Raw genomic sequence first — 115343 nt, forward strand, 5'->3', positions numbered from 1 at the left:
GGCTCAGTCTAAACGCCTGAACGTCGCGGCCAGCAACATGGCGAATGCGGATAGCGTCAGCGGACCCGACGGTCAGCCGTATCGCGCGAAGCAGGTTGTTTTTCAGGTAGATGCTGCGCCAGGTGCGGCAACCGGTGGCGTAAAAGTCGCTGACGTCATTGAAAGTCAGGCGCCGGATAAGCTGGTTTATGAACCCGGTAATCCGCTGGCCGATGCGAACGGCTACGTAAAAATGCCGAATGTGGACGTTGTTGGCGAGATGGTCAACACCATGTCTGCCTCACGTAGCTACCAGGCAAACGTCGAAGTGCTCAACACCGTGAAAAGCTTGATGCTTAAAACGCTGACGCTAGGCCAGTAAAGGAGGCGCACATGTCTATTGCTGTAAAAATGAATGACCCGAGCACGACGGGGGTTAATGCCGCCACGGGGAACAGCTCCCTGACGGGCAGCAACGCCGCTGACCTGCAAAGCAGCTTTCTTACGCTGCTGGTTGCACAACTGAAAAACCAGGACCCTACCAACCCGCTGCAAAACAACGAACTGACTACCCAGTTGGCGCAAATCAGTACCGTGAGCGGGATTGAGAAGCTGAACACCACGTTAGGGTCGATCTCCGGGCAGATCGACAACAGTCAGTCGCTGCAGGCCAGTACGCTGATTGGCCACGGGGTCATGATCCCGGGTACCACCATCCTGACCGGTAAAGGGACAGAAGAGGGTGCCAAAACCACGACAACACCATTTGGAATTGAGCTGCAGCAACCGGCAGATAAGGTTACCGCAACCATTACCGATAAAGACGGCAAAGTGGTGCGCACCATTGACATTGGCGGGTTGAAAGCAGGCGTTCATACCTTTACCTGGGACGGCACCATGACCGATGGCACGGATGCACCAAGCGGTTCTTACAACGTGTCAATTGCTGCCAGTAATGGCGGAACGCAACTGGTGGCCCAGCCGCTTCAGTTTGCGCTGGTGCAGGGCGTTATTCGCAGTAACGGCGGTAATACGCTGGATCTGGGCACCTATGGAACCACCACCCTCGACGAAGTACGGCAGATAATTTAAGCCTTCACACTTATCAGGAGTAAGTCATGGCCTTTTCTCAAGCGGTCAGCGGTCTGAACGCTGCAGCGACCAACCTCGATGTCATTGGTAACAACATCGCCAACTCCGCCACCTACGGTTTTAAATCTGGCACGGCATCTTTTGCCGATATGTTTGCCGGTTCGAAAGTCGGTTTGGGCGTTAAAGTTGCGGGTATTACTCAGGACTTTACCGACGGTACTACCACCAACACCGGACGTGGTCTGGACGTTGCTATCAGCCAGAACGGTTTTTTCCGTATGGTAGACAGCAACGGTTCCGTTTTCTACAGCCGTAACGGTCAGTTCAAACTCGATGAAAACCGCAATATCGTTAACATGCAGGGGCTGCAGCTGACAGGCTATCCGGCTACCGGTACACCACCAACCATACAGCAGGGTGCGAACCCGGCACCGATCACTATCCCGAATACGCTGATGGCGGCTAAATCAACCACCACTGCGTCAATGCAGGTCAACCTGAACTCCACTGACAAAGTGCCAACCAAGACCCCGTTTAATCCAAGCGATGCGGATTCCTACAATAAAAAAGGCAGTGTTACCGTTTTCGATAGCCAGGGTAACGCTCATGACATGAACATTTTTTATGTCAAAAACGCGCAGAGCAACACCTGGGAAGTCTTCACTCAAGATGCTTCTACTGGGGATGCTGAGAAATCGGCAGGGTTTATGCGTTTTGATAATAATGGTTTGTTTTTAGGTATTAGCGCCACGGCAGCCGAAGTACCACCGACGGCTCCAGCCGTCTGGCCAAAGGATATCAAAATTACAACCGGTCCGATCAATGGCGCAGTTCCGGCGAACTTCTCCCTGAGCTTCCTGAACTCCATGCAGCAGAACACCGGTGCCAACAACATCGTTGCCACGAATCAGAACGGCTACAAGCCGGGCGATCTGGTGAGCTACCAGATTAACAATGACGGTACCGTGGTCGGTAACTACTCCAACGAACAGCAACAGGTTCTGGGGCAGATCGTGCTGGCAAACTTTGCCAACAACGAAGGTCTGGCGTCTCAGGGCGACAACGTCTGGGCGGCGACTCAGTCTTCTGGCGTGGCGCTGCTGGGTACCGCAGGCGAAGGTAACTTCGGCAAGCTGACCAACGGCGCGCTGGAAGCGTCAAACGTGGATTTGAGTAAAGAACTGGTGAATATGATTGTCGCCCAGCGTAACTATCAGTCGAACGCGCAGACCATCAAAACCCAGGATCAGATCCTCAACACGCTGGTCAACCTGCGCTAAGCGCCTGACGGGATGGCTTAATGGATCACGCAATTTATACCGCCATGGGCGCGGCCAGTCAGACGCTGAATCAACAGGCGGTGACGGCCAGCAACCTGGCAAACGCCTCCACGCCAGGGTTTCGTGCGCAGCTCAATGCACTGCGCGCGGTTCCTGTAGAAGGATTGTCTTTACCAACGCGTACGCTGGTGGTGGCCTCCACGCCGGGGGCCGATATGACGCCCGGTCAGATGGACTATACCTCCCGCCCGCTGGATGTGGCGCTGCAACAAGATGGCTGGTTGGCTGTGCAGACTGCGGACGGTAGCGAAGGATATACCCGTAACGGCGCTATTCAGGTAAGCCCAACGGGTGAACTGACTATTCAGGGACACCCGGTAATTGGCGAAGCCGGACCGATCGCCGTACCAGAAGGCTCGGAAGTCACCATTGCGGCGGACGGGACCATTTCTGCACTTAACCCTGGCGATCCGGCTAATACGGTCGCGCCAGTGGGGCGGTTGAAGCTGGTGAAGGCTACAGGGCTTGAAGTGCAACGTGGCGATGACGGTATGTTCCGTCTGACCCAGGCCACACAGGCCACCCGTGGTGCGACGTTACAGGCCGACCCCAGCATCCGTGTGATGTCTGGCGTGCTGGAAGGCAGTAACGTTAAACCGGTTGCTGCGATGAGCGACATGATCGCCAACGCCCGCCGCTTTGAAATGCAGATGAAAATTATCAGTAGCGTGGATGATAACGCGGGCCGCGCCAACCAACTGCTGTCGATGAGTTAATACAGGACATTTTATGATCAGTTCATTATGGATCGCCAAAACCGGCCTGGATGCGCAGCAAACCAACATGGATGTGATTGCCAACAACCTGGCAAACGTCAGCACCAACGGATTTAAGCGCCAACGTGCCGTATTTGAAGATCTGTTGTACCAGACGATTCGTCAGCCTGGCGCACAGTCTTCTGAACAGACCACACTGCCGTCTGGTTTGCAGATTGGTACCGGCGTACGTCCGGTTGCGACCGAGCGTTTACACAGCCAGGGTAACCTGTCGCAGACCAACAACAGTAAAGATGTGGCGATTAAAGGCCAGGGCTTTTTCCAGGTCATGTTGCCCGATGGTACGTCCGCTTATACCCGCGACGGTTCTTTCCAGGTGGATCAGAACGGCCAGTTGGTGACGGCGGGTGGTTTTCAGGTTCAGCCTGCCATCACCATTCCGGCTAACTCGCTCAGTATCACCATTGGACGTGACGGTATTGTCAGCGTGACCCAACAGGGGCAGGCGGCGCCTGTTCAGGTCGGGCAGCTTAACCTGACAACCTTCATGAACGATACCGGTCTGGAAAGCATTGGTGAGAATCTGTACACCGAAACGCAGTCATCCGGTGCGCCGAATGAGAGCACGCCGGGGCTGAACGGCGCGGGTCTGCTGTATCAGGGCTATGTTGAAACCTCTAACGTCAACGTGGCGGAAGAGCTGGTAAACATGATCCAGGTTCAGCGCGCTTACGAAATCAACAGTAAAGCGGTATCGACCACCGATCAGATGCTGCAAAAACTGACGCAACTCTAAAGTGGAGCCCGGTGGGGTGAAAACCTCACCGGCACACTGATTTTGAAGATGACCGCAATGCGAAAATACGCGCTTCACCCATACCCAATTTTAGCCCTGCTGGTGGTTTCACTAACAGGATGTGCCTGGATCCCGGCCACGCCGCTCGTGCAGGGCGCAACGTCTGCCCAGCCAGTTCCCGGTCCAACGCCGGTGGCGAATGGCTCAATCTTCCAGTCGGCACAACCGATTAACTATGGTTATCAGCCACTCTTTGAAGATCGTCGTCCACGCAATATTGGCGATACGCTGACCATCGTATTGCAGGAAAACGTCAGCGCGAGCAAAAGCTCTTCGGCGAACGCCAGCCGCGACGGCAAGACAAACTTTGGCTTTGATACCGTACCGCGCTATCTGGAAGGATTGTTCGGTAACGAACGTGCCGACGTAGAAGCCTCCGGCGGCAACTCCTTTAACGGTAAAGGCGGCGCGAACGCCAGAAATACCTTCAGCGGTACGCTGACCGTAACGGTCGATCAGGTACTGGTGAATGGCAACTTACATGTCGTGGGTGAAAAACAGATCGCTATAAATCAGGGTACTGAATTCATCCGCTTCTCCGGGGTTGTTAACCCGCGCACCATCAGTGGCAGCAACTCCGTACCGTCAACCCAGGTTGCGGACGCGCGTATTGAGTACGTCGGTAACGGCTACATCAATGAAGCGCAGAATATGGGCTGGTTGCAGCGTTTCTTCCTTAACTTGTCGCCGATGTAAGCGAGGTACCCAGTGTTTAAATCTTTTGTTGGAATGGTACTGGTGCTGATAACCACCTTTGCGCATGCTGACCGTATTCGTGACCTGACAAGCGTTCAGGGCGTGCGGGAAAACTCGTTGATAGGTTATGGGCTGGTGGTGGGTCTGGATGGAACGGGTGACCAGACCACACAGACGCCGTTTACGACGCAAACGCTCAATAACATGCTTTCGCAGTTGGGGATAACCGTGCCAACTGGCACCAATATGCAGCTGAAAAACGTGGCGGCGGTGATGGTTACCGCGTCGTTTCCTGCATTCGGTCGTCAGGGACAAACCATCGACGTAGTGGTCTCCTCTATGGGGAATGCCAAAAGCCTGCGCGGCGGTACGCTGCTGATGACCCCGTTAAAAGGGGTCGATAGTCAGGTATATGCCTTGGCTCAGGGGAATATTTTGGTGGGCGGTGCGGGCGCGGCTGCAGGTGGCAGTAGCGTACAGGTTAACCAGCTCAATGGTGGACGCATTACCAACGGCGCGATTATCGAACGTGAATTACCCAGCCAGTTCGGCGGTGGTAACACCATTAATCTGCAGCTTAATAATGAAGATTTCACGATGGCGCAGCAGATTACCGACACCATCAACCGCTCGCGTGGCTTTGGTAGCGCAACAGCGTTGGATGCCCGAACCATTCAGGTTCGCGTGCCAAGCGGCAACAGCTCGCAGGTGCGTTTCCTCGCTGATATCCAGAATATTGAGGTGAACGTCACGCCGCAGGATGCGAAAGTGATTATCAACTCGCGCACCGGATCTGTCGTCATGAACCGTGAAGTGACGCTGGATAGCTGTGCTGTGGCACAAGGCAACTTGTCGATTACGGTAAACCGCCAGGCGAACGTCAGCCAGCCGGACACACCGTTTGGCGGTGGACAAACCGTGGTGACGCCTCAAACCCAGATTGACCTGCGCCAGAGCGGTGGTTCGTTGCAAAGCGTGCGTTCCAGCGCCAACCTGAACAATGTGGTACGTGCGCTGAATGCGCTGGGGGCAACGCCGATGGATCTGATGTCCATTCTGCAATCGATGCAGAGCGCGGGTTGCTTACGCGCCAAACTGGAAATCATCTAATGATTGGTGACAGCAAACTGTTGACCAGCGCTGCCTGGGATGCGCAATCACTGAACGAACTGAAAGCGAAAGCGGGCCAGGACCCGGCGGCGAATATCCGTCCGGTCGCCCGTCAGGTTGAAGGGATGTTCGTGCAGATGATGCTGAAAAGCATGCGTGAAGCGCTGCCGAAAGATGGCGTGTTTAGCAGCGACTCAACGCGCTTGTATACCAGTATGTATGATCAACAAATTGCGCAGCAAATGACCGCAGGCAAAGGACTGGGGCTGGCTGAAATGATGGTCAAGCAGATGACTGAAGGGCAAGCGCAACCTGCGGATGACGCGCCGCAGGTGCCGATGAAGTTTTCACTGGAAACGGTGACCAGCTATCAAAATCAGGCATTGACGCAACTGGTCCGCAAAGCCATCCCCCGGGCGACGGAAAGCAATGATGAGCCGCTGTCAGGTGACAGTAAAGACTTCCTCGCCCAGCTATCGCTGCCGGCTAAGCTGGCCAGCCAGCAAAGCGGCGTCCCGCATCATCTGATTCTGGCACAGGCGGCGCTGGAATCCGGATGGGGGCAGCGACAAATTCGCCGTGAGAACGGTGAACCGAGCTTTAACATTTTTGGCGTGAAGGCTTCAGGAAGCTGGAAAGGTCCAACCACTGAAATCACCACGACTGAATATGAGAACGGTGAGGCGAAAAAGGTGAAAGCCAGATTCCGTGTCTATAGCTCTTACCTTGAAGCGTTGTCGGATTATGTCGGTCTGATATCGCGTAACCCGCGCTATGCGGCAGTGACCGCTGCCGCGACCGCCGAGCAAGGGGCGCAGGCATTGCAAAATGCGGGTTACGCCACGGACCCTAACTATGCGCGAAAATTAACCAGCATGATCCAGCAGTTGAAATCGATGAGTGAAAAAGTGAGCAAAACCTACAGCACGAACATCGATAATCTCTTTTAAATAGCTCAAGTCTACCGACCTGCTGCCGATAATAACGAGTATTGAAGGATTACAAGGAACCTCCATGTCCAGCTTGATTAATAACGCGATGAGTGGACTCAGCGCAGCGCAGGCCGCGTTGAATACTGCCAGTAACAACATCTCCAGCTATAACGTTGCCGGATATACCCGACAGACGACAATTATGGCGCAAGCGAACAGCACGCTGGGTGCGGGGGGCTGGGTAGGCAATGGTGTCTATGTTTCTGGTGTACAACGTGAATATGACTCCTTTATCACTAACCAGTTGCGAGCAGCGCAGAACCAGAGCAGCGGTCTGACGACACGTTATGAGCAAATGTCAAAAATCGACAATCTGCTCTCCAGCAAAACCAGTTCTATTTCGACCTCCATGCAGGACTTTTTTACCAGCCTGCAAACGCTGGTCAGCAACGCCGAAGATCCGGCGGCACGCCAGGCGCTAATCGGTAAAGCTGATGGGTTGGTGAATCAGTTTAAAACGACCGACCAGTATCTGCGCGATCAGGATAAGCAGGTCAACACCGCGATTAAAGCCAGCGTTGATCAGATCAACAACTATTCGAAACAAATTGCCAGCCTCAACGACCAGATTTCTCGTATGACAGGCGTCGGCGCAGGTGCGTCTCCTAACGACCTGCTTGACCAGCGCGATCAGCTGGTCAGTGAATTGAATCAGATTGTCGGTGTTGAAGTCAGCGTTCAGGATGGTGGCACTTACAACCTGACCATGGCCAACGGCTATTCGCTGGTGCAGGGCAGCAATGCACGTCAACTGGCGGCAGTGCCTTCCAGCGATGATCCTAATCGTACAACCGTGGCCTACGTTGATGGCGTTGCTGGAGCTGTTGAAATTCCAGAGAAACTGCTGAATACCGGTTCACTGGGCGGACTGCTCACCTTCCGTTCTCAGGAGCTGGATCAGACGCGTAATACCCTCGGCCAACTGGCGCTTGCATTTGCCAGTGCATTTAACGCCCAGCATAAAGAAGGTTTTGATGCCAACGGCGATCAGGGTAAGGATTTCTTTGCTATCGGCAGCCCGGAAGTCTTCAACAACGCGAAAAATACGGGCACAGGATCGTTAAGCGCTAAGATCACTGACAGCTCCGCTGTGCAGGCGACAGATTATAAAATCGTTTTTGATGGGACGGACTGGCAGGTTACTCGCCTGGCGGATAATACCAGCTTCAAAGCCACCGTTACCGGTGGAAAAATGTCCTTTGACGGGATGGAAATCACCGTTAATGCTGGCGCGAAAGCTAATGACAGTTTTACTGTAAAACCCGTGAGTAACGCTATCGTTGATATGAAAGTTATGGTGACTGATGAGTCGAAAATCGCCATGGCTCAAGTGTCTAAAAATGATACGGACCCCACCATCGATAAAGGCAAGAGCGACAACCGTAACGGTCAGAAACTGTTAGATCTGCAAACCAAAGCGACTGTCGGTAATAAGACCTTCAACGATGCATATGCCACGCTGGTAAGCGATGTCGGGAACAAAACCGCTACGCTGAAAACCAGCGCCACCACCCAGAACAACGTGGTGACACAGCTTTACCGGCAGCAACAATCTATTTCCGGCGTTAACCTCGACGAAGAGTACGGTAATTTACAGCGTTTTCAGCAGTATTACCTGGCTAACGCGCAAGTGCTGCAGACCGCGAATGCGTTGTTTGATGCACTGATTAATATCCGCTAAGGGAGAGGGACACAATGCGTATCAGCACCCAGATGATGTACCAGCAGAATATGCGTGGCATCACTAACTCTCAGGCTGAATGGATGAAGTTCGGCGAGCAGATGTCAACGGGCAAACGCGTGATCAACCCATCAGACGATCCGATTGCCGCCTCGCAGGCCGTGGTACTTTCTCAGGCTCAGGCGCAGAACAGCCAATATACGCTGGCACGCTCATTCGCGACGCAAAAGGTGTCGCTAGAAGAGAATGTTCTGAGCCAGGTGACGACGGCAATTCAGGCTGCACAGGAAAAAATCGTTTATGCCGGGAACGGAACGTTAAGTGATGATGACCGTGCATCGCTGGCCACCGACCTGCAGGGGATCCGCGATCAGCTGATGAACCTGGCAAACAGTACCGACGGTAATGGTCGCTATATTTTCGGTGGATATAAAACAGAATCCGCACCGTTTGCCCAGGCAGATGGCGCTTACAGCGGCGGTACAACAAACGTTACCCAACAGGTCGATGCCTCCCGAACCATGGTGATTGGTCATACTGGCGATAAAGTATTCGCCAACCTGACCAGCAACGCTGTACCGGAACCTGGTGGCGGCACTCAGGAAAAGAACCTGTTCAAAATGCTGGATACCGCTATTGATGCGCTCAAAACCCCTATTGAGGGTAATGACGTGGCAAAAGCTACCGCCGCTGCTGCCATTGATAAAACCAACCGTGGCCTGAAAAACTCGTTGAATAACGTCCTGTCCGTTCGTGCAGAATTAGGTACGCAGCTGAGTGAATTAAGCTCGCTGGATTCACTGGGCGCCGATCGTGCATTAGGCCAAACTCAGCAGATGAGTAATCTGGTGGATGTCGACTGGAACGCCGCGATCTCGTCTTATGTCATGCAGCAAGCTGCGCTACAGGCATCATACAAAGCGTTTACCGATATGCAGGGAATGTCGTTGTTCCAGCTCAATCGTTAACGCCTCGTTTTGAAACATATCTTGAAACTGGGTATGTTTGTCTGCCCGCTCCTTTAACACCCCGGAGCGGGCATTTTTTTAGGCAACCGACGTCTTACTAAGCGACGGGTTCCCCGTCAGTCTTATGACCAACGCAATTGCACTGCTGAAGGTAGCCAACGCAACGACACCTTCCCAATTGGCCAGGGCGTAGACCTGACTTCCGAGAACCGAACCCAGCGACATACCGATAAACACCATCGTAAACAGCAGAGCGTTCAATCGTCCTCGTGCCAGAGGTTCCAGGCTATAGACCAGATTCTGGTGGGCAACCAGGCTGGATTGCAATCCGAGATCAAAACCTACAGCCGAAAGGGCGATGAGCAGCCACTGCCCCTGAACGGGCAGGGCGGGTAACAAAAACATCAGTGCGAAAGATACCGTTACCAGCAAAGCACCCAATTGCGTCACTTTTGCCGCACCCACTTTATCGGCAAGATGGCCTGCCATCGGTGCGGCAAGCGCTCCGGCTGCTCCCGCGATACCAAAAGCACCCGCTATAGCGCTACCCATGTGGTAATGCTCAGATAACATTACCGCCAGCGTAGACCAAAAGGCGCTAAAGGCTATGGACAGAAAGCCTTGTGCCAGTGCTGCGCGGCGCAAGGTGGAATATCGTTGCCAAAGTTGCGCCATTGAGAGCATTAATGATGGATAGCTCAACGTGGAATGGACCGTAAAGCGAGGCAGTACTTTCCACATAATCGCGGTAATTACGGCAATGCTGACGGCAGCGAGTTGGTACATCTCGCGCCAGCCAAACGCTTCGCCCACCAGCCCACTGACGGTACGTGAGAGTAAAATCCCCAGCAGAAGGCCCGTCATCACAGTGCCCACCGTTTTTCCCTGCTTGCCGTTGGGCGCCAGTATTGCCGCCGCAGGCACAATATCTTGTGCCATGGTTGCCGCCATTCCCATCAGCAGGCTCACCAGTAATAGCGAATGCAACTGACCGGTAAAGCTACAGGCCAGCAGCAGCGCGGCAAGAGAGATGCTTTTCAGCAGGATTAATGTCCGGCGATCATAACGATCGCCTAATGGCAATAAAAACAATATACCTAACGCATATCCCGCCTGGGTCAGCGTCGGGACCAACCCCATACCGGTGAGACTTAAGGCCAGATCCTGACCCATTAAAGGCAGAAGAGGCTGGGCGTAATAGATAGCGGCCACGCTGAATCCGGCGCCCATTGCCAGAACAAAAATGACCCAACGGGAAAGTGCGGTATGTGTGTTCACAAATGATTCCTCAATCACAGGATGTGCGGCTATTTTTATCCTTAAGCGAGTGGCGCGGTAGCGAGCGCAGTGGTAAAACAGTTATACGTCAGACGTATGATGAAACTGAAAATGATAAAAAATGAGCGTATAGACAGGGTGGAGCTGATGCGTACGTTTGTACGTATTGTCGAAGCAGGATCGCTTTCGGCAGCGGCAAAACAGATAGGGACGACGCAGGCGACCGTTAGCCGACGGCTGCAATCGCTGGAAACGCTGCTGGGTGTGAAACTGCTTATGCGTACCACGCATGCGATGAAATTGACCGACGATGGTGAAAGAGGCTATCAGCATGCTAAGAAGATTATTGATGCCTGGCTGGCGCTGGAAGATGGACTTAATGTCACAGAAGATGAACCGGTGGGGACGTTGCGAGTCCGCGCACCGCATGCGTTCGGGCAACAACAACTACTTGAGCCGCTTTTGCAGTTTCTTTCGAGCTATCCCCAGTTGGCAGTAGAGTGGATGCTCAACGATAAAACCGTTGATTTTCTGAGCGATAATATTGATTGCGCGATCAGGGTTGGTGCTGAGGTGGATCCGGCCACGGTTTCCGTCTTACTGGCTGAAGTTCCCCGTAGTATGGTGGTGAGTCCAGGACTGCTGGAGCAATATGGCGAGCTTTCTCATCCTGAGCAGTTATCAGCGCTGCCCTGGATTGCCGTGAACACGTTTTATCAGCATAGCGTTTCGTTGTTGCACCAATTGCGTAATGAGCCAGTCACGCTGAATATTTCACCCAGATTAAGCACAGACAGTATTTATGTCGCAAGAAATGCCGCGCTGGCGGGGTTGGGAGTGACAATTGTTTCAAGCTGGATGGTGGCGGAGGATATTGCCAATGGACGTCTGGTTGCGTTGCTACCTGAGTGGCATGCTGCGCCGTTGCCTGTACATTTGGTTTATCCGTGGGCGCGTTACTATCCGACCCGCTTACGCAAGTTTCTGGCCCTAATGAAGGATGTTATGCCGCAGCTGACGGGAATGAAAGGCGTAGATCAGATATAAAAAAGCCGACCCGAAGGCCGGCTTTGATATTGATTATGGCTTACTCAACAGGCTGTGGACGTGTTGCTGGCGCAGTCGCTTGATGCGTTGCGCTGTGTCCACCTGCGGCACCTTTGCCTTCAAAGGCGAATGCCGGACGCTGCCAGTCGCTATGACGCGGCGCTTCTGGCACATATTCCGGTGCCGGAGCGCGGGTCATTGGCGCGGTTGCATGGCTGTGCAGGTGTTCAGCATCAGCGCTGGCTGCGACAACTTCAGCCTTAACGACTTCAGTTTCGACGACAGGCGCGGCAACAACGTCTTTCGGCGCTGCAACTTCTTCAACAACTGGCGCTGTTTCCACAACCTCAGTAATCTCTTCAACCACTTCTGGCTGGGGAATAACAACCTCTGCAGGCTCTTCGGCAACCGGTGCAGTCACAACGTCAACCACAGGTTCGGCTTCAGCGGCGATTTCTTCTGCTACGGGCGCATCAGATGCAGCGATAATTTGCGGTTGTTCCTCGACCGGGGTCGCAATCACTTCCGGATGCGTGGTTTCAACCTGTGTGGTTTCAACAACGGCGGCCTGAGGCTCAGCTACGACAACCTCTGGTTGCACGGCTTCAACCGGCGCAGGGGTATCCACAATGTGTTCAACGGCAGCGGCAGCAACCTGAGGTTCTACGGCGACAGGTGCAGCTTGCTGCTGGATCATTTCCTGTTCGCGCTGTTCTTCAACCTGCTGATCCTGAGGACGTGCAACAGGGTAGCGGATCCAAACCTTACCGGACGCTAATTCAGGAGATGCGCAGGCGACCGTTAACGGCATCGGCGACTGAACCGGATAACGCTCGTCACGGTAACGACGACGACGCTGTCCACTGACGCGCAGATGGCGAGGAGAGCGGCGAGAACGACGCGGCATACCGTTGGAGTCACGAGCTTCGCTGTTGTCTTCCTGCTCAGTCGCAACGACGGCTGGCAGATCAACTTTCGCCAGTTCGGTGCGCTGTGCCGGTACCGGCTGCTCTGTTGGTTGAGCAACAGCAGTTTCAGCGATTGCAGCAACAGTAGCCACTTCGGCTTCAACCGCCGGACTGTCTGTGAAACGAACTTTCTGAGTCAACTGACGCTGTTTGCGGCGGGTTTGAGGCTGACGTACGCGCTCTTCCTGCTCGGTATCCTGCACAGGTTGTTCTGCCTGGTTCAGCTCTTTAACTTCCTGCTGAGCCTGACGCTTGTCATCGTTACGACGGCGGTTACGTTCGCGACGCGGCGCCTGCTGTTCATCACCGGATTTCGCTTTGTCTACAACATCAGTGGTTTGCTGGCGGTTATCGCGAGCTTCCGCATTTTGCTGCTGGGACTGACGACGGTTACGGCGGTTATCTTCACGGTTTTCGCCGTTTTCTGAACGTTCGCTACGGTTGTCACGGTCACCGCGATTATCACGGTTATCACGACGATCGTTACGGTCGCGACGATTGTTCTGACGCGGTTTACGACGATCCTGCTGGCGTTCGGTTTTCTCTTCAGCTTTCGGCGCAGGTTGTTCAACCGGTTTCACTTCTTCGCTACCACCGAAGATGGACTTCAGTGCGCCAAAGAAACGGCTAATCAAACCGGGCTGTGCGGCAACGGCTGCGGTTGCTGCTGCAGCTTTAGGCGCGGCGGCTTTCGCGGCAGGTTCCTGCAGAGCAGGGGCTGGCGGAACGTCAGGCATGGCGAAGGTGGCCAGCGCCGGTTGCTCAGGCTGTTTACGCTCGACGTACTCTTCTTCCGTCGGCAATGCCATTGCCTCTTCATGCAGTTTCGGCAGCAGGTAGCTCAGGGTCGGTGTTTCTTCCCCTTTGCGTACGCGCAGCACAGAATAGTGCGGGGTTTCCATCTGATCGTTTGGCACGATCACACAGCGCACGCCATTCTGACGCGTTTCGATAGCATTAACCGCGGTACGTTTTTCGTTAAGCAGGTAAGAGGCGATTGGCACAGGAACAATAGCGTGAACTTCTTGCGTATTTTCTTTCAGTGCTTCTTCTTCGATCAGACGCAGAATAGACAGCGACAGTGATTCGTTATCACGTACGGTACCGGTGCCGGAGCAGCGAGGGCACACGTGATGGCTGGATTCACCCAGAGACGGGCTCAGACGCTGACGAGACATCTCCAGCAGACCGAAGCGAGAAATATGGCTGATCTGAATACGCGCTCTGTCCTGGCGTACGGCCTCGCGCAGACGGTTTTCAACCGCGCGCTGGTGGCGAACCGGCGTCATATCAATGAAGTCGATTACAATCAGACCGCCGAGGTCGCGAAGACGCAGCTGACGGGCAATTTCATCGGCTGCTTCAAGGTTAGTGTTGAACGCTGTTTCTTCGATGTCGCCGCCGCGAGTTGCGCGTGCGGAGTTGATATCGATAGCGGTCAGTGCCTCTGTGCTGTCAATAACGATTGAGCCGCCGGACGGCAGACGTACTTCGCGCTGGAATGCGGACTCAATCTGAGACTCGATCTGATAGTGGCTGAACAGCGGGATTTCGCCGGTGTACAGTTTGATTTTGCTGCTGAAATCCGGACGACCCAATGCGGCGATGTGCTGACGCGCCATCTCCATCACTTTCGGGTTATCGATAAGGATTTCGCCGATGTCCTGACGTAAGTAGTCACGGAAAGCGCGAACGATAACGTTGCTTTCCTGGTGGATCAGGAACGGAGCAGGGCGGCTGTCAGCGGCTTTTTGAATCGCTTCCCAGTGCTTCAGGCGGAAGCTCAGGTCCCACTGCAGCGCTTCGGCGGATTTGCCGACCCCTGCGGTACGCACGATAAGGCCCATGCCATCAGGCAGTTCCAGGCTTGCCAGCGCTTCTTTTAATTCGGTACGGTCGTCGCCTTCAATGCGGCGGGAGATACCGCCCGCGCGCGGGTTGTTCGGCATCAGAACCAGATAACTACCCGCCAGGCTGATAAAGGTAGTCAGCGCAGCGCCTTTATTGCCGCGTTCTTCTTTATCGATCTGAACGATGACTTCCTGACCTTCGCGCAACACGTCTTTAATGTTGGGACGACCATGGGAGTTGTAGTTAGCGGGGAAGTATTCGCGGGCAATTTCTTTTAACGGGAGGAAACCGTGACGTTCAGCGCCGTAATCAACAAAAGCAGCTTCCAGACTCGGTTCAATACGGGTAATTTTGCCTTTATAGATGTTGGCTTTTTTCTGTTCGTGTCCAGGACTTTCGATATCCAGATCGTACAGACGTTGCCCATCTACAAGGGCGACACGCAACTCTTCCTGCTGAGTTGCGTTAATTAACATTCTTTTCATCGTAACTTACTCATTATTCTTACATTGACGACTAAGCTGCGGGCAGAGTAATGCCTTTCCGGGTGTGAACCGATGGCCTCGTGTCTATTCGCGTCGCCAACCTCACGGTTATCGTCAGCTCAAAGAGGCGCAGAGTGTCGGTTGCCTGTATTTCATACGGAAACACAGCGCAATTATCAGGGGAACAGTCTGGGTGTTACTCTCCAGAAAAGCTTCCATATTACCGGTAAGGACTGCAACCCGCAGCCCGCTAACTGCCTGAAAGATCAATACGTCTTACGCCATTGCTGCGTTGATGATCGGTCGGGCAAAATTGGGTCATTCCGGAAAAGTTCTTGTTTTAACAAGATTCAACACGGAAACAACCTCATTATTCCACTGCTAACCTTGTTATAGCAAGATGACTTTTGCCATTTATCACCCGGTTACTCACAGTTTTTTCACTTCCGCGTAGTGATTGCTTTAATAACCACCAAATCGGCTATGTCAAACTTAAGTAATAAGGTATAGCAGTTAATATAAGCATAGAAAAATGTGTGGCGCGAATCTTGATGGCTATTTAAAATCGGCCCCCATGAAAACAGAGACTCCAGCCGTAAAAACAGTTGCCATTACTGCCGACGAAGCAGGGCAACGCATCGATAACTTTTTGCGCACCCAGCTTAAGGGCGTGCCGAAAAGTATGATTTATCGCATTTTGCGTAAAGGCGAAGTGCGGGTGAATAAAAAACGCATTAAACCCGAGTACAAACTCGAAGACGGGGATATTGTGCGTATTCCACCTGTGCGGGTCGCTGAACGTGAAGAAGAGGCCATTTCACCGAACCTGCAAAAGGTCGCGGCGCTGACCGACGTCATTTTATATGAAGATGACCACATTCTGGTGCTTAACAAACCTTCAGGTACGGCCGTACATGGCGGAAGCGGGTTAAGCTTTGGCGTCATTGAAGGATTACGTGCGTTGCGACCTGAAGCGCGTTTCCTTGAACTGGTGCATCGCCTCGACCGGGATACCTCCGGCGTTTTGCTGGTGGCTAAAAAGCGCTCAGCCTTGCGTTCATTGCATGAACAACTGCGTGAAAAAGGCATGCAGAAAGACTATCTCGCGCTGGTTCGAGGCCAATGGCAGTCGCATGTCAAAACCGTGCAGGCGCCGCTGTTAAAGAACATTCTGCAAAGCGGCGAGCGTATCGTGCGGGTGAACCAGGAAGGCAAACCGTCAGAAACACGTTTTAAAGTGGAAGAGCGCTATGCGTTTGCCACGCTTGTGCGCTGTAGCCCGGTGACCGGACGTACGCACCAGATTCGTGTGCATACCCAGTATGCCGGTCATCCAATTGCTTTTGACGATCGCTACGGTGACCGTGAGTTCGATAAGCAACTGGCGGATACGGGGTTGAATCGACTTTTCCTGCACGCCGCAGCGTTGAAATTTACCCATCCGGGAACGGGTGAAGTGATGCGTATTGAGGCGCCGATGGATAAGCAATTGAAGCGCTGCCTTGAGGTTTTACGCAGTAAAGCCTGATGCGCGTTGCTTATCAGGCCTACAATCGTGTGATGCACCGTAGGCCTGATAAGACGCATCGCGTCGCCATCAGGCAGATCAATCAGGCATTCAACGGGTTCATCTCTTCCCGCCGCAGCATTTGACACAACGCGATAAGCGGCAAACCGATCAGGGTATTTGGGTCACGACCCTCCAGGCGTTCAAAGAGTGCAATACCTAACCCTTCACTTTTGAAACTACCTGCACAATGGAGCGGGCGCTCTTTACGCAGATAATCATCAATTTCCGCCTCGCTTAAATGACGGAAATGGACGTCAAAAGGTTCTACTTCAGTTTGTAAATGTCCGGTCGCAGAATTATACAGCGCCAGTCCGGTGTAAAACGTCACAATATTGCCACGGGCTTTGAGTAATTGTTGGCGGGCATTTTCTTCAGTTAATGGTTTGCCGGTTATTTCACCATCAAGAACACAAATTTGATCGGAGCCAATAATCAGATGCGATGGGTAACGGTGGGCGAGAGATTGCGCTTTTTTCTGCGCCAGTCGCAAGACTAAATGGCGTGGTGCTTCGCCGGGCAACGGCGTTTCATCAACCTCTGGCGCAGCGCATTCAAACGGGATTGCCAGTTTTTCGAGTAAAGCGCGACGCCAGGGGGAGGTAGAAGCAAGAATAAGTTGAGGCATATTTTTTCCCTCGCATATAGCGTATTGATGAGAGCCATTTTAAACTATGGACTTCGACCTACAAGCTGGCTGTAGTGGCTTGTCTTGAGCGATTTTAAGTCGATGACCCGCAATGTGTGCGAATTATTGGCAAAAGGCAACCACAGGCTGCCTTTTTCTTTGACTATATGACGTTACAAAGTTAATATGCGCGCCCTATGCAAAAGGTAAAATTACCCCTGACTCTTGATCCGGTTCGTACGGCTCAAAAACGCCTCGATTATGAAGGTATCTATACTTCTGATCTGGTTGAGCGCGTCGCCGATTCTGTAGTCAGTGTGGACAGTGATGTGGAATGCTCCATGTCGTTCGCTATCGATAACCAGCGTCTCGCCGTTATAACCGGTGATGCGAAGGTATCGGTTACGCTCGAATGTCAGCGTTGCGGGAAACCGTTCCCACTTCATGTTCACACAACATATTGTTTTAGTCCTGTCCGTTCTGACGAGCAGGCTGAAGCACTCCCGGAAGCGTATGAGCCGATTGAGGTTAACGAATTCGGTGAAATCGATCTGCTTGCAATGGTTGAAGATGAGATTATCCTCTCCTTGCCGGTAGTTCCGGTGCATGATTCTGAACACTGTGAAGTGTCCGAGGCGGACATGGTCTTTGGCGAATTGCCTGATGAAGCGCAAAAACCAAACCCATTTGCCGTATTAGCCAGCTTAAAGCGTAAGTAATTGAGGAGTAAGGTCCATGGCCGTACAACAGAATAAACCAACCCGTTCCAAACGTGGCATGCGTCGTTCTCATGACGCTCTGACCGCAGTCACCAGCCTGTCTGTAGACAAAACTTCTGGTGAACAACACCTGCGTCACCACATCACTGCCGACGGTTTCTACCGTGGCCGTAAGGTAATCGCTAAGTAATCACGCATGACTCAATGGCTTTCCCACTTCTGGTGAGAAAGACAAAGAGTGAACGCGTGATGAAGCTTAGTGAGGCTTTCCCCGGGTGACTGGGGAAACACCTAACCGGGCAGCGACGATACCTTGACACGTCTAACCCTGGCGTTAGATGTCATGGGGGGAGATTTTGGCCCTACCGTGACAGTGCCTGCAGCATTGCAGGCACTGAATTCTAATTCGCAACTCACACTTCTTTTAGTCGGGGATCCCGATACAATCACGCCATTACTTGCCAAAGCTGACTTCGAACAACGTTCGCGTCTGCAGATTATCCCTGCTCAGTCAGTTATTGCCAGTGATGCCCGGCCCTCGCAAGCTATTCGCGCCAGTCGTGGAAGCTCAATGCGTGTTGCCCTGGAGCTCGTGAAAGAAGGTCAGGCACAAGCTTGTGTCAGCGCCGGTAATACGGGCGCACTCATGGGACTTGCGAAGTTATTGCTCAAACCTCTTGAGGGGATTGAGCGTCCTGCGTTGGTGACGGTGTTACCCCATCAGCAAAAGGGCAAAACGGTGGTGCTGGATTTGGGCGCCAACGTAGATTGTGATAGCACGATGTTGGTGCAATTTGCCGTCATGGGTTCCGTGCTGGCAGAAGAGGTTGTTGGCATTGCCAATCCTCGCGTGGCGTTACTCAACATCGGCGAAGAAGAAACGAAAGGTCTTGACAGTATTCGAGATGCTTCAGCTGTGCTAAAAACAATCCCTTCCATTAATTATATCGGCTATCTTGAAGCCAATGAGTTACTGACTGGCAAAACCGATGTGTTGGTCTGTGACGGTTTTACAGGTAATGTCACATTAAAGACGATGGAAGGTGTTGTCAGAATGTTCCTTTCACTGCTGAAATCTCAGGGTGAGGGCAAAAAACGGTCGTGGTGGCTTCTGTTATTAAAACGTTGGTTACAAAAAAGCCTGACAAGGCGATTTAGTCACCTCAACCCCGACCAGTATAATGGCGCCTGTCTGTTAGGATTGCGCGGCACGGTGATTAAGAGTCATGGTGCGGCCAATCAGCGAGCATTTGAAGTCGCGATTGAACAGGCAGTGCAGGCGGTGCAGCGACAAGTTCCTCAGCGAATTGCCGCTCGCCTGGAATCTGTATACCCAGCTGGATTCGAACTGCTGGACGGTGGCGAAAGCGCAAAATCACGAGCACACAGATAACGGTGCGTTTGTGAATGTGGCCAACGTATCAGCGATTTGCTCGTAGCGGTATATAACCAAAAAGTGACTGAGCGTACATGTATACGAAGATTATTGGTACTGGCAGCTATCTGCCTGAACAAGTGCGTACTAACGCCGATTTGGAAAAAATGGTTGAGACGTCTGATGAGTGGATCGTCACTCGTACAGGTATCCGTGAACGCCATATTGCAGCGCCAAATGAAACAGTTGCGACGATGGGCTTTGCCGCCGCAAACCGTGCGATTGAAATGGCGGGCATCGACAAAGAACAAATTGGTCTGATTGTGGTTGCTACCACATCATCCACTCACGCATTTCCAAGCGCGGCGTGCCAGATCCAAAGTATGCTGGGGATCAAAGGCTGTCCGGCGTTTGACGTTGCAGCCGCTTGTGCTGGCTTCACTTACGCCCTGAGCGTTGCCGACCAGTACGTTAAATCTGGCGCAGTTAAGCATGCTCTGGTCGTTGGCTCCGATGTCCTGGCCCGTACCTGCGATCCAACCGATCGCGGAACGATCATCATTTTCGGTGATGGGGCTGGTGCGGTTGTACTGAGCGCATCAGAAGAGCCAGGCATTCTCTCCACGCATCTGCACGCTGACGGTCGCTACGGCGAACTGTTGACGCTGCCTAACGCCGATCGCGTGAACCCGGAAAACCCGATCCACCTGACGATGGCGGGTAACGAAGTATTTAAAGTCGCGGTGACCGAGCTTGCGCACATCGTTGATGAAACGCTGGAAGCCAATAATCTCGACCGTTCTGCGCTGGACTGGCTGGTGCCGCATCAGGCTAACCTGCGCATTATCAGCGCGACAGCTAAAAAGCTGGGTATGTCGATGGATAATGTTGTCGTGACGCTCGACAGACATGGTAATACCTCTGCTGCCTCCGTACCGTGCGCGCTGGACGAAGCCGTCCGCGACGGGCGTATTAAAGCTGGGCAGTTGATATTGCTTGAAGCCTTCGGGGGTGGATTCACCTGGGGCTCCGCGCTGGTTCGTTTCTAGTATAAGGATTTAAACATGACGCAATTTGCATTTGTGTTTCCGGGGCAGGGTTCCCAGACCGTTGGGATGTTGTCTGAAATGGCAGCAAACTACCCAATTGTTGAAGAAACATTTGCTGAAGCATCAGCTGCACTGGGCTATGATCTGTGGGCGTTGACTCAGCAAGGTCCGGCTGAAGAACTGAATAAAACCTGGCAGACGCAGCCCGCGCTGTTGACCGCATCTGTTGCGCTTTATCGCGTATGGCAGCAGCAGGGGGGTAAAACACCTGCGCTGATGGCGGGTCATAGTCTGGGCGAATATTCTGCGCTGGTATGTGCGGGTGTTATCGGTTTTGCCGATGCCGTACGTCTGGTTGAACTGCGTGGCAAATTCATGCAGGAAGCGGTTCCGGAAGGCACTGGCGGCATGTCTGCTATTATCGGTCTGGACGATGCCGCTATCGCTAAAGCGTGCGAAGAGTCTGCCGAAGGCCAGGTGGTTTCACCAGTAAACTTTAACTCACCGGGTCAGGTGGTTATTGCCGGGCATAAAGAAGCCGTAGAACGTGCTGGTGCTGCCTGTAAAGCCGCGGGCGCTAAGCGCGCGCTGCCGCTGCCGGTCAGCGTTCCTTCTCACTGCGCGCTGATGAAGCCTGCCGCTGAGAAACTGGCCGTTGAGCTGCAGAAAATCACCTTTAACGCGCCGACTGTTCCGGTTGTGAACAACGTCGACGTGAAGTGCGAGACCACGGCAGACGCAATTCGCGATGCGCTGGTTCGTCAGCTGTATAGCCCGGTTCAGTGGACTAAAACCGTTGAATTTATGGCATCCCAGGGCGTAGAGCACCTGTATGAAGTCGGTCCGGGTAAAGTTCTGACCGGTCTGACGAAACGTATTGTTGACACCCTGACTGCGTCGGCACTGAATGAGCCGGCGGCATTGTCTGCGGCGCTAGAGCAATAAAAGAGGAAGACCATGAGTTTTGAAGGAAAAATCGCGCTGGTTACCGGTGCAAGCCGTGGCATTGGCCGCGCAATTGCTGAGACACTTGTTGCCCGTGGCGCGAAAGTTATCGGTACTGCTACCAGCGAAAGCGGCGCGCAGGCCATTAGCGATTACTTAGGTGCAAATGGTAAAGGTCTGATGTTGAATGTGACCGATCCGGCATCTATCGAATCTGTTCTGGAAAATATTCGCGCAGAATTTGGTGAAGTCGATATCCTGGTCAATAATGCCGGGATTACTCGTGATAACCTGTTAATGCGCATGAAAGATGACGAGTGGAACGATATCATCGAAACCAACCTGTCATCTGTTTTCCGTCTGTCAAAAGCGGTAATGCGAGCTATGATGAAAAAGCGTCATGGGCGTATTATCACTATCGGTTCTGTGGTTGGTACCATGGGAAATGCGGGTCAGGCTAACTACGCTGCGGCGAAAGCGGGTCTGATCGGCTTCAGTAAATCACTGGCGCGCGAAGTTGCGTCTCGTGGCATTACTGTAAACGTTGTTGCTCCGGGCTTTATTGAAACGGACATGACGCGTGCGCTGTCTGATGATCAGCGTGCGGGTATTCTGGCGCAGGTTCCTGCGGGTCGCCTCGGTGGCGCTCAGGAAATCGCCAGTGCGGTTGCATTTTTAGCTTCTGACGAAGCAAGTTACATCACAGGTGAGACTTTGCACGTCAACGGCGGGATGTACATGGTTTAACCACGATGAAAAATATTTGCGTTATTGTAGGTCTTGGCCTCAAAATAACGTAAAATCGTGGTAAGACCTGCCGGGATTTAGTTGCAAATTTTTCAACATTTTATACACTACGAAAACCATCGCGAAAGCGAGTTTTGATAGGAAATTTAAGAGTATGAGCACTATCGAAGAACGCGTTAAGAAAATTATCGGCGAACAGCTGGGCGTTAAGCAGGAAGAAGTAACCAACAATGCTTCCTTCGTTGAAGACCTGGGCGCAGATTCTCTTGACACCGTTGAGCTGGTAATGGCTCTGGAAGAAGAGTTTGATACTGAGATTCCGGACGAAGAAGCTGAGAAAATCACTACCGTTCAGGCTGCCATTGATTACATCAACGGCCACCAGGCGTAAGTGAACATCTCCAGGCGGTCATTCGACCGCCTGAGTTTTATCTTTTTATCCCACTTGAATTATTTTCCCTCCCTGGAGGACAACCGTGTCTAAGCGTCGTGTAGTTGTGACCGGACTGGGCATGTTGTCTCCTGTCGGCAATACCGTAGAGTCTACCTGGAAAGCTCTCCTTGCCGGTCAGAGTGGCATCAGCCTGATCGACCATTTCGATACTAGCGCCTATGCAACGAAATTTGCTGGCTTAGTAAAGGATTTTAACTGTGAAGACATTATCTCGCGTAAAGAACAGCGCAAGATGGATGCCTTCATTCAATATGGAATTGTCGCTGGCGTTCAGGCCATGCAGGATTCTGGCCTCGAAATTACGGAAGAGAACGCTCATCGTATTGGCGCCGCTATCGGCTCTGGTATTGGCGGTCTCGGTCTGATCGAAGAAAACCATACCTCACTGGTAAACGGTGGACCGCGTAAGATCAGCCCGTTCTTCGTTCCGTCGACGATTGTTAACATGGTGGCTGGTCACCTGACCATCATGTACGGCCTGCAAGGGCCAAGCATCTCCATCGCGACCGCCTGTACTTCAGGCGTGCATAACATCGGTCATGCCGCACGTATCATTGCATACGGCGATGCAGACGCGATGGTTGCGGGTGGTGCTGAAAAAGCCAGTACGCCGTTGGGTGTGGGTGGCTTTGGCGCGGCACGTGCACTGTCTACGCGTAATGATAACCCGCAAGCGGCAAGCCGCCCATGGGACAAAGAGCGTGACGGCTTTGTGCTGGGCGACGGCGCTGGCATGGTGGTACTGGAAGAGTACGAGCATGCGAAAGCGCGCGGTGCAAAAATCTATGCTGAAGTCGTTGGCTTCGGTATGAGCAGCGATGCTTACCACATGACGTCGCCACCGGAAAACGGTGCAGGCGCTGCGCTGGCAATGGTCAACGCACTGCGCGATGCGGCTATTGAAGCGGGTCAGATTGGCTACGTCAACGCGCATGGTACGTCTACGCCTGCAGGCGATAAAGCTGAAACCCAGGCAGTGAAATCTGTCTTTGGCGATGCGGCAAGCCGTGTGATGGTAAGCTCCACCAAATCCATGACCGGACACCTGTTGGGTGCGGCGGGCGCGGTAGAGTCTATTTTCTCTATCCTGGCGCTGCGCGATCAGGCTATTCCGCCAACCATCAACCTGGATAACCCGGATGAAGGTTGTGACCTGGACTTCGTACCTCACGAAGCGCGTCAGGTTAGTGGTCTGGAGTATGCGCTGTGTAACTCCTTTGGCTTCGGTGGTACCAACGGCTCTTTGATCTTTAAAAAGATTTAAGTCCGTCAGGTGATGCGCTAGCATCGATAGAAAATTGAAAAGGTCCGCTTGTCGGGCCTTTTTTTATTCGGTTTTCCGCCCTTGTCCTGTGTTACTCATCCTGCCAAACTAGCGGACCAGAAATAAGGAGCCACCATGTTCTTAATTAATGGCTGCGAGCAAGATATGCTGGCCGCAAGCGATCGAGCGACCCAATTTGGTGATGGCTGTTTTACCACTGCCTGTATTATCGACGGTGAAATTCCTCTCTTTGCAGCGCATCTTGAGCGTTTACAAGACGCTTGCCAAAAACTGCTGATCTCTTTTGAAGATTGGTCCGAGCTGCAAAATGAAATGAAAATGCTGGCGAAAGGGCACGTACGCGGTGTGTTGAAAGTGATTATCAGCCGTGGCAGTGGAGGCCGGGGTTACAGTGGCAAAAATTGTCATAGTGCCACACGCATCCTCTCCGTTTCATCCTGGCCCGATCATTACGATCGTTGGCGGCAAGAAGGTATTACGCTGGCGCTAAGCCCAGTGCGGCTGGGACGTAATCCACTGCTTGCCGGGCTTAAACACTTGAATCGACTGGAGCAGGTGTTGATTCGCTCTCATCTTGAACAGACGGACGCCGATGAAGCGCTGGTTCTTGACAGCGAGGGATGGGTTACGGAATGCTGTGCGGCTAATTTGTTCTGGCGTAAAGGCGATGTGGTTTACACGCCCCGGCTGGACCAGGCCGGAGTGAACGGTATTATGCGACAATTCTGTATCCGGATGCTGGCACAATCGCCATTCAGTATTGTCGAAGTGTATGCCGGGTTGGAGGAGGTAATGCAGGCTGATGAAATCGTCGTCTGTAACGCGTTAATGCCCATTATTCCCGTGCGTGCCTGTGGCGACACGTTGTTGTCTTCACGTTTGTTATTCGATTATTTAGCCCCACTTTGTGAGCACCCGAATTAGTCATGAAAAAACTGTTACTTGTTGTCCTGTTATTGCTGGTTGTGCTGGGCATTGCCGCTGGAGTGGGAATGTGGAAAGTTCGCCATCTGGCGGACAGCAAATTATTGATTAAAGAAGAAACGATTTTTACGCTGAAAGCGGGGACGGGCCGTCTGGCTCTCGGCGAACAGCTGTATGCAGACAAAGTTATCAATCGTCCGCGCGTGTTCCAGTGGCTGCTGCGTGTGGAGCCCGAGCTGTCGCATTTTAAGGCCGGAACATATCGCTTCACGCCTGACATGACGGTGCGGGACATGCTGCAACTGCTGGAAAGCGGCAAAGAGGCGCAGTTCCCGTTACGTCTGGTTGAAGGGATGCGCCTGAGCGATTACCTCAAACAGCTGCGTGATGCCCCGTATATCAAACATACGCTGAGCGACGATAGCTATGAGACTGTTGCCGAGGCACTTAAGCTTGAAAACCCGCAATGGGTAGAAGGCTGGTTCTGGCCAGATACCTGGATGTATACCGCCAATACTACTGACGTAGCGTTACTAAAACGCGCGCATCAGAAAATGGTTAAAGCGGTGGATACTGTCTGGGAGGGACGCGCTGATGGCCTGCCTTATCAGGACAAAAATCAGCTGGTAACCATGGCTTCTATTATTGAAAAAGAAACTGCGGTTGCCAGCGAGCGCGACCAGGTGGCTTCGGTCTTTATTAACCGCTTACGTATCGGTATGCGTTTACAAACCGATCCGACCGTGATTTACGGGATGGGTACACGGTATAATGGCAAATTGTCGCGTGTGGATTTAGACACCCCGACCGCCTATAACACCTATACCATTACTGGACTGCCGCCAGGCCCGATTGCCATGCCGGGAGAGGCTTCATTGCAGGCCGCGGCGCATCCGGCAAAAACGCCGTATTTCTATTTTGTGGCTGACGGTAAGGGCGGCCACACGTTTAACACCAATCTTGCCAGCCATAACCGGTCCGTGCAGGATTACCTGAAAGTGCTTAAGGAAAAAAATGGGCAGTAACTATATCGTCATTGAAGGCCTGGAAGGCGCCGGAAAAACCACCGCGCGTAACGTGGTGGTGGAGACACTTGAGCAACTCGGTATTCGTGACATGGTTTTCACCCGTGAACCTGGTGGAACGCAGCTGGCTGAGAAACTAAGAAGTCTGGTGCTGGATATTAAATCGGTCGGTGACGAGGTCATTACCGATAAAGCCGAAGTTCTGATGTTTTACGCGGCGCGTGTACAGTTGGTCGAAACCGTTATTAAACCTGCACTGGCGAAAGGCGCGTGGGTAATTGGCGATCGTCACGATCTGTCGACCCAGGCGTATCAGGGCGGCGGACGCGGTATCGATCAAAACATGCTGGCAACCCTGCGTGATGCGGTGCTTGGTGATTTTCGCCCGGACCTGACGATCTATCTGGATGTGACGCCAGAAGTCGGGTTGAAGCGTGCCCGTGCCCGCGGCGAGCTGGATCGTATTGAGCAGGAATCTTTCGACTTCTTTAATCGTACTCGCGCGCGCTATCTTGAGCTGGCTGCCAAAGACACCAGCATTCGTACTATAGATGCTACGCAGCCGTTGGAGGCTGTGATGGCTGATATCCGTCATACCATCACCCAATGGGTGAAGGAGCAGGGCGCATGAAATGGTACCCATGGTTACGACCGGATTTTGAAAAACTGGTAGCCAGCTACCAGACGGGTCGTGGTCACCATGCGTTACTGATTCAGGCGTTACCCGGAATGGGCGACGACGCGCTGATTTACGCCCTCAGCCGCTATTTAATGTGCCAGCAGCCGGAAGGGCATAAAAGCTGTGGACAGTGCCGCGGCTGTCAGCTAATGCAGGCGGGGACGCACCCTGACTACTATTCGCTGCTGCCGGAAAAAGGCAAAAGCACGCTCGGGGTTGATGCGGTACGCGAAGTCAGTGAAAAGCTGTACGAGCATTCGCGTCTCGGCGGTGCGAAGGTCGTGTGGATCCCGGATGCTGCCCAGTTAACCGATGCCGCCGCCAACGCCTTGCTGAAAACGCTGGAAGAACCCCCGGCACAAACCTGGTTTTTCCTCGCCAGCACAGAGCCAGCTCGCTTGCTGGCGACATTACGCAGTCGTTGCCGGTTACATCATCTTGCGCCACCGCCGGAGTCGTATGCGATCTCCTGGCTTGCTCGTGAGGTGACTGCATCGTCAGAAGCGCTGCTGAGCGCGTTACGCCTGAGTGCAGGTTCGCCAGGCGCGGCACTCACGTTGTTACAGGCTGAAAGCTGGGCGCACCGCACAGATTTTTGTGCGGCACTGGTGAACACATTAAACGCAGGCGACTGGTATATCTTGCTCGCGGCGTTAAACCACGATCAGGCTGCCGCCCGTTTACACTGGCTGGCAACGTTGTTGACCGATGCGTTGAAACGTCCGTATGGCGTTTCCCATTTAACGAATCCTGATGCGCTGGACCTGATATCTTCTATCGCAGAACGGTTATCCGTTGCCCAGATACAGGCGATACTCGGTGACGTTTGTCATTGTCGTCAGCAACTGCTGAACGTAACAGGCGTAAACCGTGAGCTGGTGTTAACCGATCTTATTCTTCGTATTGAGCATTACCTGCAACCGGGCACCGTACTGCCTGTTCCCCATCTTTGAGAGAGACATTATGTTTTTAGTCGACTCACACTGCCATCTTGATGGCCTGGATTATCAATCTCTGCATAAGGACGTGGATGACGTGCTGGCGAAAGCGGCCGCACGTGATGTGAAGTTCTGTCTTGCCGTTGCGACCACTCTGCCAGGATATCGCAGTATGCGCGAACTGGTCGGTGAGCGTGACAATGTGGTTTTCTCCTGCGGCGTGCATCCGTTAAATCAGGATGAAACCTATGATGTTGAGGACCTGCGTCGTTTTGCCGCCGAAGAGGGGGTTGTGGCGATGGGAGAAACCGGGCTGGACTATTTTTACACGCCGGAAACAAAGGTGCGCCAGCAGGAATCTTTTATCCACCATATTCAGATCGGCCGTGAGTTACAGAAGCCGGTTATCGTGCATACCCGCGATGCGCGAGCCGATACGCTGTCTATTCTGCGCGAAGAAAAAGTGACGGATTGTGGCGGCGTACTACACTGTTTTACAGAGGACAGAGAAACGGCGGGCAAATTACTGGACCTTGGATTCTATATCTCGTTTTCCGGCATCGTCACGTTCCGAAATGCAGAGCAGCTCCGTGATGCCGCCCGCTATATTCCTCTGGACCGGTTATTGGTCGAGACGGATTCTCCCTACCTTGCGCCTGTACCGCATCGTGGAAAAGAGAACCAGCCCGCCATGACTCGTGACGTAGCAGAGTACATGGCCGTAGTGAAAGGTGTTGCCGTTGAAGAACTGGCGCAGGCAACCACTGATAACTTTGCCCGCCTGTTTCACATCGACGCTTCTCGCCTGCAATCTGTTCGTTAACTGACTTTTTTTAAAGCTCGTAATTAATCACTAATGCGAGTAAAGTTCACCGCCACAAAATGGGCGGTGAATAATCAGTTTGACACATTCAGAAACTCATTTTATCGGAATGTGCGGATTTTGCGGCCGTTCACGACTGAACTGTGATAGCCGTCAAACAAAAACAAACTGAATTATTTTACTCTGTGTAATAAATAAAGGGTACTTAGATGCCCTGTACACGGCGAGGTTCTCCCCCCTCGCCAATGCGTGAGAACGTAGAATACACAAAGTCAATCAAGCTGCATCAAGGCGGCAAGTGAGTGAATTGCAGGAGCTTACTAGAGTAAGTGACTGGGATGAACGAGCGCAGCCCACCCTGAGGCGGTTTGAAGGATGAAGTGTATAAGCACAAATACTCAGGAGCACTCCTAATTATGTTTAAGAATGCATTTGCTAACCTGCAAAAGGTCGGTAAATCGCTGATGCTGCCGGTATCCGTACTCCCGATTGCAGGTATCCTGCTGGGCGTCGGTTCCGCTAACTTCAGCTGGCTGCCAGCCGTTGTATCGCACGTAATGGCAGAAGCAGGCGGTTCTGTTTTTGCGAACATGCCGCTGATTTTTGCTATCGGTGTTGCGTTAGGCTTCACTAATAATGACGGTGTATCTGCACTGGCATCCGTTGTTGCTTACGGCATCATGGTTAAGACCATGGCTGTTGTTGCGCCGCTGGTTCTGCATTTACCTGCTGAAGAGATCGCCGCTAAACACCTTGCTGATACGGGTGTTCTCGGGGGGATTATCTCCGGTGCGATTGCAGCGTATATGTTCAACCGTTTCTACCGTATCAAATTGCCTGAGTATCTTGGCTTCTTTGCGGGTAAGCGCTTCGTTCCTATCATTTCTGGTCTGGCTGCCATCTTCACAGGTGTGGTTCTGTCCTTCATTTGGCCGCCGATTGGTACTGCTATTCAGACGTTCTCTCAGTGGGCTGCATATCAGAACCCGGTCGTGGCGTTCGGTATCTATGGCTTCATTGAACGCTGTCTGGTACCGTTTGGTCTGCACCATATCTGGAACGTTCCATTCCAGATGCAAATCGGTGAGTACACCAACGCTGCGGGCCAGGTGTTCCACGGTGATATTCCTCGCTATATGGCGGGTGACCCGACTGCGGGCAAACTGTCCGGTGGCTTCCTGTTCAAAATGTACGGCCTGCCGGCTGCCGCTATCGCTATCTGGCACTCTGCTAAACCAGAAAACCGCGCGAAAGTGGGCGGTATCATGATCTCCGCGGCACTGACCTCGTTCCTGACCGGTATTACCGAGCCGATCGAGTTCTCCTTCATGTTCGTGGCGCCGATCCTGTACATCATCCACGCGATTCTGGCTGGTCTGGCATTCCCGATCTGTATCCTGCTGGGTATGCGCGACGGTACGTCGTTCTCCCACGGTCTGATCGACTTTATCGTTCTGTCCGGTAACAGCAGCAAACTGTGGCTGTTCCCGATTGTCGGTATCGGTTATGCGATTGTTTACTACACCATCTTCCGTGTGCTGATCAAAGCGCTGGACCTGAAAACGCCAGGTCGTGAAGATGCTACCGAAGACAGCAAAGCAGGTGCGACCGGTGAAATGGCTCCGGCTCTGGTTGCTGCATTCGGCGGTAAAGAAAACATCACTAACCTCGATGCGTGCATCACTCGTCTGCGTGTCAGCGTGGCTGACGTTGCTAAAGTGGATCAGGCTGGCCTGAAGAAACTGGGTGCGGCAGGCGTTGTGGTAGCTGGTTCCGGTGTTCAGGCTATCTTCGGGACTAAGTCCGATAACCTGAAAACTGAAATGGATGAGTACATCCGTAACAGCTAAGCAGTAAGAAGTTGGGGAGAACTAAGGCAGCCTGCGGGCTGCCTTTTTTATTGCATTAATTAGCCTGAACGCGAATCGGTGCGGTGGCGGCGAACAGCCAGGGACGAGCCTCTGCGTTCACGCGCGGGGATAGCGTCTCTCTGACCTGCTGGTGGTAATCATCAATCCACTGTTTCTCAGCATCACTCAGCAGATGCAGTTCGACCAGATTCAAATCAATCGGTACCAGCGTCAGCGTTGAGAAACGACAGAAACCAGGACGACTGTTGATAATCTCCACCTGATTCTCAATACGGATCCCATATTGTCCGGCCAGATAATAACCCGGCTCGATAGTGATGATGTTGCCTGCGACCAGTGGCCACGGGTTTACTTTTTTGGCGATGCGATGGGGTTGCTCATGAATAAGCAACTGGTGACCCACGCCGTGTCCCGTGCCATGATCAAAATCCAGTCCCAGCTCCCATAACGCCCGGCGGCTAAAAGCATCCAGTTGATGGCCCTGAGTCCCGCAGGGAAACTGCAGCGAAATAAGCGACAAAAAGCCTTTCAACACGGCAGTGTAATGCAGGCGACGTTGCGGATCCTGTGGGCCAAATGCGAGGGTACGCGTCGTATCCGTCGTACCATTGTGGTACTGGCCACCGGAATCATTCAGATACATGGCCTGCGAGGTAATTGGCGTATTGGTTTTTTCACTGGAGTGGTAATGGCACATTGCGGCATTGCTGGCAGAGGCCGAAATCGTGCTGAAACTTTGCTCGATAAATCCCGGCTGCTGCTGGCGAAATTCCAGTTGCTTGGCCTGCGCTTCCAGCTCGGTGACCGGATTGCCTGCCGCTTCGCGCAAAGGAACTTCATGGGCCAGCCAGGCAAGGAAGTTTACCCAGGCTGCGCCATCTTGTTCATGGCATTCCCGATAGCCTGCCAGTTCAACGTCATTTTTGTGGGATTTCATCAGAGTGATGGGATCGGGCGCCCATAAGACGTTGCCACCGTGTTCTTCAATGGCAAAACGCAATGCGATCGGGGCGTAGTCTTTATCGACCAGGAAACGCTTCCCATTAGCTAACTGCTGGCAGCGAGTCAGAAAATTCTCTTGCGGAGCCAGAGTAAGCGTATCCAGCAGTGATGAGGGGAGCTGTTGCGTTTTATTGCTATCTACAAACCATTCCAGCTCACCGCTGCGATGGAGCAGGGCAAACGAAAACGGCACTGGCACCATGGCCAGATCCGAACCGCGCACATTCAATAACCAGGCAATGTTATCCGGCAGGGTAATTGCCAGCACGTCAGCCTGGTGTTGAGCGAGTTGTTCCACGACGCGGGCACGCTTTTGCGTGCTGCTTTCCCCGCTGATTTCGATGGGCATTTCACGAATGATGCCGCAGGGTGCTGCCGGACGGTCTAGCCATACCTGGTCAAAAGGATCTTGCTCAAGAGGCACCAGCTCGCAGTGGGTTGCCGACAGTGCTTCAAACTGACTATTGACCATCAGCATTGGTTCAAAGCCGATACGTTTACCTGCTGCAACATGAGACTGCAAATAGTCGGCCAGCGGCTCATCGTGTAAATGATGAATTTCAAAATCATCCAGCGAGACTTCATTGCGTACCTGGACCTGATAGCGTCCATCGACAAACATTAACGCGCGATCCCGAAGGACCAACGCGAGGCCAGCAGAGCCGCTAAAACCGGTCAGCCAGGCTAGTTTATTGTCATGCGGCGTACAATCTTCACTTTGATGAGCATCGGCGCGCGGAACAATCATGCCATCCAGCCCCTGCGCTATCAGCAGGTTGCGCAGGGCGGAAAGAGGAGTTGAGTTGTGCATAGTTACCTTCAGGTCTTAACGGAACGGCGGTTCGTTGAATGTACGTAATTTACGGGAGTGCAGTCGGTCGCCTTCAGCACGCAAACGATCGATAGCCCGGATACCTATTTGCAGATGCTCAGAAATGGCACCTTCATAAAAACGGTTGGCCTGACCAGGCAGTTTGATCTCACCGTGCAGCGGCTTGTCGGAAACGCACAGCAGCGTGCCGTACGGAACGCGGAAACGATATCCCTGGGCGGCGATGGTGGCGCTTTCCATATCGATAGCCACCGCGCGGCTGAGGTTAAAGCGTAGCGCAGAAGCGGAATAGCGTAGCTCCCAGTTGCGATCGTCAGTGGTGACGACGGTACCGGTACGCAGGCGCTGTTTAACCTCTTCGCCGGGCATACCGCTGACTTCTTTGGTAGCGTCATACAGTGCGCGCTGCACTTCCGCGATGCTCGGAATTGGAATATCTGGCGGCAGTACGGCATCCAGCACGTGGTCGTCACGCAGATAAGCATGGGCCAGAACATAGTCGCCAATCGCCTGGCTTTCACGCAGCCCGCCACAGTGACCAATCATCAGCCAGACATCAGGACGCAGTACGGCCAAATGATCGCAAATGGTTTTGGCGTTAGACGGGCCAACGCCGATATTAACCAGCGTGATCCCCTGACCGTCGGCGGTGATTAAATGCCAGGCGGGCATCTGGTGTTTCTTCCAGGCGAGATCGGAGATCGCTTCTTCAGGCGCTTCAGTTTCAGCGGTGATCCAGATCCCGCCCGCACAAGAAAGCGCGATATACGGGCTGTCCGGGTCGAGGATCTGGCTGCAACCCCAACGCACAAACTCATCGACGTAGCGGGTGTAGTTGGTGAACAGCACAAACGGCTGAAAATGTTCAACCGGTGTTCCCGTGTAGTGGCGCAGTCGCGCCAGCGAAAAATCTACTCGTCGGGCGTCGAAGTGCGACAACGGGGAGAATTCCGCCGGATGATAGGTACCGTCGGCTGTTTCATCGCCAATCTGTGACAGCTCGGTTGTGGGGAAGTGGCGCGTTAGGCCGGCACTCATCGAGCGGTCGAGCGTCAGTTCAGAACCGTCAATGACATACGGATAGGGGATTTCATGCTGCGACGGCCCAACGGAGATATGCGCATCATAATCCTGATACAGCAGCGTGAGTTGTTCTTCAAGATACGGACGAAAAAGCGACGGACGGGTAATCGTAGTGGTGTAGCAGCCCGCATGGGTAAAACGACCATAGGCGCGGGTTTTAGGGGGATTGGTGGCGCTGCCATCCCAGGTGACACACAGTGATGGGTAAACAAAAAGACCGTTATGGCGGGCGATTACGTCAGGGAGCGTCCCTGTTTCAATATACTTACCAATGGCGCTACGCAGTGCTTTTACCGACTGCTCGTACAGCGCGTCCAGTTTATCCAGTGCCTGAGCCGGGGTCAGGCTGGAGCCCTTATTGTTCATGTCTGTCTCCTTGTTCCACAGATGTACTGCTCTCCCGATAGTATGTCACAGGAATGTGAAACAAAAGTCAGACGTTGAGGAAGATTGTGCGAAGACCGGACGGCCTCCGCACCCTGGCTTAACCGTGCTGCTTATCCCGCATCAGCAATGCTGTAGTGGCGGAAATAAGACAACCCGCCATCAGATAAATGGCCACACTGTGCCAGTCTCCGCCGGAGAATGTTACCAGCGCAGCAGCAATGAAGGGGGTAAAACCGCCGCCAACCACGCTTGCTACCTGATAACCAACGCCCGCGCCGCTGTAGCGATAGCTTGCGCCAAACAAACCGGTAAACATAGGTTGCTGCACGCAGACCACCATATCGTGTGCAATGTTGGCCAACATAATCGCGAAGAAAACGATCCAGAAAATGGATTGCGCTTCTAACGCCATAAAGAACGGGAATGCGCTGAGCGTCCCGACCAGTGCGCCGGTAATGTAAACGCGCCGGCGACCAAAACGGTCGGCGAGCCAGGCAAAGCAGGGGATGGTCAGACAGCTCAGCCCTCCCACCAACAAGCCGATATTCAGAAACAGTTCACGGGGTAAGCCCAGATTCTGCGTGGAGTAATTTAGGGCAAACGCAGTGACGATATACATCGTCAGCAGTTCACACAGGCGCAGAGCGATAATTTTCAAAAAGGCACCTGGATGACGGATTAACGCCTCGACTACCGGTAGTCTCTTTTTCTCTGGTTGCGGTGCCTGCTGCTGCTGTTCGAATTCGGCTGATTCATCCATTCGGTTACGCATCCACAACGCGCCCAATACCAGCACGATGCTGAACAGGAATGGAATACGCCAGCCCCAACTCAGGAACTGCTCATCGGTGGTTTGCGAGCTAATCAGCGAGACCAGACCGGTAGAAAGCAGTAGCCCGACGCCATAACCGACCTGAACACCGCTGCTGTAGAAGGCTTTTTTATTTTTCGGCGCGCTTTCGACCGAGAGCAACGCCGCGCCGCCCCATTCACCGCCAACGGCGAATCCCTGAATAGCACGCAGCGTCACCAGCAGAACGGGAGCCCACCAGCCAATGGTGTCAAAGGAAGGAATAATCCCTATCAGTGCAGTGGCGATCCCCATCATCCAGACGGTGAGCATCAGCATACGTTTACGCCCCAGGCGATCGCCGAAGTGGCCGAAGATCACCCCGCCTAACGGGCGGAACAAAAATCCGACGCCAAAGGTAGCAAATGCGGCAAGTGTCCCCATCGCCGGGCTGACTTGCGGGAAGAACTCGCGGTTAAAGACCAGTGCGGCAGTGATGCCGTAAAGCAGAAAATCATACCAGTCGACCACGGCACCCGCGAAGCTACCAAGCGCAGCGCGTCGGGCGCGGTTAAGTGAAGAGGCGTCCTGTTGGGGACCCGTGGAGGTGAGGGAGGAATCCATAGTTATCCTGTCTGTACTGTTTTTTAGTTATTAGTATTTGAGTTGGGTTACACACATTGCAGTCGCAATATTAACGACCGTTATGAGATTACCGCGACAGACGGGAAGTGAAAACGATTATCTCCCTCATCTGATGGCAACATGAAAAATAAGATGAATGAGAAAACAGAAAAGCAAAAAAACCGCTCGAAAGCAGGGTGTTCAAAAATTGTTGCCTTTTGTTCAAAGTGTGCGCGGTAGATGCGGTAGCCCAGCGTATTAAGCAACATCGTGTCGCCGGTGTAGCTTCACGGATTTGTAATGTCATGAATGATTCCCGTCCTGGAAATAAATCGACGATTACTGAACTATATCAAAACTGTCAGTGATACAGTGGCATGCGAACATTTCAGAGGCTTATCAGTATGAAGATTGTTTTTATCCCTGCGTTGATCGTAGTTCTGATTGATAAAGAACAGGACATAGGACGGGAATTGACCCGCGATGAGGTTGAGTCCATTCGCGATGGCGCTACAGCCATCCACCTGCCAGCCGAAGCAGCTGAGGATATAATCAGAGAGCGTGGCTACCGCGATATTGATCCTGAGAATGTCTGGCGCGAGTGGCTGGCGTATAAAGCTGACTGAATGTTGATGGGAACACACTGCTTTAGTGACACATGAAAATTGTGCACTTACACGGATGGGTTTACTACGCACCTGTCGTGGAGCTGAGGGGCAACTTTGAGCGAGGAACGGAAGTTCGTTTTCAGGTAACATAATCCCTATGCAAGAGGATTTCTAAAAGAGAATGGGGCGTCTTCACATGAACGATGTATAATAAATAGCGCGTCCGACCTGCAGTCTAATACCCTCCTTCTACGGAGTTTGTGCTTTATGAACCTCAATCTTAACTCAGGAGTAAGATAGTGGACACTTTGTCTTATTAGATAGTTTTCTCATGAATGATGAAGTTAATCCGTATTACTTTGAACCAGCCAAGATTGTGAACCTGATTAAAAGATTGTAGCTTCGTTCAAACCCCGCCCTTGCGGGGTATTTGCATCATGCGTCAATAACAGCTATTTGATCTGCGTCCCGTTGATCCGCGCAATATCCTATTAGATAATGCCGCTTTTGCACGGAGCGGATACGCTTGTGACAGAGGGACTGCTCTGAGTGATCAACAGGTATTGCTAACTGCATTCAGTGTGGAACAACGAGAAGCAGGTCAGACCATTATCGACTACTAAGATCCAAGGAGAGCTTGTGCAATTCAGTGACATAATAAAAATGGTGCAAGACATTTGGTCATTTTCCTGGCCCCCTCTGGGAATTTGTGGCCTTGCATATTTTATGGCTCGTTTCTTTCACCCTGCCGGTACCACCAGTTCGTTACAGAAAATTTTATCAGGAATGAAAAAATACGGAGATAAGCTTGAAAGTACTCGCACGATCCTTGAACCATATGGCCTAACGAAGTTAGTGCCTGCTATTTCAATTATTATGCTCGTTAGTTGCATGTTTCTTCTAAACGGGCCGATTACTAGCCTTGTCAGCAACATTCCTCCATATGTTTCTTATAACCCCGCCTTACTTGCCACTAAGACAATGTCAGAAGCTCAGCAACTCGCGCTAATTCGAAAGTACCCAATGGCACAAAGTGTTGTCGAGGCATACTACCTCGCGCTCAGAAGTGCTGAATTGGAATCGAAAATAAAACCAGACTACGAAGGATTAAGTCTATGGAACCAAGCGCAAGACCTTCTCAAGTTCGCACTGGTTTTTGCCACTATCATGCTTATCGTTAGTCTCAAGGCGAAGCTTCCCATTGGTAAACAAATTACAAAATATTTATTGGTTTTAGTTGTGCTTATGTTCCTATGGACAATTTCCTTAGCTGGTCTTCTCTTTCAACAAGAACGAGTCATTAATGAGGAATCAGATATGGTGGTCATTCCTTTAATAAAGGATGCAAGTCCCTTACTTACATTGCCTATTACAGAAAAAGAAATGGATGAATTAAACCAAGTATCTCATGAGATGAGCCAGAATTGGTGGCAGGTCTATGTTATAGATGAGTATCGCTGGGAGTGGGTGAAAAAGACATTCTATCCTAATAGTGAACCTAAATGGCATTGACCTGCTCCCCTGTTGATCCACACTAATTTTATTAGCTACTTCCGCTTCTGGCACTAAGTGGCTAGGCATGAAGGTCTTCTATAAGCGAGGATGGAAGTTGCCTCTGATTATCAATAGCCAAGATCCAGAGTATTAAATTAACAAAATGGTTACAAAAACAACAACTACTTAGTTGCTGATTAAATCGGGTAGAGGTATAACATAACAAGTAAGATCTCTAATAACTTTCTAAAATTTTTGGAGTGACATGAAAACAACCCTTCCCTTTTGGTCAGTTGATGCATTTTTGTATTGGGTCACGCCTCGCAGATATACAGCTGAATGGTCTTCAGAGCTCATGTCACGCGTTTCTGGTTTTTTAGATGCATACATAATGTTTGACACTGTCATTATTCCAGAAAGATATAAAGAGGAAGGTATATTAAAAAAACTTGACCCCAACCGATCTATATTTGAATATGTTAAATCAAATGCTCTCATAAACTCCGATGATCTGTGCAATGGACTGACAATAGATTTATCACTTAATATCCCTGACATAAACGCTTTAAAAAAAGATGATTACTTATGGTTTTCTCAACATACTGGATATTGCAGTCCAGAAGATTTTGATGAAATGGTAAGTGAAAATTTCATGTCATTTTCATTGTTAAGGCTGTGGCAGTTGTCTTTAATTAATGAAATTACTGAACTTACAGAGTGTTGTGCGATCCTCCCATTGTCACTTCGTGACATAGATCTATTTCAAATAAAAGAACCACCTTTTCACTTAAATAAAATTAACGAACTGAATGTCCATTATCAATCGATGATAAAAACTGTGTCAGTAGCTGTCGGTGAACAATTTAATGATTACCTAGAAAATATTCCGCCATTTCTATCATTAGTCATCGATCAATCATTAAGCCAAGAACATTCAATCGAGGTCATTGCCAAAATTAGAGAGGATTATAAGGAATTACGATCTAGCGGATCGTTATACAGCTCAGAAATAATTCGAAGCAAGGGACTTAGGAATAAGAAAGAAATAATTGACGAATGGAATGAATCATGGGATAAATTGCTTAAGAGTAGTTTTAAAAAACCTTCTTTGTTCAAACGAAAGCTTTCTTTAGGTGATATTTCAAAGGCTGTAGTCACGCCACAAAAAGCAGGAATTTCAAGTATAATCCAGCTTTTTCTAGAGCATATTGAAGAATACTCTTCCTATAAACGGTTTAGGATATACTGAACTGGATAGCATTACGTTTTCAAAAAATAAATTAGAAAAAACATTCTCTGTCAACCTAAAAAACAAGTTGTCAATCTAATCTGTTAATCCTAGCTTTTTTGGAGAATCAGCTACGACTAACTTACAGCTAGTTATCAGCCGATAGCCCTTCAACTTTTAATATTGTTTAAAATAATTGTTTGATGTATCTATCGAAACTACTGTCTAAGGACAATTATCCCCCCTGCATATGGCACTTTAAATTTATTTAGGGCATATGGTTACTGATTGCAAATATCGAGCCCTAAGTTAATTTAAGGCAAAACCAGCTTGGATTTTTTCTAAAATTAAAGTTCATATAAAGCCTAAAAAAGGGGACTTTGATCATATAGAAAAACATTACCAATGTCCGCTCCTGGCACTCAGCAGACCTTCAGAATGAAATGAAGGTCTGCTTTGAGCGAGGAGCAGACATAATTTTTACTTAACTGGTTTATTGGTTACGGTTCAACAATATCCCATATTGAATGTAATAAAAATAATTGGTATAAAAATTAACACTTGGTTTTTATGCTTTCACTTATAGTTTTCCATTTCAACTATGTGCAGCCTAATAATGATAATGAAAGCCAAAAACATTAGCGATGTCTTTTAAAGGGGCATTAACTAGAATTTTCAAAAAGAAAAAGGAAAGAACTTACATTAATTTAGCTATCAATGTTTACTATACTTCTCGTATATCTCAGCATAAAAATGAGCTATCCATTCTTCATAGCTACTGAGGTGTACAACTAACCCACGAATGTCTGCCACATCGAAAATAACATAAGCAGCAACGTTAGCATTAATTTTCCCTCCAAAAACTTTTTTATAATCGTGGGCATCACTTGCAAAAAAAATCATTCCATCTTCATTAGGTATTCTTTTTGCAGCCCAATGTGCAAAGATATTTCTATAATCTCTGCGATATTTTATTTCTTGTGGTTTTCCTTTAACCTCATCAACTTTAGAAGACTCAATAAGGTCTTCACTCACTAACGCTATGAGCTTGCCTAAAATATATGGAATGTTCACCTTATCCTTTGGTTTTGTTTTAATAATTCCCGTTGACTCAAGTTTATTAAACAATCTATGCATATTTAGCTCTATAAAACAATACATCTGTATATATTGACCTAAGAGCATAAAATCCTCGTTTGTTAGGTTCCACAATTCATGTGCTTGATATTTATTTGCTTCTTGTTCTAAATATTCTACTCTTTCATTTCTGTATTCAATCGGTAATGCCATTATAATATCCTTGTTTTAGCTCGGATGACTTAGGTAAGAATAGCATACTTCAAGAAGCCATGCATTCCTCTATGATTATATAGTGCTTGCGCGAGCTATATACGTCAATATAAAATATAGATCTTTATAATCAGTTCCAAAATAAGTACTTTTTAAGTCTACTTCTGGCATGAAGGGTCTGCTTTGAGCGAGGAGCAGACATTGTGCTCATGCGGAAAACCGGAGGATTTAGCATCCGATTTTCCACACTCTTGGGTTACATTAATGATCTTCAGCATCTCGTATAGGCACCGCAGCAGCTTGTCGTACCTGACGACGCTGATTTCTTTTTTCCCACTTTGCTCGTAACCATTCGCTATATGACGGCATGTTAAGATATAGCTGCTGTGTCATATCGGCCAGAATGCGAAGATTATCTGTATAGCCGAAGTGTCCCTTTCCAATTTCAGCATGGCGGCCACCTGCAGTATCCCAGGCTTGAGAAAGCGAATATGGTGCGAACAGCTCTACGCCAGTTAGGAGGATTACAGGAGCCCTTGTTTGTCGACGCTCGTGGATATATTCACGCCCCCAAGAAGCGAGTTTTGTAATCCGCTGAATTTCGGCCGGAGAAAGATCGCCTGCCTGCTTCATGGTCGCAAAAACCAAAATTGCGCCAGGGAAGCGGATAGCAAGTTGTTTCATTCTCTCAACATCTTCGACTTCAAATGCATCCACAACTACTTTTTTCTCTTCAGAATTCTCGCCCCTAAAGCTTTTTGCCTCTCCAAATACGAGTTCTGCGTGGTGATCCAGCCCATTGAAAACTTTGCGTTGGTGCCAGAGTATTAGGTCTGCTTCAATATTTTGTTTTGGGGCCAATGTCAGTATTTGACCGGTTGACCATGTAATGGTGGTATCGTGGCTTGCAAATGTGTTGGCAAGAAATCTTAGCGTTAGGGACGCAGCGTACCCCCCACGAGCATAATCGGGAAGGGCAAAGGGGCCTATCAGCCTGTAAGCCCAACGGGACAACTGACTCGAACTTGGATCGATCGTTGGAAAGCTGAACTTATTTAGGCAAAGGCCGCATGCTACTACATGATCCAGTTCGCGTAGCGCGTGCCACCCCCAAGTAGAACATTTTGCACATTTTAGTTCTAAGCCAAGCTCAACAGCACCAAGCTCAACTAAAGTTTCTGCATTTTTATTTCGCCATATATCACCCTTCACCACATTTTTAATTTTATTCTGAAATTCTTGGTATTGAATCGAGGGTGAAATGGGCCGTCGCGAAATTTTATTGAGAAGTTTCACTACCTCTGCATGGGCAAAACTACTAATTCCCCTGAAGCCTCCGAGTGTATTAATAATTTGCTGTGTAGCTTGCCCTGCATCAGAGATTTGGCTTTCGACTCCATTATTTTTTAGCCATTCACTTATCGCAGTTGTGCCATCACTTAGACGCCATAGGTCAGATATATTTTTGTACTTACAAAAGGTAACAAAACCTTCAGTCGTAGACAAAATTTTTCCCTGTAACGCATGAAAACGAGAGATCTTTGGTGACCGATAATCACAGGGAAAAACGGTTGCGACTCGGCTTGAATTTAACCAATCTTTAAATCTCACAACGTTTGCCCAGCGAGCGTTGCTGGCAGCATATCTCTCAGCGAAATCTGGATAGAGATTGTCAAACCGAACTTCGGTTCGGTCATCATCAATTTGTATGTCGAACGTTTTCTCTCCTGCAGAGAGAATGGGGCGCGTATTACGAACGGCAAAATGTGGGGACGGACGCCAAATTGGAGGGTACCAATCTTGTCGGACGTTTGCCCCATCACGATCCACACGCAAGTAGTCAGCATACAGTTGTTCGATGGCAGCAGAAGTGAGGGACCTTGCAAACAACACATTAGCATGGGTCATTACGCCATGTGGATTTCCTCGAAGCGGTCGGTAGCAATGTTCTATGTATTCTCTACAATACGGGGAAAGCACATCGAGCCATTGGATTGGGATGGGGCGGACATTCCTCCTTACTGCACGAAGATTCCAGTAGTCAATTAGATCGCGCGAGTCCTGTGCATCCATGACGAAGAGTGTTGGATCAGTATGATCTTGATAATTAATCTCAATATTCGAGTGACCGATTTGTAGTGCGGAATTAAATCCTTCATTGTACAGCTCTGCTAGAGCTTCTGGAGATAGTTCAACCTGTTTGGGATCAAAAGCATCACAGAATCCTTGGCCAAAATATTTAAGGTCTTCATCCTCAGGGAAGCTGCCGGCTAGGCAAGCACAAAACGATTTCAATGCATTCGTCCGAGGTATTAGTTCCACGATATTGTGCTCATGTCGACGCACGAATTGGAATTGCTTCTTATACAGATCTTTATATAGATCGAAGACATCAAGCCCAACTTGGCCTCGCGGTTCGTTAGATCGCCTTAGCATGGCTGAAAGTTGCAGTATTCGGTCTGGATCATAGCCAAGCCCTTTAGCCAGCCCTGCTTCAGCTTCTACAAGGAAATCAGGTTCGAAAGCATCAAGATAGCCATTGACGATCTGCAAAGCGCTCTCAGGTTTGTAGTCATCCCTATCCCACCATTTAGGCACATGGCCAAAAATTGGAATTATAGGGTTAAATTTACCGCCCCAAAGGCATGTGTTTATTTGGAAGATTTCCAGTAACCGTTTACTATCATTGGGTTTAACGAGGAATGCGAATCGAATTGGTCGTAGGGTTACGACGGCGCTGATATGAGCCATAATTCTTCCTGTCAGAATATAATGCGTTCACCTTGAGGTTGCATAATTGATTTGTCACGCACCGCTTAACTGAGCGTTTACCAGCATTCTACTTTGATTTACCTGCCGTTTAAAAATGGTTTAAGCATTATGTTGTATGGAAAAAGAGGCTACTGATCTACGCCTAGAATTAAATTTGCGTTCAGTTAATAACGTCCGCATTTGGCACAGGGCTGCTGTTGCAGCCCTGACAGTCCTAGACTTCAATCGATTCAGAGATCTCTAACACATCATCGACTTCAATGCCCAGATAACGGGCTGTGTTTTCCAGTTTCTTATGGCCCAACAGAAGTTGGATTACCCGAAGATTCTTAGTTTTCTTGTAGATCAGGTAAGGTTTTGTTCTTCTCATGGAATGTATACTTTAAAGCGAATCTTCGAGACCAAGCTTTGCTACCCACTCATGAAAAATTCGATTGTATTGGCGGGTTAAGATGTGCTGATCAGTACCGACCCGAGACCGGAACAAGAAGTCTTTACTGCGCAAATTGCCAAGCTTTATCAATGCGGCAACAACTTCTCTTGTCCCTTTGGTTATCTCAAATTGCGCAGGGCTACCGGTTTTCTGTTGCAACACCGTTGCTCTGCTTGAAACAGAGCTACCATATGCGCCATCAGATACTTTGAGTTTGACCAGATCATAGCCCCGAAGCTTACTGTCCTGGGTCATATTGAACAGATTCAGGTCGCGCGTTTTACCTTCAAGTTCAAGCCTGATTCTGATCACCCAGATATGAGATATCTGAATTGGTCTTTTTTGGCCGATGATACGGTCTTTGTTCCACGGTGACGTGTTCATACTCAAATCTCCTGCAATGGGGAGATTTGAGTATGATTGCAGGTGCTAATTCTTAGCGAAGAGGCCGTCGGCAAAGTCTTATGTGACTTCTGCCAGAACCGGTACTACAGCAGAGGGTGGAGGTCCGCTATTTCCTTTTGATTGAGCGGATAACGTTGCCCATCAATGCCATTTAACTTCTTTATATGATCGATTATTTGGGACAGTTCGATGTCTGATTCAAGAAGAACCGCTTTTAGAGCCACAGGACTTATATTGTTTCTCATACAGCTTGAAAGCATAACAATGAAATCCTTCAGGTCAGAACGATAATAGCGAAGGTATTGATTGAACGTCGGGTATTCTGACGGGACGAACAGCGATTCAGTTGAAGCATCCCCCAAAGATTTGTCCCAGATGGCACGCCTTAGGCAAAGATGCAGATAGGCTTCCTTCCAGTATTTGGTATTGATGGTGTCATCAATAGTCATCATCTCCGTCACGGCATCATACAGATGCTGGTGCAGGTCGATAACGTCCTGCTGATAGCGCTGTTGCCCATCGGTAAATAGCCCTGCGAGTTGGTCCAGCGCAGCAATACCGGTTGTACACAACACTAAAAGCATCTCACCTACCTGATGGCGTAACGTATATTTTTCTGAAGGCGAATCAGCAAAACCGAATTCCGCAACCTCCCTGATTAAATAAGCTGAATTCCACAAGGCCAGCCATTCTTCGGCTGTATTGCCCTGTTGGACAAGTGGGAAGGCAAACAGATGTGAAGCGAGCCCAGGAAAAGGTTGTCCCTCTCTCCTGTAAAACATTGAGAGGCGTGAGGAGAATTGATCCAATGCCACCTTGCTGATTTCACTGGATTCCGGACGCCATAACCGATTAAAGATGGTTACATCCTGTAGAGGATAGCTGTTGTCATGAGCATAGTTAGAACGGGCAGCATAATAGCTGAGGACTTCCCATGCAGGGGCTTGGGGCGGGCTGCTATCGGGTAAGGATATGGCAGAGGCTTTTCTGCCCAATGCATCGTTTAGCAGTGAGTATGCGAAACTCGGGCGGGATAGATCTTCGCATCCCCGTTCATCCAGCAGAATCTGGCGCGTTAACCAGGCCGACCAACGGGTTACAATTCCGGCGTAGTCCGGACGAAGGCTTAGCGTTTTGGCAATAATTTCCGTCAACGCCTCCAGTTCGGTCCTAAAAATTTCTTCTGGGACTTTTTCTCGTTTCAATAGTTGGTGAGGAAGTTCCTGCAATCTTGACATGACGTGCGAAAGTAACAGGGGCAGGAATATATTTTCATTCCACTCACCCTCATCAGAAAACGCAGGAGCCGCGCTAGCTGCCAATCTTTTCCATCGTTCAAGCCGGGGTGTAAACATTCCCGCACCTGAGACCATCAGGATAGAATCAAGCAAAAATGGGTTTTCAGATGAATTCAGAAGAGCTATCAGTTTCTCGAAATCAATATCGGCCAGCAGCGCAAACAGCTCAGCCTCCTGAAAACCTGTTGGGTCTGCCAGGTGTATGCCGCGCCAGACTTGTTCAAGCTTTTCACGAGTGTTCGCCCAGGCGGAAAGACGATTGGCATTATCATTTCGTTGTCGGTGAAAAGACGGGATGAGCTTTCCGCACTCAATGGCGTTAAAAACAGAAGTTATCAGTTGGACATATATTTCTTCAACGTCAGAGTTCTGTTTGCAGAGCGCCAGCATAGCATTTCGTAATCCATACTCAACGACAGCCGAATTCGCTGCCAGGCTGCGCACTTTTTCCCAAGTTTGAATGTCCGGATACAGATTAAGAATCTTCGCGCAGAACAGAGGAGCAATGAACTCATAATCAGTGTCTTGAGTGTTACCATCACACCATGACGCTATAAGCGGTTCCACATCGGTTTGACTTGCGATGAATGCGTGCTGCAGATCCGCTACAGCATTCTCCAGTAAGCCATCAAACGAAATCAGCCAAGAAAAAAACGAATCCGCTGAAGAGGCAGGGTCGCTGACTGCTGAATAAATTTTACGACTAATGTCAGGCCATTCCACTAGTTCATTCACACCATCACCTTCCAGGCCAAATTAAAGAAATCTGCAGCGCCAGTTTCTATCGCACACCAGCCCCTGCTGACCGCGCTCAGAGAGGTATGAAACCCACCGACGGTCGCCCCGAAGTGCCAGAGTTCATCATCAATTATTGCAAATCGGTCATGTATTAAATCGTTATCCATTTTTTGCCTGATGACTAAGGAAAACTTCGTTTGTCCGGAAGCGCGCCTCTGGTTTATGTCGCCAACAAGGGCATCAAAAATGGAGCGCTGGGAAGCATCAAATCCAGGATCATGACATGTCAGAATGCGTATATCAGTGGCATCAATCCGAGGGTGAAACCATCCTGCAATATCAAGCACATAATCATCCTGTTTGATTTTATCACTGGGTGAGGACAAGAAATGGCTATCCATTATCCAGACTCGGTTTTTAGCTTGTTTAACTGCCTCGACGAAATGTGACAAGGGGAGAGGAGCACTTAAGCCGCGGCGTTGATGCAATGCGCTTATGTCTGGTGGAAACCGTTCAGGATCACCGTCCGGCAGGCACCCCCAATAAATTGCCTGAGCAGGAAGTGTTCTTGGACTTGGAACGGGCACTTGGACTGGAGATGAAAATCTTCCCATCTTATTCATCCTCCTTATCCAATCGCTCGCCTGTATTCACATTAAAGTAGACGTTTATAGGCTGCCCCCTAGTCTTCAGTTTCTTGAGGTTATCAATGATTGGCTGCGGGTCTGGGAGCTTAACGATTACGGAAGCCTGTTTGCCAAATGCATTCAGCGAATTTCCAGAAAACCAGACCTCGCTGTCAATAACCACAAAGCGATCGTGCAAGAGGTTGCCTGGTAGAATATGTGTATTAACGGTTATATGCTGCGTCTGGCGAAGATGATCAATTCTTTGGCTGAAGACTGCGGCCTTTTCTTCAGAAGATTTTCCTTTGAAAGATTTACTCGTGGTGAGAATGTCCACAATGACTTCAGGAGAACTCACTTTGTATAAATACTGAGCGAACTGAAGCCCACTGAAATAGGGATCAGCAATGATAATTTGTTTTTTTGCTCCCTGAATAAGGGAATGGAAAAAGCGCATTGCGTCTATACGGCTATCATCATTGAACCACCGCTGACCTTGTGTATCAGCTTGGAGCTTTCGTTCACGCCGAATATGCTGCTCGCGCCGTAACGCTCTGTACCTCAGGGATTCTGTTTTATTGGCTACCACTGAAGTGGTGTTGTGAAGCGTGCTCCGTGAAGCGTGATAAGTCATACGGGGTGAGCCTGGGGAATCATCGATAGGAACGTCAATGATGTGCTGATTTCTGTCAGCAACCCCAACACCTACATTAATACTACGGAGGAAAGGCGCGGGAGCACTGAAAGCCAGAATCCCATGTTCCTGAGAGCGGAGTACGTATCCATATTCACCATCACATGTCCCTTTCATCTGCTGGACGATCCCATCCTCCTGCAGCGACACCGTCTGGAAGTCGGTCAGTAGATTCATATCCTTATCAAACGTAGTGAGTTGGAGTCCTTGCACTGTCTGACCGGGTCTGGGGACAAAACGAAAGAACAGCGATTCTTCGCCGGTAGTTATATCTTCAGTTATGAAATTTTCAATCTGACGGATGACAGGTTGAGGGCTGACATAACACGCACTACCAAGGTACTCCTGATAGGCACGAAAATTTATGTGCATACGACTAGCTATAAAAGCGCAGGCTTGATCATCAAGTAAAAAATGCTCAAATTCCCGGGCACCACTACTGAATCGGCGGTGTATACAGGATGTCATACTGCCAATAAAGGGAGCTGGGTCATTTTCTGCAGAGGGCAGGCTGAATAAACCCTCTCCAATGGGTAAACTCATCAGAGGCCAAGGTTTTTCATCAAATAATGGACCGACAAAAAACTTTATCCCATCGTATTTTTCATTCCTGTCCACTTCACGAGTTGGTAAGGGAGTTTTAGAAAAACCATCACTCAGAGAACGGTACCATTCCAATGCCTCTGATTCTAAAAGTAATACTCGCCGAAAATAAATATTTTCATCAGATCTTTTGACGCGAATCCGGTCAACCCCAGCCATTGGAGGAGGCGGCATTCTCTCTGGAGCAAGCGCAGTCACAGTGGCGAACAATAATCTGGCTGGCCCCTTGCCTTTAGGGGGCGAGATCGTTGCGAGTCTGATAATTGCCCAGCGTTCCGGTGTGTCGAGTAAGTCCATTACTAATAGCCGTCGCGATTTTAATGAGAAAAACACAATATACGCTGGGCCATAGACTGAAATCTAGAGAGTTTCAGATCATCGCTGGTTCAGTCTAGTCAGTCCATGCTTCGTTTGTGCTGACTGCATAAAGATCTCACTTGAGAAAATTTCAGTGATCTGGCATACGAACGATCTTTCCAAAAACTCCAATAATAAAGGTGCAGCTCGTTTTATCTCACTGGTTTCTCTAACCACAACTTAATCCATTTTAAACTGTTCTCACTTGCTTCACACAGACTGCTGTTAGCTACTTCCGCTTCTGGCACACAGCGGACGTTGGTATGAAGCAACACGGCGCCTGTTAATATTAAGCGGAAAGATTAATTAACGTGTCTCCCCGTTTTGTCATCCTCTTCGCTTTTTCCTTTATCCTGCTTCTCTTGCTGCGCATACAGCGACGTGTTCTCACTCGGTAAATGAAAAAATTACCGAAGTTACGAGAACTTGCCTCTGCCACGGGTAATCAGCGTACCGAAACCTGGGCAGAGTGAAGTCATCGCAGCACGAGTGATATGAAGGCGACCCAGACGGTGTCATCTACCTCACTACACACATCGGCCTGCCAGATACTGGTTCGGGGTGTATCTCCGTATCCACGCTGAATATGGTTCTCAGCAATCCAGGGTTCATCACCTCTTCTGGTGTGCCTTGCGCCATAATATGTCCGTTCGCCATGACCACCAGATGGTCACAGTACCGGCTGGCCTGATTAAGGTCGTGCAGCACGGCGACCACCGTTTTCCCCTGAGCCCGGAGTTCGCCCATCAGCCGCATCAGTTCCACCTGATGATTGATATCGAGATAGGTGGTTGGCTCATCGAGTAGTACAACGGGCGTATCCTGCGCCAGGACCATCGCCAGAAATGCGCGCTGTCGCTGACCGCCAGAAAGATCGGTTAACCGTCGGTCAGCAAGATGTTGGATCCGGGTCTGGCTCATAGCATCATGGACCCGCGTATTGTCTTCAACGGAGAGACGCCCCCAGAGTGACAACCACGGGTTGCGACCGTACGAAACAAGCTCCTGGACGGTGATCCCCTCGGGAGTTAAATGGTGCTGGGGCAGCAGCGCCAGCCTGCGGGCTAGCTGGCGTGATGAGAGCGTATTGATGGCACTATCGCCGAGAAATACGCCGCCGGACTGCGGCGTTAACAGTCGTGAAAAACAGTTTAACAACGTTGACTTCCCGCAGCCGTTAGGGCCGAGCAGGGCGGTTGTCTTCCCCGCTGGTAGGGCGAGTGAAATGCCATCAAGCACCTTGTTTGTACCGTAACAGACCGTCAGATTTTCAGTTCGTAATGTCATTTATCGCATTCTCACAAGCAGCCAGACAAACCATGGTGCACCGATAATGGCGGTCAGCACGCCAGCCGGAAGTTCCAGAGGAGGATGAATAATTCGCGCCAGCAGGTCGGCAACCACCAGCAGTAACGCACCTGTCATGGCTGAAACGGGCAGCAGCCAGCGGTGACGTCCACCAGTAATGCTGCGCACCATATGCGGCACCACAAGACCAATAAAGCTAATTGGGCCGCAGACGGCCACGCCGGTCGATGTCATGGCGACGGCCAGTAGCAAAGCCAGGAGCCGAATACGCGGCACCGACACACCGAGCGTGGTGGCGCGCGCATCGCCCAATGCCAGGAGGTCGAGATCGCGGCAAAAACGCAGACTCAGCGGCAGAAACAAAATCAGCAGTGGGGCGGCTATTTTCACAAAGCTCCAGTCACGGCCCCATAAGCTGCCGGTCAGCCACAGCAGGGCGCTGTTCACATCCTGCGGACGCGAAAGCATCAGATAATCCGTCAGGCTGGCCCAGCAGGCAGAGAGCGCAACACCCGTGAGCGCCAGCTTCATCGGCTGGCTGGTGTTCGCCAGTATTCTCAGCAGGATCAGGCCCGCCATGCCACCGGCAAAGGCCAGTAGCGGCAGAGTAATCACCGGTAGTGACGGTAAGAGAAGCAGCGCGCCCACAGAGGCCAGGCTGGCGGCATGGTTTACGCCGAGGATATCCGGTGATGCCAGAGGGTTACGCACGATCCCTTGCACCAGCACGCCTGCCACCGCGAGGGCTGCACCGACAAGCAGCGCCAGCAGCAGTCGCGGCAGGCGGTACGCCGTTAATACGTAATGATATTCGCGCCCGGTCTGCCAGTCGCTCAGCAGAGCACGCCAGGGAACGGCGATCACCCCCATTTGTAGTGACAAAGCCGAAAGTCCTGCCAGCGCGAGGGCGATGAAAATGACGAACGCAATTTTCATCCACGCCTCCTGACCAGCCAGACAAAACAGGGTGCACCAATCAGCGCCACTACTGCCCCCGCGGGCAATTCGCCAGGGAAGGCCAGCGCTCGGGCCAGAACATCAGCCAGCAGCATCAGCGTGGCGCCCATAAGCATGCTCATCGGCAGGACCTTGCGCTGATCGAATCCTACCCAGAAGCGAGCCAGATGCGGCATCAGCAGACCGATAAACGCCACCGGACCTGCCACGCTGACGCAGGTACCGACCAGAAGCAGCACCAGAATATTGATGATCAAACGGAGCTTCGGCAGATCCACCCCCAGCGTGCGGGCGGTGCTGTCACTGACGTTAAGCAGGTTCAGTTGATTAGCCAGCAGCAATACCACCGGTACAGCAACCACTACCATTGGGAAAAGCTGCCAGAACTCCTGCCAACGTGCGTGGGATACGCCTCCCGCAAGCCAGTAAAAAATGCTGTAGGCGTGATCTTCCGTCAGCAGCAGGGTGATGCGGGTAAGGGCCATACAGAAAGCCGAGAACGCGATGCCCGCGAGGATCAGTTTGTTTCTGTCCTGGGTGTGGCGAAATCCACCACCTGCGGTCATCACCATCAGCCAGCTTACGCCACCGCCGCAGGCGGCGATAAAGGCGATGGAGTAACCCGTAACGGGCGCAGGGCTGATAGCGCTGGTAAGCGCCATCGCCAGCGCTGCGCCACTGTTAATACCGAGTAGTGAAGGGGAGGCCATTGCATTATGCGTCAGGGTCTGCAGCAGCGTTCCCGCCAGAGCCAGGCTTGCGCCGATCAAAATGGCGACCAGGCTTCTCGGCAAACGAAGGTTTTGCACCAGCGCTTGTGGAAGCGTCGGCGTATGGCCTGGTAGCAGGGCGTGAATGGCGTCAACGCCGGAAACAGGAATGGCCGAGTAGCAAAACAGACTCAGCCAGAAGATAGCGATAAGCGCGACAAGGGGAAGCCCCCACTGTAGCGCTGGATGTTTGAAAATTGTCATTTCACATCGGATAAAGGCTGGCGGTGAAAGATTTTTACCGTGTCGCTGGCAATGCGTTCGGCTGCGAAAATGCCGCGCATCCGCGCCCAGGCGTTACTGTCGACCGACGCCGTCTGCTGTTTTTGCGCCGCAGTTAACATCTGCCACAGCGGGTCTTGTTGCCAGCGTTTCACGATGCTCTCTTCACGATAGTGCGCGACCAGCAGCCATGCCGGATTGAGCGCCAGCAGCTGTTCCAGACCGATGGACGGCATAGACGAACCCGCCATAGCTGCAGGCACCGTCAGCCCCAGAGAGGTCAGGACGCCCCCGGTCCAGGTCTCCTGCGTGTGCAGGTTGAACTGCTGCTCCCGGGACGTACCAAACACCACCATCGTGTCTTTTGGCAGTTGGCTGGCCCACGCTGACATCTGTTGTTGGTGTTGCGCCAGGCGTGACTGCATCTGTGCTTTTTTACCCACAATTTCACCGATGATGGCCGCAGATTGCAGATTTTCAGCGTAGGTTTCATTGCGAGACTTGAGCAGCAGCACAGGTGCTATTTGCTGTAAGGCGCTGTAAATACCCGCATGGCGGCTGCTGTCGGCAATGATCAGATCCGGTTTCAGCGCGCTGATGGCTTCTAAACTCGGCTGCGCACGCGTGCCGACAGACTGCCAGGGTTTCAGATGGGCACGAACCTCTGGAAGAATGCGTGTGGCATCGTTATCGTCGGCAATGCCGACCGGACTGACATCGACAGCAGCCAGTGCGTCCGCGAACGACAGTTCCAGCACCACTATCCGTTGTGGCGTTTTATCAAGCGTAAAGGTGCCATGTTCGTCATGAACCGTGGCGGCAAAAGCATGGCCGGTGAGCAGCAGAGCGGCGAATAGCGTGCGTAATGGTGTGAACATGTAAATTGCCTGCGTCGGGTGGCGTTTCGTTTGCCCGACCTACAAAACAGCATGCAGGCCGGGTAAACGGGGTTTAGAACTTCAACGAACCCTGCATATACAGCGTGCGCGGCTGGCCTGCGTAGATGCCTTTGTTGTTGTCGTCGTAAGAGCGGGTGAAATACTCTTGGTCGAAGATATTTTTCACACCGAACGCCAGGTTCAGGTCTGCCATCTGCGGGCCGAAGTCATAGGCTACGCGTGCGCCCCAGAGCATAAAGCCAGGGATGCGACCGGTACTGCCATCAGCGCTCTCTTTAACGGTGTTGGCGTTATCCGCAAACTGGCTGGACTGGAAATCGCTATTCAGATTGAAGGTCCAGTTGCCCGGCTTATAGTCCACGCCCAACGTGCCTTTGTGTTTTGGTGAGAAGGGCACCTGATTGCCATAGGTATCGCCTTTCTCGCGAATCTCAGCGTTCACATACGCATAGCTTGCGTAGACTGAAACGTTGTCGAGCGTTGGCGTCAATGTGCCGAGATCATAGCGAGTCTGAGTTTCCAGTCCGGTATGACGCGTTTTACCGCGTGCAGTAACGGTGTCGTTGGTTTGGTTGGAATCGTACTGATTATTAAAGTTAATCAGGAACAGCCCCATTTCCGCCGTCAGCGCGCCATCGTCGTATCGGGTTCCGAGCTCCCAGGTTCGCGCTTTTTCCGGTTCCACATTGCCGCTTTGCACAGCCTTGCCAATTTGGCTGTACTGTACGGTGCCGAATGAGCCTTCAGTGTTTGCATAAAGATTCCAGCTATCAGTCAGGTGATAAAGTACATTTAGCGCCGGAAGTGGGGCGTTGTAGCTTACTTCCTCATGTGTGCCTTTGATGGCGTTGTTCTGGTATGACTCGATATGTTCAAAGCGCATACCCGGTGTGATAGTCCAGTTGCCAATGTCGATTTTGTCATCCAGATACCAGGCGTGCGCTTCGGTGCCCGAACGAGTGTCGCGATCGTAAGGGCTGGCGCTGGACGGCAGTTGTCCACTGCTGGTGGCCGTGTAGTAACGCATTTCATGCGTCGACTCGCTCACATAGCGGTATCCCACGCCCACTTCGTGCGCGGAAGGACCCACCATAAAGCTCTGACTGTAGCGTGGTTCAATGCCGCGTACCCAGTAGTTACGCGGTGAAAGGGTGAGGCGTTTTCCCTGTTCCAGGTAGCCGCTGCGCAGGGTTTCAGTGTAGAAGCCCTGAATATTGAATTTATGCTGGCTGTCCGGCTGGAACTGATAGCCGAGGCTTGCCAGCTTGCGGCGCCCCCAGAAGCGATCGTAAGGGCGCGTGGATTGCCAGCGGTCGGCATCGTAATCCGCGCGAGACAGGCCGCCGGGCATGTCAGCTTCACCGTCGTAGTATTGCAACAGGCTGTTGAAGGTATGCACTTCGTTTGGCGCATATTTGCTTTTCAGCATCAGGTCGTCGATGCGGGTCGCGCTGTGTTCGCGCCAGTCGCTTCCACGTGTACCGGAGTAAAGCAGGGCGGTACCAAAACCGTTATCCGCCGTGCCGCCCACCATCAGGTTGTGCGTTTCTTTTGGGTTATTTTGTGAAGATGTTGGGCTGAGCTGGCCTTCCACGCCGGCTTCCATGCCGAAGTCTTGCGGAATAGCGCGGGTAACAAAGTTCACCACCCCGCCCACGCTCTGTGGCCCGTAACGCACCGCGCCACCGCCGCGAACCACGTCGATGGCGTCCATATTTCCGAGTGAGACGGGCGCCAGTGAAAGCTGCGGCTGGCCGTAAGGGGCAAACGGCACGGGAATACCGTCCATCAGCACCGTTGAACGGCTGGCCAGGCGCGGATTCAGGCCGCGAATACCAAAGTTCATTGCCAGATCGTGGCTACCGGTGCCGTTGTTTTCTGGGGCGGTAACGCCAGGAATGCGGTTCAGTACCTCGCGCATGGATGTTGCGCCGGTTTTGTCAAAATCCTCACGGCGGATAACGTCACGTGCGCCGGCATGCTCGAATACGTCGTTTTCGCGCGCATCCCCCAGCCAGTCGCCCACCACGGTCAGGGCATCTTCTTGCGGTGTTGGTGCGGGCTCCAGCGTCCAGCTGTTATTACCCAGCGGTTTCACCTGCAGGCCACTACCGTTCAGCAGGTGTTGCAGGCCGGTTTCGACGTCGTAGTCACCGTGAAGACCGTTACTCTGTTTGCCGCGCGTCAGGCTGGCGTCAACCGACAGGGTAATTCCGCTGAGCGCGGCATACTGATTAAGGGCTTTGTCGAGCGAACCCGGTGCAATATCAACCTGCGCTGCGAAGGCGGATAACGACAGCCCGGCCAACGGCAGCAGGCTCAGGCGAACGGCGTTAACCAAAGGTGTTGTTTTGCGAAAAACGCGTAAAGGCGTCATACCTTCTCCATCATCATTTTTGTTGTGTTCATCTATGAGTCGAATGAGAAGGGGAAAAAGGACAATCGAAATGAGAATTATTTTTCTTACAGTGCGGAAATATTTACCCAGTATCGCGTAACTGACTGAATTTTCACTGGAAGAGTCTTGGCAATAACATCCAGGATTGCATCAGTATTTTTCAGCGGGAAAGTGCCACTCAGGCGTAACCCGGCTACAGCCGGATCGCAGCGCAGCACGCCGTTGCGATAACGGCTCAGCGTGGCAATCACTTCACTCAAAGGTTTATCGCTGAAGCTCAGAATGCCCTGCGTCCAGGTGGCGCTTTCATCATCCGCTGAGGCTACTGCACCAAATTCAGACGCGCTAAACTGCAGGCTCTCGCCAGCGCTGACGATGCGTTTTTCCTGCGGACGATTTGCCAGTAAGACTTCAACAGCGTGTTGTTGAACGACAACGCGTGTGACGTTGTCCTGCTGGTAGACGGTAAATTCTGTGCCTAATGCGGTGAGCTGGCCCTGGCGGGTCACAATGCGGAAAGGTCTCTGCTGCGCGTCTTTTGCGGTAGTAATAGCAATTTCGCCATACCAGAGATGGACAGCGCGTTGACGCGTATCAAAACGAACGTCCGCGGCGCTTTGTGTGTTGAGCGTCAGCAGAGAACCATCTTCCAGCCGCTGATGGCTGACCGCGCCTTTGGCGGTGCGGTAATCCGCGCGCAGACCTTCACCGGCTTCAGACTGCCAGAGCTGCCAGCCGCCGCCCACGCCGAGCAGCAGCAGTAGCCCTTTCATGACATGACGACGGGTAAGGCGCGTATCGTGCAGCGCCCGGCTGGCAACATCGCCCGGTACGCGGCTGAGCTGGCTGCGCAGGTTTTCAACCTGTTGCCAGGCCCACTGATGATCTTTGTCCTCTTCGTACCATTGTTGCCAGCGCGCTTCTTGCTGTGGGCTGACACGCTCGCCGCTCAATACAGCATACCAGTGCGATGCCGAGCGCAATGCCTGGCGGCGAGAATCGGTGATAGAAGCGTTCACAGACCGTGCTCCAGACGAAACAGCAGACAATGTTCGATAGCCTTTGCCATATACTTTTTCACCGAACTGACGGAGATACCGAGCTTCAGCGCGATCTCGCTGTATGTCAGACCATCCAGTTGCGAAAGCAGAAACGCTTCTCGTGTTTTTCCGTTCAGCCCGTCAAGCATGCTGTCGATGAGTTGCAGGGTTTCGAGCTGGCTCTCGCGTTCCTCGGGGGAAGGCGCGAGCGCCTCCGGCATAAGCGCCAACATCTCCAGATAGGCTTTTTCCAGCGCGTTTCGGCGAAACAGGTCGACCATCACCCGTTTGGCGAGAGTGCACAGAAAGGAGCGCGGATCGCGGATCGTCGAGAGCGAGTCGCTGCCCATTACCCGTAGAAAAGTGTCCTGGGCAATGTCATCTGCATCAAAGGCGGACTGGAGTTTGCGCGTCAGCCAGCTTTTCAACCAGCCGTGATGTGCGCCATAAAGCGACTCGAGCGTAAAGGAAGCAGTGGTAGTGGCGTGGTCAGACATGTGGAATGTATCAAAAGTTAATTATCACGCGATTATAGTAATATGAGAATGGTTATCATTACAATTAGAAATATAATTGTATTACGTTGAACTTCTTAATGCGTTGTTATTTATAAAAATGTTATGAGGTGGATATCGGATGGGGAAGGGGAGTCTGCTTCTGGCATGTGACGGTTGGAATGACATCTGACCATGTCTGCTGTGAGCATGGAGCAGACGAATGCTTTAAAGCATGCTGAACTCTTTAAAAGTAAACCGTTTTTGGGAGGACACCGAGAGCAGAGCAGCTGTTACTTTTCGGGAAAAGGTGAGTTGCGGATCAGGAAATGCTCAATCGAGTCGATTAAACCGGGAGCTAAGGGGAGCGCGGGTTCAGCGTATGTCGCGATATTCGCTTTGCGATCGTCCGAAGTCACCTCTTTCATAACATGGTTCATATTGGGCAGTATAACCAGGGACGCTTGAGGATTCGCGGCCTTAAGCAGTCTTGCATCCGTTTCTTCCACCTGGAGATCGCGTTGCCCTTGTAGCACTAACACGGGTTTGGAAATACTCGAAATGAGATGACCCGGATTATATGAAAACGCATTGATCAAAAACCCCTGAACAGCAGGATTAAAGATACTTTGCAGTGCTGGGTGAATATTCGTAATATCGACTCGCCGCCGATGCTCCAGAGCATCAATTATCGGCTGCGCCTGCTTTAATAGAATTTCATTTTCCGGATTAGCGTTAAGTTGCCCCCTCAACACCTCGCCCATCGGCCTCCCAGGCGTTGCGATAAGAACCACACCGCACACATTCTCTTCTTGAGCCGAGGCAAGTGCGACCAGGCCCCCTTCGCTGTGTCCTAAAACCCAAACACAGGGAGTGTGCATGTGACGTCTAAGCACGTCTACCCATGATCGAATGTCGTCAACATAGTCAGCAATCGTCACCGCATTGGCATCGTCTACGGCCATTGCGCTAGCGAACATTCCACGTTTGTCGATACGAAGCGTCGCAAAACCTTTGGCAGCCAGGCCTTCAGCAAGAAGTCGGTAAGGCGATGCATTCACACCAAGCGGGTTGTTTCCATCCCGATCGGTTGGCCCGGAGCCAGGAACGATAAGAACAACGGCTGTTGGTTTTGAATTCGGGGTGAGTAACGTGCCTTTCAAAGGGCCTTTTGGCCCTGCGGCATCCAGGGCAGTTTCGGAAAAGGTCACCGGTACTGCCGCCAGACTCACAAATGGGCAAGCGCCCAAAAGGGCAATTGAGGCGGCAATATTCATTGGAGATGTTCCTGTAAAATTCAGCGTACCCGTCAATTTATATTATAAATATGGCCTGCTCTACATTGATTAATATATCAGCAGTGATAGAAAACGCCGCTTCTGGGCACAGAGCGGACGTACTGGGTGAGTTTAAAGTCTACTGTGAGCGAAGAGTGGACATCTCAACTCATTGTTGTTCCTGTCTATTGATATGGAAGCCCGGAACGGTAAGCGTCTGGAACAAATACCTGCGGCTATTATGAATGAAGTGTTGGCCAGACTAAGTTGCGGTTTTGATATGCGCACTGAGCAATGGCATAAAAGCAAAAAGCCTGCTTAGTTTCCTAAGCAGGCTTCTTAAATATGGCTCCTCTGACTGGACTCGAACCAGTGACATACGGATTAACAGTCCGCCGTTCTACCGACTGAACTACAGAGGAATCGTTTGAACGAGGCGCATATTAGCGAGGGTGGTGAGGCTTGTCAAAGGGGTAAATACATTTGTGTGTTCGTTTGCTGACAAAATCAGCAAAGCGGCGATCTTTCCGTCTTTTTATGCTTTTGCCCCATTCTGGTGCGTGTCTACCTCTTCCAGGGCAGCCTGAATGAGATACTCAGGTGTGCAGAATGATCTTCCTTCGCTTTTACTCCTGACTTTACGCGGCTTTAACCGTAAAACACCGTTTTAGACGAAAGTGGCAAGCATCTTGCAATCCTGAATTTAATGACTGCCAGCACGGGTTCTGGTATTCCGACAGGAGGCAAAATGAACTTCAGACGACTGAAATATTTCGTGAAAATCGTCGATATTGGTAGCCTGACCCAGGCAGCGGAAGTGTTGCACATTGCGCAACCCGCGCTGAGCCAGCAGGTCGCTACGCTGGAAGGTGAGCTGGATCAGCAATTGCTGATTCGTACCAAGCGTGGCGTCACGCCGACGGAAGCAGGAAAAGTGCTATATACCCACGCCCGGACGATTTTACGTCAGTGCGAACAGGCGCAACTTGCGGTTAATAACGTGGGCCAGACCTTGAGTGGACAGGTCTCTATCGGCCTTGCGCCGGGGACAGTCGCGTCATCCATTACCATGCCGTTATTACAGACGCTACGTGCCGAACTGCCTGATGTGCTGGTCTATTTGCATGAAAACAGTGGGGCAGTGCTGAATGACAAGCTGCTCAGCGGGCAATTAGATATGGCAGTGCTCTATGAGCGTTCTCCTGTGGCGGGCATCAGCAGTCAACCGTTGCTTAAAGAGGATCTGTACCTGGTCGGCACGCGTGACTGTCCTGGCCAAAGCGTCGATTTAGCCGCAGTGGCGCAGATGAATTTGTTCTTGCCACGGGATTACAGCGCGGTTCGCCTGCGCGTGGATGAAGCTTTTTCGCTACGTCGCTTAACGGCTAAAGTGATTGGCGAAATTGAGTCTATCTCCACCCTAACGGCCGCCATTGCCAGTGGTATGGGTGTCACAGTGTTGCCTGAGTCGGCCGCCCGTTCATTATGCAATGCGGCGAACGGCTGGATGGCGCGCATCACAACACCATCGATGAATCTGCCATTATCGTTGAACGTATCAGCCAGAGGGAGTTTATCGCCCCAGGCGCAGGCCGTGAAGGAGATCCTGTTGTCGCTGGTCAGCCGTCCGGCGCTGGAAAATCGCGAGCTGCAGCTGGTCAGCTAAACCTTATTCCCACAAGGAATAAGATGCAGGTTTTTATTATTTGTTATGCCGGGCATCAGACTTTAACAATAGCGTAATGTCTGATGTGCCCGGAGCGAAACGTGAATTTCCAGCAACTTAAAATAATCCGCGAGGCGGCCCGTCAGGATTACAACCTGACAGAGGTCGCGAATATACTGTACACCTCGCAGTCGGGCGTCAGCCGACACATTCGTGAACTTGAAGATGAACTTGGTATCGAGATTTTTATCCGTCGCGGTAAACGCCTGTTGGGCATGACCGAACCGGGTAAAGCCTTGCTGGTTATTGCCGAGCGTATTCTGAATGAGGCCAGTAATGTTCGTCGACTGGCGGATCTGTTTACCAATGACACGTCCGGCGTTCTGACGATTGCCACCACGCATACCCAGGCACGCTATAGCTTGCCTGCGGTGATAAAAGCTTTTCGTGAGCTGTTCCCTGAGGTGCGTCTGGAACTTATTCAGGGTACGCCACAGGAGATTGATGTCCTGCTACAAAATGGCGGGGCAGATATCGGAATTGCCAGTGAGCGGCTGAGCAGCGATCCATTGTTGGTGGCTTTTCCCTGGTTTCGTTGGCACCACAGCCTGCTTGTTCCTCACGACCATCCATTAGTGAAAGCCTCTCCGCTCACGCTGGAGTCTATTGCTCACTGGCCGTTAATTACCTATCGTCAGGGGATTACAGGGCGTTCTCGCATCGATGAAGCATTTGCTCGCAAAGGGCTGATACCGGATATTATTCTCAGCGCCCAGGACTCGGATGTGATTAAAACTTACGTGTCGCTGGGGTTGGGGATTGGGCTGGTGGCAGAGCAATCCAGCGGCGAGCAGGAAGAGGGGACCTTAACCCGTCTGGATACCCGGCATTTGTTTGATGCAAATACCGTTTGGCTGGGGCTTAAACGCGGACAGCTGCAGCGCAACTACGTCTGGCGATTCATCGAGCTATGCAATGCAGGGCTATCCGTCGATGAAATTAAGCGCCAGGCGATGGAGCCAGATGAAGCGGTGATTGATTATCAGATTTAACTACAAAAGCCCGTGAGCGAACGGGCTTCTCTGACGTCGCTGAATGGCGGGTAGAAAGCTGCGTTACCTCAAGGTCTCCAGCCTCAGATCCTGCGTCGGCACCCGCGACAATATCGAACAAGACACCGCCCGTCCCGAATCCGCATAAATAAACTGAAATCCATTCTTCACCGAAAGAACATCTCGATTGGTAAACGTATAGAATTTATTACTCTGACTACGCCGGGCATCGGAAACATAAAAACTATTGTTTTCCCACAGCACGCTAACGTGCTGGAACAAATGAAATGTCACCTCCGCCCAGCCTCTGTCCGGGCAACGTAGCGTGACTTTCTCACCGGCTATTGTACTCAGTGGAATTACTAATAAAGCGGTTAGCGCTGCTTTCAGCAGTATCGGCATGGGCAAGTATGGGTCTCATTCTGATGTCGTTGCACGATAAGATACTTAACCATGACGTTAACGAATTGGATCATAGAGACATTTTGCATAAGCAGACGGACATTCTCCTGTCGGCACTATGGAAAAAACTGGTGTGGAGTGAAGCGCTCTACCTGCTAATGGGATCGCAGAAAAGCAAAAAGCCTGCTTAGTTTCCTAAGCAGGCTTCTTAAATATGGCTCCTCTGACTGGACTCGAACCAGTGACATACGGATTAACAGTCCGCCGTTCTACCGACTGAACTACAGAGGAATCGTTTGAACGAGGCGAATATTAGCGATGCCGCTCAGCGTTGTCAAAGCCTGAATGGATAAATGCGATCGTTTGCTGAAATATTCCCCATTTCGCCGCTTATTCAGACGCAACCGGTTGTTTTATGCACTTTTCGCGTTCGGGGCGCGGGTATTTCCACAACCAGCGGCCGGTGACCATACGCCAGTAAAATAACGCGGCGCGTACGGCCCAGTCGAAGAACATACCTAACCAAACGCCGACAACTCCCCATCCTAATACGATACCCAGGGTGTAACCCGCGACTACGCGGCAGCCCCACATGCCCAGCATCGATACCCACATAGCAAAACGTGCATCTCGCGCACCTTTAAAGCCTGCTGGTAATACCCAGGAGGCTGCCCATATCGGCATAAATGCTGCGTTGAGCCAAATTAGGATTACTATGACCTCTTTTACATCCTGATCGTGGGTATAAAATGAGGCCATCACCCCGGCGAAAGGAGCGGTTAACCAGGCAATTGCCGTCAGGCCGATCGTCGACAGCCAAAATACATGCCGTAGCTGGATTTCAGCCTGGCCAATCTGGCCATTTCCCAGACGCCTGCCGGTAATGATTGTCGACGCGGAACCTAAAGCATTCCCCGGTAAGTTGATAAGCGCGGCGATAGAAAATGCAATAAAGTTCCCGGCGATAACGCTGGTTCCCATGCCTGAAACAAACATCTGCGTCAAAAGTTTACCGCCATTGAACAGCACTGACTCGATACTTGCCGGAATGCCGATCCCCATCACCTCCCAGATAATGGCGAGATTGAGTGGCTTAAAATAGCTTTTGAAGGGGATTCGCAGCGCGGGGTTAAAACCAATCATCAGTACCCAGATGATGGCAATCGCCCCGATGTAGCGCGAAATGGTCAGTCCCAGGCCTGCTCCCACAAATCCCAGACCTTGCCAGGAAAAGATCCCGTAAATCAGGATGCTACTGATGATGATATTCAGGATGTTCATGCCGCCGTTAATCAACAACGGTATTTTTGTATTTCCGGCTCCACGTAGTGCGCCACTGCCAATCAGCGCAATGGCTGCCGCCGGGTAGCTGAGCACCGTCAGCTCCAGATAGGTGAGTGCCAAAGCTTTAACGTCTGGCGTTGCTTCACCTGCGACAACGTCAATAATCTGTTGACCAAAATAGTGAATGACCGCTGCCAGAACGGTAGCAAAAATTGTCATGATCACCAGTGATTGTCTGGCCGCGGCTCTGGCCCGTCGACGATCTCGTTTCCCGAGGCTAAATGCTACAACCACAGTGGTGCCCAGATCGATGGCGGCGAAAAATGCCATGATGACCATATTAAAGCTGTCGGCGAGTCCAACCCCGGCCATCGCTTCTTTTCCCAACCAGCTGACCAGGAAAGTACTCAGAACACCCATCAATAGCACACAGGTGTTTTCCAGAAAAATGGGGACAGCCAGCGGAGTGATTTCGCGCCAAAAGAGAACCTTATAACTCTTGCGTTTGGCATACCAGGGCGTGCGGGAAGCGACCTGGTGTAAGGCAGCGGAGACGTTCAAAGTGGACCTTAACGAAGAAAGTTGAAACCTCATTTCAAATGATGAGGGAGAATCAAAAAAGCTGCAAAGTTTTTTCTATTTAAAATGTCTGTAAATGCAACAAACTGTCGAGAGAAGCATCAATTGATTCGCATTCGAGGAAATGGGGTTTGACAAAATTTTTTTCGCCGCTAAGATAAGCCTCCACAACGATTCCTCTGTAGTTCAGTCGGTAGAACGGCGGACTGTTAATCCGTATGTCACTGGTTCGAGTCCAGTCAGAGGAGCCATATTTAAGAAGCCTGCTTAGGAAACTAAGCAGGCTTTTTGCTTTTTGTTTCAAGCCTGATCGAGCGAAGCTACACCGGAATCTTACGCCGGGAAATCCCCATGCTGACGCGCAACCAACGTCAGAATGGAATACAGCGCCACCGCCTGCTGGTGCTGATTAAAGATCTCCACCGACCACTCCACCACGCCGGTCGCTTTTTCTTCGGCATTGCGCTGACGTTTCACCGTTTTGCGTTTGCAGGTTAAACGCACCTGGATAGTGTCGCCCGGCTTAACCGGCTCGATAAAGCGCAGGTTTTCCATGCCATAGTTGGCAATCACCGGACCGACGCCCGCGTCAACAAACAGACCGGCTGCGGCGGAAATCAGGAAGTAACCGTGCACCACGCGCTCGCCGAAAATGGAATCGGCTGCTGCAATCTTGTCCATATGGGCGTAGAAGTGGTCACCGCTGAGGCAGGCAAAGTTAACGATATCCGCTTCGGTCAGTGTACGACGTGGCGTCAGCAGGCTGTCGCCCGGCTGGATCTCTTCGAAGTATTTACGGAACGGGTGAATACGATCTTCCTCTACCCGAGCGCCACGCACCCACTGTTGGCTTACCGCCGCGAGCATGGTTGGGCTGCCCTGAATGGCGGTGCGTTGCATGTAGTGTTTCACCGCACGCAGACCGCCCAGCTCTTCACCGCCGCCTGCACGTCCAGGCCCGCCGTGGACCAGCTGTGGCAGCGGAGAGCCGTGACCGGTCGATTCCGCCGAGGACTCTTCGTTCAGCACCTGAATACGCCCGTGGGCACGGGCCGCACCGAGGACAAACTCTCGCGCCAGTTCGCCGCTCGCCGTCACCAGTGTTCCTGCCAGACTGCCTTCACCGGCGCGCGCCAGCGTCATGGCATGCTCGGTATTTTGATACGGCATCAGCGTGGCGACCGGACCAAAGGCTTCAATTGCATGTACCGCGCCAATTTCATCCGGCTGCGGACAAAACAGCAGCGTTGGCGGGAAGAAAGCCCCAGCCGTGCTCAGATCTGCTTTTCCGCCCAGCAGCACCTCACACCCGGCTTCAACCAGACGATTCACATTATCCTGCACGTCCTGACGCTGATCGTTATTCACCAGCGACCCCATCTTCACGCCTTCCTGCGCCGGATCGCCCACTACCACTTTTTGCAGACGGGTAATCAGCGCCTCGCTGACTGCTTTCACCTGCGACTGTGGCACGATAATGCGGCGGATAGCGGTACATTTCTGCCCGGCTTTGGTCGTCATCTCGCGCACTACTTCACGTACAAACAATGCAAACTCAGGCTGTTCTGGGGTGACGTCATCACCCAGCACGCAGCAGTTGAGTGAATCCGCTTCCATGGTGAAAGGAACCGATTTAGCCACCAGGTTGGGGTGCACGCGCAACTGCTGCCCGGTATGAGCAGAACCGGTAAAGGTCACCACATCCTGGCTGTCGAGGTGATCGAGCAGGTCACCCGCGCCGCCGCAGATAAGGCTAATTGCGCCGTTCGGTACCAGGCCACTGTCGATAATCGCTTTCACCATTGCCTGAGTGAGCTGCGCGGTGGCGGTTGCAGGTTTGATAATGGCTGGCATCCCGGCAAGCCAGGTTGGCGCCAGCTTCTCTAACATACCCCAGCAGGGGAAGTTAAAGGCGTTGATATGCACCGCAACACCGGATTTGGAGGTCAGCACGTGGCGTGCGGCAAAACCGCCCTGTTTGGACAGCGGGATCAGTTCGTCTTCCGGCCACAGCGTATCGTCCGGCAGCTCGCGGCCACCGAGACTGGCATAAGTGAAAAGCGTGCCAATACCGCCTTCGATATCGACCCAGCTGTCACCGCGCGTTGCTCCGGTTTGCGCGGATATGGCATAGAAATCGGCTTTCAGTTCCATTAAATGCTTCGCCACCGCTTTTAGCATCGCGCTGCGCTCAATAAAACTCATTGCCTGTAACGCTTTGCCGCCGTGCTCAATAGCAAAGCGGCGCGCCTGCGCCATATCCAGTCCAACGCTTGTCACTTCCCAAAGCGCTTCACCGGTAAGGGCGTGGTGGATGGTGCGGGTGCGGCCCCGGCCTGTCTGCCAGGCACCGGATAAATAACTGGCTAACTGCTGCATCGTTAATCTCCAGATGTGTTCCGTAATATCTCTTTAAATAGTTCTTTTATGAATCACAAAATGCAAGTGAGATTTTAATAATTTGTTAACAATGAGATCGCGAACACTTTACCTTCATTGGTTATCTATCTGTTATTAATGGATAAACAAAAACCATTTGCGACAAATATCGCAAAACCAGCAAACAAAATTTGTGGTTTTATTTAACCAAGATGTAACTTTTATAAAACAAAGTGATTCACAAATATTAATTTGTTGAAATTATCGGAATCATAAGGTGATAACGTGACAGAAGAACAACGCTTTGACCAGCGCATCGCGCAGGAAACGGCCATCGAGCCGCAGGACTGGATGCCGGACGCATACCGTAAGACGCTGATCCGCCAGATTGGCCAGCATGCGCACTCGGAAATTGTCGGCATGTTACCGGAAGGCAACTGGATAACCCGCGCACCCACGCTGCGGCGTAAGGCCATTCTGCTCGCAAAAGTACAGGACGAGGCCGGACACGGTCTGTACCTCTACAGCGCGGCGGAAACACTGGGCTGCGCGCGTGAAGATCTGTACCAGAAGATGCTCGACGGCCAGATGAAATACTCCTCCATCTTCAACTACCCAACCCTCAGCTGGGCGGATATCGGTGTGATCGGCTGGCTGGTCGATGGCGCGGCGATTGTTAACCAGGTGGCGCTGTGTCGTACCTCCTACGGCCCGTATGCCAGGGCGATGGTCAAAATCTGCAAAGAAGAGAGCTTCCATCAGCGTCAGGGCTTCGAAGCGTGTATGGCGCTGGCTACTGGTAGCGAGGAACAGCGTCAGATGCTGCAGGACGCCATCAACCGTTTCTGGTGGCCTGCGTTGATGATGTTTGGCCCGAACGACGACAACTCACCGAACAGTGCCCGCAGTATGGCGTGGAAAATCAAACTGCACTCCAACGACGAACTGCGTCAGCGCTTTGTTGATAACACGGTCCCGCAGGTAGAAATCCTCGGTATGACAGTGCCGGACGCCGACCTACAGCTTGATGAAACGACGGGGAAATATCGATTCGGTGAGATCGACTGGCAGGAATTTAATGAGGTCATCAACGGTCGTGGTGTCTGCAACCACGAACGTCTGGGCGCAAAGCGTAAGGCCTGGGAAGAAGGGGCATGGGTGCGCGAGGCCGCACTGGCGCACGCCGAAAAGCAACAGGCCCGCGACGCGGCGTAAGGAGAGAGTCATGAGCAAAACATACTGGCCGTTATACGAAGTTTTTGTCCGCAGCAAACAGGGGTTATCACACCGTCACGTTGGCAGTCTGCATGCCGCCGATGACCAGATGGCGCTGGAAAATGCACGCGATGCCTATACACGCCGCAGCGAAGGCTGCTCCATCTGGGTGGTGAAAGCCAGCGAAATTGTTGCGTCACAGCCGGAAGAACGCGGTGAGTTTTTTGACCCGGCGGAGAGCAAAGTCTATCGCCATCCCACGTTCTACACCGTGCCGGACGGCATGGAACATATGTGAGGCAACGATGAATAACCTGAATCCCGTTGCAACCTATGCCCTGCGTCTGGGCGATAACGGCCTGGTGCTGGCTCAGCGTCTGGGGGCCTGGTGCGGTCATACGCCGGAGCTGGAGATTGATCTGGCGCTGGCTAATATCGGCCTCGACCTGCTGGGGCAGGCGCGCAACTTCCTCAGCTACGCAGCCGAACTGGCGGGTAGCGGCGACGAAGACACGCTGGCTTTTGGCCGTGACGAGCGTCAGTTCCGCAATCTGTTGCTGGTGGAACAGCCTAACGGCAACTTTGCCGACACGATCGCTCGCCAGTTCTTTATCGATGTCTGGCATGTGGCGCTGTTCACTCGTTTGGTTAACAGCCGCGATAAGCAGATTGCGGCTATCGCTGCCAAAGGACTGAAAGAAGTGCGTTATCACCTGCGCTTCAGCCGCGGCTGGCTGGAACGACTGGGGAATGGTACTGACTACTCCGCGCAACTGATGCAGAAGGCGGTGGACAATCTGTGGCGTTACACCGGCGAATTGTTCCTTGCCGACGAACTGGAGATCGCTCTGGCCAGGCAGGGCATTGCCGTCGATCCGCGCGAACTGCAAACCGAATGGCAAATGACGGTACACACTGCGCTGATTGATTCTGGTTTACAGGTTCCGCAAGAGGCGGCGTTTCGCAACGGCGGTAAGCAGGGGCTACACAGCGAACATCTCGGGCCGATGTTGGCCGAGATGCAGTACTTGCAGCGTGCGTATCCTGGGCAGCAGTGGTAGCAGGAGGTGGCTATGCAACGTCTTACCGCGATCGCACCGCCAGAGGTGCACACCGTTTGGGGGCTGTTAAGTGCGATTTCCGATCCGGAAGTGCCGGTGCTGACCATCACCGATCTCGGCATGGTACGCAGCGTTGAGCGCTGCGGCGACGGCTGGGTTATCGGCTTTACGCCGACGTACTCCGGCTGCCCGGCCACCGAGCATCTACTGGGTGAAATTCGCATGGTGATGGCGGAGCACGGCTATACGCCAGTACATATCGTCCTGCAGCTTGACCCACCGTGGACCACTGACTGGATGAGCCCGGACGCCCGCGAACGCCTGCGCCAGTATGGTATCAGCCCGCCGCAGGCCCACGCCTGCCATGCCGAAATGCCAACTGACGTACAGTGCCCGCGCTGCGCCAGCACCCATACCTCGCTGATTAGCGAATTCGGATCCACGGCCTGTAAAGCGTTGTATCGCTGCGACAGCTGCCGTGAACCCTTTGATTACTTTAAATGTATTTGAGGTTGCGATGACAACATTTCATTCGCTTACCGTGGCCAACGTTGAAGCGGAAACGCGCGATGCGGTGACCATCACTTTTACCATTCCTGACGCGCTGCGTAATGACTACGCCTTTCGACCGGGCCAGCATTTGACGCTGAAAGCTCACCTCGGTGGAGAAGAGCTGCGTCGGTGTTACTCCATTTGTCGCAGCCGCTCGCCGTCGGAAATTAGCGTCGCGGTTAAAGCTATCGACGGTGGGCGTTTCTCCCGCTATGCCCAGCAGGATATCCAGCAGGGTATGGCGCTGGAAGTGATGGTGCCGCAGGGGCACTTCGGCTACCAGCCGCAGGCCGAGCGCGAAGCCGAATATCTGGCGATTGCCGCCGGGTCCGGCATTACGCCGATGATGGCGATTATTGAAGCGACGCTGACGACCGAACCGGCCAGCCAGTTCACCCTGATCTACGGCAACCGCAGCAGCCACAGCATGATGTTCCGTCAGGCGCTGGCCGATCTGAAAGACCGCTATCCGCAGCGTTTACAGGTGGTGCACCTGTTCAGTCAGGAGTCGATGGACAGCGATCTGCTACAGGGTCGTATTGACGGCGACAAACTGCGTGCGCTGGGCAAAAACCTGCTCGATTTCAGCCGCTTTGACGACGCCTTTATCTGTGGCCCATCGGCAATGATGGATGAAGCTGAAGTGGCACTGCGCGAACTGGGCATAGCGGAAAAATCCATTCACCTTGAGCGTTTCAATACGCCGGGGACCAGCGTGAAACGCGCCACCGGCGTGCAGGCGGAAGGCCGCACGGTCACCCTTCGTCAGGATGGGCGCGATCGCCTGATTTCACTGAGTGCGGAAGATGACAGCATTCTCGACGCCGCGTTGCGCCAGGGCGCTGACCTGCCGTTCGCCTGTAAAGGCGGCGTGTGCGCCACCTGCAAATGTAAGGTGGTCAGCGGCGAGGTGGCGATGGCCGCCAACTACAGCCTTGAAGCCGATGAACTGGCGGCGGGCTATGTGCTGAGCTGCCAGGCGCTGCCAACCAGCGGTGACGTAGTGGTCGACTTCGATGCGCGGGGGATGGCATGAGCGAACTGCTGATTTCCCGTCACGACCGTGTACTGCAACTGACCCTGAACCGTCCGCAGGCGCGCAACGCCCTGAACAATGCGCTGCTAACGCAGATTGCTGACGCGCTGGAAAGCGCGGCGGCGGACGCCAGCATCAGCGTTTGCGTGATTAGCGGCAACCCGCGCTACTTCGCTGCCGGAGCCGATCTCAACGAAATGGCGGAAAAAGATCTGCCCGCCACTTTCGACGATATTCGCCCACGCCTGTGGGCACGTATTGATGCCTTCAACAAGCCGCTGATCGCGGTGGTTAACGGTTACGCGCTGGGAGCCGGGTGCGAGCTGGCTCTTCTGTGCGACCTGGTGATTGCCGGGGATAACGCCCGCTTTGGTCTGCCGGAGATTACTCTCGGCACCATGCCAGGGGCGGGCGGTACGCAGCGGCTTATCCGTTGTGTTGGCAAAGCGCTGGCCAGCCGAATGGTGCTGAGCGGTGAAAGCATTGATGCCGAACGAGCGCAACAGGCCGGGCTGGTGAGTGACATTCACCCGGCGAACCTCTCCGATGAATACGCGCTCAAGCTGGCGGCGACCATCGCCCGTCACTCACCGCTGGCGCTGCGGGCGGCAAAACAGTCTCTACGCGCTGCGCAAGAAGTGGGTCTCCAGGCCGGTCTGGTGCAGGAACGTCAGCTGTTTACGCTGCTGAGCGGCACCGAAGATCGTCGTGAAGGCGTCAGCGCCTTTTTAGAAAAACGCACGCCGGAATTTAAAGGACGCTAATCGTGGACGCATTTATTCTCAGCGAAGTGGAGCAGGGCGTGATGACTATCACCCTGAACCGCCCGGACCGACTCAACAGCTTTAACGACGTGATGCACCAGCAGCTTGCCGATTGCCTGAAACAGGCCGAGCGCGACGACACCATTCGTTGCCTGCTGATCACCGGCGCCGGACGCGGATTTTGCGCCGGACAGGATCTGAACGACCGTAACGTTGACCCGAGCGGCCCCGCGCCGGATCTGGGCATGTCGGTGGAACGCTTCTACAACCCGCTGGTGCGCCGCTTAGCCGCGCTGCCGAAGCCGGTTATCTGTGCCGTCAACGGCGTTGCCGCTGGTGCCGGTGCCACGCTGGCCTTGGGCTGCGACATCGTCCTCGCCGCGCGCTCGGCGAAGTTTGTCATGGCCTTCAGCAAGCTCGGTCTGGTGCCGGACTGCGGCGGAAGTTGGGTGCTGCCGCGCGTAGCCGGTCGCGCTCGCGCCGTGGGTTTGCTGATGCTTGGCGATAACCTCAGCGCCGAACAGGCCGCGCAGTGGGGCATGATCTGGCAAGTGGTCGACGATGCCGAGTTGAAAGATACCGCGTTGACCATGGCGCGCCATTTCGCGACGCAGCCGACCTATGGCCTGGGGCTGATTAAGAAAGCCTTGCAGCTTTCCGAAACCAACACGCTGGATCAGCAGCTTGAGCTTGAACGCGACTACCAGCGCATGGCCGGTCGCAGCGACGACTACCGCGAAGGGGTCAGCGCCTTCCTCGCCAAACGTCCACCACAGTTCAGCGGGAAATAAGCCATGACGCAAACTCTTCCCCGCGTTGCCGTGATCGGCGGCGGAACAATGGGTGCAGGCATTGCCGAGGTGGCTGCCAGCGCCGGACATTCGGTCCTGCTGTATGACATTTCCGCTGAGGCGATTACTCGCGCCATTGAGGGTATTCGCCAGCGACTCGGCGTTCGTGTTGGTCGTGGAAAAATCAGTGCGGAACAGGCCAGTGAGCTGCTGGCACGGATCGCTCCCGCGACTGAACTGAATCAGCTTGCCGATGCACAACTGGTGATTGAAGCCGCTTCCGAGCAGCTGGAAATTAAAAAAGCGCTGTTTAGTCAGTTGGCGGAGATCTGTTTGCCGTCAACGCTGCTAACCAGTAATACCTCGTCGATCTCAATCACCACAATTGCGGCGGGAGTGAAGCATCCGGAACGTGTGGCGGGGCTGCATTTCTTTAACCCGGCACCGGTGATGAAACTGGTGGAAGTGGTGAGCGGGCTTGCCACCTCAACCGAGGTAGTCGAGCAGCTTTGCCAGTGCGTAACCGCCTGGGGCAAGCAGCCGGTGCGCTGCCGCTCAACGCCGGGTTTTATCGTCAACCGCGTGGCACGTCCGTATTACGCTGAAGCCTGGCGCGCGCTGGAAGAACAGGTTGCGTCAGCGGAAGTGATTGATGCGGCTCTGCGTGACGGCGGCGGTTTCCCGATGGGACCGCTGGCGCTGACCGACTTGATTGGTCAGGACGTCAACTTTGCCGTGACCTGTTCGGTGTTTAACGCCTTCTGGCAGGACCGCCGTTTTCTACCGTCTTTGCTGCAACAGGAGCTCGCTCTGGCGGGGCGTCTGGGAAAGAAGAGCGGCCACGGCGTCTATCGCTGGCCTGCTGAAGTATCGCCTGAACTGGCTGTTGCAGCGGTAGCGCCTAAAAATGCAGCAAAAAATATCAAGCGTGACGTTGTCACTGAACTGGATGATGTGCTGCTCCTTGAAACTACCGGTGAAACCGCGCTGGCCTTAAGCGTGCAGCACCAGCGCCCGGTGGTGGTGTATGACCATGCTGCGGGCGACACCGTCGTGCTGGCAAGCGCACCAACCAACCCGGCTTCAGCCACCGACAAAGCGGTGTACTACTTCCAGCAGCAGGGCAAAAAAGTGCTGCGTATTGCCGACTACCCAGGGCTGCTGGTATGGCGCACGGTAGCGATGCTGGCGAACGAAGCGCTGGATACGCTGCAAAAAGGAGTCGCCAGCGCCGAGGATATCGATGCCGCCATGCGCTTGGGGGTCAACTACCCGCACGGGCCGCTGGCTTGGGGCGAATCGCTCGGCTGGGGACGTGTGCTTCGTCTGCTGGAAAATCTACAACAGCACTACGGCGAAGAACGCTATCGCCCGAGTGCGCTGCTGCGCCAGAAAGCGCTGATGGAGATGCGTCATGAGTAACGAAGCCTGGCGCAACGCCCGCGCCATGTATGTGAAAGACACCTGCGCGCAGGCGCTGGGGATTGAAATTATTGAGATGGACGACGGTTATTCGCAGATGACTATGACCGTGTCGCCGTCGCAGCTGAATGGCCATCAGACCTGTCACGGCGGGCAACTGTTTTCACTGGCGGATACTGCCTTTGCTTACGCCTGCAACAGTCAGGGACTGGCGGCAGTAGCCTCAGCGGCCAGTATCGACTTTCTGCGTCCGGCCTTTGCAGGTGACAAACTGACCGCCACCGCGCGGGTCAAGCAGCAAGGCAAACTCACTGGCGTTTACGACATTGAAATTGTCAATCAGCAACACAAAACCGTGGCTCTGTTTCGCGGCAAATCCCACCGCATCGGTGGCACGATTACAGGAGAAGTCTAATGCGTGACGCATTTATTTGTGACGGTATTCGTACCCCGATTGGTCGCTACGGCGGGGCGCTGGCAGGCGTGCGTGCCGACGATCTGGCGGCCATCCCGTTGCGTGAATTACTCAACCGCAACCCACGCCTGGATCCCAGCGCTATTGACGATGTGATCTTCGGTTGCGCCAACCAGGCGGGCGAGGATAACCGCAACGTGGCGCATATGGCGACCCTGCTGGCGGGTTATCCGCACAGCGTTGCCGGCACGACCATCAACCGTCTGTGCGGCTCAGGGCTTGATGCAATCGGCTTCGCTGCTCGCACGATCAAAGCCGGTGATGCCGACCTGCTGATCGCTGGTGGTGTTGAGTCAATGTCACGCGCGCCGTTTGTAATGGGCAAAGCCACCGCGCCGTTTCAGCGTCAGGCCGAGATGTTTGATACCACCATTGGCTGGCGTTTTGTGAACCCGCTCATGCAGCAACAATTCGGAACTGACAGCATGCCGGAAACGGCGGAGAATGTAGCTGAATTGTTAAATATAAGCCGAGAGGACCAGGACGCCTTTGCGTATCGCAGCCAGCAGCGCACGGCGAAAGCCCTGCGTGACGGCATTCTGGCGCAGGAAATTGTGCCGGTACAAATCATTGGCAAGAAAGGGGCAGTTAGCGCAGTACGTGAAGATGAACATCCGCGTGCAGAAACCACGCTGGAGCAACTCGCACAACTGAAAACACCGTTTCGTAAGAACGGCGTGGTCACCGCAGGCAATGCCTCTGGGGTGAACGACGGCGCGGCAGCAATGATCGTAGCCAGCGAGCAACACATAAAGGCCCAGGGACTAACGCCACGTGCACGCATTGTCGCGATGGCGACGGCGGGCGTGGAGCCGAAGTTTATGGGGCTTGGGCCAGTTCCTGCGGTACGAAAAGTGCTGGAGCGCGCCGGGCTGAATATCAACGATATGGATGTGATTGAGCTGAATGAAGCCTTTGCCGCCCAGGCGTTGGGTGTGATGAGACAGCTTGGACTGGCAGATGACGCAGAACACGTGAATCCCAATGGGGGGGCTATCGCTTTAGGTCACCCGCTGGGGATGAGCGGTGTGCGGTTAGCGCTGGCTGCAACGCTGGAGCTGGAACGACGCAATGGACGTTATGCGCTGTGTACGATGTGTATTGGCGTGGGTCAGGGCATTGCCATGATCCTTGAGCGAGTGTGAGCTAATTGACCTGCGAGTGCCCTACAAAATGACAACGACAACAACAAAATTAGATCCGATTGAAACCGCATCGCGTGACGAATTACAGGCTTTGCAAACCGAGCGCCTGAAATGGACGTTAAAACACGCCTATGAAAATGTCCCGATGTACCGCCGTAAGTTCGACGCGGCGGGGGTTCACCCGGATGATTTCCGTGAGCTGAGCGATCTGAGCAAGTTTCCCTGCACCACCAAGCAGGATCTGCGTGACAACTATCCCTTCGACACCTTCGCGGTACCGATGGAGCAGGTGGTGCGTATCCATGCATCATCCGGCACCACGGGTAAACCGACGGTGGTGGGCTATACGCAAAATGATATCGATACCTGGGCTAACATCGTCGCCCGCTCGCTGCGTGCCGCAGGCGGTACCGCGAAAGATAAAATCCACGTCGCTTATGGCTATGGCCTTTTCACTGGCGGACTGGGCGCGCACTACGGCGCGGAACGCCTGGGGGCAACGGTTATCCCGATGTCCGGCGGTCAAACCGAGAAACAGGCGCAGCTGATTCGCGATTTCAAACCTGACATGATTATGGTCACGCCATCCTACTGTCTGAACCTGATTGAAGAGCTGGAGCGCCAGATGGGCGGTGACGCGCGGGGTTGTTCGCTGCGTACCGGTGTCTTTGGCGCAGAGCCGTGGACAACGGGGATGCGCGCGGAGATCGAACGTCGTCTGGGTATTACGGCGCTGGATATTTATGGCCTCTCGGAAGTGATGGGGCCGGGCGTGGCGATGGAGTGCATCGAAACGGGTGATGGTCCGACAATATGGGAGGATCATTTCTTCCCGGAAGTGGTCAATCCGGATGACGGTACGCCACTGGCCGACGGCGAGCACGGCGAACTGCTGTTCACCACGCTGACGAAAGAAGCGCTACCGGTCATTCGTTATCGTACCCGCGACCTGACGCGCCTGCTGCCGGGTACCGCGCGCACGATGCGTCGTATGGATCGCATTAGCGGGCGCAGCGACGATATGCTGATTATTCGCGGCGTCAACGTCTTCCCATCGCAGGTGGAAGAAGAGATCCTCAAGATTGAACATCTGGCTCCGCATTACCAGTTGGAAGTGGATCGCCGAGGACATCTTGATTCGCTTTCGGTACGCGTGGAGCTTAAAGAGAGTAGCCTGGTGCTAAGCCATGAGCAGCGCTGCCAGATTTGCCATCATTTGCGTCATCGTATTAAGTCGATGGTTGGTATTTCAACGGACGTAAGCATTGTTAACTGCGGCAGCATTCCGCGCTCAGAAGGAAAGGCGTGCCGGGTGTTCGACCTGCGCAAAGTTGCCGCCAACGGTTAAGACTCGTAGGCCTGATAAGCGCAGCGCCACCAGGCGAGAGCGCACAAGTTGCCGGATGGCGGCGTTGCCTTATCCGGCCTACAAATTCCTGCCATATCGCGGAAATTATCCTGTGCTATGATTCAAAAAGGACAAAAAAGACAACAGTATGAATCATATGGAAAAACTCGATAGTTTTATTCAGCAGGCGGTAACCGTAATGCCGGTCAGCGGCACCTCTCTTATCGCCTCGCTTTACGGGGACTGTTTATCGCAACGCGGTGGAGAAGTCTGGCTCGGTAGCGTTGCCGCGCTGCTGGAAGGGCTTGGCTTCGGTGAGCGTTTTGTACGTACCGCGCTGTTTCGCCTTAATAAAGAAGAATGGCTGGACGTAGTACGTATCGGCCGCCGCAGTTTCTACCGCCTGAGTGATAAAGGGCTACGCTTGACGCGCCGCGCCGAGAGCAAAATCTACCGTGCCAGCGCCCCTGAGTGGGACGGTACCTGGCTGCTGCTGCTGTCGGAGGGGCTGGAGAAAAATACCCTGGCCGAAGTTAAAAAGCAGCTGTTATGGCAAGGTTTTGGCGTACTGGCGCCGAGTCTGCTGGCGTCGCCATCGCAAAAGCTGGCGGACGTACAGTCGCTGCTTCATGAAGCTGGGGTAGCGGAAAACGTCATCGTTTTTGAGGCGCATTCGCCGTTGGCACTCTCCCGCGCTGCGCTGCGTGAGCGGGTAGAAGGGTGCTGGCACTTAACCGAACAAAATGCCATGTACGAGGCGTTTATCATGCTGTTCCGTCCGTTGTTACCGCTACTGCGTGACGCCGGGCCGGACGAACTTACGCCAGAGCGCTGCTTCCAGATCCGCCTGTTGCTCATTCACTTCTATCGTCGGGTTGTGCTCAAAGATCCGCTGCTGCCGGAAGAATTGTTGCCTGCTCACTGGCTGGGTCAGACGGCGCGTCAGCTGTGCATTAATATTTATCAACGTGTTGCGCTCGGCGCCCAGGTTTTCGTCAGCGAAAAAGGCGAGAGCTCGGTGGGGGAACTGCCCGCGCCGGGTCCGCTCTATTATCAACGCTTCGGCGGATTAGCCGAGGTGTAACAGGAGAAGCCATGCCGATTTACCAGATTGACGGGATGATCCCGGTAGTTCCTGCAGAAAGCTATGTTCACCCAACCGCAGTGCTGATTGGCGATGTCATTCTCGGCAAAGGTGTTTATGTTGGTCCCAACGCCAGCCTGCGCGGAGATTTTGGGCGTATCGTGGTTAAAGATGGGGCGAATATCCAGGATAACTGCGTGATGCACGGATTTCCCGGCCAGGATACGGTGGTGGAAGAGGACGGACATATCGGCCACGGCGCGATTCTGCACGGCTGTGTGATTGGGCGTAACGCGCTGATCGGCATGAGCGCGGTGATTATCGATGGCGCGACCATCGGTGAAAACAGTATCGTTGGTGCTTCGGCGTTTGTGAAAGCGCGCGCTGAGATGCCCGCCAACCATCTGATTGTCGGCAGCCCGGCGAAAGCGATTCGCATGTTAACTGAGCAGGAACTGGTGTGGAAAAAACAGGGTACTCGCGAGTATCAGGTGCTGGTGGAGCGCTGTCAGCAGACGCTTGCAGAAGTGAAGCCGCTGACTGCGGTAGAACCCGACAGAAAGCGGCTGGAGTTTGATGAGAATTTGCAACCTAAGTCAGCGAGTTAGCGATTCTACGCAATACCCGGTGTCAGAACTGATAGCTGGCGGTAACGCTGACGTTACGCGGCTCACCATAAACGATAGAACCGTCGATATTCGTGTCGTAGGTTTTATCGAACAGGTTATTAAGGTTACCCTGCACTGAGAAGTTTTTTGTTACCTGGTAGCGGGTGAATAAATCTACCAGGGCGTAGCTTCCCTGTTCCGCGCGGAATGTGCCATAAGGCGTGACCGTATCGCTGTAAACACGATTCTGCCAGTTAACTCCACCGCCGACGGTCAGTTCCGGCATGGCTGGCAGGCGATAACGGGTAAACAGTTTGACCGTGGTCCGCGGCAGATTCGGGTTTACTGCATTGCCTTCGTTGTCTTCAGCAACATAGCGTGTCGCGCCAAACGTCATCTGCCAGTTATCAGTGATCGCACCGTTAATCTCGAATTCGACCCCTTTGCTGACCGTACCATCCATCGCTTTAAAGGCCGTGTCGCCATTGCTACCGGCGATTGGCACACCGGTTGATTGCGCTACGTTATCCTGTTCAATGCGGAACACCGCGAGCGTGGTGGTTAAACGGCTGTTCATCCAGTCGGACTTCAGGCCAAGCTCATAGTTGTTGCCGGTGATCGGAGAGAGATATTTACCGGAACTGTCGCGCTTGTTCTGCGGCTGGAAGATTGAGGTATAGCTGGCGTAGGTAGACCAGTTATCGTCAATGTCATAGACCAGACCCGCATACGGCGTGGTGTGGTTTTGCTCCATGCTGTAGGTCAGGGTGTCGATACGCCAGTTGGTGTAACGCGCGCCGACAATCAAATGTAGTGGGTCGGCCAGCGAAATACGCGTTGCGGCGTACAGCGATTTCATGTGCGTGGTATCGTCCTGAGCCAATGACTGCGGGTTCCAGTTGGTTTCCGGGAAGTTACCATCGTAGGTATAGAAGCTGCCGATTTCGTTGGGGAAAACGTTCGCCCACGAGCTTTCATAACGGTTATTCTGTTTACTGTAGCTGCCGCCCAACATCAGATTATGCTGGCGACCAAACAGATCATAACCGCCGTCGGCGAATAGATCGACAGCATCCACTTTACGTTTGCCGCTGTTCCAGCCGGTTCCTCCGACGTAGTCATATCCTGGACCATAGTTACCATATGGGCCAATCAGCGTGCCGTCGGCCTTATTAACATAGGCATCGACGTACATCATTTTACTGTCGAACTTGACCTCGGAGTGGGTGGCGTTCATGGTCGCCTGCCAGGTATCGGCAAAACGTTGTTTGATGGTGACAAACACTTTGTTGAAGTCTTTATCGTTGTAAGCCCAGTCCGGCGCAGTGCTACGCGAGCGGTCGTAGCTGTTTTTACTGCCATCGGTATTCCAGCGCGGCAATCCACCCCAGGTTGGGCTGTTGATATCAATGCGCTGATATTCATAGCCTGCAGACAGGCTGGTGGTGTCACCCAAATCGGCATCGACAATCCCGGAGAAGAACATTTTTTCGCTATTGTAGCGATCAAGCCAGGAGTCGTTATTCTGGTAACCCGCCACGATGCGGCCGCGCACGTTGCCGTCTGCTGTAAGCGGGCTTTGCAGATCGGTCACATAGCGTTGTTTGTTCCAACTGCCATATTCCGCTGAAACATTACCGGTGAACTCGCGGCTGGTGGCATGCTTACGGATCATGTTAATGGAGGCTGAAGGGTTACCCGTCCCGGTCATTAGCCCGTTTGCGCCACGGACCACTTCGACACGCTCAAAAAGGGCGGTGTCAGAAAGGGCGTCACCGAGATTCCAGCGGGATTCAAAATAGGTCGGGATCCCATCGACCATATAGTTATCAATCTGAAATCCGCGCGAGTAATAGCTGCTGCGATCTGAATCCGCCTGGCTTTTGCTTATCCCCAACGTGTTGTCCATCACATCGCCCAGCGTTTGCAATTGCTGATCTTCCATGCGTTGCTGGCTGACAATGCTGACCGATTGCGGAATATCGCGCTGTGTCATTTGCATTTTTGTGCCAGCGGTCGTTGATTTAACGCTGTAATCTTGCTCCTCACTGGATGCCGAAGGAGCAGAACCTTCCACGATCACTGTCTCTTCTGCAGGGGCTGCGAGGCTGGTGGAAGGTAAAAGGGCTAGCGTGATGCATGCTGCCAGCAAAGAAGGGGCAAGCCCCGGTTGGCGTTGAACATTCCCGTTGAGTGTTGTGAAAGACATCGAAAAGTCCTTGATAATTATTAATATTAAGTTCGAATCACCGGTAGTGTGATGAACCCTTTGGTTGTAAATTATTAAGTGCGCATGTAAATACAAATGCGAAATATACGCATTAGCACTCAATGTGTAAACAGATGCTACGGCATAAATGAAATATTGTTTCAGTACTATGCTTGAGCAATAGCGCAGGGAAATGGTTATAAGAGCAGCACTGACTGGGGTTTTCGCTTAAAAAATCGAGGGTTAAAGTTGAAAGAGCGTTAGTAACTCGCTCATACTCTATACTCGCAGAGTTACCCGGCGTAGCATGACAAAACGCTTGGGCTGATAATGAAAAAGGAAAACGTCGTGGCAGAAGAAACTATATTCAGCAAAATTATTCGTCGTGAGATTCCGTCGGATATCGTATACCAGGACGAACTGGTCACTGCGTTTCGTGATATTTCCCCTCAGGCACCAACGCATATCCTGATCATTCCTAACATTCTGATCCCAACTGTCAATGATGTGACGGCGGAACATGAACAGGCATTGGGCCGCATGATCACCGTTGCGGCGAAAATTGCTGAGCAGGAAGGCATTGCTGCAGATGGGTACCGCTTAATCATGAACACCAACCGCCACGGGGGGCAGGAGGTGTATCACATTCATATGCACCTGCTGGGTGGACGTGCGCTTGGCCCAATGCTTGCGCATAAAGGTCTGTAAGCATGACCAGAGGATGCATTGCGCTTTCACTGGGCTTGTTGTTGCTGGCGGGTTGTCGAACACATCCTGAAATCCCGGTAAGTGATGAACAGTCGCTGGTGATGGAATCAACAATTCTGGCGGCGGGTATTACAGCAGAGCAGCCCACGTTAACAACGTCTGATATTCAGGCTTCGGCATCCTCTCGACTCTATAACGAAAGACAAGAACCCGTTACCGTTCATTATCGGTTTTACTGGTATGACGCCAGAGGGCTGGAAATGCACCCTCTGGAAGCGCCACGCAGTGTGACTATTCCGGCTCATTCGTCGGTGACGCTGTACGGCAGCGCCAATTTTCTGGGGGCGCACAAGGTTAGACTTTATCTTTATTTGTAAGGGGTGAATCTTGATGAACAAAATGAATCGCTACGCACTGATTGCCGCGCTGGCGATGTTTCTCTCTGGCTGTGTGGCGCAACGTGAGCCCGCGCCGGTAGAGGAAGTGAAGCCGGTACCGGAACAGCCTGCGCAGCCGCAACAGCCGGTGCCGGTTGTGCCAACGGTGCCAAGCATACCGCAGCAGCCGGGCCCAATTGAGCACGAGGACCAAACGGCGCAGCCTACGCCACGTCAACGTCACTATGACTGGAACGGGGCTATGCAGCCGATGGTCGGCAAAATGCTGCAGGCAGACGGCGTCAAAGCGGGCGGCGTTCTGCTGGTTGATAGCGTGAATAACCGCACCAACGGCTCGTTGAACGCGGGTGAAGCCACCGAAACCTTACGTAACGCGCTGGCGAATAACGGTAAGTTTACGCTGATTTCTGCCCAACAGCTGGCTGTCGCCAAACAGCAGTTAGGTCTGTCGCCGAATGACAGTCTGGGAACGCGCAGTAAAGCGATTGGTATCGCCCGTAACGTTGGCGCGCAGTATGTGCTTTATTCCAGCGCATCCGGCAACGTCAATTCGCCTGCGCTGCAAATGCAATTAATGCTGGTACAAACTGGCGAGATAATCTGGTCAGGTAAAGGTGCCGTTCAGCAACAATAACAGACTCACGCGCGGCGAAGTGTTGTCGCGTTATTTCCCGCAGTATCATCCCGTCGCAACCAGCCAAACCGGCCTGAGCGGCGGGAGCTGCATCATTGAACACCGTTCCCACCGGCTGGTACTGCGCTGCCATCACGACCCTGACGCGCCGGAATCTCATTTCTTACGCCAATATCATGCGCTAAAACACCTGCCAGAAAGCCTTGCGCCACGTCCTCACTTTTATACGCGTGGGTGGATGGCAGTCGAGTTTTTTCACGGTAAGGTAGAATCCAGATTACCGGACGCCGACGAACTCGCAGGCTTACTGTATCATCTGCACCAGCAACCCCGATTGGGCTGGCGAATCAACCTGCTTCCGCTACTTGAACAGTACTGGCAGTGTGGCGATCCGGCGCGTCGTACACCATGCTGGCTGCGCGCGCTGAAGCGGCTAAGGAAACGAGGTGAGCCTCGACCTTTGCGCCTGGGGCCGCTGCATATGGATGTTCACGGTGACAACATCGTACATACGGCATCAGGACTGCGGCTGATTGACTGGGAATACGCCGGAGACGGTGATATTGCCCTGGAGCTGGCGGCAGTATGGGTTAGCGATGAATCCCAGCACCAACAGTTGGTTAGCACCTACGCCCAACGAGCGCACATTGAGCCAGACGTTTTGTGGCGACAGGTCAGACAATGGCAACCCTGGATAATGATGCTGAAGGCGGGGTGGTTTGAGTATCGCTGGCGGCAAACCGGCGATCGACAATTTATCAGGCTGGCCGATGAAACCTGGCGGCAGCTAACAATGAAAGGATAAGGAGAGCAGTGTGGGCCCAGTAATGTTGGATGTCGAAGGGTATGAGCTGGACGCTGAAGAGCGTGAGATTCTGGCACATCCGCTGGTAGGTGGGTTGATCCTCTTTACCCGAAATTATCATGACCCGGAACAGCTGCGTGAATTAGTGCGTCAGATCCGGGCTGCGTCACGTAACCATCTGGTGGTGGCGGTAGATCAGGAAGGCGGACGCGTACAGCGTTTTCGTGAGGGCTTTACCCGCCTGCCTGCGGCTCAATCCTTTGCTGCGTTGCATGGTCTGGAAGAGGGCGGCAAACTGGCTCAGGACGCCGGGTGGTTGATGGCCAGCGAAATGATCGCGATGGACATTGATATCAGCTTTGCACCCGTGCTGGATGTGGGCCATATCAGCGCGGCAATCGGCGAGCGTTCTTACCATGCCGATCCGCTAAAAGCGCTGGCGATGGCGACCCGCTTCATTGACGGGATGCATGCTGCTGGCATGAAAACGACCGGTAAACATTTCCCAGGACATGGGGCGGTGACGGCGGATTCACACAAAGAAACCCCAACCGATCCACGCCCAGAAGCCGAGATTCGTGCGAAAGATATGTCCGTGTTCCAGACGTTGATTACGGAAAACAAACTGGATGCCATTATGCCTGCGCATGTCATCTACAGTGATGTCGATCCGCGTCCGGCGAGTGGTTCACCTCACTGGTTGAAAACGGTGCTACGCCAGGAGCTTGGCTTCGATGGTGTCATTTTCTCCGACGATTTGTCGATGGAAGGGGCGGCGATTATGGGAAGCTATGCGGAGCGTGGACAGGCGTCGCTGGATGCAGGTTGCGATATGATCCTGGTCTGCAATAATCGTAAGGGAGCGGTCAGTGTGTTAGATAATCTGTCGCCGATCAATGCAGAACGTGTTACACGTTTGTATCATAAAGGTTCATTTTCACGTCAGGAACTGATGGACTCGGCACGCTGGAAGACGGTAAGCGCTCAGCTTAACCAGCTTCATGAGCGCTGGCAGGAAGAGAAAGCAGGTCATTAACGCAAGTTTGGCGAGGATGCGATGATTATCTATTTACACGGTTTTGACTCTAACAGCCCGGGCAACCATGAGAAGGTGTTGCAGCTGCAATTCATCGACCCGGATGTCAGGCTGATTAGCTACAGTACGCGGCATCCTAAACATGATATGCAGCATCTGCTGAAAGAAGTGGACAAAATGCTGCAGCTGAATGTGGATGACCGTCCGCTGATTTGTGGTGTGGGGCTCGGGGGATATTGGGCTGAACGGATTGGTTTCCTGTGTGATATTCGTCAGGTAGTGTTTAATCCCAACCTGTTCCCGTATGAGAACATGGAAGGCAAAATCGACAGACCTGAGGAGTATGCAGACATCGCAACAAAATGCGTGACCAATTTCCGTGAGAAGAATCGCGATCGCTGCCTGGTGATCCTGTCACGTCATGATGAAGCGCTTAACAGTCAGCGTTCGTCGGAAGAGCTGCATCATTTTTACGAGATAGTCTGGGACGAAGAGCAGACGCATAAGTTTAAGAATATCTCTCCGCATTTGCAGCGCATTAAAGCGTTCAAGACGTTAGGTTAATCCTTATTGAGTGTGTAAAAAACCAGCCATCGGGCTGGTTTTTTTGTTCTTAAAGTTCCGGTTGTCTATCTTTTCAGCATCAAAACTTGATACATATCAATTTTGGTATGACCAATGCACCGTTCGTGTTATTCTCACTCTCGAAGAACATTTTCATTGCCGTAACTTGTTGTTAATTAAAGGCTATGCTCATAACTTTTAATTAACAATTGGTTAATAAATTTGAGGGGGTCACGTTGACTACACCATTGAAAAGGATCGTGATTGTCGGCGGCGGTGCTGGCGGACTGGAAATGGCGACGCAGCTGGGTAAAAAACTCGGGCGTAAGAAAAAGGCCAAAATCACACTGGTAGACAGAAACCACAGTCACTTGTGGAAACCGTTACTGCATGAAGTGGCGACGGGTTCACTGGACGAAGGTGTGGATGCGCTGAGTTATTTGGCTCATGCCCGTAACCATGGCTTCCAGTTCCAGTTAGGCTCGGTGGTGGATATCGATCGTGAAGCGAAGACCATTACTCTCGCTGAGCTGCGCGATGAGAAGGGTGAGCTACTGGTTCCTGAGCGTAAAGTGCCGTATGACACGCTGGTGATGGCGTTGGGCAGTACGTCTAACGATTTCAACACCCCTGGCGTGAAAGAAAACTGCATTTTCCTCGATAACCCGCATCAGGCGCGTCGTTTCCACCAGGAGATGCTGAATCTGTTCCTGAAGTATTCCGCGAATCTGGGCGCTAACGGAAAAGTGAATATCGCCATTGTGGGCGGCGGTGCGACGGGTGTTGAACTCTCCGCTGAGCTGCACAATGCGGTAAAACAACTGCACAGCTATGGTTACAAAGGGCTGACCAATGACGCGCTGAACGTTACGCTGGTCGAAGCCGGTGAGCGTATTCTGCCTGCGTTGCCGCCGCGTATTTCCGGTGCTGCGCATAATGAGTTAACCAAACTGGGCGTACGCGTACTGACCCAGACGATGGTAACCAGCGCTGATGAAGGCGGACTGCACACCAAAGATGGCGAATACATTAAAGCCGATCTGATGGTATGGGCGGCGGGTATCAAAGCGCCAGACTTTATGAAAGACATTGGCGGTCTGGAAACGAACCGTATTAACCAACTGGTGGTTGAGCCAACTCTGCAGACCACGCGCGATCCTGACGTGTACGCGATTGGCGACTGCGCTTCCTGCGCTCGCCCGGAAGGCGGTTTTGTGCCTCCGCGCGCTCAGGCAGCACACCAGATGGCGACCTGCGCGATGAACAATATTCTGGCACAGATGAACGGTAAGCCGCTGAAAGCGTATCAGTACAAAGATCACGGCTCTCTGGTCTCGCTCTCTAACTTCTCTACCGTGGGTAGCCTGATGGGCAACCTGACCCGTGGTTCGATGATGGTGGAAGGACGTATTGCGCGCTTTGTGTACATCTCACTGTACCGCATGCACCAGATTGCTTTGCACGGCTACTTCAAAACCGGGCTGATGATGCTGGTCGGCAGTATCAACCGGGTGATTCGCCCGCGTCTGAAACTGCATTAATATCGACCTGTGGCGTCGGATGATTTTACGCATCCGACGCCTTCCTTCAGAGTTGTCTGAATCATTCCGCTTTCGCTCCACCTCCCGCTATTTTCATCCGTAATCTGATTGGCATTCCTTACCTTCTGTTGCAAAGTTGTTGCTAATAGCAAAAAAGGAGGTAGTCCCGTGAATAAATCAATGTTGGCGGGTATAGGGATTGGCGTAGCTGCTGCGCTGGGTGTTGCAGCGGTGGCCAGTCTGAACGTTTTCGAGCGTGGCCCACAGTATGCGCAAGTTGTCTCTGCAACACCGATTAAAGAGTCGGTAAAAACACCGCGTCAGGAGTGCCGGAACGTAACGGTCACCCACCGCAAGCCGGTACAAGATGAAAACCGTATCGCGGGTTCCGTACTGGGCGCGGTTGCGGGTGGTGTTATTGGGCATCAGTTTGGCGGTGGACGTGGTAAAGATATTGCTACCGTGGCCGGTGCTTTAGGCGGCGGCTATGCAGGTAACCAGATTCAGGGTTCGATGCAGGAAAACGATACTTACACCACCACGCAGCAGCGTTGTAAAACGGTGTATGACAAATCTGAAAAGATGCTGGGCTACGACGTGACGTACAAAATTGGCGATCAGCAGGGGAAAATCCGTATGGATAAGGACCCCGGCGCGCAAATTCCGTTGGATAACAACGGACAGTTGGTACTGAATAACAAAGCGTAAAATAGCATTATCCTGAACATTAGCCCCCCATTCGCTCAGGCTGGGGGGCTTTTTTTATCAGAAGGTTAAGGCGTAGTTCAGAGCAAAAGTACGACCCCGGCCCTTGTATTCATACAGTGACGGGCTGCCGTAGGTTGGGCTATACAGTAGTGGCGCACGTTGTCCCCACAGTGTGGTGTACTCTTCATTCAGCAGGTTTTCCACGCTGAAGGTCAGCTTACCCAACGGGAGCTGATAGCTGCCGATAAAGTCCATCGTGTTATAGCCATCCAGCTTGTTACCGCTGGCGTCGGTCAGATCAAATGTTTGCTGGCTCTGTACGCGCAAGGTCCACGGTTCTGGTGCCCAGCCGACCCACGCGGTTGCTTTGGACGGTGAGGCCAGCGTGACATCCCATTTTTGCCATTTACCGTTCTGTTTCACTTCCGATTTAATGACGTTGAAGTTGCCACCCAGGCTCCAGTCCGTGTCCGCAATGAAATAATCCACCGCACCTTCAACGCCATAAATGCGGCGATCGTCGGGCTGAACGTTAATGGTCATATCGCTACGGTTGATAACGATCGATTTATCTGAAGTCGAGTAGTAAGCGGCCAGTTGCGTGCGCAGACTATCGCCGGTGTAGCGCCACCCCAGTTCGTACGAGTTAACTTTAATCCCTTCCAGACGTGAATCCGCCACGTTGACGCTGCGCTGGAGCTGGTAATGATCGCCAACCAGCGAATAGGTACCGTTACCGTAATATTTCCCTGGGTCCGGAAGCTCCACGCCCTGAGAAAAGTTAAACCACGTTTGCTGACGGTCGGTCAGGTGGGCAAGGATACCGGCGTTGAACAGGAAATTATCGTAATCGGTTTTGCCGCCCGGAATAGTATCGGCAGAGTTCGCAAGCCCGGTCGCGATTCCCTGCTGTTGAGCATAGCCAACGAAATCATCAACCCTGTTTTCGGTCCACTGATAGCGCACGCCGCCGCTGAGGGTAAAGATATCGTTAATGTCATAGCTGTTTTGCAGGAAAGGCGCGAAGTTGGTGATGCTGTAACCGGGGTAACGTCCGGTGGTATAAGCGGTACGGTTGTCCATGCCGCCGGAGGGCAGGGACCAGGCCAGATCGAAGAATTTCTGATTGGAGTCGAAGGTTTCGTGATCGGCATCGACACCCCACGTCAGCTCCCAGTTATCCATCAACTGGCTGTTGAGGGTAATTTTGGCACCAAACTGGTCTGTGTCCTGCTGTGATGCGGAGAAACTGGTGACTTTGCCTTTGCTGAGCGTAGGGAAGGGGTAGAATTTCAGCGATTCGTCACGGTAATAGATTTGGCTGACCAGGTTCTGGCCAAAAAAATCCGCATCTGAATATTGCAGGCTAATAAGATGACGTTCGGTGCCGGGAATACGATCGGAATTCAGTCCGCTGCTGGTATATGCTTTGCCGTTTCCGGTCACGGCGGACATGTTCTCGCCGAGATCCAGCCCGTAATCGTCATCCCCCTGACTTTTATAGTACTGCGTAACCAGTTGCAACTGACGGTTGTCGTCAAGTTCAATCGTCCCTGTGCCCATGACGTCCAGGCGATCGGAGTGCTGTAGCCCGGTTTGGGTGTTATCGAGCAGCAGGGCATCGTGATTACCGTCATACCAGCCGCCAAATCGTTGATACGCGACGGACATACGCCCGGAAGCGCGATCGGTTCCGCCACTCACCGCCGCGGCAACGCGTTCATCATGATCGTTGCTATTGTTGAAGCCGCTTTTGCTCCCCAGTTCGAGTTCTACTTCACGCTCCGGCTGACCTTTTTTGGTGACAATGTTGATTAATCCGCCGGTACTGCCACCGCCATAAAGAGAGGTTGCGCCTGAAATGACTTCAATATGCGCAATGTTAAATGGGTCAATGGAGTCAAGCTGACGGCTGTCGGTTCGCGAGGAGTTCAGACGGACGCCGTCAATTAGCACGACAATGGCGCGACCGCGCATGTTCATGCCGTAGTTTGTGCGTCCCTGGCTACTAACATCGATTCCTGGGATTAGCTGAGCAAGAACATCCTTGAACTCTTTTCCTCCCTGAACCTGTTGTTCAATCTCGCTTCCTTCAATAACCCAGGTCGTTTGCGCCATTTCTGCCACGGTGCGCTGGCTACGGTTGGCGCTGACGATGAGGTTCTCTTCCTCAGCCGCAACAGCGGGTAGAGTTAAAGATAACAGAAGAGGATTGAGCACCCAGAGACGCTTATGCATTTGTATTCCTTTTAAAAAAAGTCGGTCTGTTTTTGTTATAGCGGTAGAGAAACCGATGGTTACATTGTGAAACAGGCATTAAAACAAATGCGAATATTGCTGATAATAATTGTCGTTATCAATACTTTTTACAAAAAATGATCGGGTAACACGATGAAAACAATGAGAAATGTAGGGACAATAGAACGGGAATCTAACCGGGGGCTTTATCAGCTCCCGGTGGTGTGAGTACAGGGGGGAATTGCGGGAAAGGCTTAAGCTTTGACGAGTTCGGGCCACAGTCGCAGGGTTGTGTGTGCGATCTGCATCAGTTTTTCAAACGTTGCGCCTTCACGGGCGCTGATCGACATACCTTGTAAAATACAGTTCAGGTATTCGGCCAGTTTTTGCACGTCGCAATGGGCCGGAATTTCGCCTCGTTGCTGGCGCTGGTGAAGGAACTGGGTAAGCGTCTGTTCCTGCATTGCATGGCGGGATTTCACCGTGTGTGCAATATCGCGGGAAGAGGCTGCCAGCGTCGCAGAAGTATTAATCATGAAACATCCCGCCGGGGTGTCCTTGCTGGTAAAGCAGGTCGCTATAGCGGTGAAATAGTCTTCCAGTGCGGACTCAAGGCTTTTTTCTTCACAAAACAGCTGGGCTTCGTGTTTCGCCGCAAAGCGGGTGATGTAGCGGTCCAGTACGGCACGGAACAACCCTTCTTTATTGGTGAACTCCGCATACAGCGTGGGCGCTTTTGCGCCGGTGGCTTCCACGAGATCGGCGAGCGAGGTCGCTTCATATCCGTGCTGCCAGAAGAGTGTCATGGCCTTATCAAGCGCGGCTTCCCTGTCGAACACTTTTGGTCGGCCACGGCTTTTTTTTGCACAACCTGTCGTTTCAGTTGTCATGGCGCCGATGTACCTTTGTTGGGTTTATTGAATAACCATTATAAAAATATTCGACTGCACACTCCAGCGGATTCACGATAAAAATAATTTATAGCTATTAGTATGAAAAATAAGACCTTTATATTTTATATAACGATCATTATAAAAAAATGTTGACGTGTGACCTGGATCACATCTATGATTTACCTATCGATCGTTAAGTTAATCTTTTCGACACCCATTCATCTGCTAAAGGTCACTATCATGAAAAACGTAAAAACACTGTTTGTCGCTGCTGTTCTTAGCTCACTGTCATTTGCAAGCTTTGCCGCTGTTGAAGTTCAATCCACTCCTGCGGGCCAAGAGAAAGTCGGTACTATTTCTGCGAATGCGGGGACTAACTTAGGTTCTTTGGAAGATCAACTGGCGCAGAAAGCCGATGAGATGGGTGCGAAGTCTTTCCGTATTACTTCCGTTACCGGTCCTAACACTCTTCACGGAACTGCTGTTATCTACAAATAAGATTTAACCCATCGCAATGCCACTGCGAGTTAAATAAAAAACCCCCGCGGAATAAAATCCAGCGGGGGTTTTTTTATACACTACGTTTACAGCGGTTGTTGAGCAACGTCATGATGACGGGTCACATCGACCGGCATGCCTGAGCGAATCTCCATCGCATGATCCATGACGGCGGTATCTGTTTGCGCCGCATTTTTAAATGTCTGCATGGACGCGTTCAGCACGATCGGCAGCAGTTGCGGGTCGTCATTGATTTTTTCGGACAGCGGTTGGTGTACTTCCACCAGGCGCACGCCGTTAGGCTCAACGGATGCTTTGATCGGCGTATTGATAATATTGACCTTAGTTCCGGGCGTTACCTGACGGAACAGGGTTTCGATATCACCGTCGCGCAGACGAATACAGCCGGAACTGACGCGCATTCCGATGCCAAAATCAGCATTTGTACCGTGCAACAGGTACACGCCGCCGTATGCCGCTAAGCGAATCGCATGATGGCCCATCGGGTTATCCGGACCGGCAGGCACAACGGCAGGCAGGTCAATCCCGTTTGCTTTGTATCGCGCGCGGATATTTGCCGTCGGCGTCCAGGTGGGGTTGGCGCGTTTATCAGAGATGGTGGTTACCATCGTAGGCGTCAGCGTGTCACCACCTAACTGGCCAATACCAATAGGATACACGGTCACCGAATTGGTCCCCGGCTGGTAATAATAAAGACGCAGTTCGGCGAGGTTGATAACAATACCTTCGCGCGGGGCATCAGGTAGCAGAGTTTGTAACGGGATCGTCAAAACGCTGCCCGGACGTGGTACGTAAGGGTCAACGCCAGGGTTGGCCTGCAGCAGCGCGAGAAAGCCGACATTGTACTTTTTCGCAATCGCTTCCAGAGAACCGCCATTGTCTTCAACAACGTGAACGGCATTCTGACCCACCAGACGGCTTCCCGGTGGCGGCAGCGGCCAGGTGTTTGCCTGAGCCGGAAGTGCTAATGCGAATGTCGCTGCAAGCGTAAAAAACGCGAGCCAGCGAGAGAGTCGTTTATTGTTTAACATCACCATAAATCCATTGTTTTTACGTGGTTTTTATTATGTAAAAGTAAACGAGAATTATGGCTGTTTGCTGTGTCGGGAAGTGCAGGGAAGTGCAAAGAGTTTGTAAATTCATCAGGCCGGGTGAGTGGTGTGCTCACCCGGCCTGTTCACTATGCTTATGCTACGGCGTTATCTTCAAGCTGACGCATAAACTGGCGGACCCATTCGATCCGCGTTTTACGCTCGCTCAACTCCTGCATGAATTTCAGCCGGGTTGGACCGTCCAGACGGAAGTGCTGCGGCTGCTTTTGCAGTAAACCAATCAGCCAGACCGGGTTGACGTGGTTTTTCTCGGCAAATTCAATGGTACCGCCTTTTTCATTGCCTTCGAGCTTTCTGATCCCCAGTTTCTGCGCCTGCTGGCGTAAACGGGCGATATCCAGCAGCGTACGAGCCGGGTCGGGCAGCAAGCCAAAACGGTCTATCAGCTCAACCTTAATTTCTTCCAGTTCGTTTTCGCCTTTCGCACTGGCAATGCGCTTGTAGAACGACAGTCGGGTGTTTACATCCGGGATATAGTCATCCGGCAGCAGAGACGGCATGCGCAGCTCAACTTCGGTTTGCTGGCTGGTGAGATCTTCCAGTGACGGCTCACGCCCTTCTTTGAGCGCATCGACCGCGTTTTCCAGCAGTTCCATATACAGTGAGAAGCCGATGCTTTCCATGGAACCACTCTGATCTTCACCCAGTAACTCCCCGGCGCCGCGAATTTCGAGGTCGTGGGTCGCCAGCGCAAAACCTGCGCCCAAATCTTCCAGCGAGGCGATGGCTTCCAGACGTTTTTGCGCGTCGGTGGTCATTGCTTTCGGATGCGGCGTCAGCAGCCAGGCGTAAGCCTGGTGGTGAGAACGTCCCACACGACCGCGCAGCTGGTGTAATTGCGCTAAACCGAAGTGATCCGCTCGTTCGATGATGATGGTGTTAGCGGTGGGGATGTCGATCCCGGTTTCGATAATGGTGGTACACACCAGCACGTTAAAACGCTGATGGTGGAAATCATTCATCACGCGTTCCAGTTCGCGCTCGCGCATTTGTCCGTGACCGATACCAATACGCGCTTCCGGCACCAGTTCAGCTAATCTGTCAGCGGTTTTCTGGATGTTTTCGACGTCGTTAAACAGATAATAAACTTGTCCCCCGCGCAGAACTTCACGCAGGATCGCCTCGCGTACCACCAGGTTGTCGTATTCGCGCACGAAGGTTTTGACCGCCAGACGACGAGCGGGCGGCGTGGCGATAATCGACAGATCGCGCATGCCACTCATTGCCATATTGAGCGTACGTGGAATTGGCGTTGCCGTCAGGGTCAGAATATCGACATCTGCGCGCATCGCCTTGATGCGTTCTTTGTGGCGAACGCCGAAACGGTGCTCTTCATCGACAATCAGCAGACCCAGATCTTTTAACTTCACATCCGCTTGCAGCAGTTTGTGCGTGCCGATGAGAATATCAATTTTTCCCTCGGCAACTTGCTCCAGAATCTGCGCTTGCTCTTTGGCGCTACGGAAACGGGACAACATCTCAATGCGTACCGGCCAGTTGGCAAAGCGGTCGCGGAAGTTGTCGAAGTGCTGCTGTGCGAGCAGGGTGGTCGGCACCAGCACGGCAACCTGCTTGTGGTTCTCTACGGCGAGAAAGGCCGCGCGCATCGCGACTTCGGTTTTACCAAAGCCGACGTCGCCGCAGACCAGGCGGTCCATGGCCAGCGGTTGACACATATCGCTGAGTACCGCGTTAATCGCCTGCGCCTGGTCAGGCGTGGTTTCAAACGGGAAGCTGTCGCAAAACAGCTGATACTGTTCACGGTCATGCTTAAAGGCAAAGCCTTCTTTCGCCGCGCGCTGGGCATAAATATCCAGCAGCTCTGCCGCAACATCGCGCACCTTCTCAGCGGCTTTCTGTCGGGCACGTGACCAGGCATCGCCGCCAAGTTTATGCAGCGGCGCATTCTCTTCTGCGCCACCTGCATAGCGGCTGATGAGATGCAGTGACGACACCGGCACGTACAGTTTGGCGTCGTTGGCATAGGTGAGCATCAGATATTCACCGGTTATGCCGCCCGCTTCCAGCGTGGTCATACCGGCATAACGACCCACGCCATGCTCCAGATGCACCACCGGCTGACCGGGATGCAGCTCTGCGAGGTTACGAATTAAGGTATCCGGGTTGATGGTGCGACGAGAATCCTGGCGGCGGCGCGCCACGCGTTCCCCAAGCAGATCGCTTTCACAAATCAGCGCCAGATTGCGTTTGCTATCGATGAAGCCGTGCTCAGCTGCGCCAATCATCAGATAACGACCGTTATCTACGGCTTCATCGAGTCGCAATATCCGCTTCGGCGCCACTTTGATACGGGCGAGCAGTTCGCCAAGTGCTTCACGGCGGCCTTCACTTTCCACCGAGAAAATCACCGGACCGGTGAAGCCTTCAAGGAATTTACGTAACGCATCTAACGGCGCTTTTTGCTGTGCCTGAACGGCGATATCCGGCAGCTTCTGGAACCCGAGGTTAGTATTCGCTGCTTTGTTCGCCAGACTCTCGGTTTTCAGTTGAACGCGCGGCCAGCGTTTAAGTTCAGAAAACAGCTCATCAACCCGCAGCCACAGCGATTCCGGCGGCAGAAGCGGGCGCATCGGATCAACACCGCGATTTTCAAAGCGCGACAGGGTATCGGCCTGGAAGCGTTCTGCGCTGGTCTCGATATCACCGGTATTCACCAATAACGTATTGGCGGGGAAGTAGCTGAACAGCGGCGGCAGCGGCTCGCTGAAAAACAGCGGTTGCCAGTATTCAATACCCGCAGGTAACGTGCCTTTGCTGACCTGCTGGTAAATATGTTCGGCGTCGCGTTTCACCTCAAAGGTATCGCGCCACTGGCTACGGAATAGTTCGATGGCCGTTTTGTCAGTCGGGAATTCGTGTGCGGGAAGCAAATTAATGGCATCGACTTCTTCCAGCGTGCGCTGGGTGTCGGTATCAAACAGACGCAGGCTGTCGATTTCGTCATCAAAGAAATCCAGACGATAAGGCAACTCGCTGCCCATCGGGAACAAATCCAACAACGCGCCGCGCGTGGCATATTCGCCGTGTTCCATGACCTGATCAACATGGCGATAGCCCGCACTGTCCAGCTGTTCACGCAGAGCATCACGTGAAAGTCGTTGGCCCTTTTTCATGACCAGCGCATGACCGTGCAGATAGCTGTGCGGACAAACGCGCTGCATCAGTGTATTTACCGGAACGATCAGCACGCCGCGCTGCATGGCAGGCAGCTGATACAGCGTGGAGAGCCGCGAGGAGATAATCTCCTGATGGGGAGAAAAGCTGTCGTAGGGTAGCGTTTCCCAGTCGGCCAGGTTCATCACCATCTGGTCAGTAAACTGACGAATTTCATCATGCAAACGCAGCGCATTTTGCATGTCCGGCGCGATCAGGACCACTGGACCCGCGTGATGTTCGGCGATTTCGGCGACCAGCGTTGCGCAGGCGGCACCGGTAAGCTCACCTAACTGGCGCTGATCGCCAGCTTTCGCCGGGAGCGTGTAACGATGTTGTTCAGGCATTCGGTTGTCAGGATCTCGTTTAGATATACATCTGATAAGCAATGTTCTTTATTATCCGTGATCGTTTCTCATAAGCAAATTGATTCGCCCCCTGATGGGGGCAAAAAGCGCGTAGGGGTTAGCGCGAGACAGCCGATAAAGAAGGCGGGGAAAAGAGCAGGTCGGCCACTGTTTTTTGTGAAATTTTACGTACCAACAGGCCAAACAAGGTGCACAGTAGCAGGCAGGCGAACGGATACACCAGCAGCAGGGCCAGCTCCGCATATGCAGGCCAGGCGGTATGATTGATTTTGGGGATTAGCGTTAAGCTGAACAGCTCAACCAGAATACGGTGGGTGGTGTAGATGGCGATGGTATTGGCACCAATCACGCTTAACGGGCCGGACTCACGCATACCAAAGCGCAACTCAAATTGATAAAACAGCTTCATGATCAGCACAATGGAAAGCAGAGAAAGTAATAGTGAGACATTTGCCAGCCACGCGACGACGGCGGCGATTGCGCTAACCAGAACAATGACTGCATGGCGGCGCAGGGGCACCTCCTTGATCCACACCATCAGCGTTGCGCCAAACCATGCACCGAGGCTGTACCAGGGCAGATTGCGAATCACGCTGTTCATTCCCCACCACGGCGTCGGGACAAAATTGATCGCCACGCTCAGCACCACAAATAACGCCAACAGCGGCACTGCCCAGCGGCTGAAAATCTTACACAGAACAAAATAGACAATCAGCGCGTACAGATACCACAAGCTGGTGCTGGCGGTCAGCATTCCGTGGGTAAAACCCGCGATCGAATCGGCATACGCGGCGTTGGCGGCATGACTCAGATCGCGCTGTGGGGCCAGCCAGTTATTGAGCGCGACTAACGCCAGCCATTGCACCACTCCCCAAAGCACCAGCACCCAGGCAATGTTCCAGATCCGCTTATCCACGCAGGTGGTCCACGGGACGCTATCAATGTAGCGACGGATCAGATACCCCGAAATAAAGAAAAAGACCGGCATGCGAAACGGCGCCAGGTACAAATTGAGGTAAATCCAGCATTTGCTCAGCAGCTCTGAAAGCGGATGCTGAAAAGTAGTGAGGTGCGGGTAAAACGTGATTACCGAGTGGTAAATCACCACCAGACAAATACATAACCCTTTGATTTGATTTGATTAATCCATAGTTCTTTTTTCTTCATCGAGACGGCGTATCCATATTGTTGGCTATAGCCTGCCATCCTGCGCAACCCGCTGTGCGCTGTAATGCGTAACTGTCTGCATTTTGTTTTTTTAAGATAAAGATCAGGGACCCGGGCTGAAGGGTAGAGGGACAACTTTAGCGAATTGATTTATTTATACTTTTAGGAATAGTGCTGACGAACACTTACGGTTCAGTCATTTACCCATTCCGCTTTCGCTTATATACTCGTGACTTTGCTAACAGCAACCAGACGGATTTCATGTACCAACCTGTCGCTCTATTCATCGGCCTGCGTTATATGCGTGGGCGTGCAGCAGATCGCTTCGGTCGCTTCGTTTCCTGGCTCTCCACCATAGGCATTACTCTCGGGGTAATGGCGCTGGTCACGGTGTTGTCGGTGATGAACGGTTTCGAGCGCGAGCTGCAAAACAATATTCTTGGCCTGATGCCTCAGGCCGTACTCTCGTCTGAACAGGGTTCCCTCAACCCGCAACAACTGCCGGAAAAAGCGGTGGTGTTGAACGGCGTCAACCGCGTTGCACCCATAACTACGGGAGATGTGGTGCTGCAAAGTGCGCGTAGCGTGGCGGTCGGCGTGATGCTCGGTATCGATCCGGCGCAAAAAGATCCGTTAACGCCGTATCTGGTCAATGTGAAGCAAACAGATCTGCAACCGGGTAAGTATAATGTCATCCTCGGCGAGCAGCTTGCCGGGCAGTTGGGCGTGAACCGTGGCGATCAAATCCGTGTGATGGTGCCCTCGGCCAGCCAGTTTACGCCGATGGGGCGTTTGCCGAGCCAGCGTTTGTTTACGGTGATTGGCACTTTCGCCGCCAACAGCGAAGTCGATGGCTACCAGATGCTGACCAACATTCAGGATGCCTCGCGTCTGATGCGTTATCCGGTGGGTAATATCACTGGCTGGCGTCTGTGGCTGAACGAACCGTTAAAAGTTGACACGCTGAGCCAGCAAACGCTGCCGCAGGGCACCAAATGGCAGGACTGGCGCGAGCGCAAAGGGGAACTGTTCCAGGCCGTGCGCATGGAAAAGAACATGATGGGGCTGCTGCTTAGCCTGATCGTGGCGGTGGCGGCTTTTAATATTATTACCTCGCTGGGTCTGATGGTAATGGAGAAGCAAGGGGAAGTGGCGATTTTACAAACGCAGGGGCTAACGCCGCGGCAGATAATGATGGTGTTTATGGTTCAGGGGGCCAGTGCCGGGGTGATTGGCGCGCTGCTGGGCGCTGTACTGGGTGCCTTGCTCGCCAGCCAACTGAACAATCTGATGCCAATTATTGGTGTGCTGCTGGATGGCGCTGCGCTGCCGGTCGCTATCGAGCCGCTGCAGGTTATCGTCATTGCGCTGGTGGCGATGGCCATCGCGCTGCTGTCTACGCTTTATCCTTCCTGGCGCGCTGCCGCCACTCAACCCGCTGAGGCTTTACGTTATGAATAAGATCCTGTTGCAATGCGACAACCTGTGCAAACGCTATCAGGAAGGCACTGTGCAGACCGATGTACTGCACGATGTCAGTTTTTGCGTCGGCGAAGGTGAGATGATGGCGATTGTCGGCAGCTCAGGCTCCGGCAAGAGTACGTTGCTGCATCTGTTAGGTGGGTTGGATACCCCGACTTCCGGCGACGTCATTTTTAGCGGTCAGCCAATGAGCAAGCTCTCGTCGGCGGCGAAAGCGGAACTGCGCAATCAGAAGCTGGGCTTTATTTACCAGTTCCACCATTTGCTGCCGGATTTTACCGCGCTGGAAAACGTAGCGATGCCGCTGCTGATCGGCAAGAAAAAACCGGCTGAAATCACCGAGCGCGCACGGGATATGCTGAAAGCGGTAGGGCTGGATCATCGTGCCAGTCATCGCCCGTCTGAACTGTCTGGCGGCGAACGCCAGCGGGTGGCCATCGCGCGTGCGCTGGTGAATAACCCGCGTCTGGTCCTGGCGGATGAGCCAACGGGTAACCTGGATGCGCGTAACGCGGACAGCATTTTCGAGCTTCTGGGTGAGCTGAACCGCTCTCAGGGCACGGCATTTCTGGTGGTGACGCACGATCTGCAACTGGCGAAGCGGATGAGTCGCCAGCTTGAAATGCGCGATGGTCGCCTGACGGCTGAACTGAGCCTGATGGGAGCTGAGTAATGGCTTCGCCTTTATCGTTATTGATTGGTCTGCGCTTTAGCCGTGGTCGGCGGCGCGGCGGTATGGTTTCGTTAATTTCGGTGATATCTACCGTTGGCATCGCGTTGGGTGTGGCGGTGTTGATCGTCGGTTTAAGTGCCATGAACGGATTTGAGCGTGAGCTGAACAACCGTATTCTGGCCGTAGTCCCACACGGAGAGATTGAAGCCGTAAATCAGCCGTGGAATAACTGGCAGGAAGCGCTCGACAAGGTACAAAAAGTGCCGGGTATTGTCGCCGCGGCGCCTTATATCAACTTTACCGGACTGGTGGAGAGCGGGGCGAACTTACGCGCGGTGCAGGTGAAGGGCGTAGACCCGAAACAGGAACAGCGTTTAAGCGCGTTGCCATCCTTTGTGCAAAACCACGCCTGGGATAATTTTAAAGCCGGTGAACAACAAATCATCATTGGTAAGGGTATTGCCGATGCGCTGAAGGTGAAGCAGGGTGACTGGGTGTCGATTATGATCCCTAACGCCAGTGCGGATCATAAGCTACAGCAGCCTAAACGCGTGCGTTTGCACGTGACGGGGATCCTGCAACTGAGCGGTCAGCTCGATCACAGCTTTGCCATGATCCCAATGGAAGATGCCCAGCAATATCTGGATATGGGAACCAGCGTTTCCGGGATCGCGCTGAAGGTTAACGACGTGTTTAACGCCAATAAGCTGGTGCGAGACGCGGGTGAAGTCACCAATAACTATGTTTACATCAAGAGCTGGATTGGCACCTACGGCTATATGTACCGCGATATTCAGATGATCCGCGCCATTATGTATCTGGCTATGGTGCTGGTGATTGGCGTGGCCTGTTTTAATATCGTTTCCACGTTAGTGATGGCGGTAAAAGACAAAAGCGGCGATATTGCGGTATTAAGAACACTCGGGGCGAAAGATGGGTTGATCCGTGCCATTTTTGTCTGGTACGGCCTGCTGGCGGGTCTGTTCGGTAGCCTGATAGGCGTCGTCATCGGGGTGGTTGTCTCGTTGCAACTGACGCCGATCATAAACGGGATTGAGGCGCTTATCGGCCATCAGTTCCTGTCCGGCGATATCTATTTCATTGACTTCCTGCCATCGGAATTACACTGGCTGGATGTGATTTACGTGCTGGTGACAGCACTCGTGCTGAGTCTTTTGGCAAGTTGGTATCCGGCGCGTCGCGCCAGCAATATTGATCCTGCGAGAGTACTTAGCGGCCAATAACAACAATAATACACGACAGCATTCATGCTGCATCAAGGCGTAGCCAACGCAGAGGCATCTTGAAGGATGACGTGTATCAAGGAGCGGTGATGTATTACGGATTTGACATCGGCGGGACCAAAATTGCGCTGGGCGTGTTTGATAAGCAACGTCGTCTGCAATGGGAAACTCGCGTTCCTACGCCTCGCGACAGCTACGACGCTTTCCTTGATGCGGTCTGCAATCTGGTGACGGAAGCGGATCAGCGGTTCGGCATCAAAGGTTCGGTAGGCATCGGCATTCCGGGCATGCCGGAAACCGAAGACGGCACGCTGTACGCGGCCAATGTTCCTGCCGCCAGTGGCAAACCGCTCCGCGCCGATCTCAGCGCTCGCCTTGACCGCGATGTGCGTCTGGATAACGATGCGAACTGTTTTGCTCTCTCCGAAGCCTGGGATGACGAGTTCACCCAATATCCGCTGGTGATGGGGTTGATCCTCGGTACGGGCGTCGGCGGCGGCCTGGTGCTTAACGGGAAATCCATCACCGGACGCAGCTATATCACCGGTGAGTTTGGTCATATTCGTTTGCCGGTCGATGCGCTGACGCTGATGGGCTTTGATTTCCCGCTGCGCCGCTGCGGATGCGGTCAACTGGGATGCATCGAAAGCTATCTTTCCGGCGGTGGATTTGCGTGGTTGTATCAGCATTACTACCATCAACCGCTGGATGCCCGCGAAATTATCGCGCTGTGGGAGCAGGGTGATGAACACGCGCGTGCCCACGTTGAACGCTATCTGGATTTGCTGGCGGTGTGTCTTGGGAATATCCTGACTATCGTCGATCCTGATTTGGTGGTGATTGGCGGAGGCTTGTCGAATTTTACCGCTATTACGACGCAACTGGCGGATCGACTGCCACGTCATCTGCTGCCGGTTGCCCGGGTACCGCGTATTGAGCAGGCACGGCACGGTGATGCCGGCGGGATGCGCGGGGCTGCTTTCCTACATCTTACCGATTAATACAAAGAGGTTGTTATGCTGTCGCGTCGGGGTCATCGGTTAAGCCGCTTTCGTAAAAATAAACGCCATTTGCGCGATCGCCTGCGTCAACGAATCTTTTTCAGAGACAGAGTGGTGCCTGAATTGATGGAAAAACCAAGAGTGCTGGTACTGACTGGAGCGGGAATCTCCGCTGAGTCAGGAATTCGAACATTCCGCGCGGCGGATGGTCTCTGGGAAGAACATCGGGTAGAGGACGTTGCAACTCCGGAAGGATTTAGTCGAAACCCGGAACTGGTTCAGTCGTTTTATAACGCCCGTCGCCATCAGTTGCAGCAGCCTGAAATCCAACCCAACGCGGCGCATATCGCACTGGCAAAACTCGAAGCCGAGCTGGGCGATCGTTTTTTACTGGTGACGCAGAACATTGATAATCTGCATGAGCGTGCGGGCAGCCAGAACGTTATCCATATGCACGGCGAGTTGCTCAAAGTTCGCTGTTCGCAAAGCGGGCAGATTCTGGAATGGACGGGCGATGTGACACCGGAAGATAAATGTCATTGCTGCCAGTTTCCGGCACCGCTGCGACCACACGTAGTGTGGTTTGGTGAAATGCCGCTGGGTATGGATGAAATTTATATGGCACTGGCAATGGCAGATGTGTTCATTGCGATTGGCACATCGGGACATGTTTATCCGGCAGCGGGTTTTGTGCATGAGGCGCGGCTGCATGGGGCACATACGGTAGAACTCAATCTCGAACCGAGCCAGGTAGGCAGTGAGTTTGAAGAGAAGTATTACGGTCCGGCAAGCCAGGTAGTGCCTGAGTTCGTTGAGAAGTTATTGAAAGGGCTGTAACGGCTATCCGGATAATACTGTTTAAGCCTGTACAAGCTGGCGGTCCTCACGCAGGGCCGCCATAATCAAAAATCCAACGATGTAAAAACAACAGATCAGCCCCAGTGCGCTCAGCCATATGGGTAGTCGGGTAATGTAAACCAGGCTGCACGAGATAATCACCAGAATAATTCCGGTATACATGGGGTGCGCAATCCAGGCAAAAATGCCGCGCGTAACCCTTTTTGCACGAGGTAAATAGTAGCCTGTCCATGTGTGGCTCTCCCCCAAATCCCATTTTCCTTTGATGACCAGCGCGTTACCTACGATCGCCAAAATCAGACATCCCCACTCCACCGGACCAATCTGATGACTGAAAAACAGGCTATAACCAAAAACCAGGATCGGTATTAAAAAGGTGAGCCGTAGCAGGCGGGTTGCGGTGACAGGCAGCAAAGGACGAGCGTTTACCGGCTGCTTACGTGGGAGAATCACCAGCGTAAATACGATCAGATTAGCCAACTCAAGTAGCAGCCAGAGCGTTGTCATTGGAAGCCTCAGAAGCCGGCCTGGAATACTGTAAGCATAGCCAGAAACTGGGGAGCGGGAATCAGCCGAAAGGCGTAAAAAGTAGGGATTGGCAGGTAGCAACCCGGCGCAGCGACGCCTGCCGGGTTGCACGAGTATTAGCGTCCTGCTTTTAGCTTCTGATAATACTCTTCGTAGATAGCGCTGGCGGAACCGACATCGTTTTGCCATTCCCCTTTGTTGATGGTTTCCGCGTCAGGGTAGAGCGTTTTGTCGTTCGCGACCTCAGGACTTAACAGCTTGCGTGCTGCCAGGTTCGGCGTCGGGTAACCGATAGTTTCTGCGACTTCTTTCGCGACGTCCGGGCGCAGCAGGAAGTTAATCAGCTTCAGCGCACCTTCTTTGTTTTTCGCGTTAGCCGGAATAGACAGGCTGTCCATCCAGAAAATGCCACCTTCTTTCGGCCATACCACTTCCAACGGTGTGCCCGCCTGACGCGCAACATACGCGGAGCCGTTCCATACCATCCCCAGATTAACTTCGCCTTCCATATACGGGTTGGCCGGGTTGTCAGAGTTAAATGCCGCAACGTTAGGCATCAGCTTCTTCAACTCGTTATAGGCGGCTTCAATCTCTTTAGGATCGGTGGTATTGCCGGAATATCCCAGCTTGCGCAGCGCCATCTGGAACACTTCTCGCGCATCATCCGTTAACAGCAGACTGCCTTTGTACTCCGGCTTCCACAGATCGGCCCAACTGGTGACGGTTTTCGGATCGATAGCATCGCTGTTGACGCCAATGGCCGTTGCACCCCAGATATACGGGATGGAGTAGTCATTGTTTGGGTCAAACGGCTTGTTGAGCATTTCCGGATCGAGGTTGTGGAAGTTGGTCAACGTCGACTTGTCGATCTTCTGGATCATGCCTTCTTTACGCATTTTATCGACGTAATAGGTGGACGGAACCACCAAATCGTATGCGCCGTCTTTATAGGTTTTGAGCTTGGCGTACATGGTTTCATTCGACTCGTAGGTCGAATAGATAACCTTAATGCCGGTTTCTTTGGTGAACTGTTCCAGCAGACCCGGTGGGACGTATTCAGTCCAGTTATAGAAATAGAGCGTGTTGTTGTCATTCGCGTGAGCGGCGCTCATGCCCAGTGCCAGAGCACCCGCCGCGAGCAGGTGGCGTGACCATTTTTTCATCATTTAACGTCCCCTGAATTAAGGGCCTTAGCGGCCCTTGGTTTTATCACGTGCAATAAGCTGGCTGGCAATCACCATAACCAGCGACAGAACCAACAAAATGGTCGCCAGCGCGTTCACCTCTGGTGATACGCCGACTTTAACCATTGAGTAGATTTTTAATGGCAAAATTTCATAACCCGGTCCGGTGACGAAAGATGAAACAACAACATCATCCATCGACAGCGTAAAACTCAGCAACCAACCCGCAGCCACCGCAGGCATAGCCAGTGGCAGTATTATCTTGCGCAGAATAGTTACTTCGCTGGCACCCAAATCTTTAGCCGCCTCAAGCATGCGGACATCAAAACCTTTCAGGCGAGAGTAAACCGTCACCACCACAAAAGGCAGACAAAAAGTGATATGCGAGAACAGCAGCGACCAGAAGCCCAGTTGAATGCCGATCAGCATAAACAGCACCAGCAGAGATATTGCCATCACAATATCCGGCGACATCATCACCACGAACAGCATGCCACTGACGAACGGTTTACCGCGAAAACGGTAACGGTACAGCGCAACCGCAGTGAGTGAGCCGATCAAGGTGGCAAAGGTGGCGGATAGCACCGCCATCGTCAGCGAGTGCTGCGCCGCCTGCAACAGGCTGTCGTTATTCATCAGCAGGCCGTACCATTTAGTAGTAAAACCCTGCCAGTTGATGCCAAAGCGCGAACTGTTAAAGGAGTTCACAATCAGAATGATGATTGGAATATACAGATACGCGTAGATAGCGGTCATAAAACCGCCGCGAAGCAGTCGACCGATCATTCGAGTTCCACCTTCTTGTTCAGTAAGCGGGAGGCGCGCCAGTAGATCAGCAGCATCAGACCCATCACGATGGTCAGTGTAATGCTGGTGGCTGCACCAAACGGCCAGTCGCGGATGTTCAGGAACTGAACTTTAATTACGTTACCAATCAGCAGGTTTTTCGCGCCGCCCATTAAGTCGGAAACGTAAAACAGCCCCATTGCGGGCAGCATGACCAGCAGGCATCCGGCGATAATCCCCGGCATCGTCAACGGAATAATGATGCGGGTGAAGGTCTGAAGCTTACTGGCGCCTAAATCGCGTGCGGCTTCCAGCAGCGGTTTATCGAGCTTTTCAATGCTGGAATAGAGCGGCATCACCATAAACGGCAGCAGGATGTATACCAGCCCGATAATCACCGCGCTGGGAGTAAACATAATGCGAATGGGTGTATCGATAACGCCGAGCCATAACAGAAACTCGTTGAGATAGCCTTTGGTGCTGAGGAAAATTTTGAGTCCGTAGATGCGAATAAGGGAATTGGTCCAGAACGGAACAATCAGCAGGAACAGCAGCAGCGGGCGTACTTTTTCCGGCAGTTTCACCAAAAACCAGGCAAACGGGTAGCCGAGTACCAGACAGGCGAGCGTGGCAATCAGCGCCATATTGAGGGAGTGAACCAGTACCTCAAAATAGAGCGGATCGAGCAGGCGCGTATAGTTCTCCAGCGTAAAGACCATTTTGACGAAATTGGCGTCGTCACGGGTCAAAAAGCTGGTGCCGATGATCATCAGGTTGGGCAGAAAGACAAATAACACAAGCCAACCGACAATGGTGAAGATCACCACATTCTGGAATTTACTTGTGCTCTTCATCAGCCAGTACGACCTCCCAGCTTTCTACCCAGTTAATTGCCATTTTCTGGTCGAGCGAGTGGTCAAAGTCAGGATCGTCTTCGTTGAAGAATTCGCTGACCATCACCATCTTGCCATTTTCCAGTTCCACAACCGACTCCAGCGTCATGCCTTTGTAGTTGCGTTCACGCACGTAGCCGATCAGGCCTTCGATATGATTATCATCGTTGATTTCATCAACGCGCAAATCTTCAGGGCGTAACAGGACGTGCAGCTTTTGTCCGGGAACTACCGCGAAGTTGACATAAATATTGCACTCGCGGCCTTCAACGTTAGCACGAACACGCTGTTCATCCAGACGTTCAATCACCGTGGCGTTAAACATATTGATCTCACCGATAAACCCGGCGACAAACAGATTCTTTGGCTCTTCGTAGATTTCGCGCGGCGTACCGTCCTGCTCAATCTTACCATCGCGCATCACCACGATGCGGTCAGACATAGTCAGCGCTTCTTCCTGATCGTGTGTGACAAAGACAAAAGTGATACCAAGCTTACGCTGCAGTGCTTTCAGTTCATTCTGCATCTGCTTACGCAGTTTGTAGTCCAGCGCAGAGAGGGATTCATCTAACAAGAGTAAGCGGGGTTTGTTGACTACTGCTCGGGCAATCGCTACGCGCTGCTGCTGTCCGCCGGAAAGTTGATGCGGTTTTCTCTGGGCGAACTCTTCCAGTTGCACCATGCGCAGGGCTTCGGTAACGCGAGGAGAAATGTCGGCTGCGGGCGTTTTTTGCATGCGCAAACCAAAGGCCACATTTTCAAACACAGTCATGTGGGGGAATAGCGCATAGCTTTGGAAGACGGTATTCACGTAGCGATTTTCCGCTGGAACGTGAGTGATGTCCTCATTGTCCAACAAAATATGACCGGAATCAACCGTTTCCAGACCGGCAATCAGGCGAAGAACGGTTGTTTTACCGCAGCCAGAGGGGCCAAGCAGCGTAAGAAACTCGCCATTATTGATGGTCAAATCCAGGCTGGAAATCACCTCTTTGCCATCGAAACTTTTGCGAATTCCCGCTAATTGCACCAGTGGAGAAAGCGAACGCGGTTGTTTATTCAATTTTTTACTCTGTCCCATGTAAACGCAACGGATGGCTGACCGATGCGGGGTTTGTGGTTAACCACCTTGATGACTCTTAATGAGGGCCGTTATTCTACGGCAAACCATTGTAATCGCCAATCCTTGTTGCGAATTACTGACTTAGCCCTATAGTCAGAGGGGATGTCAGGGCGAAATATTCTCACTTGCGGGGATAAAAGTGACCTGACGCAATATTTGTCTTTTGTTGCTTATTGATAATGTTGTCACAAAAAGTGAGGGTGACTGCATGGATAAACTACTTGAGCGTTTTTTACACTACGTGTCGCTGGACACCCAATCAAAATCGGGCGTGCGGCAGGTACCCAGCACCGAAGGACAGTGGAAATTATTACAACTGCTCAAACAACAGCTCGAAGAGATGGGGCTGGTTAATATTTCACTGAGCGAAAAAGGCACGCTGATGGCAACGTTACCCGCGAACGTTGCTGGCAATATTCCTGCGATCGGCTTTATTTCCCATGTGGATACCTCACCGGATTTCAGCGGTAAAAATGTCAATCCGCAAATCGTTGAAAACTATCGCGGTGGCGATATTGCGTTAGGCATTGGTGATGAAGTTTTATCGCCGGTGATGTTCCCGGTGCTGCATCAACTTCTGGGTCAGACGCTGATCACCACAGACGGTAAAACGTTGCTGGGCGCGGATGATAAAGCAGGCGTGGCGGAAATCATGACCGCACTGGCTGTGCTTATCCAAAAAAATATTCCGCACGGTGATATCCGCGTGGCCTTTACGCCGGACGAAGAAGTGGGTAAAGGGGCGAAGCATTTTGATGTTGCGGCATTCGATGCGCAGTGGGCCTATACCGTTGACGGTGGTGGCGTAGGTGAGTTGGAGTTTGAAAACTTCAACGCCGCGTCGGTCAATATCAAAATTGTTGGCAACAATGTGCATCCCGGCACCGCAAAAGGGGTGATGGTGAATGCGCTGTCGCTGGCGGCGCGTATTCACGCTGAGGTTCCGGCAGATGAAAGCCCTGAAAAGACGGAAGGCTACGAAGGCTTTTATCATCTGGCGAGCATGAAAGGGACGGTCGATCGGGCGGATATGCACTACATTATTCGTGATTTTGACCGTAAGCAGTTTGAAGCGCGTAAACGCAAGATCATGGATATCGCCAAGAAGGTTGGCAAAGGGTTACACCCGGACTGCTATATCGAACTGGTGATTGAAGACAGTTACTACAATATGCGCGAAAAAGTGATTGAGCATCCGCACGTGCTGGATATCGCCCAGCAGGCGATGCGCAATTGCGATATTGAGCCGGTGCTGAAACCAATCCGTGGCGGCACTGACGGCGCACAGCTGTCATTTATGGGATTACCGTGTCCGAATCTGTTCACCGGCGGCTACAACTATCATGGCAAGCATGAGTTTGTAACCCTGGAAGGAATGGAAAAAGCGGTGCAGGTGATTGTGCGTATTGCTGAATTGGCCGCGAAACAAAAATAAAATATGTGTAGTTGCCGGATGGCGCTTTGCTTATCCGGCCTACAATATTTCACTCCAGTAGGCCTGATAAGACGCATGGCGTCGCATCAGGCACAGTCCGCATTACCCTTCGAAGAACCAGTACCCGCTGTTGACCAGCGCGGCAAGCATGGCAAGGAAAGAAGGATCTTCCAGCGCATCCTCAAAGTTCTCAGCCGTCAGCACAATATGACTGGCCAGCGCTTCCAGCGCAGGACGATGCGGTGAATCAATTTTCTCACCGTTAGCGTAGACGTCGTCGCCAATGCGCAATACGCGCAATCCGCCCAGACGCACTAACACATCACCTTGTTTCAGGGCATCATAAATTTCGTCTGGCTGATACGGTGGCTCCGGCGGGGCAATATCCAGCTCATGACGAGACTGAGAAATAAACTCGCCAAACCACTGCTGGAAATGTTCTGGCTGATTAATCAGGCCCAGCATCATTTCGCGCAGCTTGTCCATTTCCTGCGGCAGAACATCTGCCGGATGATCGCGCGGTGGCAGATCAGGATCGCTGTAATAGGTGCTGCCCAGTTCGCGTTGTAAAACGTAATCGGCGAAGCCGCTGATCAGCTCGCGAGTGTTTGGCGCACGGAAGCCAACCGAATAGTTCATCGCGTTTTCTAACGCATAGCCTTCGTGCGGGAATCCCGGTGGAATGTACAGGATATCGCCGGGTTCCAGCTCTTCATCGATGATAGCTTCAAACGGGTCGACCTGAAGGAGATCCGGGTGAGGGCAGTGCTGCTTCAACTGCAGCTTTTCGCCTACGCGCCAGCGACGACGACCGGTTCCCTGAATGATAAATACATCGTACTGATCCAGGTGCGGGCCAACGCCGCCACCGGGTACAGAGAAAGAAATCATCAGATCGTCGATACGCCAGTCCGGTAATTCACGGAACGGGCGCATCAGCGCGGCGGTAGGTTCGTGCCAGTGGTTGACCGCCTGCACCAGCAAAGACCAGTTGTTCTCGCCAAGATGGTCGTAGCTTTCGAAGGGACCGTGGCTAACCTGCCATTTACCATCCTGATGGCTGACGAGTCGGCTGTCGACTTCGCTTTCCATTGCCAGTCCAGCCAGTTCGTCAGGAGAAAGAGGATCAATAAAGTTGTTAAACCCGCGTTTTAAGACCACCGGGCGTTTTTGCCAGTGGCGTTCAAGAAAATCGGGCCAATTAAGTGTGAGTTGGTATTCCATAGTGAGCATCCCGCAGGCTGGTATCTGCAACCGATTATAACGGATACTTAACCTCAAGCGTGAAGTCAGTACATATTTATTACATGCGACGATTACTCGTCTTTCTGGCCCGGCTGCTGGCGGCCAAAAATAACTTCCATGCGCGCACCACCCAGCAGGCTATCACCAGCAATAATCTGCCCGTCATACTGTTCGGTGATTTCTCGCGCCACCGCCAGACCGACGCCTTGTCCTGGACGTAGTGTATCTACGCGCTGTCCGCGGTCAAACACCACTTCCCGTTTGCTTTGCGGAATACCAGGACCATCGTCTTCGACCAGAATATGCAGCTGATCCTCAGACAGTTGCGCCGAAATCTCGACAAACTCCAGACAATATTTACAGGCGTTATCCAAGACGTTGCCCAACACCTCGACAAAGTCATTCTGTTCGCCCACAAAGCTGATCTCAGGTGAAATATCGAGATTAATGTTGACCCCTTTACGCTGATACACTTTATTCAGCGCCGAGGTGAGCTTATCCAGCAACGGCGCGACCGGGTGCAGCTCGCGACTGAGTAGGGCACTGCTGCCACGCATACTGGCGCGATGCAGGTAATAGCCTATCTGTTGGGAAATACGGCTGATTTGTTCCAGCATGATAGGCTCTGCGTCGCTGACGTTCATCTTTTCATTACGCATTGAGCGCAACGTACTTTGCAGTACCGCCAGTGGCGTTTTCAGGCTATGAGTGAGATCGGTTAATGTGGTGCGGTATTTATCGTAGCGCTCACGTTCGCTTTTTAAAAGCCGATTGAGATTACGAACCAGGCTGGTCAGTTCGCGTGTGGTGGCGGGATTTAGCATCTCACGATGATGTTCCTCAAGCTCACGGACTTCACGCGCCAGTGATTCAATCGGCCGTAGGCTCCACCACGCAGCCACCCATAACAACGGAATGACCAGCAACAGATTGGCGACCAGCACATAAATAAACCAGCTCCAGACCATATACGAGCGCTTTAGCTCTATAGGAATAGTGTCGACAACCACAATGGTCAGTTGCGGCATTCTGGCGGTGGCGGGGTAGACGTTCACCGCCACGGAGTGGGTCATTTCGGCGTCGTCATCATCTTCTCTGACTTCTTTTAACTGCTGCTGAGCGGAGTGATCTTCGCCCAGTAAAGTGCTGGTGGCGTCTACATTGGCTTCAATTTCATGAAAACCGTTCGTTTTTAGCCAGTCCGGTTGGATACTTTTCGTCAGCCAGGGAACATTGCGCTGAGCCCACAACAACTCACCGCTTTCGTTATAGATCAGCGACATTGTTGGGCTTTGCATATCGAGATTTTCAGGCAGCTCGACGTTTATCTTGCCGTTTTCCCACTTTGCCAGGGTATAAAACAGATTACTTTCACCCCGCAGCAGGCGAAACGTTGTCTTATCAAAGCTGACGCTGTAGCCCACCAGAGCAACCATGCCGTAGGCCAGCGAGAGCACCAACACCACGCCCGCAGTTGCCAGTAAAAAGCGCAACCGCAGCGATAGCGGGAAAAAATGACGCAATAGTTTATTCATTAGCGCAGTTCAAAAAGATATCCCTGACCACGCACGGTGGTGATGACGTCGTCCGGATATTGCGCCTGAATTTTCTTACGCAGACGCCCCATTAGAACATCAATGGTGTGACTTTCGCGCAGCTCGGCATCCGGGTAAAGCTGCAGCATGAGCGAATCTTTACTGACCACTTTGCCATTATTACGGATGAGCGTTTCCATAATGGTGTATTCAAACGCAGTGAGCTTGATAACTTCATCATTGACGGATAACTCGCGTCGAGAGAGGTCCACCTGAAAAGGCGGAAGGGAGATAATTTGCGATGCCAGACCGCTGTTGCGGCGCATCAGTGCCTGCATGCGCGCAGCCACTTCTTCGATGTGAAACGGTTTGGTGACGTAATCGTCAGCGCCAGCGCTGAGGACTTCCACTTTATCCTGCCAGCCTTCGCGCGCGGTTAATACCAGAATCGGCAGCGAAACCTCATTACTGCGCCAGCGGCGGATCAGCGACAAACCATCTTCATCGGGGAGTCCTAAATCAACGATCGCGATATCCGGCAGATGTTCATTCAGATAATAGTCCGCTTCCTTCGCATCTTCTGCATCATCCACCTGATGCCCTAAATCCTGTAACTGAACCTTGAGGTGGTGGCGTAATAAAGCATTATCCTCGACAACCAGTACGCGCATCATCGTTTCTCCCTAAAATAATGGTATGAATAGTTTAACGCTGATTATGTGGATTGAAAGCAGCGCTATGAAATTAAATAACTTTTCTCATGCTCCCCTGCCCGTGGGGGCGTCCTGGGGGCAATGCCGTTGGCATCTGATTGTTCAGCATGTTGACCTGATCCTGGTTCATGTCGCCAATCCACTTGGAGTAAACCTCGTACACCATTCGCGCATCTTCATGTCCCATCTGACTCGCTATGAATGACGGGTTCGCTCCGGCCATCAAAGTCCAGCATGCGTAGGTATGCCGTGACTGATAAGGATTCCTTTCGCGGATATTGGCAAGTTTAGTGCCTCGCTTCCAGCCATAGGCAATCGAGTTCTTGGAGAAGTAACTGCCTTTCCTGGACGAATATGCTGTCGGTGAAAAAACGAAGCGAAGAGATTGCTGCTCAGTTTTTCCGATCTCCCGATGGTGAAATCGAATTTCTTGCTTCGGATTAGCGCCGGTGATTTCGTATTGTTCCTTTAGTGCATCCAGCGCAGGTTTAAGCAACGTTATCGTCCTTATTCCGGCATCTGTCTTAGGGGGTACAAATACTCGCTTATTCGTCAAACTTCTGGATACGTGGATTTCACCTTTTACCAAATCAATGTCTTCCCATGCCAGGGCGCATATCTCGCCCGGCCTCATCCCCGTATGTACGGCAACAATGATGATTAATGCCTGGCTACGGGGAAGGGCGGCTATCAGTGCCTGGTACTCATGAAGTAAAAGTGGGGCGGGATCATTTTTAGATAACTTGAGTCGCGACACTCCTTCATAAGGAGCATGCAATATAAACTGGCTTCGGTTTGCGAGCTTAAGCATTTCTGATAAAACTGCCATCTGTTTATTGACTGTTGAGGGCGCGCGGCCCTGCCTGGCCAGATTCGGCATTGCCGGGTTAATAATCGTCCCGGTCAATAACTCCTTTCGGTAATGCAAGATGTCGGCATGCTCAATATCTACCAGACGGGTATTTTCTCCGATTACACGCAGTAACGTATTTACGACTGAAGTAAGCGATAGCAGTGTTGCACCAGATACCTCTAAGGCTTTGGTATCTGTAAAAAAATTACTTAGCTCTTTAAACGTGGTGATTTTTTTGGTTGTGATGAACTTCTTAAGCGCTTTGGATTCCGGGAAGCGTTCCGCATAGTCGAACTTACCGAGCTGTATTTCGCTTGTTATGAGCGCGCGAAGATTTCCAGCTTTTTTGATGTTGCTGCTGTTCACCGTCCAGCCGCGAAGGACTTCGCGGCAACGTTTGCCGCGATAGGTAAATGTGATCCGTATTTTTCCATTATGCAGCTCAACGCCGGTTGGAAAGTCCATCATGCTTCCTGTACTAATTGGTTCATCTTTGGATAGTTGTACCAAAGCAGACCTTTCGAATTGTCAGTTTCCCCGAGAGCTGTCAGATGTTTGAAATGCAAGCCTTCGATCCACAAATTCAACCGATAACTTTTAATTTGTCTTTCAGACAAGCTGGTCTTTTCTGTTAGTCGCGCTTCAACCATCCACTCTTCGCTGAAAATGAGTTGCGACATACATAACTCCGATGCCGCCAGCCACAACAGTACATGCGGCAAGCCCAGAATGACGCGCGCTGACAAATGGAAAAAGCGCCCCGAGGTTCTGCGTTACCGGGCTTTCTGTGATGAAGCTCGTCTGCAGGGTGTTGAGCTGCCGGAAAGCGGTTCGCATGTCACCTTCATTCTGCCGATGCCAGCGAGCTGGAGCAAAAAGAAACGGGCTGAGTTCAACGGTAAACCACACCAGGCTAAACCTGATTTCGACAACATGATGAAAGCCCTGATGGATGCCATTTACGAAGATGACGCTCACATCTGGGATTCACGCGTCACTAAATTATGGGGAGAGAAGGGACAAATAATTATCGGGGAGATAGCAGAATGAGGACGCTTCTGAAGCCGGTGGTTGCGCGTGAGCTTGGGATTGTGCTGCTCAAGCCGGGCAGCGAGTTGATGTCATTATTCAGTTGTGAACGTGTGCTGGTGGAAAGCCAGCCAGCAGGTATGGAGCGTTTGCCTGCTGGTGGTTTGAGTGGCCTTGATTACTGGCTTCTGCGTTATGGCGGTAGCTGCTGCCAGTGGCCACACAGCGATTACCATTATCACGAGTTAACCACTCTGCGTCATGAACCCGGATCGGTTCTTCTGTGTGGACATTGCGATAACCATTTGCGTGACCACCACAGCGAACAACTTGCAGAGCTGGCGAGACGTAATGTTATTAGCTGGATTATCAACAGCATCATGGTGGCGCTGAATCAGGATCCTTCCAGAGAACTGTCGCTGGCGGGCGGTGCGTATGGGGGTTACCGACGCAATTACCGAATCAGTAGCCAGTCGGGCGCTTCGTATTCCTTCGGAAAATCATCAGTCAGTCATGCCTGAATGCGACATCGAACCGGGTCTAACCGCCACCAGCATCATTACAGCCAAAGCCAGCACAGTAACTGTGAACATGCCACCAGCGCAGGTGCCTGCGGTTAAGCCCATAGTTGGTGTTCTGGTCGATCCTGAGTCACCGCAAACCTATATGAAACGTCCAAAGCGTATCCGTTGGACTGCCCCCCGATATCTGGAATGGATTAAAACACAGCCCTGCGAATGCTGCGGCAAACCATCAGATGATCCACACCACTTCCGCGATATATATGGCCAAGTAGTGATAAAGGCTCATGATAATTCCATTTATTAGGTTTGGCCCTGAGTCTACGTGCGATAACCACATAATTAAAATTGGTATTACAGATCGATTTTCATTTATCGATCGTTCAAAACGATCATTTTGTAACGAATAGCTCATTTGTTGAATGATATTTGTACAACGCGTCGATGATAATTAGCTATAAGTGCTTTATGATGTAAAAACGTTTGAAAACGGGCCAACAAAGTGAATAATTAATTCATACTTGGCAGAGCTGCGTCACGATGGCAGCGACGAAAAGCGAACAATTTGAATATAACGAGAACCCCGCCAGTGCGGGGTTTTTGCTTTCCGGCGATACGACAGAGGTATTCGCGAGGTGTATTACACCAGTACCCCTGTCATATCGCCGAGCTGAAATCGTTAACTTGAAAACAAGTTCTCACAACGCTCCAGTGCTTTTTCGTTTCTAGCTCAGAGGAAAAAATGAGAAGGGGTAACTGCTAAACGTAGACATCAATATTTTTAGTATTATTCCCTGCAACGTTCGAACTTGATTTGTCACTTACCGTAGGTAATGCTCCCGATGCCATTTGGTTTTTTTCTGCTTCTTGTTTTTGTAATTGAGCAATTTTTGCGTATATAGACTCGATTTGCCTTTGAATCATCTCCATCTGCTGTTTAAGCAGTTTTGCCTCATCTTCGGAGGTTACTTCATTTATTTTTGAACCCATGGCGCTGAGTTCTTTTGTCAACTCACCAATTTGTTTTTTCAGGTTTTGAATTTGTTGTGAAACAGAGTTGCCAGTACTTGAAGGTGCTTGTTTTACTGTGCTTTGCAGTATGTCCTGACCCAAAGTGCTAAGGAAGGTGCGAACAAGTTCCTGATATGAGATCATCATATTCATCCGGAGCGCATCCCAGAGGGACATCATGAGCCATCAACTCACCTTCGCCGATAGTGAATTCAGCACTAAGCGCCGTCAGACCCGAAAAGAGATTTTCCTCTCCCGCATGGAGCAGATTCTGCCATGGCAGAATATGACCGCTGTCATCGAGCCGTTTTATCCCAAGGCGGGCAATGGCCGACGGCCCTATCCGCTGGAGACCATGCTGCGTATTCACTGCATGCAGCATTGGTACAACCTGAGCGACGGTGCCATGGAAGATGCCCTGTACGAAATCGCCTCCATGCGCCTGTTTGCCCGATTATCCCTGGATAGCGCCCTGCCGGATCGCACCACCATCATGAATTTCCGCCACCTGCTCGAGCAGCATCAACTGGCCCGTCAATTGTTCAAGACCATCAATCGCTGGCTGGCCGAAGCAGGCGTCATGATGACCCAAGGCACTTTGGTGGATGCCACCATCATTGAGGCACCCAGCTCTACCAAGAACAAAGAGCAGCAACGCGATCCGGAGATGCATCAGACCAAGAAAGGCAATCAGTGGCACTTTGGCATGAAGGCCCACATTGGTGTCGATGCCAAGAGTGGCCTGACCCACAGCCTAGTCACCACCGCGGCCAACGAGCATGACCTCAATCAGCTGGGTAATCTGCTTCATGGAGAGGAGCAATTTGTCTCAGCCGATGCCGGCTACCAAGGAGCGCCACAGCGCGAGGAGCTGGCCGAGGTGGATGTGGACTGGCTGATCGCCGAGCGTCCCGGCAGGGTAAAAACCTTGAAGCAGCATCCGCGCAAGAACAAAACGGCCATCAACATCGAATACATGAAAGCCAGCATCCGTGCCAGGGTGGAGCACCCGTTTCGCATCATCAAGCGGCAGTTCGGCTTCGTGAAAGCCAGATACAAAGGGCTGCTGAAAAACGATAACCAACTGGCGATGTTATTCACCCTGGCCAACCTGTTTCGGGTGGACCAAATGATACGTCAGTGGGAGAGATCTCAGTAAAAACCGGAAATAACGCCAGAAATGGTGGAAAAAATAGCCTAAATAGGCTGATTCGATGTGTTTGCGGGAAAAAAATCGGCCCAGATCCGCGAAATTTTAATCAGCGAGTCAGCTTGGGAAGAAATGACCTGCTTATTCGCACCTTCCCTAACTGTCATGCTCATGGTGGTTCCTCCGGCCTTACATTTATTACCCATTATCGTCATCTTTCGAAATTACTTTATTAGCAAAGGTTAAGTTGTGGCTTCCTGTACCACAGCATTGTTTGTGCCGCTCTATACTATCTGCTGAGTATCGCGGAGGAGCTTATGAGAGAAGGGTATTACTGGATTCAGCATGTCGGAGTTGTACAGGTAGCGTACTACACGAATGACACTGTTGATGACTTGGATACGGGGAAAATAATCACAGGTGTTTGGCATCTGACCAGAGGCGATGGCATTTGCCATAACGGTGAAGCAGAGGTGTTAGAAGGTCCTTTCTCTCCACCATTGTAAACAACTGTACTTACTTCGAGGCTGCCGCATGGCGGCCTTTTTCATTTCAGGCTCACGGGAATTATCCACTACGTGCTTTGTTGATAAATCCAGCCCGTGAAACCTGACCCTTTAATCACACACAGCGCCATCCGAAGAATCGGAGGTGAGGCTATGACCAGAATGAGCACCATTTACAGCAGACTTTCATATGGAACAGGAACCACGCTGACCGGCTGCGGTGTATCAGCGAAGGCATATGCCGAAACAGCAAAAGAGGTGTCCTGGATGTTGGCCGACAGAATTGCAGGGTTAAGCCTGAGCGACTGGGCCATTATTGTCTGTATTGCATGCACAGTTATTACCTGTGCAGTGAACTGGTATTACAGGAAAAAGGAAAGGGAGGACCGGCTTAATGGCAATGTCACCAAAGCTGAAAAATAAACTGAGCGCAGCGGTCGTTGGTTTGATTCTTGCTGGGGCTTCCGCCCCTGTGATTCTCGATCAGTTTCTGGATGAGAAAGAGGGTAACAGCCTGACAGCATATCGAGACGGCGGCGGGTTCTGGACGATTTGCCGTGGTGCCATGATGGTTAATGGTAAGCCAGTAGTTCAGGGCATGAAGCTGTCTGCTGAGAAATGCGCCCATGTGAACGCCATAGAACGCGACAAGGCGCTGGCGTGGGTTGAGCGAAATATAAAGGTAGCACTGACTGAACCACAGAAAGCGGGGATTGCGTCTTTCTATCCATATAACATCGGCCCCGGAAAATGTTTCCCGTCCACGTTCTATAAGCGAATAAATGCTGGAGACCATAAAGGTGCCTGTGAAGCTATTCGCTGGTGGATTAAAGACGGTGGCCGCGACTGCCGTCTGACCAAAGGCCAGAAAAACGGCTGTTATGGGCAGGTAGAACGAGGAGATCAGGAAAGCGCGCTGACGTGCTGGGGGATATACCAGTGAGCCTTCGCTGTCAGTTCATTGTTATTTCGTTGCTGGTGGTCGTTGCATTCATCGCGGGTAGTGTATGGAGTAGCCGTGGTTGGGAAAAGAAGTGGGCCGAGCGTGACAGCGTAGAATCATCGCAAACAGCGAACGCGCAGACCGCCGCCCGCATGATTGAACAAGGGCGCATTATTTCCCGTGATGAGGCTGTAAAAGATGCACAAACACAAGCCGCTAAATCTGTTGCCACTGCTGCTGACCTGTTTGCCACTGTTAACCAGTTGCGCACCGAAGCAACAAAGCTTGCCGCCCACCTGAGCGCCGCAAAGCACACCGCAGATCTTGCCGCTGCCGTCAGAAGCAAAACAGCCGGAGCCGACGCCGCAGTGCTCGCCGACATGCTCGGAAGTATTGCAGAAGAAGCTCGATATTATGCTGTGCGATCTGACGAACGGTACACCGCCGGGATAACGTGTGAGCGTATTTACGAGTCGGTGAGACAGTCAAATAAAACTGGTATTTAAAGATGAAATCAGGACAGTCATTATGGCAGTCGTTTATTGTACAACTGCCATAATGTACGATATTAAAGCCTCTGATTATTTCTTTTCGTTACAATCAGGGATCATCCTCAAAAGAGTGTTATCTTTCTGGATGTAGTGATGAAATAACGCTGCACCAGCATGCGCTGCGATTAAAAAATATCCGATGTTTGCCAGTGTTTCGTGAATATCTTTGATAAGTGATTTTGTTTCCTCGTCAGGAGTAACGAACGATACAACGTTAAAACCTAAGAAACTCCAGTCTTTTCCACCGTAAGCCATAATTGCAATACCTAATAATGGTAGAGCCAAAAAAGAAATGTACAGCAGGATATGCATTATTTTAGCCGCCATCATCTGCCAGGCTGGTGAGGGGGGAATGATGGCTGGGTCATGATACTTATGTTTAATAATTAATCGTATTATCATTAAAAACCAGACAAACACCCCAA

106 protein-coding genes, 3 tRNA genes and 2 pseudogenes (2 of these 111 cut by a window edge) are annotated in these 115343 nt (G+C 52.1%); 69 read left to right on the forward strand and 42 right to left on the reverse strand.

All coding sequences use genetic code 11. The features are described 5' to 3' along the window. The 10 genes from flgC to flgL form a co-directional block, all read left to right on the forward strand. Positions 1-361 carry the 3' portion of a flagellar basal body rod protein FlgC gene (flgC, locus tag C2U43_RS09565; RefSeq protein WP_003036191.1) on the forward strand. 44 nt of this gene lie to the left of the window's left edge, so only the last 361 of its 405 coding nucleotides appear in the window; its start codon lies off the left edge, out of view; the stop codon is at positions 359-361. A gap of 11 nt (positions 362-372) precedes the next feature. Next, positions 373-1071 (forward strand): flagellar hook assembly protein FlgD, encoded by a 699-nt coding sequence (gene flgD / locus C2U43_RS09570; protein ID WP_008784359.1) that lies wholly within the window; start codon positions 373-375, stop codon positions 1069-1071. A 26-nt stretch (positions 1072-1097) separates the two neighbouring features. Then, a complete protein-coding gene (gene flgE / locus C2U43_RS09575; protein WP_103285014.1) occupies positions 1098-2351 on the forward strand; it encodes a flagellar hook protein FlgE in 1254 nt (417 codons plus the stop codon). A 20-nt stretch (positions 2352-2371) separates the two neighbouring features. After that, positions 2372-3127, forward strand: a complete 756-nt coding sequence (locus C2U43_RS09580; RefSeq protein ID WP_103285015.1) for a flagellar basal body rod protein FlgF — start codon at positions 2372-2374, stop codon at positions 3125-3127. Between the two features lie 13 nt (positions 3128-3140). Beyond that, complete coding sequence (gene flgG, locus C2U43_RS09585; RefSeq protein ID WP_003036202.1) at positions 3141-3923, forward strand: flagellar basal-body rod protein FlgG; 783 nt, start codon at positions 3141-3143, stop codon at positions 3921-3923. Positions 3924-3980: 57 nt separating this feature from the next. Beyond that, positions 3981-4679, forward strand: coding sequence for a flagellar basal body L-ring protein FlgH (locus C2U43_RS09590; RefSeq protein WP_032934415.1), 699 nt, complete (start codon positions 3981-3983; stop codon positions 4677-4679). Positions 4680-4712: 33 nt separating this feature from the next. Further along, positions 4713-5789: a flagellar basal body P-ring protein FlgI gene (locus C2U43_RS09595; protein ID WP_032934416.1), complete on the forward strand. Its 1077-nt coding sequence runs from the start codon at positions 4713-4715 to the stop codon at positions 5787-5789. Further along, a complete protein-coding gene (gene flgJ / locus C2U43_RS09600) occupies positions 5789-6739 on the forward strand; it encodes a flagellar assembly peptidoglycan hydrolase FlgJ (protein WP_016152632.1) in 951 nt (316 codons plus the stop codon). The genes C2U43_RS09595 and flgJ overlap by 1 nt, the downstream gene beginning before the upstream one ends. Positions 6740-6803: 64 nt before the next feature. Further along, entirely contained in the window at positions 6804-8462 is a 1659-nt protein-coding gene (flgK, locus tag C2U43_RS09605; protein WP_071444809.1) for a flagellar hook-associated protein FlgK, read from the forward strand. Between the two features lie 14 nt (positions 8463-8476). After that, positions 8477-9430 (forward strand): flagellar hook-associated protein FlgL, encoded by a 954-nt coding sequence (gene flgL / locus C2U43_RS09610; RefSeq protein WP_008784365.1) that lies wholly within the window; start codon positions 8477-8479, stop codon positions 9428-9430. A 78-nt stretch (positions 9431-9508) separates the two neighbouring features. On the opposite strand, the gene C2U43_RS09615 is transcribed toward flgL, so the two are convergent. Next, positions 9509-10708 carry an MFS transporter gene (locus C2U43_RS09615; RefSeq protein ID WP_103285979.1) on the reverse strand — a complete coding sequence of 400 codons (1200 nt, stop codon included), beginning with the start codon at positions 10706-10708 and terminating at the stop codon, positions 9509-9511. A 99-nt stretch (positions 10709-10807) separates the two neighbouring features. On the opposite strand from C2U43_RS09615, the gene C2U43_RS09620 reads away from it, so the two are divergent. Then, a complete protein-coding gene (locus C2U43_RS09620; protein WP_080685917.1) occupies positions 10808-11755 on the forward strand; it encodes a LysR family transcriptional regulator in 948 nt (315 codons plus the stop codon). A gap of 40 nt (positions 11756-11795) precedes the next feature. Here the strand turns inward: C2U43_RS09620 and rne are convergent, their stop codons facing one another. Continuing rightward, a complete protein-coding gene (gene rne, locus C2U43_RS09625; RefSeq protein ID WP_103285016.1) occupies positions 11796-15059 on the reverse strand; it encodes a ribonuclease E in 3264 nt (1087 codons plus the stop codon). Positions 15060-15633: 574 nt separating this feature from the next. On the opposite strand from rne, the gene rluC reads away from it, so the two are divergent. Continuing rightward, positions 15634-16587: a 23S rRNA pseudouridine(955/2504/2580) synthase RluC gene (gene rluC, locus C2U43_RS09635; protein WP_003036228.1), complete on the forward strand. Its 954-nt coding sequence runs from the start codon at positions 15634-15636 to the stop codon at positions 16585-16587. An 82-nt stretch (positions 16588-16669) separates the two neighbouring features. On the opposite strand, the gene C2U43_RS09640 is transcribed toward rluC, so the two are convergent. After that, entirely contained in the window at positions 16670-17254 is a 585-nt protein-coding gene (locus C2U43_RS09640; RefSeq protein WP_003832177.1) for a Maf family protein, read from the reverse strand. A 197-nt stretch (positions 17255-17451) separates the two neighbouring features. On the opposite strand from C2U43_RS09640, the gene yceD reads away from it, so the two are divergent. The 14 genes from yceD to ptsG all read left to right on the forward strand — a co-directional run bounded on the left by yceD (position 17452) and on the right by ptsG (position 30067). Then, entirely contained in the window at positions 17452-17973 is a 522-nt protein-coding gene (gene yceD / locus C2U43_RS09645) for a 23S rRNA accumulation protein YceD (protein WP_003036239.1), read from the forward strand. A gap of 16 nt (positions 17974-17989) precedes the next feature. Continuing rightward, positions 17990-18163: a 50S ribosomal protein L32 gene (rpmF, locus tag C2U43_RS09650; RefSeq protein ID WP_003036242.1), complete on the forward strand. Its 174-nt coding sequence runs from the start codon at positions 17990-17992 to the stop codon at positions 18161-18163. A gap of 123 nt (positions 18164-18286) precedes the next feature. Continuing rightward, on the forward strand, positions 18287-19366 hold the full coding sequence (gene plsX, locus C2U43_RS09655) for a phosphate acyltransferase PlsX (RefSeq protein WP_071846967.1): 1080 nt from the start codon (positions 18287-18289) through the stop codon (positions 19364-19366). A gap of 77 nt (positions 19367-19443) precedes the next feature. Then, positions 19444-20397 (forward strand): beta-ketoacyl-ACP synthase III, encoded by a 954-nt coding sequence (gene fabH, locus C2U43_RS09660; RefSeq protein WP_003832181.1) that lies wholly within the window; start codon positions 19444-19446, stop codon positions 20395-20397. Positions 20398-20412: 15 nt separating this feature from the next. Next, positions 20413-21342 carry an ACP S-malonyltransferase gene (gene fabD / locus C2U43_RS09665; protein WP_003832182.1) on the forward strand — a complete coding sequence of 310 codons (930 nt, stop codon included), beginning with the start codon at positions 20413-20415 and terminating at the stop codon, positions 21340-21342. A gap of 12 nt (positions 21343-21354) precedes the next feature. Further along, the gene (gene fabG / locus C2U43_RS09670; protein ID WP_003036255.1) at positions 21355-22089 is read left to right on the forward strand and encodes a 3-oxoacyl-ACP reductase FabG; all 735 of its coding nucleotides are present in this window, start codon (positions 21355-21357) and stop codon (positions 22087-22089) included. Positions 22090-22243: 154 nt separating this feature from the next. Continuing rightward, positions 22244-22480 carry an acyl carrier protein gene (gene acpP / locus C2U43_RS09675; RefSeq protein ID WP_000103754.1) on the forward strand — a complete coding sequence of 79 codons (237 nt, stop codon included), beginning with the start codon at positions 22244-22246 and terminating at the stop codon, positions 22478-22480. Positions 22481-22565: 85 nt separating this feature from the next. Further along, positions 22566-23807 carry a beta-ketoacyl-ACP synthase II gene (gene fabF / locus C2U43_RS09680; RefSeq protein ID WP_003036260.1) on the forward strand — a complete coding sequence of 414 codons (1242 nt, stop codon included), beginning with the start codon at positions 22566-22568 and terminating at the stop codon, positions 23805-23807. Between the two features lie 135 nt (positions 23808-23942). Next, positions 23943-24752 (forward strand): aminodeoxychorismate lyase, encoded by an 810-nt coding sequence (gene pabC / locus C2U43_RS09685; RefSeq protein ID WP_057066415.1) that lies wholly within the window; start codon positions 23943-23945, stop codon positions 24750-24752. A 2-nt stretch (positions 24753-24754) separates the two neighbouring features. Next, a complete protein-coding gene (gene yceG, locus C2U43_RS09690) occupies positions 24755-25777 on the forward strand; it encodes a cell division protein YceG (protein ID WP_103285017.1) in 1023 nt (340 codons plus the stop codon). Beyond that, positions 25767-26408 (forward strand): dTMP kinase, encoded by a 642-nt coding sequence (tmk, locus tag C2U43_RS09695; RefSeq protein ID WP_008784374.1) that lies wholly within the window; start codon positions 25767-25769, stop codon positions 26406-26408. The genes yceG and tmk overlap by 11 nt, the downstream gene beginning before the upstream one ends. Next, the gene (gene holB / locus C2U43_RS09700) at positions 26405-27409 is read left to right on the forward strand and encodes a DNA polymerase III subunit delta' (RefSeq protein WP_103285018.1); all 1005 of its coding nucleotides are present in this window, start codon (positions 26405-26407) and stop codon (positions 27407-27409) included. Before tmk ends, holB begins: the two co-directional genes overlap by 4 nt. 10 nt (positions 27410-27419) lie before the next feature. Next, positions 27420-28217: a metal-dependent hydrolase gene (locus tag C2U43_RS09705; RefSeq protein WP_103285019.1), complete on the forward strand. Its 798-nt coding sequence runs from the start codon at positions 27420-27422 to the stop codon at positions 28215-28217. Between the two features lie 416 nt (positions 28218-28633). Further along, entirely contained in the window at positions 28634-30067 is a 1434-nt protein-coding gene (gene ptsG / locus C2U43_RS09710; RefSeq protein WP_003836725.1) for a PTS glucose transporter subunit IIBC, read from the forward strand. 55 nt (positions 30068-30122) lie between these two features. Here the strand turns inward: ptsG and C2U43_RS09715 are convergent, their stop codons facing one another. The 3 genes from C2U43_RS09715 to shiA all read right to left on the reverse strand — a co-directional run bounded on the left by C2U43_RS09715 (position 30123) and on the right by shiA (position 34806). Then, on the reverse strand, positions 30123-31901 hold the full coding sequence (locus C2U43_RS09715; protein WP_103285020.1) for an aminopeptidase P family protein: 1779 nt from the start codon (positions 31899-31901) through the stop codon (positions 30123-30125). A gap of 15 nt (positions 31902-31916) precedes the next feature. Then, positions 31917-33371 (reverse strand): AMP nucleosidase, encoded by a 1455-nt coding sequence (locus tag C2U43_RS09720; RefSeq protein ID WP_103285021.1) that lies wholly within the window; start codon positions 33369-33371, stop codon positions 31917-31919. Between the two features lie 118 nt (positions 33372-33489). Further along, the gene (gene shiA, locus C2U43_RS09725; RefSeq protein WP_003832199.1) at positions 33490-34806 is read right to left on the reverse strand and encodes a shikimate transporter; all 1317 of its coding nucleotides are present in this window, start codon (positions 34804-34806) and stop codon (positions 33490-33492) included. 404 nt (positions 34807-35210) lie between these two features. Here shiA and C2U43_RS09735 point away from each other — a divergent pair, with 404 nt between their 5' ends. The 3 genes from C2U43_RS09735 to C2U43_RS09745 all read left to right on the forward strand — a co-directional run bounded on the left by C2U43_RS09735 (position 35211) and on the right by C2U43_RS09745 (position 38157). Next, positions 35211-35432, forward strand: a complete 222-nt coding sequence (locus C2U43_RS09735) for a hypothetical protein (protein ID WP_103285022.1) — start codon at positions 35211-35213, stop codon at positions 35430-35432. Positions 35433-36053: 621 nt separating this feature from the next. Then, the gene (locus C2U43_RS09740) at positions 36054-36926 is read left to right on the forward strand and encodes a hypothetical protein (protein ID WP_103285023.1); all 873 of its coding nucleotides are present in this window, start codon (positions 36054-36056) and stop codon (positions 36924-36926) included. Between the two features lie 247 nt (positions 36927-37173). Beyond that, positions 37174-38157: a hypothetical protein gene (locus tag C2U43_RS09745; RefSeq protein ID WP_103285024.1), complete on the forward strand. Its 984-nt coding sequence runs from the start codon at positions 37174-37176 to the stop codon at positions 38155-38157. Positions 38158-38850: 693 nt separating this feature from the next. Here C2U43_RS09745 and C2U43_RS09750 read toward each other — a convergent pair. From C2U43_RS09750 to C2U43_RS09820, 15 genes and pseudogenes are all read right to left on the reverse strand, one after another. Continuing rightward, positions 38851-39426, reverse strand: a complete 576-nt coding sequence (locus C2U43_RS09750) for a hypothetical protein (RefSeq protein WP_103285025.1) — start codon at positions 39424-39426, stop codon at positions 38851-38853. A 261-nt stretch (positions 39427-39687) separates the two neighbouring features. After that, the gene (locus C2U43_RS09755; protein WP_103285026.1) at positions 39688-42177 is read right to left on the reverse strand and encodes a hypothetical protein; all 2490 of its coding nucleotides are present in this window, start codon (positions 42175-42177) and stop codon (positions 39688-39690) included. A 235-nt stretch (positions 42178-42412) separates the two neighbouring features. Then, positions 42413-43015, reverse strand: a pseudogene (locus tag C2U43_RS09760) (tyrosine-type recombinase/integrase). A gap of 104 nt (positions 43016-43119) precedes the next feature. Next, complete coding sequence (locus C2U43_RS09765) at positions 43120-45069, reverse strand: hypothetical protein (protein WP_103285027.1); 1950 nt, start codon at positions 45067-45069, stop codon at positions 43120-43122. Next, positions 45066-45686 carry a hypothetical protein gene (locus tag C2U43_RS09770; RefSeq protein ID WP_103285028.1) on the reverse strand — a complete coding sequence of 207 codons (621 nt, stop codon included), beginning with the start codon at positions 45684-45686 and terminating at the stop codon, positions 45066-45068. Before C2U43_RS09770 ends, C2U43_RS09765 begins: the two co-directional genes overlap by 4 nt. A 1-nt stretch (position 45687) precedes the next feature. After that, complete coding sequence (locus C2U43_RS09775; protein ID WP_103285029.1) at positions 45688-47292, reverse strand: VPA1262 family N-terminal domain-containing protein; 1605 nt, start codon at positions 47290-47292, stop codon at positions 45688-45690. 579 nt (positions 47293-47871) lie between these two features. Then, positions 47872-48639 (reverse strand): Fe(3+) dicitrate ABC transporter ATP-binding protein FecE, encoded by a 768-nt coding sequence (fecE, locus tag C2U43_RS09780; protein ID WP_103285030.1) that lies wholly within the window; start codon positions 48637-48639, stop codon positions 47872-47874. Then, the gene (gene fecD / locus C2U43_RS09785) at positions 48640-49596 is read right to left on the reverse strand and encodes a Fe(3+) dicitrate ABC transporter permease subunit FecD (RefSeq protein ID WP_103285031.1); all 957 of its coding nucleotides are present in this window, start codon (positions 49594-49596) and stop codon (positions 48640-48642) included. Further along, on the reverse strand, positions 49593-50591 hold the full coding sequence (gene fecC, locus C2U43_RS09790; protein ID WP_103285032.1) for an iron-dicitrate ABC transporter permease FecC: 999 nt from the start codon (positions 50589-50591) through the stop codon (positions 49593-49595). The genes fecD and fecC overlap by 4 nt, the downstream gene beginning before the upstream one ends. Next, positions 50588-51487 carry a Fe(3+) dicitrate ABC transporter substrate-binding protein FecB gene (locus tag C2U43_RS09795; protein ID WP_079934880.1) on the reverse strand — a complete coding sequence of 300 codons (900 nt, stop codon included), beginning with the start codon at positions 51485-51487 and terminating at the stop codon, positions 50588-50590. The genes fecC and C2U43_RS09795 overlap by 4 nt, the downstream gene beginning before the upstream one ends. 73 nt (positions 51488-51560) lie before the next feature. Then, entirely contained in the window at positions 51561-53885 is a 2325-nt protein-coding gene (gene fecA / locus C2U43_RS09800; protein WP_103285033.1) for a TonB-dependent Fe(3+) dicitrate receptor FecA, read from the reverse strand. A gap of 86 nt (positions 53886-53971) precedes the next feature. Beyond that, complete coding sequence (fecR, locus tag C2U43_RS09805; protein WP_103285034.1) at positions 53972-54925, reverse strand: ferric citrate uptake sigma factor regulator FecR; 954 nt, start codon at positions 54923-54925, stop codon at positions 53972-53974. Further along, a complete protein-coding gene (gene fecI / locus C2U43_RS09810; protein WP_008784388.1) occupies positions 54922-55443 on the reverse strand; it encodes a ferric citrate uptake sigma factor FecI in 522 nt (173 codons plus the stop codon). The genes fecR and fecI overlap by 4 nt, the downstream gene beginning before the upstream one ends. Before the next feature lie 290 nt (positions 55444-55733). Beyond that, complete coding sequence (locus C2U43_RS09815; RefSeq protein ID WP_103285035.1) at positions 55734-56717, reverse strand: alpha/beta hydrolase; 984 nt, start codon at positions 56715-56717, stop codon at positions 55734-55736. Between the two features lie 346 nt (positions 56718-57063). Then, positions 57064-57139, reverse strand: a tRNA-Asn gene (locus C2U43_RS09820). Between the two features lie 326 nt (positions 57140-57465). Between C2U43_RS09820 and nac the strand changes: the two genes are divergently transcribed. Both nac and cbl read left to right on the forward strand, forming a co-directional pair. Next, the gene (nac, locus tag C2U43_RS09825; protein ID WP_103285036.1) at positions 57466-58383 is read left to right on the forward strand and encodes a nitrogen assimilation transcriptional regulator NAC; all 918 of its coding nucleotides are present in this window, start codon (positions 57466-57468) and stop codon (positions 58381-58383) included. Between the two features lie 101 nt (positions 58384-58484). After that, complete coding sequence (cbl, locus tag C2U43_RS09830) at positions 58485-59435, forward strand: HTH-type transcriptional regulator Cbl (RefSeq protein ID WP_048214440.1); 951 nt, start codon at positions 58485-58487, stop codon at positions 59433-59435. A 617-nt stretch (positions 59436-60052) separates the two neighbouring features. Here cbl and C2U43_RS09845 read toward each other — a convergent pair. Together C2U43_RS09845 and C2U43_RS09850 are read right to left on the reverse strand one after the other, a co-directional pair. Continuing rightward, a tRNA-Asn gene (locus tag C2U43_RS09845) sits at positions 60053-60128 on the reverse strand. 99 nt (positions 60129-60227) lie between these two features. Then, positions 60228-61715, reverse strand: a complete 1488-nt coding sequence (locus tag C2U43_RS09850; RefSeq protein WP_158654532.1) for an EmmdR/YeeO family multidrug/toxin efflux MATE transporter — start codon at positions 61713-61715, stop codon at positions 60228-60230. A gap of 160 nt (positions 61716-61875) precedes the next feature. Here C2U43_RS09850 and C2U43_RS09855 point away from each other — a divergent pair. Next, positions 61876-61951: transfer RNA gene (locus C2U43_RS09855), tRNA-Asn, on the forward strand. 82 nt (positions 61952-62033) lie between these two features. On the opposite strand, the gene paaZ is transcribed toward C2U43_RS09855, so the two are convergent. Then, entirely contained in the window at positions 62034-64079 is a 2046-nt protein-coding gene (gene paaZ, locus C2U43_RS09860; protein ID WP_103285039.1) for a phenylacetic acid degradation bifunctional protein PaaZ, read from the reverse strand. A gap of 285 nt (positions 64080-64364) precedes the next feature. On the opposite strand from paaZ, the gene paaA reads away from it, so the two are divergent. From paaA to paaY, 13 genes are all read left to right on the forward strand, one after another. Further along, entirely contained in the window at positions 64365-65294 is a 930-nt protein-coding gene (gene paaA / locus C2U43_RS09865) for a 1,2-phenylacetyl-CoA epoxidase subunit PaaA (RefSeq protein ID WP_103285040.1), read from the forward strand. Between the two features lie 10 nt (positions 65295-65304). Continuing rightward, positions 65305-65592, forward strand: coding sequence for a 1,2-phenylacetyl-CoA epoxidase subunit PaaB (paaB, locus tag C2U43_RS09870; protein WP_032943000.1), 288 nt, complete (start codon positions 65305-65307; stop codon positions 65590-65592). Between the two features lie 7 nt (positions 65593-65599). After that, positions 65600-66355, forward strand: coding sequence for a 1,2-phenylacetyl-CoA epoxidase subunit PaaC (gene paaC, locus C2U43_RS09875; RefSeq protein ID WP_103285041.1), 756 nt, complete (start codon positions 65600-65602; stop codon positions 66353-66355). A gap of 12 nt (positions 66356-66367) precedes the next feature. Further along, on the forward strand, positions 66368-66865 hold the full coding sequence (gene paaD / locus C2U43_RS09880) for a 1,2-phenylacetyl-CoA epoxidase subunit PaaD (RefSeq protein WP_032943004.1): 498 nt from the start codon (positions 66368-66370) through the stop codon (positions 66863-66865). Positions 66866-66872: 7 nt separating this feature from the next. Then, positions 66873-67943, forward strand: a complete 1071-nt coding sequence (gene paaE / locus C2U43_RS09885) for a 1,2-phenylacetyl-CoA epoxidase subunit PaaE (protein WP_048235630.1) — start codon at positions 66873-66875, stop codon at positions 67941-67943. Then, on the forward strand, positions 67940-68707 hold the full coding sequence (paaF, locus tag C2U43_RS09890; protein WP_048226908.1) for a 2,3-dehydroadipyl-CoA hydratase PaaF: 768 nt from the start codon (positions 67940-67942) through the stop codon (positions 68705-68707). The genes paaE and paaF overlap by 4 nt, the downstream gene beginning before the upstream one ends. Positions 68708-68709: 2 nt before the next feature. Next, a complete protein-coding gene (gene paaG, locus C2U43_RS09895) occupies positions 68710-69498 on the forward strand; it encodes a 2-(1,2-epoxy-1,2-dihydrophenyl)acetyl-CoA isomerase PaaG (RefSeq protein WP_103285042.1) in 789 nt (262 codons plus the stop codon). A gap of 3 nt (positions 69499-69501) precedes the next feature. Beyond that, the gene (gene paaH / locus C2U43_RS09900; protein ID WP_103285043.1) at positions 69502-70920 is read left to right on the forward strand and encodes a 3-hydroxyacyl-CoA dehydrogenase PaaH; all 1419 of its coding nucleotides are present in this window, start codon (positions 69502-69504) and stop codon (positions 70918-70920) included. Next, the gene (paaI, locus tag C2U43_RS09905) at positions 70913-71335 is read left to right on the forward strand and encodes a hydroxyphenylacetyl-CoA thioesterase PaaI (protein ID WP_003832239.1); all 423 of its coding nucleotides are present in this window, start codon (positions 70913-70915) and stop codon (positions 71333-71335) included. The genes paaH and paaI overlap by 8 nt, the downstream gene beginning before the upstream one ends. After that, the gene (gene pcaF / locus C2U43_RS09910) at positions 71335-72540 is read left to right on the forward strand and encodes a 3-oxoadipyl-CoA thiolase (RefSeq protein WP_103285044.1); all 1206 of its coding nucleotides are present in this window, start codon (positions 71335-71337) and stop codon (positions 72538-72540) included. Before paaI ends, pcaF begins: the two co-directional genes overlap by 1 nt. A 28-nt stretch (positions 72541-72568) precedes the next feature. Then, on the forward strand, positions 72569-73888 hold the full coding sequence (gene paaK / locus C2U43_RS09915) for a phenylacetate--CoA ligase PaaK (protein WP_003832244.1): 1320 nt from the start codon (positions 72569-72571) through the stop codon (positions 73886-73888). 157 nt (positions 73889-74045) lie between these two features. Then, entirely contained in the window at positions 74046-74972 is a 927-nt protein-coding gene (gene paaX / locus C2U43_RS09920) for a phenylacetic acid degradation operon negative regulatory protein PaaX (protein WP_199771091.1), read from the forward strand. Positions 74973-74983: 11 nt separating this feature from the next. Further along, the gene (gene paaY, locus C2U43_RS09925; RefSeq protein WP_103285046.1) at positions 74984-75580 is read left to right on the forward strand and encodes a phenylacetic acid degradation protein PaaY; all 597 of its coding nucleotides are present in this window, start codon (positions 74984-74986) and stop codon (positions 75578-75580) included. Positions 75581-75602: 22 nt separating this feature from the next. Here paaY and fhuE read toward each other — a convergent pair whose 3' ends face one another. Continuing rightward, positions 75603-77789 (reverse strand): ferric-rhodotorulic acid/ferric-coprogen receptor FhuE, encoded by a 2187-nt coding sequence (gene fhuE / locus C2U43_RS09930; RefSeq protein ID WP_079934867.1) that lies wholly within the window; start codon positions 77787-77789, stop codon positions 75603-75605. 348 nt (positions 77790-78137) lie between these two features. Between fhuE and hinT the strand changes: the two genes are divergently transcribed. The 8 genes from hinT (at position 78138) to C2U43_RS09970 (ending at position 84183) form a co-directional block, all read left to right on the forward strand. Continuing rightward, the gene (gene hinT, locus C2U43_RS09935) at positions 78138-78497 is read left to right on the forward strand and encodes a purine nucleoside phosphoramidase (RefSeq protein WP_003030826.1); all 360 of its coding nucleotides are present in this window, start codon (positions 78138-78140) and stop codon (positions 78495-78497) included. Positions 78498-78499: 2 nt separating this feature from the next. Further along, positions 78500-78874, forward strand: coding sequence for a YcfL family protein (locus C2U43_RS09940; protein WP_008784425.1), 375 nt, complete (start codon positions 78500-78502; stop codon positions 78872-78874). A 13-nt stretch (positions 78875-78887) separates the two neighbouring features. Then, a complete protein-coding gene (lpoB, locus tag C2U43_RS09945; protein ID WP_008784426.1) occupies positions 78888-79529 on the forward strand; it encodes a penicillin-binding protein activator LpoB in 642 nt (213 codons plus the stop codon). Beyond that, entirely contained in the window at positions 79510-80334 is an 825-nt protein-coding gene (gene thiK / locus C2U43_RS09950; protein ID WP_103285047.1) for a thiamine kinase, read from the forward strand. Before lpoB ends, thiK begins: the two co-directional genes overlap by 20 nt. 10 nt (positions 80335-80344) lie before the next feature. Continuing rightward, on the forward strand, positions 80345-81370 hold the full coding sequence (nagZ, locus tag C2U43_RS09955) for a beta-N-acetylhexosaminidase (protein WP_032943019.1): 1026 nt from the start codon (positions 80345-80347) through the stop codon (positions 81368-81370). 21 nt (positions 81371-81391) lie between these two features. Continuing rightward, on the forward strand, positions 81392-81934 hold the full coding sequence (gene ycfP, locus C2U43_RS09960; RefSeq protein ID WP_003030817.1) for an alpha/beta hydrolase YcfP: 543 nt from the start codon (positions 81392-81394) through the stop codon (positions 81932-81934). A 236-nt stretch (positions 81935-82170) separates the two neighbouring features. Continuing rightward, positions 82171-83475: an NADH-quinone dehydrogenase gene (ndh, locus tag C2U43_RS09965; protein WP_103285048.1), complete on the forward strand. Its 1305-nt coding sequence runs from the start codon at positions 82171-82173 to the stop codon at positions 83473-83475. A 168-nt stretch (positions 83476-83643) separates the two neighbouring features. After that, entirely contained in the window at positions 83644-84183 is a 540-nt protein-coding gene (locus C2U43_RS09970) for a glycine zipper 2TM domain-containing protein (protein ID WP_003030814.1), read from the forward strand. A 57-nt stretch (positions 84184-84240) separates the two neighbouring features. Here the strand turns inward: C2U43_RS09970 and C2U43_RS09975 are convergent, their stop codons facing one another. After that, entirely contained in the window at positions 84241-86421 is a 2181-nt protein-coding gene (locus tag C2U43_RS09975; RefSeq protein WP_103285049.1) for a TonB-dependent siderophore receptor, read from the reverse strand. Positions 86422-86675: 254 nt separating this feature from the next. Continuing rightward, positions 86676-87311 (reverse strand): TetR family copper-responsive transcriptional repressor ComR, encoded by a 636-nt coding sequence (comR, locus tag C2U43_RS09980; protein WP_008784432.1) that lies wholly within the window; start codon positions 87309-87311, stop codon positions 86676-86678. Positions 87312-87554: 243 nt separating this feature from the next. Between comR and bhsA the strand changes: the two genes are divergently transcribed. Beyond that, on the forward strand, positions 87555-87812 hold the full coding sequence (gene bhsA / locus C2U43_RS09985; protein ID WP_003030810.1) for a multiple stress resistance protein BhsA: 258 nt from the start codon (positions 87555-87557) through the stop codon (positions 87810-87812). 86 nt (positions 87813-87898) lie between these two features. On the opposite strand, the gene ldtC is transcribed toward bhsA, so the two are convergent. From ldtC to C2U43_RS10000, 3 genes and pseudogenes are all read right to left on the reverse strand, one after another. Then, the gene (gene ldtC / locus C2U43_RS09990) at positions 87899-88864 is read right to left on the reverse strand and encodes a L,D-transpeptidase LdtC (RefSeq protein WP_032944376.1); all 966 of its coding nucleotides are present in this window, start codon (positions 88862-88864) and stop codon (positions 87899-87901) included. Positions 88865-89019: 155 nt separating this feature from the next. Next, positions 89020-92466: a transcription-repair coupling factor gene (gene mfd / locus C2U43_RS09995; protein WP_103285050.1), complete on the reverse strand. Its 3447-nt coding sequence runs from the start codon at positions 92464-92466 to the stop codon at positions 89020-89022. Between the two features lie 118 nt (positions 92467-92584). After that, a pseudogene (locus C2U43_RS10000) lies at positions 92585-93654 on the reverse strand (acyltransferase family protein). Positions 93655-93915: 261 nt separating this feature from the next. Between C2U43_RS10000 and lolC the strand changes: the two are divergent. From lolC to cobB, 5 genes are all read left to right on the forward strand, one after another. Continuing rightward, on the forward strand, positions 93916-95115 hold the full coding sequence (gene lolC, locus C2U43_RS10010; RefSeq protein ID WP_032934420.1) for a lipoprotein-releasing ABC transporter permease subunit LolC: 1200 nt from the start codon (positions 93916-93918) through the stop codon (positions 95113-95115). Continuing rightward, positions 95108-95809: a lipoprotein-releasing ABC transporter ATP-binding protein LolD gene (gene lolD, locus C2U43_RS10015; protein ID WP_003832278.1), complete on the forward strand. Its 702-nt coding sequence runs from the start codon at positions 95108-95110 to the stop codon at positions 95807-95809. The genes lolC and lolD overlap by 8 nt, the downstream gene beginning before the upstream one ends. Further along, complete coding sequence (lolE, locus tag C2U43_RS10020) at positions 95809-97053, forward strand: lipoprotein-releasing ABC transporter permease subunit LolE (protein ID WP_003030804.1); 1245 nt, start codon at positions 95809-95811, stop codon at positions 97051-97053. The genes lolD and lolE overlap by 1 nt, the downstream gene beginning before the upstream one ends. 89 nt (positions 97054-97142) lie before the next feature. Then, complete coding sequence (nagK, locus tag C2U43_RS10025; protein ID WP_020996481.1) at positions 97143-98054, forward strand: N-acetylglucosamine kinase; 912 nt, start codon at positions 97143-97145, stop codon at positions 98052-98054. 15 nt (positions 98055-98069) lie between these two features. After that, entirely contained in the window at positions 98070-98891 is an 822-nt protein-coding gene (gene cobB, locus C2U43_RS10030; RefSeq protein WP_003832281.1) for a Sir2 family NAD+-dependent deacetylase, read from the forward strand. A 21-nt stretch (positions 98892-98912) separates the two neighbouring features. On the opposite strand, the gene C2U43_RS10035 is transcribed toward cobB, so the two are convergent. The 5 genes from C2U43_RS10035 to potA all read right to left on the reverse strand — a co-directional run bounded on the left by C2U43_RS10035 (position 98913) and on the right by potA (position 103384). After that, positions 98913-99419, reverse strand: a complete 507-nt coding sequence (locus C2U43_RS10035; protein ID WP_008784438.1) for a methyltransferase family protein — start codon at positions 99417-99419, stop codon at positions 98913-98915. A gap of 137 nt (positions 99420-99556) precedes the next feature. Further along, a complete protein-coding gene (gene potD / locus C2U43_RS10040) occupies positions 99557-100603 on the reverse strand; it encodes a spermidine/putrescine ABC transporter substrate-binding protein PotD (protein ID WP_003030797.1) in 1047 nt (348 codons plus the stop codon). A gap of 27 nt (positions 100604-100630) precedes the next feature. Next, positions 100631-101410 carry a spermidine/putrescine ABC transporter permease PotC gene (gene potC / locus C2U43_RS10045; RefSeq protein WP_003030794.1) on the reverse strand — a complete coding sequence of 260 codons (780 nt, stop codon included), beginning with the start codon at positions 101408-101410 and terminating at the stop codon, positions 100631-100633. After that, entirely contained in the window at positions 101407-102264 is an 858-nt protein-coding gene (gene potB, locus C2U43_RS10050; protein ID WP_103285051.1) for a spermidine/putrescine ABC transporter permease PotB, read from the reverse strand. The genes potC and potB overlap by 4 nt, the downstream gene beginning before the upstream one ends. Next, complete coding sequence (gene potA, locus C2U43_RS10055; protein ID WP_003832287.1) at positions 102248-103384, reverse strand: spermidine/putrescine ABC transporter ATP-binding protein PotA; 1137 nt, start codon at positions 103382-103384, stop codon at positions 102248-102250. The genes potB and potA overlap by 17 nt, the downstream gene beginning before the upstream one ends. Positions 103385-103634: 250 nt before the next feature. On the opposite strand from potA, the gene pepT reads away from it, so the two are divergent. Then, positions 103635-104861, forward strand: a complete 1227-nt coding sequence (pepT, locus tag C2U43_RS10060; protein WP_103285052.1) for a peptidase T — start codon at positions 103635-103637, stop codon at positions 104859-104861. A gap of 102 nt (positions 104862-104963) precedes the next feature. On the opposite strand, the gene roxA is transcribed toward pepT, so the two are convergent. The 5 genes from roxA to xisR all read right to left on the reverse strand — a co-directional run bounded on the left by roxA (position 104964) and on the right by xisR (position 109887). Then, positions 104964-106085, reverse strand: coding sequence for a [50S ribosomal protein L16]-arginine 3-hydroxylase (roxA, locus tag C2U43_RS10065; RefSeq protein WP_003030786.1), 1122 nt, complete (start codon positions 106083-106085; stop codon positions 104964-104966). Positions 106086-106177: 92 nt separating this feature from the next. Further along, on the reverse strand, positions 106178-107641 hold the full coding sequence (gene phoQ, locus C2U43_RS10070) for a two-component system sensor histidine kinase PhoQ (RefSeq protein ID WP_008784442.1): 1464 nt from the start codon (positions 107639-107641) through the stop codon (positions 106178-106180). Then, positions 107641-108312 carry a two-component system response regulator PhoP gene (gene phoP, locus C2U43_RS10075; RefSeq protein WP_003846709.1) on the reverse strand — a complete coding sequence of 224 codons (672 nt, stop codon included), beginning with the start codon at positions 108310-108312 and terminating at the stop codon, positions 107641-107643. Before phoP ends, phoQ begins: the two co-directional genes overlap by 1 nt. A 73-nt stretch (positions 108313-108385) precedes the next feature. Further along, positions 108386-109672, reverse strand: coding sequence for a site-specific integrase (locus C2U43_RS10080; RefSeq protein WP_103285053.1), 1287 nt, complete (start codon positions 109670-109672; stop codon positions 108386-108388). Then, the gene (gene xisR, locus C2U43_RS10085) at positions 109672-109887 is read right to left on the reverse strand and encodes an excisionase family protein (RefSeq protein WP_103285054.1); all 216 of its coding nucleotides are present in this window, start codon (positions 109885-109887) and stop codon (positions 109672-109674) included. Before xisR ends, C2U43_RS10080 begins: the two co-directional genes overlap by 1 nt. Before the next feature lie 49 nt (positions 109888-109936). On the opposite strand from xisR, the gene C2U43_RS10090 reads away from it, so the two are divergent. Genes C2U43_RS10090 through C2U43_RS29745 form a run of 3 tightly spaced genes read left to right on the forward strand, consistent with a single transcriptional unit; the run spans position 109937 to position 111064 of the window. Continuing rightward, positions 109937-110257: a RusA family crossover junction endodeoxyribonuclease gene (locus C2U43_RS10090; protein WP_233899601.1), complete on the forward strand. Its 321-nt coding sequence runs from the start codon at positions 109937-109939 to the stop codon at positions 110255-110257. Further along, complete coding sequence (locus C2U43_RS10095; protein ID WP_233899603.1) at positions 110254-110757, forward strand: hypothetical protein; 504 nt, start codon at positions 110254-110256, stop codon at positions 110755-110757. Before C2U43_RS10090 ends, C2U43_RS10095 begins: the two co-directional genes overlap by 4 nt. Continuing rightward, entirely contained in the window at positions 110672-111064 is a 393-nt protein-coding gene (locus tag C2U43_RS29745) for a DUF968 domain-containing protein (RefSeq protein ID WP_233899605.1), read from the forward strand. Before C2U43_RS10095 ends, C2U43_RS29745 begins: the two co-directional genes overlap by 86 nt. Positions 111065-111516: 452 nt before the next feature. Here the strand turns inward: C2U43_RS29745 and C2U43_RS10100 are convergent, their stop codons facing one another. Continuing rightward, the gene (locus C2U43_RS10100) at positions 111517-111948 is read right to left on the reverse strand and encodes a FlxA-like family protein (RefSeq protein WP_103285056.1); all 432 of its coding nucleotides are present in this window, start codon (positions 111946-111948) and stop codon (positions 111517-111519) included. On the opposite strand from C2U43_RS10100, the gene C2U43_RS10105 reads away from it, so the two are divergent. The 6 genes from C2U43_RS10105 to C2U43_RS10130 all read left to right on the forward strand — a co-directional run bounded on the left by C2U43_RS10105 (position 111947) and on the right by C2U43_RS10130 (position 114873). After that, positions 111947-112927, forward strand: a complete 981-nt coding sequence (locus tag C2U43_RS10105) for an IS5-like element ISKpn26 family transposase (RefSeq protein WP_000019450.1) — start codon at positions 111947-111949, stop codon at positions 112925-112927. The two genes, C2U43_RS10100 and C2U43_RS10105, sit on opposite strands and share 2 nt — an antisense overlap. Next, the gene (locus C2U43_RS30030; RefSeq protein WP_327004297.1) at positions 112909-113154 is read left to right on the forward strand and encodes a hypothetical protein; all 246 of its coding nucleotides are present in this window, start codon (positions 112909-112911) and stop codon (positions 113152-113154) included. The genes C2U43_RS10105 and C2U43_RS30030 overlap by 19 nt, the downstream gene beginning before the upstream one ends. 81 nt (positions 113155-113235) lie before the next feature. Continuing rightward, positions 113236-113424, forward strand: coding sequence for a hypothetical protein (locus tag C2U43_RS29750; protein WP_103285058.1), 189 nt, complete (start codon positions 113236-113238; stop codon positions 113422-113424). Positions 113425-113577: 153 nt separating this feature from the next. Then, complete coding sequence (locus C2U43_RS10120) at positions 113578-113847, forward strand: phage holin (RefSeq protein ID WP_103285059.1); 270 nt, start codon at positions 113578-113580, stop codon at positions 113845-113847. Then, positions 113819-114367 (forward strand): lysozyme, encoded by a 549-nt coding sequence (locus C2U43_RS10125; protein WP_103285060.1) that lies wholly within the window; start codon positions 113819-113821, stop codon positions 114365-114367. Before C2U43_RS10120 ends, C2U43_RS10125 begins: the two co-directional genes overlap by 29 nt. Beyond that, entirely contained in the window at positions 114364-114873 is a 510-nt protein-coding gene (locus C2U43_RS10130) for a DUF2514 domain-containing protein (RefSeq protein WP_103285061.1), read from the forward strand. The genes C2U43_RS10125 and C2U43_RS10130 overlap by 4 nt, the downstream gene beginning before the upstream one ends. Before the next feature lie 75 nt (positions 114874-114948). Here the strand turns inward: C2U43_RS10130 and C2U43_RS10135 are convergent, their stop codons facing one another. After that, positions 114949-115343: the 3' portion of a cytochrome b gene (locus C2U43_RS10135; protein ID WP_103285062.1), read on the reverse strand. Its footprint extends 145 nt past the window's final position; the window shows 395 of its 540 coding nt (coding positions 146-540); the start codon falls outside the window, past its right edge; its stop codon occupies positions 114949-114951.

Source organism: Citrobacter freundii complex sp. CFNIH9 (assembly GCF_002903305.1).
GTDB lineage: Bacteria > Pseudomonadota > Gammaproteobacteria > Enterobacterales > Enterobacteriaceae > Citrobacter > Citrobacter portucalensis.

Bases quoted from the DNA above. Each gene is read 5' to 3' on its own strand.
- C2U43_RS10035 (WP_008784438.1), bottom strand. From the start codon at position 99,419: ATGACAACGCTCTGGCTGCTACTTGAGTTGGCTAATCTGATCGTATTT.
- fabD (WP_003832182.1), top strand. From the start codon at position 20,413: ATGACGCAATTTGCATTTGTGTTTCCGGGGCAGGGTTCCCAGACCGTT.
- flgL (WP_008784365.1), top strand. From the start codon at position 8,477: ATGCGTATCAGCACCCAGATGATGTACCAGCAGAATATGCGTGGCATC.
- holB (WP_103285018.1), top strand. From the start codon at position 26,405: ATGAAATGGTACCCATGGTTACGACCGGATTTTGAAAAACTGGTAGCC.
- fhuE (WP_079934867.1), bottom strand. From the start codon at position 77,789: ATGTCTTTCACAACACTCAACGGGAATGTTCAACGCCAACCGGGGCTT.
- cobB (WP_003832281.1), top strand. From the start codon at position 98,070: ATGCTGTCGCGTCGGGGTCATCGGTTAAGCCGCTTTCGTAAAAATAAA.
- mfd (WP_103285050.1), bottom strand. From the start codon at position 92,466: ATGCCTGAACAACATCGTTACACGCTCCCGGCGAAAGCTGGCGATCAG.
- pabC (WP_057066415.1), top strand. From the start codon at position 23,943: ATGTTCTTAATTAATGGCTGCGAGCAAGATATGCTGGCCGCAAGCGAT.
- C2U43_RS09735 (WP_103285022.1), top strand. From the start codon at position 35,211: ATGAAGATTGTTTTTATCCCTGCGTTGATCGTAGTTCTGATTGATAAA.
- C2U43_RS09595 (WP_032934416.1), top strand. From the start codon at position 4,713: ATGGTACTGGTGCTGATAACCACCTTTGCGCATGCTGACCGTATTCGT.
- C2U43_RS10100 (WP_103285056.1), bottom strand. From the start codon at position 111,948: ATGATGTCCCTCTGGGATGCGCTCCGGATGAATATGATGATCTCATAT.
- lolD (WP_003832278.1), top strand. From the start codon at position 95,108: ATGAATAAGATCCTGTTGCAATGCGACAACCTGTGCAAACGCTATCAG.
- fabG (WP_003036255.1), top strand. From the start codon at position 21,355: ATGAGTTTTGAAGGAAAAATCGCGCTGGTTACCGGTGCAAGCCGTGGC.
- fecC (WP_103285032.1), bottom strand. From the start codon at position 50,591: ATGACAATTTTCAAACATCCAGCGCTACAGTGGGGGCTTCCCCTTGTC.
- ptsG (WP_003836725.1), top strand. From the start codon at position 28,634: ATGTTTAAGAATGCATTTGCTAACCTGCAAAAGGTCGGTAAATCGCTG.
- paaH (WP_103285043.1), top strand. From the start codon at position 69,502: ATGACGCAAACTCTTCCCCGCGTTGCCGTGATCGGCGGCGGAACAATG.
- paaY (WP_103285046.1), top strand. From the start codon at position 74,984: ATGCCGATTTACCAGATTGACGGGATGATCCCGGTAGTTCCTGCAGAA.
- C2U43_RS09580 (WP_103285015.1), top strand. From the start codon at position 2,372: ATGGATCACGCAATTTATACCGCCATGGGCGCGGCCAGTCAGACGCTG.
- paaF (WP_048226908.1), top strand. From the start codon at position 67,940: ATGAGCGAACTGCTGATTTCCCGTCACGACCGTGTACTGCAACTGACC.
- flgD (WP_008784359.1), top strand. From the start codon at position 373: ATGTCTATTGCTGTAAAAATGAATGACCCGAGCACGACGGGGGTTAAT.
- flgE (WP_103285014.1), top strand. From the start codon at position 1,098: ATGGCCTTTTCTCAAGCGGTCAGCGGTCTGAACGCTGCAGCGACCAAC.
- phoQ (WP_008784442.1), bottom strand. From the start codon at position 107,641: ATGAATAAACTATTGCGTCATTTTTTCCCGCTATCGCTGCGGTTGCGC.
- lolC (WP_032934420.1), top strand. From the start codon at position 93,916: ATGTACCAACCTGTCGCTCTATTCATCGGCCTGCGTTATATGCGTGGG.
- C2U43_RS10105 (WP_000019450.1), top strand. From the start codon at position 111,947: ATGAGCCATCAACTCACCTTCGCCGATAGTGAATTCAGCACTAAGCGC.
- C2U43_RS09640 (WP_003832177.1), bottom strand. From the start codon at position 17,254: ATGCCTCAACTTATTCTTGCTTCTACCTCCCCCTGGCGTCGCGCTTTA.
- paaC (WP_103285041.1), top strand. From the start codon at position 65,600: ATGAATAACCTGAATCCCGTTGCAACCTATGCCCTGCGTCTGGGCGAT.
- acpP (WP_000103754.1), top strand. From the start codon at position 22,244: ATGAGCACTATCGAAGAACGCGTTAAGAAAATTATCGGCGAACAGCTG.
- rne (WP_103285016.1), bottom strand. From the start codon at position 15,059: ATGAAAAGAATGTTAATTAACGCAACTCAGCAGGAAGAGTTGCGTGTC.
- fecE (WP_103285030.1), bottom strand. From the start codon at position 48,639: ATGACATTACGAACTGAAAATCTGACGGTCTGTTACGGTACAAACAAG.
- fabH (WP_003832181.1), top strand. From the start codon at position 19,444: ATGTATACGAAGATTATTGGTACTGGCAGCTATCTGCCTGAACAAGTG.
- pcaF (WP_103285044.1), top strand. From the start codon at position 71,335: ATGCGTGACGCATTTATTTGTGACGGTATTCGTACCCCGATTGGTCGC.
- C2U43_RS09755 (WP_103285026.1), bottom strand. From the start codon at position 42,177: ATGGCTCATATCAGCGCCGTCGTAACCCTACGACCAATTCGATTCGCA.
- ycfP (WP_003030817.1), top strand. From the start codon at position 81,392: ATGATTATCTATTTACACGGTTTTGACTCTAACAGCCCGGGCAACCAT.
- tmk (WP_008784374.1), top strand. From the start codon at position 25,767: ATGGGCAGTAACTATATCGTCATTGAAGGCCTGGAAGGCGCCGGAAAA.
- fecI (WP_008784388.1), bottom strand. From the start codon at position 55,443: ATGTCTGACCACGCCACTACCACTGCTTCCTTTACGCTCGAGTCGCTT.
- paaI (WP_003832239.1), top strand. From the start codon at position 70,913: ATGAGTAACGAAGCCTGGCGCAACGCCCGCGCCATGTATGTGAAAGAC.
- paaD (WP_032943004.1), top strand. From the start codon at position 66,368: ATGCAACGTCTTACCGCGATCGCACCGCCAGAGGTGCACACCGTTTGG.
- C2U43_RS10095 (WP_233899603.1), top strand. From the start codon at position 110,254: ATGAGGACGCTTCTGAAGCCGGTGGTTGCGCGTGAGCTTGGGATTGTG.
- C2U43_RS09715 (WP_103285020.1), bottom strand. From the start codon at position 31,901: ATGCACAACTCAACTCCTCTTTCCGCCCTGCGCAACCTGCTGATAGCG.
- C2U43_RS29750 (WP_103285058.1), top strand. From the start codon at position 113,236: ATGAGAGAAGGGTATTACTGGATTCAGCATGTCGGAGTTGTACAGGTA.
- C2U43_RS09705 (WP_103285019.1), top strand. From the start codon at position 27,420: ATGTTTTTAGTCGACTCACACTGCCATCTTGATGGCCTGGATTATCAA.
- C2U43_RS09940 (WP_008784425.1), top strand. From the start codon at position 78,500: ATGACCAGAGGATGCATTGCGCTTTCACTGGGCTTGTTGTTGCTGGCG.
- lolE (WP_003030804.1), top strand. From the start codon at position 95,809: ATGGCTTCGCCTTTATCGTTATTGATTGGTCTGCGCTTTAGCCGTGGT.
- C2U43_RS10125 (WP_103285060.1), top strand. From the start codon at position 113,819: ATGGCAATGTCACCAAAGCTGAAAAATAAACTGAGCGCAGCGGTCGTT.
- C2U43_RS09720 (WP_103285021.1), bottom strand. From the start codon at position 33,371: ATGAACAATAAGGGCTCCAGCCTGACCCCGGCTCAGGCACTGGATAAA.
- flgG (WP_003036202.1), top strand. From the start codon at position 3,141: ATGATCAGTTCATTATGGATCGCCAAAACCGGCCTGGATGCGCAGCAA.
- shiA (WP_003832199.1), bottom strand. From the start codon at position 34,806: ATGGATTCCTCCCTCACCTCCACGGGTCCCCAACAGGACGCCTCTTCA.
- C2U43_RS09590 (WP_032934415.1), top strand. From the start codon at position 3,981: ATGCGAAAATACGCGCTTCACCCATACCCAATTTTAGCCCTGCTGGTG.
- C2U43_RS09975 (WP_103285049.1), bottom strand. From the start codon at position 86,421: ATGCATAAGCGTCTCTGGGTGCTCAATCCTCTTCTGTTATCTTTAACT.
- fecA (WP_103285033.1), bottom strand. From the start codon at position 53,885: ATGACGCCTTTACGCGTTTTTCGCAAAACAACACCTTTGGTTAACGCC.
- rluC (WP_003036228.1), top strand. From the start codon at position 15,634: ATGAAAACAGAGACTCCAGCCGTAAAAACAGTTGCCATTACTGCCGAC.
- C2U43_RS09750 (WP_103285025.1), bottom strand. From the start codon at position 39,426: ATGGCATTACCGATTGAATACAGAAATGAAAGAGTAGAATATTTAGAA.
- pepT (WP_103285052.1), top strand. From the start codon at position 103,635: ATGGATAAACTACTTGAGCGTTTTTTACACTACGTGTCGCTGGACACC.
- C2U43_RS29745 (WP_233899605.1), top strand. From the start codon at position 110,672: ATGGGGGTTACCGACGCAATTACCGAATCAGTAGCCAGTCGGGCGCTT.
- paaE (WP_048235630.1), top strand. From the start codon at position 66,873: ATGACAACATTTCATTCGCTTACCGTGGCCAACGTTGAAGCGGAAACG.
- bhsA (WP_003030810.1), top strand. From the start codon at position 87,555: ATGAAAAACGTAAAAACACTGTTTGTCGCTGCTGTTCTTAGCTCACTG.
- paaB (WP_032943000.1), top strand. From the start codon at position 65,305: ATGAGCAAAACATACTGGCCGTTATACGAAGTTTTTGTCCGCAGCAAA.
- potD (WP_003030797.1), bottom strand. From the start codon at position 100,603: ATGAAAAAATGGTCACGCCACCTGCTCGCGGCGGGTGCTCTGGCACTG.
- flgJ (WP_016152632.1), top strand. From the start codon at position 5,789: ATGATTGGTGACAGCAAACTGTTGACCAGCGCTGCCTGGGATGCGCAA.
- lpoB (WP_008784426.1), top strand. From the start codon at position 78,888: ATGAACAAAATGAATCGCTACGCACTGATTGCCGCGCTGGCGATGTTT.
- ldtC (WP_032944376.1), bottom strand. From the start codon at position 88,864: ATGTTAAACAATAAACGACTCTCTCGCTGGCTCGCGTTTTTTACGCTT.
- C2U43_RS09620 (WP_080685917.1), top strand. From the start codon at position 10,808: ATGAAACTGAAAATGATAAAAAATGAGCGTATAGACAGGGTGGAGCTG.
- yceG (WP_103285017.1), top strand. From the start codon at position 24,755: ATGAAAAAACTGTTACTTGTTGTCCTGTTATTGCTGGTTGTGCTGGGC.
- nagK (WP_020996481.1), top strand. From the start codon at position 97,143: ATGTATTACGGATTTGACATCGGCGGGACCAAAATTGCGCTGGGCGTG.
- C2U43_RS09770 (WP_103285028.1), bottom strand. From the start codon at position 45,686: ATGGGAAGATTTTCATCTCCAGTCCAAGTGCCCGTTCCAAGTCCAAGA.
- nac (WP_103285036.1), top strand. From the start codon at position 57,466: ATGAACTTCAGACGACTGAAATATTTCGTGAAAATCGTCGATATTGGT.
- yceD (WP_003036239.1), top strand. From the start codon at position 17,452: ATGCAAAAGGTAAAATTACCCCTGACTCTTGATCCGGTTCGTACGGCT.
- C2U43_RS09795 (WP_079934880.1), bottom strand. From the start codon at position 51,487: ATGTTCACACCATTACGCACGCTATTCGCCGCTCTGCTGCTCACCGGC.
- C2U43_RS09850 (WP_158654532.1), bottom strand. From the start codon at position 61,715: ATGAGGTTTCAACTTTCTTCGTTAAGGTCCACTTTGAACGTCTCCGCT.
- C2U43_RS10120 (WP_103285059.1), top strand. From the start codon at position 113,578: ATGACCAGAATGAGCACCATTTACAGCAGACTTTCATATGGAACAGGA.
- paaX (WP_199771091.1), top strand. From the start codon at position 74,046: ATGGAAAAACTCGATAGTTTTATTCAGCAGGCGGTAACCGTAATGCCG.
- C2U43_RS09745 (WP_103285024.1), top strand. From the start codon at position 37,174: ATGAAAACAACCCTTCCCTTTTGGTCAGTTGATGCATTTTTGTATTGG.
- rpmF (WP_003036242.1), top strand. From the start codon at position 17,990: ATGGCCGTACAACAGAATAAACCAACCCGTTCCAAACGTGGCATGCGT.
- potC (WP_003030794.1), bottom strand. From the start codon at position 101,410: ATGATCGGTCGACTGCTTCGCGGCGGTTTTATGACCGCTATCTACGCG.
- C2U43_RS09815 (WP_103285035.1), bottom strand. From the start codon at position 56,717: ATGAATATTGCCGCCTCAATTGCCCTTTTGGGCGCTTGCCCATTTGTG.
- C2U43_RS10080 (WP_103285053.1), bottom strand. From the start codon at position 109,672: ATGGACTTTCCAACCGGCGTTGAGCTGCATAATGGAAAAATACGGATC.
- roxA (WP_003030786.1), bottom strand. From the start codon at position 106,085: ATGGAATACCAACTCACACTTAATTGGCCCGATTTTCTTGAACGCCAC.
- phoP (WP_003846709.1), bottom strand. From the start codon at position 108,312: ATGCGCGTACTGGTTGTCGAGGATAATGCTTTATTACGCCACCACCTC.
- comR (WP_008784432.1), bottom strand. From the start codon at position 87,311: ATGACAACTGAAACGACAGGTTGTGCAAAAAAAAGCCGTGGCCGACCA.
- paaZ (WP_103285039.1), bottom strand. From the start codon at position 64,079: ATGCAGCAGTTAGCCAGTTATTTATCCGGTGCCTGGCAGACAGGCCGG.
- C2U43_RS09775 (WP_103285029.1), bottom strand. From the start codon at position 47,292: ATGGACTTACTCGACACACCGGAACGCTGGGCAATTATCAGACTCGCA.
- flgK (WP_071444809.1), top strand. From the start codon at position 6,804: ATGTCCAGCTTGATTAATAACGCGATGAGTGGACTCAGCGCAGCGCAG.
- potA (WP_003832287.1), bottom strand. From the start codon at position 103,384: ATGGGACAGAGTAAAAAATTGAATAAACAACCGCGTTCGCTTTCTCCA.
- xisR (WP_103285054.1), bottom strand. From the start codon at position 109,887: ATGTCGCAACTCATTTTCAGCGAAGAGTGGATGGTTGAAGCGCGACTA.
- fecD (WP_103285031.1), bottom strand. From the start codon at position 49,596: ATGAAAATTGCGTTCGTCATTTTCATCGCCCTCGCGCTGGCAGGACTT.
- paaK (WP_003832244.1), top strand. From the start codon at position 72,569: ATGACAACGACAACAACAAAATTAGATCCGATTGAAACCGCATCGCGT.
- C2U43_RS10090 (WP_233899601.1), top strand. From the start codon at position 109,937: ATGACGCGCGCTGACAAATGGAAAAAGCGCCCCGAGGTTCTGCGTTAC.
- potB (WP_103285051.1), bottom strand. From the start codon at position 102,264: ATGAAGAGCACAAGTAAATTCCAGAATGTGGTGATCTTCACCATTGTC.